The organism is Martinezella sp. CNPSo 3890, from assembly GCF_057784455.1.
Genome location: NZ_JBXSOR010000013.1, coordinates 1 through 114,667 on the forward strand (window position 1 = coordinate 1; position 114,667 = coordinate 114,667).

Here is a 114,667-nt window from a genome sequence, read left to right on the forward strand (position 1 = left end):
TCCGCAATTGGTTGACAAGGCCCAGGTGGAGACAAACATTGTTTTGATCGCCACACGACATCTCGATGTATCCGCCAGCGGATTCGCCGATCTATGCCGCCAGAGGGGCGTTCTCCTGAGTGTTATCGGTGAGCATGTGCTCCGCTTGATCACGCATCTTGATGTGTCGCACGGTGACGCGTTAGAGGCGGCTCGGATCGTCGGCGATGTCGCCGAGGAGGCCGGTCGCCGCATCTAACGATGCATAGCTGGCTCGTTTGGTTTGCCGATTGGTCCACGAGGGCTTAGCAGTCGGCTACAGGCCATAGCTTATGCGATATTCTGGCTCTGGCCGTGACCTCCAGCCAAGGCGGGGGCGGAACGGAGGAGGTGTCTCGCGCGCAGTTGCTAGGCCGTTCACTTTCGGTATCGGTCGACGAAAATTCAAGCCTACGAAAGAGGTGGAACGGGCGGGCTCGTGTCGAAGACGGCGCCATGCAGCGTCATCAGACTGTCGACGAGGTCGGGGACATCGACAAAGCGAGTGACCGGTTCCACCGAGAAATCCGTGGCTGCAGCGCGGTCAAAGATCGCGTAGCAGAGCTCGCCATTGTTGTAGCGCGAGCGGTAAGCCAGACCGACGAGGTCTTCAAATTCAGAAAACAGCCCCAATGCGAGGCTTCGGGACGGGCGGTAGTCGTCGGTACTGATTTCGCCGGCATCGATCTGATGGAACTGAAGTCCGTCATCGTAGATCTTTGCGAGCTTCAACGGGCGTACCGGTCTTAGAATGGAGAAACCGCGCTCCTCCACTGCCGCTCGTCTTAAGATGCGCCCGACCGGCCGCCGTAAAACCGTCTCGACGAATGCGCCCTCAAGGCGTGCCGCTCCATAAAGCGTCCGATATTCACCCTCGGGTGCATCAAACCTGTTTGAAGGCGGCTTTCCGGCGGCGGGTCCGAAGAAAAGGGGATCGCGCGCCACGGCGTGAACCCGCACGATCGGCGTACCGGGAAGAACGTCGACCGATCGAAGTCCCGAGACGAAGCGCGAGGCCGCCACCTTTTACTCATCCTCTTCCAGACCGAGATAGGCTTCGGCGGCCGCAACAACGTCCGCTGTCCGACCCTCGATCAGGGCGAGGCGTGGCGTTGTGGCAAGATTGGGATCCTGCTCGATCAGGAACTGCAGAGCCGACCATCCCCCCGCTGTCGAGAACAGCTTCAGTATGGACGGCAGTCCAGGGATAGGCTTCAATCTGCTCCCCTCGACCACCCACTGAGCAAGCGGGAATACAAGCTCCTTGCCAACCATAATCCCCAGCGCGGTGCCGTTCTTGGCTCGCTTGTGAAGACCCTGTCTCGATAGCTTCAGGCGCTCGGACGCCTCTGTCAATGACAGGCCGCCCCCGGCTTTCCGAAGCAGGTCCTGCTGGACATCACCGAGCCGGCCCGATTTTTCATCCTGCGCGGTCTCGATGCCTTCCACCTCGGCAACCAACCTTGCATTCAATTCGAATTGCTGGGTGGCAAGTTCGAGATGGCGCGCCAGTTCACCGAAGGCACGTGGGCGATCGCTTTCGCACAACCGCTGCAGTTCCCAACTCGTCTGGGTCAGGTCGCTCAAAGTTTTGAATGCGTCGATCGCAAGCTCCGCAGCCCGCCCTGAGGGTTCCCAGGAGTAGAGGAGAGCCTGACGAACCTCCTGCGATCGGTCACGACATTCCAGAACCAGCCGGTCAAACCAGTTCCGCGGACGCGGTCGGTTAGATCGCTCGAGATGCGGTTGGAAATTCCGGATCGCTCCCTCCAGGAAGGCCGTCGCAAGAAGAAGTGCCCCCTGCTCCAGACGCGAGTAGAAAAGGGATAGCTTATAGACGGCGAAAGATGTGATCTCCGCGGATAAGGGGCTTGAAACCAGGATCGGATCCGGGGCGTGGCCCGAAAAAAGCGTCAACCCACTGTGCCTTTCAGGCGCCAGCGCCGCCCTGACGCCGTGCAAAGGAGGGCCTCCGAACAATCTCAAGGCAGGCATCACCCCTAATCCAGGCGCCGACTGCGCGAGCTCGCGCCTCACCGCACGTGAGAGCCACTCCTCATAGCCCAGGCCCTCACTCTCGGCCTGCACACGCACAGCCGTTCGGAGGTCATCCGGCATATTGGGGACGTGGAACGGATCTGCCATATCGGTCTCGATGACAAAACTTCGTTGATAGTTGATAGAATATAGGTGGCTTTATCAACCTTATCAACCGGCTTTGTTGCTGCCCGAGCGGCCAAATCCTAGAAACTCCTTCCCTTCAACGCCGATGAACAGCTTGAATAGCGGCTGTGCCGTCACGTCGATATTCGGCGCCGACCGGCGGAATTGAACGTTCACGCGTCAACGTCGTGAAAAATCGAGCTCGCGCCATTTGTCGCGGAATCTTGTGGCTTCTCCATCGATGATGGCGCCCAGGACTCGTTTCGCGGCTCAGGTTGTTCAAGCTCGAGGTTCTCGATATGGGCATCGAGTTGGGAGTAGAGCTCTTGGAAACCTTCATCGTGTTCGAGGCTGAAATATGCCTGGGCGGCTTTGAGGTTGTCTCTGAAATCATTGTACAAACCAAGTTCGTCATCCGACGAGAAACGGCTGCTCAGTTCGTCGAAGACGCCGGGAAGGTCAGATAGCCATTCCGTGCGAAACGCCTCCGTATAGTCCTCAAATTCACGATCGTTGAACATCTGCCGCAGAATTTTGTCCGTCAGCGGTCGTGCGTCCAGCCAGGTAATCGAGTGGTCGCGGATGTCGTGAACGTGGCGTTGGCGAATGTCTTCAGGAAGAAGGGCCCAGGACGCGAGTGCGGCAAGCAGGAGCTTTCCGCTCAGCGTGTTCCGGCTAGCATCGGCGTGAGCGGCCCATTCAAGTACGTCCGGCCGTGCCTCCAGAACCTTCAGAAGGAACGCCTTTTCGCACCGAGCGCCGAGAAAAGACCGCAACGTATCATCCAGCGGATATGACTTCAGCCGTTCAATCAGCCCGGCGTATAGTGAGGGCGGGATCCGAACGCGGCTTTCATCCCCGCTCTTCGGCCGACAAACGACCTCGTCGAGAAGACGGTCAAGTTTTGCGCCTTGCGCATAAAACTCCACCAATTCCGGCGACGACGCCACGACCGTGGCAAAAGCGTCCGTTACAGTTGGATGACGGAACACCCAGCGGTCGCCATCTTCTTCGGAGACCAAACGGCTAAGACTGTCGTTGAGATGCTCCATTGCACGGGCTGTTTCGGCAGCGTTCACTCCCATAAGCCGGGTCACCAGATCCAGCGCCGGCGATGCCGGAATCGGGGAGGGGACGCCGGTTTGCGAGTTCAGGAAGATCAGAGCGATAGCAGCTCGGGATGGACTGTCCAACTCCGTCAACACGTCCGTGAGAAACTCAACGGGATGTTCAACCAGCTCCATAAGCCGGTCTCTGCTGATGGAAAGGTTCTTGGTGAAGAGCGGGTCGCCTAGCCGGCGTGCCGTTTCCGGAAGGAAGGACGGGCTCGACGCGATCGCCGGCAGGAACGGCTTTAGCCGATGTCGCATTTCCTGAGGCTGGACACGCCTGACATGGTTATAGAGCATCTGAGCGCGCTCTTCCTCCGAAAGAGCATGGACGTTCACCACCACCTGGCTCTCCTTCAGTAGCGAAAACGAGCTCGTCTTCAGATGTGGTTTGGCTGCTTCCCAGATATAGTTGCGCGAGGTGAAGACGATCCGCGCCCCGCCCTCTACTGCAGCCCTCAGCGTCCCAAGTTCCGCATTCCAGCGGCTCATTCGAGAGGTGTCGAAGTGGTTGGGGCCGAAAGCATCGTCGACCCAAAGAAACTGTTTCTCACCCGGATGCCACAGCTGTAGCTGATCTGGAGAATTGATTTTCAGCGCCCCTAGGCAACCGTCGTCGATGGCGCCAAGCGCCAAGATTGCAGCGATGGTCGACTTTCCGGATGCGGGGTCCCCAAGCAATATGACAAAGCCGTGGTCTTGCAACGCCTTAACGGCGGATCGATACGCATCCGTCGGCACGAAACAGCTCAGGTCCGAACCCATTGAGTCCAAAATGGCCTTCGCCTGCTTGTAACCGTGGCCGGTAATGATGTGCGACAAGTCCCCGATGCCGTAGACGCGGGGTACCAACATGCGCAGTTTCGCGTTTTCGGTCAGTTGCTGGACAATCCAGGTACCACCGAACGTGCGACACTGTTTGATGCCCACAGCCTCGAAGGCGGCGCGGATCAGGGTGTCGGACTCACCCGAAACCCCGGCGTTGGTCAAAATAATGTAATCATCTGCGAGACCATTGGCCGCCAGTTTGGCTGCTTTGGGCAGTTCCTCGCTGAGATCGGACAGCGTCAGATTGGCGCCGGGCTTTCCGATGAATTTACATTGGATCGTAGACCGGCCGGCCATCCTGTCCTTCGCATCCCAACGCCCCAAAAAAGCTGCGTCCCGCCCGCCGTCATTCGATCCCAGGAACGTCTGGACGGGTCGTTTCAGGACCTCCGCGGATATGGCGGCTGCCAGATCCTGAAACGCCTTCCAGCCCAGTTTACTGAGATCATACGTCACTGCAGCTGTCTGAACCGTCACGTTGCGGCCTGTTCTACCCGAAACACTCGCCTAAACTGCATTAAATTCATTTGAGATCAAGGCGCTATGAGCGGGTCGAGGTCCGGCCTGATCTGCCGATTGACGTTCCCGCGCGAATAGAGGCCGCAAAACGCAAGCCGCGGATGATCATGTTCGCCAACCCATGAACTCGGTCGGCACCTGGATAGCCGATCGCGACTTTGTCGCGCTTCTTGCGGCGGTCGACGAGAGCACATTGCTCGTGATCGGTGAGGCCTATACCGAATAGGTTGTGGGCGAATACCATCCCTCGAGCATCGAATTGCTGAAAAAAAAAGCGGCAGGAGCTGGATCGTTCTGCGCAGTTTCTCCAAGATCTAGGCCCTAATCGCCGCGCTATCGCGACGAACCGCCGGGCGTGAGATGTCGCATGTCTTTCAGCTTCTCCGCCAAGGTTAACCGCCCAAGCATTCCCACACCTGCTGAGAATTCTCTGAGGAAATTTGTTTTCTGCATCAAGTTATATGCCTCCATTTGAAGGTCGCCCGATGCGCGATATTCCTTTTTCTTTCTGGCTAGGTCATCCTCGTAGTGCTCGGAGTAATCACGATTCCGCGAAAGATAGAATATGGTTTCAGCATCGGCGATCTCGTCAGCGCTCATCATCGCTAACAGATCGCTCAGGGCCGCCTTCGAAATCTCACGGTCCTTCCTCAACGCTTCGAAGTCACGCTTGAAATAATCCATTCCTAAATCGCCTTCCTCGCGGGGTGGATGGAAGGCCTGCCATTTCTCGGCGAGAAATATTGCCTTTTCATCGCTCAAATGAATAAGCGGAGTTTCAACGCCGAGGATGCCCTTCAGCTGACGATTTTCCTGCATCAGCTTTAGCGCTAAGGAAAATTGTCGGTTTCCAATCTCATATTGCTGTTTGGTTGTGGTCTTGGAGACGTCAAACTTGGGGTCGGACCATTCGTCCCGCTTGGGGAGCGACTTAGCTATTGCAAACAGGTCTTTCCTTGAGAGGTGACTGGTATGAGTTCCTGTGCGAAACTCGTCGCACAACTCGAAAATGCGATACTTGAACCTGTCCAGCGTCTCCTTGAGAACTTCCAAACTATCTCGGATGACAATGATGTTTACGAGCGCACGGTCTTCCAGGCTCCGCTGACCCTCTTTCGTCGTGAAGTACCGAAGCTCCTGGCCGTCGTCGTCAATCTTGGTAAGGCTCTGAACGAACGGTTGAAGGTCATTCAGAAACTTCCGCGACGCCAGATCGGGGATCCTGCAGTCGATCAGATGGTGAAGGTGAGATGCGATGTCGTGATTTGGAACGTGACCGGACTTTAAAATACCAACCTTCACCAACTCGCCGATAATCAGTTTCAGATGAAGCTCAATCGCGTGCCGCGCATTGTAGAGGATCGGCAGGACCAACGTGTCTCTTTGGCTATACCGGCTTTCGTTGAGGATCAGGTTTGCTAGATCGAGCGCGGCCTCAATGTATCCGTCAGCGTAGTTTGCAATGTTGCCCTGCCTGCCTATGAGGGCGTTCCACTCGGAGTGAGCTGGAAGCCTAAAAAATGGATCATCGCTCATTGGCAAGCATTCCCCGGAGAGGCAAAATCTTCCCATTCGTTTAGCAGTTACGAAAATCTGGGAGAAGCCAGATGGGAAAAGTCGGACATCATTTGATCCGCTTATCCGAAACCCCGCTATCGACACCTTGCCGACGATCGTCAAACATATGTTTGATGGCCTTGGCGGTCCCGCCCGAAGGCGGCACGCGGCAGCCCCTACCGATCTGGATTCCATTCGTAGACCGTTGAGCTGAGACAGTTAGCGGGCCGGAATGACGATCGGCCCGCGAGGCCGGATCGGTCAGCCTTCGGCGGCCTTGGCAGCCATTGTCGCCTTGGCCCACCAAACCAGTTCGTCAAGCGCCGTCTTTGCCGTTGGCAGGAGGTTAGCCTCGATCTCCTCGATGGGTTTGTTGCCGAAGGCCGGATGGATGGCCATGAAGTCGCCGCCGCCGATATGGACGGCAGCATGTGTAGACACCATCTGCAATTCAACGCCGATGCCCCTCAGATGCTCGACGGCGCGCGTGGCACCCGTACCGCCGTAGCCGATCGCGGTGAAGGGCTTGCGGATCCATTCCTTGTAGGCTTGGTCGAGCGCGTTCTTGAGAACACCGGTGATGGAATGGTTATATTCCGCGACGACGAAAATATAGCCGTCGAAGCGGCCGACCGTCTGCTGCCAGCGCACTGCCTCGGGGTTTTGGCTCGGCATCCACAAGTTCGATGCCATCTCGTCGAAGAAGGGGAGCGGATGATCGCGCAGGTCGATCAATTCCACATCGAGATCGTCACGCGCCTCGGCCTGCTTCAAAATCCATTGTGCCGGCGTATCGGCGAAGCGGGTCGGACGGGTGGAGCCGATAATTACGGCGATGCGGGGCTTAGAAGTCAAGGCAACCTCCTGTATAGTGGTTTCTAGCGGTAACCAGATTACGGATAGTTCGCGCGATCGCACAAGGAGGCACTTTATTGAAACCTAATAACCACGAGGAAACCGTCTCCTGCGACGGCACCGATGCTTGCGGGCCTGCTCATGTCTGCGACCACATCAGCCGAATGCTGGCGCGCATCAGCGATAAGTGGAGCCTGCTGGTGGTGCGCGTGCTCGGTCACGGGCCGCTCCGCTTCAACGCCTTGCGCCGGGAGGTCGGTGAAATAAGCCAGAAGGTGCTGGCATCGACCTTGCGGGAGCTGGAGGAGAACGGCTTCGTGTCGCGGACAGTAACGAATAGCGCCCCGCCGCAGGTAGAATACGCGCTGACGGATCTTGGCCGTGAGCTCCTAGATCCGGTTCGCGCACTCGCCGAGTGGGTGGTTGCAAACTCGGCACGCATGGATGAGGCGCGAGCGGCCTATGCGAAACGCTGCAGTGAAGGCTAGCAGGCGGAAGAAATGTCGGTGTCGACGGGGACCTCGAATGTTAGATTCGGATCGACAGACACAGCCCCCGCTATCATCTCGCGATAGGCATATTCGATGAGATCACGAATCAGCTCCAGCAGCCCGCTCCAGGGTAGCCCCTCGAACGGATCGCCATGGGCCAGGCCGTTGCGGATGCTATGAAGGGTCGGTTGGGCCTCTCGGCCAAGCGCCTTCCTGGCATCGCGTGTCGAAGGTGTCTCGTAAAGGAAATCGACGACGGAGCCGCCGTAAAGGCGGGTAAATGGCAGCGCGTTGTCGTCAAGCCGGTCTTTTTCGACGAGGTGGTGCAGCAAATCGTCAAACATCGGACGTTTCTTGCCGATCGCGCTGAAATACCGCTCTTTCAACGCAAACTCGAGAGCCGTCACCGCGACAAGCTCGCCTGCCTTGATCAGATCGAAATCCAGCCAGCCAAGGGCAAACAGTCGCTGAGCGCGATCGTACTTGGCAGAGGTGATCCGTGGTACCGCAGGATGCAGGTTTCGCGCCCGCAGGAATGACAACCAGTCCTCCGGCGTGTCGAATGTGAGGATGGCGCCGGGATTGCCGGTTACCGGCCAGGGAATGTGGAACGGTGAGGTCCTTTTAGCCCCGGCCAGGATTTCCGCATCGATCATCGTCATGTTCGCCCCGACATCCTGTTTGCCCCTTCGTCTCCATCCGACGGTCGGTGTCTACCACCCTAGAGATCCCAAGCTGGGCTGCTTAGCAATATTTTTTGAAAGGCGAAGTTGCTGAGCTTGTCATCAACGTGAAATTGCGTTGATCTAAGAAAGGAGCGGGTGCCGGGTCGTGGGGAGAGGGGACATGGCGCAGATTTCGAAGGCCGTTGCGATTGCAAACAACGAAGTTGCTTATCTGGCGTGGGAGATCGACGCGACGACGATCCCCGGCTGCTTGGGCTTTCACATCGTTCGAGAATATCTCGACCAGAACGATCAGGTGATCGATGAAAGACCGCTTGCCTCCTATGTGGCGTTCAAGGGCCAGCGCAATCCCGACTGGCTAGCGCAAAACACGACCGTCTGGCCGGTCCAGAAATTCAACTGGCGCGACCTGACGCTGCGCAAGAAGCGCGACGAGGCCAAGCGCCGCCCGGACAACGAACGTGTCCGCTACCGCATCCGCGCCGTCGGCAGGATGGCGGCCGGGCTTGAGCCGGTCGTCGTCGTGCCGGAAAGCCATCACGACTTCAAAACCCGCCAGGTCATCCAGCATACCTATGAGGGAACCCCAATCCCGCTCGGTTATCTGACGACCGCCGCGTTTACCAATATCGTCGACGTCACGACCCGGCGTCCGCCCTTTACCAGCAGCTTCACCAACGGCATCCTTTCCACCCAGTTTCTAGCCAATGTTCTGAACGAAGACGGCACCATCTCGCCAAACGAGCTCGAGAACCATCTGCGCAAGCCCGGCGACTGGTTGCGCAACTATCTTGCCGGCGATGTCCTGCCCATCCTGCACGATTTTTTCGCTCAGCCAGGCGGTCGTTTTCATGCCGCGCTCTACGAGCTTGAGGATGAGGAACTGCTGAAGATTTTGACCGACAACGCCGCCCGGCTCGACCTTATTCTGTCCGATGCCGGCAGCGGCACGGACGATGATGCCGAGCCGAACGAGAAGGGCAAGCAACCGACTATTTATGACACGCGCAACGCACCGGCGCGCGAAGCGCTTCAAGCGATCGCAAAGACTGCGGGCAGCAGCTTTACCCTGCAGAACCGTATGTTCAATGGAACGGGCCATATCGGACATAATAAATTCGTCGTCTGGCTCGATGCCGGCGGCACACCGCGATCGGTCATCACGGGTTCGACGAACTGGACCTGGAGCGGAATTGCCGGGCAAAGCAACAATTGTGTGCGCATCGACGACGATGCGATCGCGGGCGCGTTTTTCGATTACTGGACGCAGCTGAAGGCCGACGTGCTGCCCGAGCCTAACCCCCTTAACGCCAAGGCAAAGGGCGCAAACCAGGGCGATACGCTTAAAAAGGTCGACCGCACGCCGACCCGCGCCCAGCTCACGAATGGCGTATCGGCCGAGGTCTGGTTTTCTCCTAACATGCCGGGAAAACAGCAGCCGCCGTCAGCCTCGGCAAAACCGGCCTTGCCGCCCCCGGACATGGACCAGCTCTTTTCGCTGTTGCGCAAGGCTGAAAAGACAATCTTCTTCCTGGTCTTCATGCCGTCGCGCGGCGGCGTGAATTCCATCGTCTCCGAGGCAATCGCCCTTGGCCTGAAGGATACGTCGCTCAACGTCGTCGGCGCGATCTCCGACACGCAGGCGATGTGGGGCTATGAGCCGAGCCAGGACCTGCCAAGCGGCAAGAAGCTGCCGGCGTGGTCGCCGCACGTCTTTCAGCAAGCCGGAATTTCGGTCGTTCGGGCCACCGCCTTGACCGACCGGGAAATCGGACGCGCCGTCGGTGACTTCAAGAATGACGAGACACTGACGCTCGGACGCGCCATCATCCATGACAAGATCCTGGTGATCGATCCGATGGACCCCGCCAAATGCGTCGTCGCCTTCGGCAGCCACAATCTCGGCTACAAGGCCTCCTATTCGAACGACGAGAACCTGGTGATCATCAAGGGGCATGCCGCACTCGCACAGGCCTATGCCACCCATGTTCTCGACGTCTATGACCACTACCGTTTCCGGGCGGCAGAGGCTGAACTGGCCGCGCAAGCTAAAAAAGTGGGTGTCGCCAAGGGCAAGGCCGACCCGCGATGGGATGGGTTTCTCGACACGACGGGTGATTGGCAGGCGCAGGCATCCCATCGCATGTCGGCCTATTTCACCCGCTGATCGCTTGGGCATGGCCCCGCTGGTAAGGTGCGGACTCCATGTTACGTTGAACGAAATTCTGAGCGGTTCCAGGGATAAGCTTGCCACAACAAGACATAGCGAACGCGCCCAGCGTCCATCACTACATTCCGATCTTTTACACAAAGCGCTGGGCATCGGGCGACCCGCAGTTGCTGACGCGTTTCACACGCTGGCCGTCAGCCAGGTTCGCAGTCGATCGCAAAGCGCCAAAAGGCGTCGGCTGGGAGCGCGACGGTTACGCGTTCGATGGATTTTCCGGTGAACAGGCAGCCGCAATCGAACTCAAGCTCATGAAGCCGAAAGACGATCGGGCAAGCCGGATCCTCCGGCGCCTGGAGGTGAACGGCGCGGCTGGCGACTGGACCAACGAAGAGCGGTTCGACTGGACCTGGTTCATCGTCTCCTTGCTGGTTCGTGGTCCAGAAGACGTGAGAACGGCCAAGGTCAATATTTCGCGGGAATGGGAAATCCCGAACGAGCGCATGGAAGCGCGTTATCGACAGGTCCTGCGAGAGTTTCCAGACTTTCCGGCTCCGGCGACGCTTCGCGATTACATCGCCTCAATGGACGGAAACTACGGCAGTCGGGTCGCCATGAAGATCATGGCCAATATGACCGACCATCACGCCATATCGACAATGATCGCCAACATGCATTGGGGGGTGCGGTCAATCGAGCGCGGCCGCCGGCTTTTGACCTCAGATCGACCGGTGCGGCTTGAATTTCCACTGCGCTCCGAAAACGCCTTCCTGACATTGCCGATCGGCCCGACCCGCATTTTCATCGCCGCAAGATCGCCCCGCGGCTTGAACAGGTTGTTGCACTGCGACCCCGTCGCGCTGGTCGAGCGCAACAATCGCAAAGTCGTGCGTCAGGCGCGGCAGTTCGCTTTCGCCGCCGACGACAGCGAGCGGGACTGGGTTTTCAAGAACCTGGCCAAGGCGCCGCAACCTGGCTTCTTTGATTTCATCCAAGGCCATGATGCCGGCCGGGATCATCGCTAACCAGCCGGATCGGATGATCGGCCGCCATAAATGGCACCAGTGCATTCAGCGAGTATTTGCATTTTGGCGCGACGGCTATTGTGTCAGTCGCCTTTACCACTTTGCCGTCAGGCCAACCTTCACCTCGTCTATGTCATCGCCCGTCTCTTCGAGCTGACCCTTGGAATAGGTGACCTTCAAGGCGGTGTGTCCCTCATCGTCCAGGTTGAAATTGACGCCTGCCTTGAGAAGGTAGGACGTGTCGCCGTTCTCGACATCCGTCAGATACTCATAGCTGGCAAATAAGGTAGCGTCCTCAAACACCTTCGGAAGGTTGTAGACACCGGCAGGCTGGATTGTCAGGCTAAGCACGGGCCCGATCCGCAGCGGATCGTCGTTATGATCGAAGATTGGGTCGGCGGATTCATTGAGCTGGTGGGCATATTGCAGGCGCAGTATCGGGTCGAGCTGCCAAATAATCGGGTTGAGATCGTTGGCTTCGCTCAGCCGGAACGGAGGCGTGTCAAGAAAGGGCTGCCATTCCGCGACCAGGGACCAGGACTTAGCCTTGCCGTCGAAGTCGGTGATATAGTTCGGCCGGAGACGAAAATAGTTGTCGAAATCGCTTCCGTTGGAAATGCCGATCTCGCTCGTCGCCGAGAAGCCCAGAAAATCGACGTCCTTCGACTTCTTCGCCGCACTGCTGTTGGCAGATCGGTTGAACTGGATCGCAGGCGCGATCGAATAGCCGAGGATATAGGGGTCACCGGGGGCGCCAGCGGCGCCTGGCCACGTGTAGGCATAGCCCATGACGCCCTGGGCGGACCAGACCGAGTTGTCGATCGTCCCGTCCCGCGACCAGGAAAAGCTGGCGCCGCTTGCTTTTTGCGGGCTCTTCGGTCGCGTGAAGATCGAGACATCTTCAAAACTGTCGCGCAGCAGGAACATGCCGCGCTCTTTGATTTCCGGCTCGAGCTCGCCGGGCGCCGAAATCGGCGGGACCGTTTCTCCCTTGTCGTTCAACGTGATCTGAAAGCCTGCCTTCTGCTCGCGCTCGACCGCGTGCACGAATTCCCCCGCCTGGCTTTCGTCATCATTGTCTTCCGCGGCGCGCTCGGCAGCGCTCAGCTTTCCGTCGCAATTGACGTCATACTTTTTGTATCGCTCGATCTGGTGTTTCGCATAGATCGTCCATTCGGCCTTGGACGTCGGCGAGCGTCCCTTGTAGGGACAGTTGTCCTCATTGGCCGAGGCGCCGATCGGCACCGACAGCAGTGCTCCAAAAACAAGGGCGAGCAGGTGAAAGCGTGTGGCCATCTTACCGGCTCCTTTTCGAGCGAGCTGGCGGGAGACGGACCGGTCGTGGTGGCAGTTGCAATGTGAACAGCCTCGGACGCACTAGCGGGACCCGCAAGGTCGATCGCAATGTCGTGGCCGCAAAGGCGCTCGATCCGATGCTGTCGATCACGAGCGTCGTCAGTTGCGCGAGCGTCGCGGCGCGGTACATTTGCGAGGGTTGAAGGCGGGAATTCACGTGGATCATCCAGGCCTCACCCGAAATCTTGTCCGCGATATGTGCCCACTCATTGTCGCCGATCTTATAGAGCGTCCTTAGATTGGTGGCCGGCATCAGCGGCGTATGAATGCTCGGATACCTGTTTCTGAAAAAGTCGACCAGGCGGTCGGACACCTCGTTTCGCAACTGCACCCCTGACAGCATCACGATCCCCTCTTGTTTTCATGATTTCCCCTTATAGTAGAAATATCGGAAACCATTATTCAGTCAACGCGGGATTCTGCGCCAAAACCGGGCAAGTGGCGATTTCAGGAAAGGCAGCTTAAGCGTTTAATTGAGACTCGGCCTGCTTCAGCGCTTGGGCTGTATCCTGGGCCGGCGTCGGCAGGCGAAACCGTATCGGAATGTGTCTCACCGCGCTTGCGGCTTGCTGCGCGCGAAGGAACCGACATCGCGGAATTCCTTCCACAGATCATGCGACGGAGTTCACGGCGGCTCTACTTCAGAAAGAAGCTAAACGGCCCTTACGACGATGCCGTCTCCGACGGTCGTGTCCCATCTGAGATATCCCCTCGCCACCATGTAGTTCAGATGTGCAAGTGTTTCGGAAAACGCAAACGACAGTTCGTGCGGACCAAGCGGTCGATGAAAGAGCACAAGGACAAGGTCATTTGCGGATCTTGGTTCACGGGAACAGGCTGACACAAGCAGTTCGCAACGCTCCTGGTGATGCTCGCTTAGCGCTAGGCAGCGTTCGTGCAGGCCGATGAACGGCAACCGGTGACCTGACAGCACCAACACCTGCGGCGAGACATTTGCCTGGAGATGCGCCAGCGAATCGAGAAAGTCACCGAGCGGATCTCCCGCGGGCTCGAAAGCCATCACCGATATGTTCGGCGTGATCTTCTCAATGACTTGGTCGGCCGCCAAGAGAATGCCTTGGTCGGCGGCATGGAGCATGACCTGCTCGGAGGAATGGCCCTCACCGGTCAAGACCTGGAACTTGCGCCCGCCGATCTCGAGCATCTGGCCGGCACGTAGCCGTCGATACGTATGCGGCGGCGGCGACAGCATGCGGAGGTAATCGTGCCCCTGCGTTGAAACCAGCGCTGCAATCTCCGGCGCCATACCATGGCGGGCGTAAAATCGCGAATACTCGCTCGCTTCAAGCACGCCCGGTGAGTGAGCGAAGGTCATGCAGGACAAAAAGCTCGTCCGGCTCGTCAGCATCGGTACATCGAGCAATTCGCAAAGCCAGCCGGCAAGTCCGATGTGGTCGGGATGATGGTGAGTTACAATCAGGCCCTTGATTCTTTGCCCCGCCATTTCCCCGGAAAGCAAGGTCTGCCATGCCGCCTTTGTCTCGCGATTGGCGATACCGGTATCGACGATATACCAACCATCGTTGTCTTCGATAAAATAGACATTCACGTGATCGAGCCGGAAAGGCAATGCAAGGCGCGCCCATAAAATACCAGGCGCGACTTCCATGACCATTCCCGCGGCCGGTGGCTCGCTAAACGGAAATTCAAGCATGTTATTGTGCAGAATGATCTTCAACTTTCCTGGTGAGGCGTTTTGCGGTCGGTCTCTCGGAACCACTAGGAAAGGCAAATCGGCTGAAGCCACCGCTTCCCTCTTGCGGTGTCGTCGCGTCTTCCCGCGAGGAGCATCATGAGCATGGGAGCATATCTTTGAAAGGCATTTTTCCTAAACAGGCTGTTAAGTTGAGACGAACAGATTTCTCCCGGTGGGACGTTTAGCGAACGTCAAATCCGACAGATTCGAGCGGTCGCATCGGCGCGGATGTTCAATCTGGCGGTGCCTCCTGATCGGGTTTCCAGTCGCCGGCGATGACTGAGTTGGGGCGTCGCCTGACGGCTCGGGCTGTCGGCGGAGCGCAAGCCCGGCCGTGCCGGTCTTCCCCCTGCCGGGCGTCCATCCCTAACGCGGTTGCGCTTGCGGCTTGCCGCCCGCAAGGGAAGCTTTGCCGCGGGCCGCAGAGCAACACAAACCATCTCCTATCGCGCCCTTGCACGCGTCAGCCTTCGCGCCTTCCGGTAGCGGAATAAGCGTTGCCTTTCGGAAGGACAAAACAGGAGAACGAGATGGACAGACAGGGGATAGAAGAGATCCGCAGAAGGGTTTCGTGCGGGGCGGTACTGGTCAATGCCGGCTTCCGCCTCGACGCCCGAGAAAGCAGTCGGCGGGTTCTGAAGTTCCGCCGTGGCGCAGAGATTGTTATCGTCATTCACGGCGGGGCTGGCTGGTTCGATCCGCTGTCGGAGCGAAAGGGAGACGTCTTTGCCCTTGCAGGCCTTCTCGATCACGTCCCTTTCGCTGGGTCGGTCGAGCGGGTCGGGGCCTTTGTCGGGCTATCCCTGCCGGCCGAGCACCAGCGCTTCGGCAAACCATCCGTGCCGCCTGTCGAACGCTGGCATGCCCGCCCCGCATTGACGCGCCTGGCTGCCGGCTACCGTTACCTTGCCGAAGCAAGAGGCTTGCCGCCGTATGTGCTGCGTCTCGCAGCCGCGGCCGATCTGGTCCGGCAAGGCCCGCATGGCAGCGTCTGGTTTCGCCACGAAGACACCGCTGGCGTAATCTCGGGCTGGGAGGAACGCGGTCCGCACTGGCGCAGCTTTGCCAATGGTGGGTCGAAAACCCTGTTTCGGTTCGGCGAACGTTCGCCCGATCGCGTCTGTATTGCCGAGGCAGCGATCGATGCGCTCAGCCTCGCAGCACTTGAGCGGATCCGGCGGGGCACGCTCTATCTCAGCACCGGTGGAGGCTGGTCGCCCTTAACCACTGAGGCGATCAAGGCGGCCGCCGAGGGTACAATGCTGGTGGCGGCCACCGATGCCGATCCGCAAGGTGAGGTCTATGCCGACCGTCTCCGCGAAATCGCCCAAGTCATCGGTAGCGATTTCGTGCGTCTCAGACCTCGTCTGGGTGACTGGAACGAAGATTTGAAGGAGGGAAGGGAGGAGGAGGACATGCCGCATGCGCGGCCAACCGGGTCAAGGGTAAAGCTTCGCCCGCCGGATGGCGGCCCCTGACACGGTCGCCGCGAGGCGGCTTTGCGGGGAGGGGTGATCAAAAAGCTGAAGAGCGGGACCGACAAACCGTCCTTCGGCTTCAACCCCAAAGGAGCAATCGATGTCCCAGCACCCCGTCCTTTATGCCCACAGCCTGCCCGAACACTGGCCTGAAACCCGGAAAGTCTTCGAGGGCGTCGCCAGCCGCCAGCAGATGTACACCTTCTTCAACCGTCATGCCCAGGCGCCCTCCGACGAGGAGCGCATCTCGGGCCGTTGCTATGCCGGCGAGTGGTTCGAGATTGCCGAGGGCGATCACGACCGGATGTTCGAAATCCTTCCGCCGCTGTTTTACCGTGGCGACCTCTTCGCCATGCGTGAGTTCGTCGCAGCGCGCGTCACCAGCGTTTTCTTTGCCCTGCGCATCTCCGGCCGCGACCGTTGGTTTCACGGCTATTGCGATCTCTCCGACCGCCAGTCAATCGACTGGATGCGAATCGCAATCCTTGAGCGCGAAAGCCGGGTAGACCGGACCATGACACGCCGCGAAAAGCTCGATCATATCTGGAGCACGACCGCCAACGACTTTCGCGGCTATGCCGACGGCCGGTTTCCGGCCGACTTCCGCGGGCGTCAGATCGTGCTCGTCTATCGCGCCGATCAGGGCAAGGTCTGGAAACTGCTGGACGATCTCGACGATGCGGAGATCGCCGCCAAACTTCCGGTGCAACTGCGTCACGCCCAGCAACCGGCAGCAGCCTGAGCCACCTCGCCGACCGCTTCAATCTTTCGCCATCTCGCGCGCCTTGCCCCGACTGCGATCCAGCGGGACAGCTTGCGCGCGCCCAAATATGAGGAAGCCTTTCATGGCGCATGACGACCCGTTCAGCTTCGACCTATTCGGCAACGCGACACCTGCATCGAGCTTCGATATCGCAGCCTCGTCCCTGCCGGTCTTCGACGAAACCCCGCAGCTCTTGCCTCGGCCATCTGACTTTTCGCGGCCACGAAAGGGATCCCAGCATCACGACGCATCGCGATCCGTCGCCCGACCGAAGGTCGATTTCCGGCTTGCGGGGACGCGCGGCCTAGCCCCGACCTGGAAGGAGCGCGCTCGCGACAACATCGCTGCCATTCAGCTCTCGGCAGAACTCGAACGCACCGGTCTTCCGGCCCGGCCCGACCAGCAGCAGCGCCTGATCCGCTTTACCGGTTTCGGAGCATCGGAGCTTGCCAACGGCATGTTCCGGCGCCCCGGTTCGGACGTGTTTCGCGCCGGCTGGGAGGATCTCGGCGCAAACCTGGAATTAGCGGTCAATGCGCCGGATTACGCCTCGCTTGCCCGCTGCACGCAATATGCACATTTTACGCCCGAGTTTATCGTCCGCGCCATATGGATCGGGCTCTCGCGGCTGGGGTTTGCTGGCGGGCGCATCCTTGAGCCCGGGATAGGCACGGGGCTGTTTCCGGCGCTGATGCCCGAAGCGATCGCAGCGCGCAGCCACGTCACCGGCGTGGAGCTCGATCCGGTCACGGCGCGTATCGCCCGGCTGCTGCAGCCGCGCGCCAAGATCATTGCCGGCGACTTTTCGCGAACCGAGCTGCCGCAGCACTTTGATCTCGCCATCGGCAATCCGCCTTTTTCCGATCGGATCGTGCGCGGCGATCCGGCTTTTCGCTCTCACGGCTTCCGGCTGCATGACTACTTTATTGTCAAGGCGATCGACCTTCTCAAGCCTGGCGGCCTCGCCGCCTTCGTCACCTCGTCTGGCACGATGGACAAGGCCGACGACCGGGCGCGCAGACACATTGCAGGCGTGGCAGACCTGGTGGGTGCCGTCCGGTTGCCGGAAGGGAGTTGCCGCGCTGATGCCGGCACAGACGTCGTCGTCGACATCCTGTTCTTCCGCAAGCGCCGCGCCAATGAAGCCGCCGGTCCAACGGTTTGGCTTGATAGTGTCGATGTTGCGGCCGACCGGGATGGCGACGAGACGGTGCGGATTAATCGCTGGTTCACCGAGCGCCCCGAAATGGTGCTCGGGCGTCATGCCGTTGCATCGGGCCCGTTTGGCGATAGCTACACCTGCCTTTCCCACGGCGGCGATCTCAAGGCCGATCTGACGCGCGCAATCGAAAGGCTGCCGTCAGCTATCTACGACGGCGCAGCGCCTGTCATCGACTATGCACTCGAAGACGAGCTCACTGAGGCTCTTGACCAGCGTCCCGATGACCCGACAATTCGTGAAGGCAGCTATTTCATCGGCAAGGGAACGGCCCTGATGCAGGTCGTCGACGGCGTCCCAGTCGCCGTCCATGTTCGTAAGGCCAGGAGCACCGACGGCATCTTCCCCAAGCACGCGTTGATCATCCGCAAGCTGATCCCGATCCGCGATGCGGTGCGTCTCGTCCTGAAACTGCAGGAACACGACCAGCCGTGGCAAAAGGCACAGGTGTCGCTTCGGATCGCCTGGTCGGCCTTCGTGCGCGAGTTCGGGCCGATCAATTCTACGACGGTCTCGACCTCGGATGATCCGGAGACCGGCGAGGTGAGGGAAACCCATCGCCGGCCCAACCTTGCCCCGTTCCTCGACGATCCGGATTGCTGGCTCATCGCCTCGATCGAGGACTACGACCTGGAGACCAATACGGCAAAGCCGGGTCCGATCTTTACCGAACGCGTGATTTCGCCGCCACCGCCACCGGTGATCACCTCGGCGGCTGACGCGCTCGCAGTCGTCTTGAACGAACGCGGCCATGTCGATCTCGATCATGTCGCCGAGCTAATGCATTGCGATGCGGACACAGTCATCGAAACCTTGGGCGACGCAGTTTTCCAGAATCCCGCCGATGGCGCCTGGCAGACGGCCGACGCCTATCTTTCCGGTCCGGTGCGCACCAAGCTGGCAGCCGCACGGGCCGCAGCCGACCTCGATCCGGCGTTTCAGCGCAATGTCGCAGCACTGGAGCGGGTACAGCCTGCCGATCTCAGGCCCTCCGACATCACCGCCCGCCTCGGCGCGCCGTGGATTCCGGCGTCAGATGTGGTCGCCTTCGTTAGGGAAACGATGGAGGCCGAGATCACCATCCATCACCTGGCGGAGCTTGCGACCTGGACGGTGAACGCACGGCAGCTCGAATGGTCGGCGGCAGGCACGACCGAGTGGGGCACGCATCGCCGCCATGCCGGCCAACTGCTGTCGGATGCGCTCAATTCCGCGGTGCCGCAAATCTTCGACACGATCCGCGACGGCGAGGGCGAGCGACGGATTCTCAACACGGTGGAGACGGAGGCCGCCAAGGAGAAGCTGGCCAAGATCAAGGCGGCCTTCCAGTCCTGGATCTGGTCGGATGCCGATCGTACCGACCGGCTGACGAAGGTCTATAATCACCGCTTCAACAATATCGCGCCCCGAGCCTTCGACGGATCGCATCTGAAGCTTCCCGGCGCCTCTGGCGCCTTTTCTCTGTATGGACACCAGAAACGCGGCATCTGGCGGATCATCACGGCCGGTGCGACCTACCTCGCGCATGCTGTCGGCGCCGGCAAGACGCTGACGATGGCGGCCGCCATCATGGAACAGCGGCGCCTCGGGCTGATCAACAAGGCAATGCTTGTCGTACCCGGTCATTGCCTGGCCCAGGCCGCGCGCGAGTTCCTGGCGCTTTATCCAAATGCCCGCATTCTGGTCGCCGACGAGACCAATTTCGTCAAGGAAAAGCGTCACCGCTTCCTGTCACGCGCGGCAACAGCCAACTGGGACGCTGTTATCATCACCCATTCGGCGTTCCGCTTCATCTCCGTGCCCTCGGCCTTCGAGGCGCAGATGATCCAGGACGAGCTCGAGCTCTACGAGGACCTTCTAGTGAAGGTCGAGCGAGACGACCGGCTGTCGCGCAAGCGCATCGAGCGCATGAAGGAGGGACACAAGGAGCGCCTTGAGGCACTGGCCACAGCCAAGGACGATCTCCTGACGATCTCCGAGCTCGGCATCGACCAGATCATCGTCGACGAGGCGCAGGAGTTCCGCAAGCTCTCCTTTGCCACCAACATGTCGACGCTGCGCGGCGTCGATCCAAACGGCTCGCAGCGCGCCTGGGATCTCTTCGTCAAATCCCGCTTCATCGAGACGAAGAACCCGGGGAGGGCACTGGTGCTTGCGTCAGGCACGCCGATCACCAACACGCTCGGCGAAATGTTTTCCGTGCAGCGGCTTATGGACCCCGCAGCCTTGGCCGAACGCGGCCTGCACGAATTCGACGCCTGGGCCTCGACCTTCGGCGATACGTCGACGGAGCTCGAACTGCAGCCGTCAGGCAAATACAAGCCGGTCACCCGCTTCTCGCAATTCGTCAATGTGCCGGAACTGATCGCCATGTTCCGCTCCTTTGCCGACGTCGTGCTGCCGGCCGATCTCAGGACTTATGTGAAAGTGCCAGACATCGCTGGCGGCAAGCGCCAGATCGTCACCGCCGAGCCGACGCCCGCTTTCAAGGCGTATCAGAAAGAGCTCGATGCCCGCATCAAGGCGATCGAGATGCGCGACGGACCGGCAAAACCTGGCGACGACATTTTGCTGTCGGTCATCACCGATGGACGGCATGCGGCAATCGATCTGAGGCTTGTCGATCACGATGCGGACAATGAGGCCGCCAACAAGCTCAACAGGCTGATTGCCAACACCTACCGGATCTGGCTGGAGACATCGGATACCAAATACCGCCGCAGGGACGGCAAACTTTACGACAAGCCGGGTGCCGGCCAGTTGATCTTCTCCGATCTCGGCACGATTTCGGTGGAGGCCTCGCGCGGCTTTTCGGCCTATCGCTGGATCCGCGACGAGCTCGTACGATCAGGCGTGCCGGCTCCGGAAATCGCCTTCATGCAGGACTTCAAGAAGTCGGAAGCCAAGCAACGGCTGTTCAATGACTTCAACGCCGGCAAGGTCCGGATCCTGATCGGCTCGTCGGAGACGATGGGTACGGGCGTCAACGTTCAGGCGCGGCTGAAAGCGCTGCACCACCTCGATGTGCCCTGGCTTCCCTCGCAGATCGAGCAGCGCGAAGGCCGCATCATCCGCCAGGGCAACCAGCACGACGAGATCGAGATCTTCGCATACGCGACGCTCGGAAGCCTCGACGCCACCATGTGGCAGAACAACGAGCGCAAGGCACGGTTCATCGCTGCCGCCCTTTCAGGCGACACCAGCGTGCGTCGCCTGGAGGACATGGGTGAAGGGCAGGCCAACCAGTTCGCGATGGCCAAGGCGATCGCCTCGGGCGACCCGCGCCTGATGCAGAAGGCAGGGCTGGAGGCAGAGATCGCCCGGCTCGACCGGCTGCGTGCCGCCCATGTGGACGACCAGCATGCCATCCGCCGGCAGATTCGCGATGCCGAAAACGACATCGCCTTCTCGATAAGACGAATCGACGAGATCGGCACGGACCTCGAACGGCGGATGCCAACAGGCGGCGACGCCTTCCGCATGCAGATTGGTGCCGAGCGCTTTTCCGAACGCAAGCTCGCCGGACGCGCCTTGATGAAGGAGATCCTGACGCTGGTCCAGATCCAGGAACAGGACGAGCTGGTGCTTGGCGAGATCGGCGGGTTTCCGGTCGTGTTTCATGGCGAGCGTTTCGGCAAGGAGGGCTATCGTTTCGAGACGTGGCTGAGGCGCAGCGGCGGCGACGACGAGGTTGAGTTACCGGTGACCATAACACCTGCCGGCGCGGTGGCCCGGCTTGAACATGCTCTCGCCGGTTTCGAAGCAGAGCGTGATCACCATGGTCACCGGCTGGCCGATGCCAAGCGGCGCCTCGCTTCCTATCGGCCGCGGCTTGGAGACGTCTTCGCCTTTGAGGCCGATCTCGCGCTGAAGGTCCGCGAACTAGAGGAGATCGAGAAAGATCTCGCCGCCACCGACCAGGGAGGCGGGGAGGCTGCGCTCGAGGTCGCGTGACCTAACGACCGGCGTCCATGACGCTGCGCAGGGCCGCATTGATGCGGTCCTGCCAGCCCGGCCGTCCTCCTGGAAGAAAGCGAGAACGTCTGCGTCGATCCGGATCGAAACCGTTTCTCGGCCCGTCGGGACGGCCGTTCGCTCCAACGCCTGTAGGGGTGCCTTCTTTACCGGCTTGAACAGGGCTTCGGCCGCGTCGAGCGGGTTGGCTGGTCTTCGCGGTGTTCGCACCATCGTCTTATCCTTCATTTGGTTTCAAAATTTGGTTCCGAGCCGGTCGGCGGCTCGGCATGCGCTGGTCGCGCCCCCTCATTCGATCCGCAAAGCGCTATGGTATCGAGCGCGATCGGCAATGGTTGCGGGACCGGAGCGACCGCGCGCAAAGCGCGTTCGTGGCCCTGGTCCCGCAGGAGCAGCGCATAGCGTTGGCGCATCTCGGACCCGCCGATTTCGCCCGCGATCCAGAGCTCGACGAGGCGCGTATAATCTGGATCGGCGTCCAATGCGAAGCCGCGCTCCTTCCACCGCGCAATGACGCGGTCGGCAATCTCTCTCCTCCGGTTCATTTTATCCCCCGCATCCCAAGCCCCGCCGCCAGCCCATATCAGGCAGATAGTCAGCCGGCCAGTACGACCACCCTCGTTGGCAACAATCAATTCCGCGGCGGGCGTCCAGGCGAAGAGGTCTCGCTCAGGCAGTCTATCCCGCGTCTCGCTCGGACCTTCGTGCTGAAAGCTCCGACTAGTTTCGTTCGTCGTCCGCTTGCCGCATCACGCATCGGAAAAGCCGAAAGGTGCATCGAGACGCCGATAGTCGTCGGCAAGAAGATCGCGTCCAATTGGCGGTTCGGCGCGTGCCCGACAACTGGTCCTGTGGCAAAGCCGGCAGGTTATACCGATCGGGGTCGGCTCGTCTCCCTCGCTGTGCCCCTGAGCATAGATGAGCCGATCGGCATGCTTCGCATCACAAACGAGCGCGACCGCGCGCTCGATGCTTGACGCTTTATACCCGCCACCACCTGAATCGACCGTTCGCGCGATCGAAAAGAACCTCTGTCCGTCTGGCAGTTCAAGCCATTGCGTGACGATCTTCCGCGGCGTGACAAAAGCCCGATGCACGTTCCAGAGAGGACAACCGCCGCCATGGCGAGCGAACGGAAAGGCCGTGGTGTTCAGGCGTTTGGAAACATTTCCGGCGCTGTCGACGCGCAGGAAGAAAAAGGGCACGCGGTCCTGTCCGGGGCGATGGAGCGTCGTCATGCGGTGCGCCGTCTGCTCGAAACTCGTGCCGAACTGGCGCGCGAGTGCCTCGATATCGTAGCGTTTGACCTCGACAGCGCGCGCGAAGGCTGCATAGGGCATCACGGTCGCGGCTGCGCAATAGGCTGCAATACCGCGATGGGCAAGTTTCCTGGTATTGTCGTTATCGAAACTTCCTTCAGCAACGGTCGCTTCGATCTCCCGACCAAATTCGAGATAAGCCAATTGCTGCGCCATTTGAAACGACTGGCTTGAATGGTCGAGGCTCTCATCGAGCAGCAGTTCCTTGCGATGCCAGTCGAGGCGGCGCAATGCGTTGACCATGACATCGGAGGGTAGTCGCCTGACCCGCAGTCCGTGCTTCGACGTGAGGTAGGCAGCAAAACCACCCGCTTCCGCCACTGCTGCCGCAAGTTTCTCCCCGATCGCGTCGAGTAGCGGAAAACAATTGTGTCGTGCCGACAGAAAGCTCTGCACCTCTACAACGGGATCTGCGCCGCCGTCGCCGCCGCCGATTGCCCGGCGCCCCTGCCGCTGGTCGGCCAAAGCGAACTGCGCTTCGCGATAGGCCGTATGTAGGCGGAGCATCGCTTCCGCAAAGCCTGGAAAGCTGTGAGCGACATCTTCTATTTCCAGCGGCTCGAATTCGATATCGCCAAAGATAGCGTCCTTGGCGACAGTCTTCAGGCGCGTCGCAAGGTCCGGCCCCGACTGGTCGGCAAAGCTCGAGAAATCAATCTTGTAAGCCTTTGCCAGCCGCAGCAAAGTTTCGACTGTTACCGGTCGCTGGTTGCGTTCCATCAACGCGATGTAGGATGCCGATATGTCGAGATCGGACGCCATGTCGGCCTGTGTCAGGCCGAGGTCGCGTCGCAACCGCCGCAATCGTCGCCCCAGATAGATCCCCTGCTTTTCCATGCACTCATTACAACATTACAAAGATGGCTTGTAAAGTTTTACAGCTGCACACCGAAGGCTATCGCCGCGCTATGAAAACGGCGGCATCGTGATTACGACATCAAGCGACAGCGGAGGATTTTATGTCGTATCAAGGGCTCATCGATGACGCAGCCAGGGTCATCTCGCACAATGCATCATGGACGGGGGTCACGGCGGAGGCCGTTGCCAGGATGCGGTTGCAAAACCGCTTCCGAACGGGGCTGGACATTGCCAAATACACCGCCTGCATCATGCGCAAGGATATGGAAGCCTACGACCTCGATCCCTCAAAATATACGCAATCGCTCGGGTGCTGGCATGGCTTTATCGGCCAACAGAAGGTCATTTCGATCAAGAAGCATTTTGGTTCGACCGCTGGTCGTTATCTCTATCTGTCTGGTTGGATGGTCGCCGCTTTGCGATCCGAATTTGGTCCCCTCCCGGACCAATCGATGCACGAAAAAACGAGCGTTCCAGCTTTGATCGAGGAGCTTTACACGTTCCTGCGTCAGGCGGATGCGCGCGAACTCGGACTGCTTTATCGTGATCTCGACAAGGCTCGCGCTGCCGGCGAGGGCGTGCGCGAGGCGCATCTCAAGCACCAGATCGACAACCATCAGACCCATATCGTTCCAATCATCGCCGACATCGACGCCGGCTTCGGGAACGCGGAGGCGACCTATCTGCTCGCCAAGAAGATGATTGAAGCCGGCGCTTGTGCCCTGCAGCTCGAAAATCAGGTCTCCGACGAAAAGCAATGCGGTCATCAGGACGGCAAAGTGACCGTCCCACATGAGGACTTCATCGCCAAAATACGTGCCTGCCGCTACGCCTTTCTCGAGCTCGGCGTCGACAGCGGTGTCATCGTCGCACGGACAGACTCACTAGGTGCCGGCCTCACCAAGCAGATTGCCTTCAGCGCCAGGGAGGGCGACATCGGCGATCAGTACAATTCCTTCCTCGATTGCGAAGACGTCGGCGATGGCGAACGTCTCAATGGTGACGTTCTCATCACTCGCGCCGGAAAGGTCGTGCGGCCCAAGCGACTGCGCTCAAACCTCTATCAGTTTCGCGAGGGAACTGGTGCCGACCGATGCGTTCTTGATTGCATCACCGCGTTGCAGAACGGTGCTGACCTTCTGTGGATCGAGACCGAGAAGCCGCATATCGAGCAGATCGCCGCGATGGTCGATCGCGTCCGTGAGGTCGTGCCCAACGCCAAGCTCGTCTATAACAACTCGCCTTCATTCAACTGGACTCTGAATTTTCGCCAGCAGATCTTCGATGCCTGGTCCGAACAGGGGCGCGACATGTCGGGATATGAGCGGTCGAAGCTCATGAGCGAGGGCTACGACGGCTCGGAACTTGCCGTCGAGGCGGATGAAAAGATCAGAACCTTCCAGCGGGACGCCTCGCTCCGTGCCGGAATTTTCCACCACCTGATCACGCTGCCGACCTACCACACGGCGGCCCTGTCAACGGACAATCTCGCCAGAGAGTATTTCGGCGATCAAGCCATGCTCGGCTACGTCGCCAATGTTCAACGCGCCGAAATTCGCCAAGGCATTGCGTGCGTCAAGCATCAAAACATGGCGGGTTCGGATATTGGCGACGATCACAAGGATTACTTCGCTGGCGATGCCGCGCTCAAGGCTGCCGGCGACCATAACACCATGAACCAATTCGCTGCCTGATCCCAACTTCCCGGCGAGAAAATTTCGGTTTTCTCGCCCATTTCTCAAATGGAGCCGACGATGCCAGAACTATCCGACCCTACCAACCCAAGCAGCCAGCAGCGCCCCCGCGCGGTTTTTTCCAACGAAGATTTCCATCTCATCAGAATTGCCATCCAGAACTATCTGAAGGAGGTCGGGAATACGCCCGAGGCACCGAAATATTCAAACCTTTATCATCGCCTGGGCCGCGTCCTCTGACCGCGAAGACGTCGAGGAACGATGAAGGGCAACCACATGACAAGGTCCCACGAGAATCGCATCAAGGCCATCGATGTCGCCCACGATGATCGGCTTCGGACCGACGAGGAAAGGGAGCAAAGCCTGGCAATCGCCGCCCTCCTCGATGCCAACCACTTTGAGCTGGTGGGTCGGGAAAGCGGCCCATACCATGTCACTCTGTCAACGAGAGGCGCGAGGCTCACGCTGGACGTCAGGAGCGCTGGCGACGCTCCTATCGTCCGGCACGTGATGTCATTCACGCCCTTTCGCCGGGTCATCAAAGACTATTTTTCCGTCTGCGATGCGCTTTCCAGCGCCGCCGTCAGCGGCAACCCTTACCGGATCGAGACGATCGATATGGCGCGTCGAGCGATCCATAACGAAGGATCTGAACTGTTGCGCCAGCGATTTTCAGGAAAGATCGTCGTTGACTTCGATACCGCGCGGGGCCTGTTTACGCTCATGGCTGTTCGTTTCAGGCTCAATCGATTCACTGCAAATACGCCACCGGTCCAGGGCGATCTTGCCTGGGGCTCCGATGAGTGATGTCCGAATGGAGCTCTTTGTCGGCCAATGCCTATGCCTACGGCGAACCCAGCTAAAGGTTAAGCGTTGCGAGGGCGGCGGAAGGGTAGCGCTCTCCAACCACTTTATCGACAGGAACCAGCCTTGAGATTTCAGCGATCTCGGGAGCGGAAAGTACGATCTCGGCGGCCGCTATATTTTGTTCGAGATGGTCGAGCTTGCGGGCGCCCGGGATGGGAACGATGTCATCTCCCTGATGGAGAAGCCACGCCAAAGCGAGTTGCGCGGCGGTTGCGCCCTTGTCCTTCGCAAGCGCCGTCAGCCCTTCAATTATCCGCGCGTTCGTTGCGAAATTACCCGCTTGAAAGCGCGGCATATTGCGCCGCAGGTCATCGGCGCTCAGATCATCGATACTTTGAATGGTACCGGTCAGAAAACCGCGTCCGAGAGGGCTATAGGGCACAAATCCAATCCCAAGCTCCCGGCAGGTCGAAAGGACGTCCGTTTCCGGATCGCGAGACCAGAGTGAATATTCGGTCTGGACCGCTGCTATCGGATGGACAGCGTGGGCGCGCCTGATGGTCGAGCTGGACGCCTCGGAGAGACCGAGCGCGCGGACTTTTCCCTCGTCGACAAGTCTCGCCATTGCACCCACGGTATCCTCGATGGGCACGTTCGGATCGACGCGGTGTTGATAAAAGAGATCGATCACCTCGACGCCAAGTCGTCCCAATGACGCTTCGGCAACCGCCTTCACGTGCTCCGGCCGGCTGTCCACACCCAAGACCGCCGCGCCGCCGGCTTTGTTCGGGTCGAGCTTGTATCCGAACTTGGTCGCGATCACGACGCCATCTCTGATCGGCTTCAACGCGCGGCCAAGGAGCCTTTCGTTGGTGAACGGTCCGTACATCTCTGCGGTATCAAAGAGCGTTACGCCGAGGTCGGCGGCGCGGCGAATTGCAATGATCGCCGCGTTCTCGTCACTGGCGCCGTAAGCAAAGCTCATCCCCATACAGCCAAGGCCAACCGCCGATACAGAGAGGTCGTGTCCGAGCTTTCGGGTCTTCATAATGTGTCCTGTCGCGCGAGAATTGCATTCAAGTTTGGTTCGCGCTCGTCATGTTATTGGTTGCGGGTCGTAAAGATAAGAGCGCTTAATGATAACGAGCTGTGTAGATGCCCTGAACAATCGACTTTTGCTCGTCGCTTTGTTCGGCGGTCGCATAGGTCGGATCGCGCTGCGTCGGCGACCTTAAGATCGGACCGACCTGACCCCGGCCGGCGGTCTCAGGGCTCAAACATCCTCCGTTACGTTTCGATTACGGGTGGTCGAGCGGAACATGCCGGGAGCGGGGCAGTCGATCCCGCTTCTCCTTCGGACCGCGATGCTGAAGCTCCTGCGGCTGCCCTTGTTCGCTCCCGTCACGTGACGCGAATTCCCGCTTTCCCGCGCGTGACGCGCGGCGCGATGCTGAAAGCTCCGATACGCTTCTTCCCCGCAAATTCCGCCGCTTCTCGTCGGAACCTTGTCTGCATCGCCGATGCGCCCGGGGAAGCCGATCGCGCGCGGAGCCACGCTCAAGCACGAATTGAAGGAAGAAGGAAAGTCACCCGTTCGCAGGCCCGGCCTATGGCTGTTGCTGCCGCGCAAACGCGATCATCGCAGTGGCAGGCCCGCGCTCCGCTGCAGGTCGAGACCCCGCCGGAGCGCAGACCGGCCGTGCTCGATCGCATTTGCAGCCATCGTCCGGGCCGGCGGTCGCAAAGATGTCTTCGCAAAGAAGAAGACGAAAAAAACAGGACAGCCTGTCCCCCAACTCGAAAGGACATCTCCCATGCACCTGATCTCAGCCGATCCGCGCAGCCTGAAGGACAATCCCGACAGGTCACGCCAGTCGAAATCTTCGCCACAGTCAGACGCGCTTCTCTGCGCCTCGATCAAGGCAATCGGCGTCGTCCAGCCGCCGGTCGTCCGGCTCGATCCGGAGGGCGGCAACAGCTATGTCATTGTCTTCGGGCATCGTCGCGCCGCCCAGGCGATTGTCGCCGATCTTGCGGAGATTCCGCTTCTCCTGGCTGAGCCGGGCGACGATCTCGGCGCCATGCAGTCGCTTGTTGAAAACATCGCCCGCGAGCCGCTCAACCCCGTCGACCAATGGCGTGCCATCGAACGGCTCGTCGCGCTCGGCTGGACGGAGGAATCGATTGCCATGGCGCTGACGCTAGGCACGCGCCAAATCCGCAAGCTACGCCTGCTTGCCAATATCCTGCCTGCGATCCTCGACCAGATGGCGCGCGGCGATATGCCGAACGAACAGCAACTGCGCACGATCGCGGCCGCCAGCCACGAGGAACAGGCAGAGGTTTGGAAGAAATACAAGCCGAAGAAGGGTGAGCAGATGTCGTGGTGGGACATGGCCCGCGCGCTCACCAAGACCCGGATGCTGGCAAAGGATGCGCGCTTTGGCGAGGAGCTTGCCGCCGCCTACGGCATCGTCTGGCAGGAGGATCTGTTTGCTCCGGCCGACGACGACAGCCGCTATACGACCGATGTCGAAGCCTTCCTTGGCGCCCAGCAAGAGTGGCTTTCGAGCAACCTGCCGAAACGTGGGACGGTGATCGAAGTCAATGACTGGGGCCAGCCGAAGCTCCCGGCCAAGGCAAACCAGGTCTACGGCAAGCCAGGCAAGGGCGACAATACGGGCTGGTACATCAATCCGCGCGATGGGTCCGTTCAGTCGGTCGCCTATCGATTGCCGGAGAAGAAGGCCAAGACGGTCCAGGGCGAGGGCGGCGAAGAGACCGTGGTCGACGAAGTCGATGCCCCGAAGGTCCGGCCCGATGTGACGCAGAAGGGTCTCGACATGATTGGCGACCTGCGCACCGACGCGCTGCATGAGGCGTTCGCCAGGGCACCGATCGAGGACGACACGCTGATGGCGCTCCTGATCCTTGCCTTCGCCGGCACGAACGTGTCGATTGCCAGCGGCTCGGCGGACAATCCCTACGGCCATGCCAACGGCCGCCGGCATGCCGCCACCCTCATCGGTAGCGACGGCAGGCTGGCCTTCGATCGCGATCTTTTGCAGCAGGTCGCCCGCTCGCTCCTGATCGACGTCATGTCGTGCCGGCGAAATCGCTCCGACAGCGGCATTGTCGCCCGCATCGCCGGCGAGGCGATCGGAGCCGATCAGTTTCTGGTCAACACCGCGACGGAAGAGTTCCTCTCCTGCCTGTCGCGCAGCGCGCTGGAGGCGGTAGCGAGTGAAGCCGGCGTCGCCATCGCCAGCAAGCTCAAGGAAACACGTGCGGCTGTCGCGGCGCATTTCGCCCAAGACCGCTTCGTACATCCGGCAGCCTTGATCGCGCCTGCTGCCAACGAAGTCCAGGCCTTTGCCGCCGCCTTCGGAGAACGCGATGCCGCATTGGCGGAGGAGGGCGAAGATCATCACGATCATCCGGCCGGTCCGCAGGTTGCTCAGCCCGAGTTTGCCGATGAGAGCGACTTCCGAGAGGCCGCGGAATAGCAACACCCAATCTTGTCTCGCTCAGCGCCGCCCGACACCCGTCCGGCGGCGCTCTTTTTCCATCGCATGGACGGGAGCAAACAATGTCCGTTTTTTCCTCTGCACGATACGGCCGCACCCGTGACGGGTGGCTGGCTGCGCGCGTCGGCGAACAGGCCTTCGCCATGGTCCCGCACGAGGCTGGCTATCACCTGGTAAAAGCCTGGGGGCTTCGTGGCCCGATCGAAGACTGGTGTAGTGCCGATTTCCATGATGGCAGGAACGCGCCTGTCGACGAGCAGAGTTTTCGCGCGCTTGTCGAGGACTGGGCGACCCATCGCCGGCAGCTCGCAGCTCTCGACCGACGAACGATCCAGCCGCGGGTTGCAACACCCTGGGGTCCCTCGCACATTGCCGTCGCCTATGGCGTCGGGATCGTTTCTCATCAGACGGCGAGCCACGGTGGCTTTGCCGTTTCGCCGGAGCGCAATGCCGCGATCCCCGCGTCGTTGCGGACCAAGGACGGGTTTTACGAGGAAGATTGCGCGTGGGCGGCCATCGCTGTCATCTTTCCGGATCTCTTCACAGACCTGGAGAAGCGCCAGGCGGAGGAGGTGCTCCGTCACATTTACCCTGAGGCTTGGGAAGCACTTCACGGCACATCCCTTCAGCCTGGCCAGTCCCGCGGCAGGGACCGGCAACGGTTCAATGCCGACAATGCCCATCGGTGGGTGGTCATATCGGCGATCCTGTCGGACCAGCATCCAGGTTTCGTCGAGTGTATCGCAACCCTTGGCGGCCGGCGGTCCGGCAACCCGGTCTTGAATGCCGGGCAGGCGCCGGTCGAACGCCGCTTCCTGGTCGCCGAAGAGCGCTACGACATCGGTCTCCACGGGTTCGTGATCGACGAAGACCAGGACCGGCCGTACGACGGACCATCAAGCTTTGCCGGTTGGACCGAGCTGTAGTCGGGCGAGTGCCCGTCACCCGTCATCGCGCGACGGTGACGGGAGCGCTTCTAGATGGGAGGCGTCAGGCGATGGGCTTGCGTCGAGTCGGTCCGGTCGAGCAGTATCCATGCGCTTCATCGCGCGCAGCCCCTCGGTTCTGCTGCGGTCTGAACCGGACGCATCCCGGTCAAAGGCCGCGTGCCGCGCCGCAGGCGGCAGTCCCGACGCGTGCGGCGCAAGTCGCGGCCGCGTTTTCCGCAGACCGCGTTGCGGTCCGCGGCCTCCGCAACCCCACCTCGCTTGCCCGCATCGTCCTGGCCTTGGGCCGGGCCGCTTGCCCGGTCCGTGTCGACCGCACCCGAGGGACAGCACCGGATGAACGGATCCTCGGGCTTTGCTCAACCGAACCGAAAAGGACACCGATCATGGCATCGCTCAACCGTTCCGCCCCGAAAGCCCGTCCCGCCGCCCAGCGCGCCACCACTCTCGAGATGGTTCGCCACTCCTGCCCCGACACCGCTCAGGCACTGCGCATCTCCGAAAGCTTCGGCCTTCCCGTCATCGACAGCGACGGCATTCGCGACCTCCATTGCAGCCAGCTGATCGATAGTGCCGAGGCGCTGAAGGACGGGCTCGGCGAAAAAGCCATGCAGATCCACATGCAGCGCATGGTCGGCTCCTTCATCGGCTCCGCCTACGGCGCCGGGCAGTTCTACAGCCGATCGGTCAGCGAGGCACGCGACCTCACCACCAAGCTTGCCAGCGAGTTCCGCGATGAGGACCTCGAAGGCCCGGTCGGGTTCGACAGCCGCGCCCAGCGCAAGCGCGAGTTCGCCGCCGACATGGGGCTGCAGGCCCACGTCTTGCGCATGGCAGCCGAGGGCGCGGTCCGCGCCTACGAGGAGATTACCGGCGAGGTCTGGAAACCCTACGAGCGCACCGGTGTCGCGGCACCGTCAGCCTCGATCGACCAGAAGGCGGCCACGCTACAAATGTCTGCCTTCGATTGAACGGCAGACTTCCCCTCATATCGGAAGGCCGGCACAACGCCGGCCTTTTTTCGTGTCGCGACCAAGCAGTTCCCACCGATCACGGTCCTTCCCCGGTCACGGTCTAGCGCGGGACGGAGAGGTGTCGGCGCAACGGGCAAGCCGTCCTCCACTGCCGTTCCGGCCCGGCAATCACCTTCCACGATGACAGACACGGCTTCCGGCCGGGTGCGCCGCCTCCGCCCCGCGCTCTCCGACCGCCGTGACGGACCGCGATCGGCGCGGTCTGCGAAAATTGGAAGGACAGCACAATGAAGAAGACAAGTCAGAAGGGCGAAAACAGCCCGGACGTTTACGCGCGCATCACCGATATCGTGATTGCCGAACTTGAACGCGGCGTGCGCCCCTGGATCCAGCCATGGGGGTCCGCCCGTCTTGGCAATTATGTGTCTCGCCCGCTGCGCTTCAACGGAGAACCCTATTCCGGCATCAATGTCCTCCTTCTTTGGTCGGCGGCCACAAGACGCGGCTATGGTTCGGCAATGTGGATGACGTTTCGCCAGGCGCTTGCGCTCGGCGGCAATGTCCGCAAGGGCGAGACCGGCTCGATGGTCGTCTACGCCAACCGCATCACCAAAACCGAAACCGACGGCAATGGCGAGGACATCGAGCGCAACATCCCATTTCTGAAAGCCTATACCGTTTTCAATCTGGAGCAGATCGATGGGCTTCCCGAAGGCTACGGCGCCCGGTCCGATCTCGCACCCTCGAAGCCCGTCGCGCGCCTTGACCATGCCGATGCATTTTTCCGGGCGACCGGCGCTGTCATTCGTCACGGCGGAAGCAACGCCTTCTATGCACCGGGGCCGGACATTATCCAGATGCCGCCGATCGAAGCCTTTAGAGACCTCGAGAGTTATTATGCCACCCTTGCCCATGAGCATATCCATTGGGCTGGGGCGGCCCACCGGCTCGATCGTGATCTCTCGCGCTATGCCAAGGATCGCTCGGAGCGGGCCCGTGAAGAACTGATCGCCGAGCTCGGCGCCGTCTTCCTTGCCGCCGATCTCGGTGTCGTTCCGGAGCTGGAGCCGAGACCGGATCATGCGAGCTATATTGCGTCGTGGCTTTCGGTCCTGCAGAACGACAAGCGATTTATCGTCCAGGCAGCGGCGCAGGCGCAACGGGCCGTGAGCTTCCTGCATTCGCTGCAGCCGGAAGCGGGTGCGAAGGCTGCGGCCTAAGCTCAAGAGCGGTCGCCACCGCCGGTCGCGGCCGCCTGATCCATATGCCGTTAAACCTTGAGCCCTTGCGCGCGGTCAGCATCCAGCTTCCCCAGATTGATATCGCCGGCGGAGCATTTCCCTTATCGGAATGGCCACGCGCGATTAGCGCACGTCGAACCTCGCGAGCATCTTGCGCAATTGCCTGTTCTGCTCGATGAGCTTCTTTGCAAGCTGACGTCGCAACGCGTCGACTTCTGCATCGAGGTCGGCCATCTCATCCGTCAAGGATTTTGGGCCGGCTGCAACGGCAGGAGGTTCCTCTAGCTCAGTTACGGTCGAAGCCGTCGGCTCCACGATCGGCTCAACGTTCTTTCGACGTGCCGACGCTCGCTTCACGAGTGCTTCGACAGCTTGGGTCTGCGTAGGAGCAGGCGACTTCTCCTCAAGCTGTAGCGAGGTGGGGAAGTTTGCGGGTTCCTCGATACCGGCCGCGACCGCGGGAGCTTCTGCTGCAACTGATGGCCCTGTTCCAGCTTCAGTCGGACCGACATCTGCCTTGGGTAGGCTTGCCTCGACTTGCGCCTCGGAGCTGGGCAGAGCGGAGTGGTCAACTGTAGTCCCGTCGAGGACAGGTTGTTCCTCTTCGGGGGCAAGCTTGTATTCGAGAGCAATGGTCTTCGGTTCGACTGCCGAACTCCCATCATGCCCATTTGCTCTCGGTTTCCGCGACACCAGGTCAGCCACAAATCTCCATGGTGTTCTCATCACATTTACCTTCCAAGCATGGCAGCCGGGACATTGCCGCGGTCATCTCATTGTCAATAAAACCGCATTGATCTCGGCTCAGTCGGACGAAAGATCGGCGGCGCCATCGCATGGAAATACGTGGCGCCGCTCGAAACCAGAACTCAGGCCTTGCCAAGGCGCTTGCGCAGATCTGCATTCTCGGCGCGCAGCTTTTCGGAGAGCTCCTTGCGAAGCTGCTTATTCTCTTCCTCAAGCTGGATGAGGTCGGCGATATCGTCAACGAGGTCAACAGGAGTGGCGACAGGAGCGGAAGCAGCAGGGGCAACGCGGGGTGCGCGAGTGGCGGTCGTCTTCGGTGCGACCGCCTTTTCAGCCTTGACCCGAGCCGTCTTGGAGCCGCGCTTCGCACGCGTCTTCTTGGCCGGCTTTTCAGCAGGTGCAGCGGCAGTATCGACGGTGGTGGCTTCAGCGATTGCTTTCGGCGCTCGCGGCTTGCGGGTCTTCTTTTCAGCGGGAGCTACGTCCGGAGCTTCGGTCGTCGCAGTTGTCTCAATCGTTGTTTCGTCGGCCATCAGTGTTCTCCTCTGTCAGGCGGGAAAGCTTTTGATATGCCGTTACCTAAAGTCAATGCGGGAACCCATGTTTTCGCGTGCTATCGGTCCTTGAGGTGCCGCCATGTTAGGATTATTTCGATGGCCAAAGTGGCACGGGGCGCCGGTTATCCACATGGCTTGCACCCACGTTAAGCAGCCACTTAGGTTGAACGCCCGTGTGCTGGCCTGCGTCTTGGGATCGCGTGTCTGCCTCCAATTGCCAGTGTCGTGTCTTCTCAAAGCCGCGGCTCGCCCACTGCGGTCTCGATGCGGCTTGTCTGACCAAAAACCGCCTCGCAGGCTCGGCTCGATCGTCCTCCCGCAACGGCCTGCTCGTTTTCTTCCCCTGACGGCTGACGCCGCCATTCCTCGCGAGGCAAGAAAGCCTCGGCTAAAGGCCGTCCTCCACTTTGTTACGGCCCGAGGGTGCGGCCCGATCGTTTCCGGTCCCATCGACAGCCATCGAGACCGCGATGGGCGCGGCCCGAGCAACTGAAAAGGATCACGACAATGGCAACCATCGGCTCTTTCACCGCTTCCGATAACGGCTTTTCCGGCACCATCAAAACCCTCAACCTCAACGTCAAGGCCAAGATCGTCCGCGTCGAACGCTCTTCCGACGACGCACCGGATTTCAGGGTTCTGGCGGGCAATGTCGAGTTCGGAGCCGGGTGGCAGAAGCAGGCCCGGGAGAGCGAGCGCGACTACATCTCGGTCAAGCTTGATGACCCGAGCTTCCCCGCTCCGATCTACGCCACGCTGACCGAAGTCCAGGGCCAGGAAGGTCTGCAGCTCATCTGGTCGCGCAACACGCGCCGCTGATCAGCCAATTGAAAGCCCCGCTCGATCGAGCGGGGCTTTCGTCATGTCATTTGTTAAGCGCATCCTTCAAGGCCTTGGCCGGCTGAAAGCTGAGTTTCTTGGCGGCGGCGACCTTGATGGTCGCGCCGGTCGACGGATTGCGCGCCTCGCGCTCCGGCGTCGTCTTTACCTTGAACTTGCCGAAGCCTGGCAGCGAGGTCTCGTTGCCGGCAACGGCCGCCTCGGTAATCGAAGCGATTACCGCCTCGACAATCGCTTTTCCCTGGACTTTGGTGAGGCCATGTTCGCCTGCAATCTTGTCGGCGATTTCGTTGGTCGTGGTCATTTTCTTCTCCGCATCGTATCAGATGCAGAATCCCTGCCATCGCCGACCGGACCTGTCATCGACACGCTGCGGCAAATCGTTCGCAAGCCCAGGATCTCCAGAGTTTTTCAACTGATCACGTACCACTAACCCGAAGACGGGCATCGAGCCCGCCCTCGCGTTCGGGTGCGATACGGACAGGAAATGTCTGCTCAGTCCGTCCGAGGGTGCCATGGGCGCATGACGGCCTCAAGGACGAGCGGTGCCCCCAATTTTGCCTCCGCTCCGGTTCCCTGCACTCCGACAAAATCGGCACCCCCACTCGCCGCCGCTGGCGGTCGCGTTCCGCGATCCTTGACCCCGCCACGCCCCCACGACTGCGTGCGTCGTCTTTCACAAACGTCAAGGAGACGACGATGCTTCTGGAACAACACATTGAAGAGCTTCAACTCGAACTGCGCGAAGCGTTCGACCTGGTCGAGCGCCGCGAGATCGAAATCGAGCTGGAGCTGGCTCGCGCCGAGCTGGCGGTGATCATCGCCGAACAAGAGGGTGTCATCGACGCCGAGCCGCCCTTCTGAGGCGGCTATTGCCACGTCGGCTGGCCGAACACGCCGGGTCGACCGGCGTTTCCGGCCAAAGCTTTCGCTTCGCCATCCGCATGGGGACACATCCACCTCCACGGCACTGCCTTTTGCTATCGGTCATCCGATGCATCTTGCCGCACATGCGGTTTCGGCCTGTATCCGCGCGACCTTCTCTTTCGCAGAAGCTGAAGAAAGAGCCTGACCGCCTCTTCTTCCTGCGCGAAATGATGTTCCCGCCTGTGGCCGGTGGAACCGATCCGGCCCCATCGACGGATCAGGCAGGCCTCGCCGAACAGGTTGGGCTCGATCGACATCGCGTAATACCGCGCCATGTTCTTCCTGGCGTCGATGCGTTCGACATAAAGCTGGTAAGATTGCGCAATCATGACACGCAGAATTGAGGAAGGCAGACTCGGCGTCCAACGACATATTTGAATCGCTCGGTCCCGATTGATTCATGCTGATGATGGGTAGTCGCCGGATGATCCGGGCGAGCCGCCTGCGGCGGACGGTGCTATTCGCCGTCGCTCACGGAGACCGCAAGGGTCTCCGCCCCTCGGGTCACGCCCCTCTCGCGGTGACCGCACTTGCGACGCAAAGTTTCCGCGATCACGGCCGAGGGTAGACTGTGGCCGGCTGAACGCCGGATACGGACACGGCGCCTGGGGCGCCGTGGTCTATCTCTCTCTGACGTCCCATTGTGCACCCGCCCCTCCGGCGTCAAGGACGGCGCGGCCCCTCCAATTTTCAGCCGCCATCCCTTCGGGCCGTCGCCAGAAAATTGGTTCCTCCGCTTGCCGCCGCTGGCGGTCGCGTTCCGCGATCCCTGACCCCTCGCGGCTACGGTGCGGGCTCCTTTTCGTCAGAGACGGAAAGGAGGCACTGATATGTCCAATGACTGGTACTACGTCCATCAACTCGCAGGGCTTGCGGGCTTCAAACTTATCGTCCTTGCCAATCGCATCGGCTGCGAGGACCAATTCTTATTCGAACTGCATGACGGACTCATCGAGGGACTGGCGTGCGCAATTGCGCAGGTGCAGTCCATCATGGGGCTGGAGCGCCAGCTTGCCAATGAGCCGGACGAGGAAGGTTTCACCGCCTTCCAGCTTCAGGGCGAAGAGGAATGCCTCGCGCGGTTCACGATCACGCTCCTCGATGACCTCGAAATCGACTACGACACACACGAGTACCGTGTGAACGGCGGCGAATGGCACTATGCGCTCTCGGCCGATTGCGATGGCATCGAGATCAGCTATCCCAGCCTTGTCGCCCTAACCGATCACGAACTGGGCATGCTGGCTCCGATCGTCCGTGCGATCCGCAGCGAGACGGGCATCGCCATTAGCATCGCACGCGTCGTCTACGATTGATGCGCCAACCGCTTCGGACGTCCCTCGCTTGCCTCTCATGTTTGAGCATCGTCGGCCGATCGACCAGCCGGCGATGGTGACGGAAGTCGGACAAAGCCGCATCACTCAACACGTCTATGGTTATTTCAGGTTAGCCGGTGGCTCGATGTCCTACGCCGAATCGGAGGCTTCGGCGGCCTTCAATTCTATTCCCAGGGTAAGGCTGGCATATCGCCTTGCGCCACTCGCCAAATCCATGCAGACATGTCCGATCGCGCTTCAATCATCTCGTGTAGCAATGTTTCAAACTTATGGTCGGCGTTCGGCGGAATGATATAGAAAGCCGCCGGCCGAGGGCGCGCCTCTGGCAGGATCGCGTTTGCGATGGGATACGTTGACGGCAGATCGAAACGCAACCCTTTCACCGTCTTGCCCCGCAGGCGGGTCAACCTGCCGAGCAGCCGTTCCTCGTGCGCGTTCTCGATAGGCAGCCATTGCTCAGTTACCGTCATGACCGCCATCTCGTTGATCATGACCAGCCCGGCTGCACTGGCCTCGATCGTAGCAATGGCAATCAGGTGGGATCTGTCATCGCTTCGCCACAAGGCGAGCTCGGTCTCGAACCGCCGCTCCAGTCGCCGCCAGGCCGCCTCATCAAGGAGCAGCCGAAAACCGGGCATATGCTTGATGATGACCTGCTGGCCGCTCCTCGCTGCTCCAAATTCCTTCACCTCGCCTACAAGAAGCATGAGCCTTCTCGCACCGCCGCCTTGTCCGATTAACGAGGCAAAGGCCCGCGCACGCCGCTGTTCGATCGCCGCCTTGTCCTCGGCTCGGAACGGTTCCGGCACGTAGAGACGTTCCGACAGCGCTTCGCCACGGACTGAAAGGATGCCCGCGGCTTCCAGCAGATGGTTGTAGACCTGCCACCAATGCCGCTTGCCGCTCCAATGTGCGGTCCACTCGGTAAGCCCACTTTCATGCCAAAGGAGATGCAAAAGTGCCCGCAACGACAGCCGCTTGCCCTCATTTTTCACGCTGTCGTTTTTGGTTTCGCCCGCCGCCGAGCTTCCGGGCGGGCCGCGCTTCGAAAGTGCAAAATCCAGCTTGACCGCCGCCGTTCCCGCTTCCGCGTCCAGTTTGATTGCGCTGCCCATCAGGGCTCCAAGGCCCGTCAGATCATAGGGAGGCTCATAGGACGCACAAGCTTGGTCGTGGTCCCCGCCCGACAACGGCATACGCTTGATGACCAACTGGTCGCCGATCCGGGCAATATACATCGGCACACCTAACGCCCGGCATTGGCAAATTGGGCGCTGCCTCGCCCGGTGGGCAGCCGCCAGAATGGTGGGAAGGCGCTTATCGTCGCTGTTGACTATCTCCCCGCCGATCCGGAACCTTCGTACCCGTCCCGCTTGTGTGTCCGAGCCGGCAACGCTTTCTTGCTCATCATCGATGGTTGCGGGTGGAGACTTCAATATCCGTTCTCCTTGAGGTAGGCGTCGATCGCCACCTGCATGATGATCGTCATGTTCACATCATTCTCGTGCGCTGCCTTCTTCAGCCGTGCCTTGGTCCCGTAGTCCAAGGCGACGTTGACGTAGAACTTGGCTTCGCGCTCTTTCGCGCGTTTGAGATTGCGCAGCGCAAGACGGGCGTCTTCCTTTACGATGGCGGCGGTCATTGCCTTTTGGCGTCGCGCGTCGTCCGTCAATCTTGGCAGAACCTTCCGGTCGGTCCTCTCCGCGATCCTTTCCGGGGTTACGCTATCGCTATCTGTGGTCTCGTCCTCGGTGGTCTCACCGTCTACCCGTTTCGGCTCGGCGTTGCGCGCCGCAATGATGAAATCGCCGAGTGCCAGGTTCGACTTGTTCATGCGGCGACATCCTTAAGATGTGTCGAGCGCTTATCTTCGATTTCGGTGACTAGAGCCTGAACCTCGGTGCGCGCCTTCCTGACGGTCTCCGTCAGTTCCTGCATCTGCAGTGTTCCGAGGCCGTTCTGGATTTCACGATAGACATTCCGCTCGAAGAGTTCGGTTTCGAGAAGCGCGGTGCGATAATCAGCCTCCTGCAGGCCTGCCACAAAGGGTCTGATATAACGATAGGCTTCGAGGTTTCTGGCGGGGATGGTCACGCGCGTGCGGACATTGAGATGCTGGATTTGCAAACCGGTGTTGTCGTTGATCTCGTTGACCATTGCTGCGGCCTGGCCCGCAGCCTCGATTTCCTTAATGGCAGGCTGGATCGGCGAGATGACAAGCTCTGCGGCCCGGATGATATTCGTCTGCAGCGAGCTGTCGACCCCGGGGGCATCGATGATGACGAGATCGAAGGAGCCCTCGAAGCGACCGATTGCCGTATCGAGTGTGCGGGATGTCGAGGCCGTCGTGACTTCCATGCTGGCCGGCACGTTTTGCTTGGTATGGCAGAGTCGCCACCAGCCTGAGAGGTTCTGCCGGCTGTCGGCATCAATCAAGAGCACACGCTCGCCTCGTAACGCGTATTCGCCTGCCATCAATGTTACGAGCGTGGTTTTGCCCGCGCCTCCCTTATTGCTGACGGCTGCATAGATCCTGCCCATTGGCTCACTATCTCCTCGCATCTCGTTTCGGATAATATAACGCAATAGGTAATATATGAGTCAACTAAAAATGTGGGCCATCATACCCATTCCATGGTCCATCGCCTCTAGTATGCGTTTCCCTTCCTGGACTGCTCGCCGCATCTCTAAATCGGAAGCGATCGACATCAATAGGTTGATTATACGTAGAAATAATCAAGGTGAATGTACAGACCGCTTGCACAAATGGCATCGTGTTTTGCCGTTCAAGGAAAATAGTCCCGGCCTTCTGTCGACCTGAACGCGGCTTGAATAATGATACCAAATGAGTTACATTCTGTTTGGCAGGATACGCAAATTTGTGATACAAATTTGCTGACAATCGACGGACGAGCCGTCGATGGCGCCTGCGGCCCTCCCTGAAGAGGAGAGTAGGATGGCGGCAGAGAGTGGCGTAGCGGTGAGCGTGGGTAGGGGAGACGAGCGGAAGGATCGGGTCGTGCATGCCCGGTTTAGCGTATCGGAGCTTGCTGCCATCGAGCATGCGGCAGCCGCCGCCGGCCTGAGCCTATCCGCGTTCGTTCGGTCGCTGACGTTGGAAGGCGCAGGTGTTCAGCCCTTCCTTACAGACGAGGACCGGGCGGTCATCGAGATGCTCGGCGCGGAAATGCGATCGATCGGCGTCAATCTCAATCAGCTTGCCAGAGGCCTGCACCGGGCGCGAGGTGTTTCGTCTCCCGATCTCTCCGTGTCGATTGGTGAGGTTCAGCGTGTGGCCGCCGCGATCGTGATCGAACTGCGCCGGTTCGCAGCGCGGGGCGCCCTGCGCAGGCGAGGAAACGCCTGATGGAGATTTTTCTTGGAGCATTCGAGAGCGATTGGGAGCGGCGTCGGGCTGCGATGCTTCACGAGCGCTTGCTCGGCCGCGGCAAACCTGGCGACGACGAGGAGCGGCGCCGGCGTGGCGGCGCAGTGTCGGCGGCTTCGCCCCTGTTCGGGAAAAAGGGAGCCCATACCGGCTTGCGCTGGTCTTCTGCGCGCATTGGAGGACAAAGGCTGCCTTCACTGGCGGAACCGTCTATGCGATCCCGCTTCCAGTCGCTTGCTTCAGGCAGCCAGCCCGCAGTCGTCAAGATGGTATCCTTTGGAGGCGGCTCTCGGCTTGGTGCGATTATCAATTACGTCTCCCGCAATGGGGATGTGGTCGTCGAGAACGAGCGCGGCGAAGAGTTGCGGGGCCGAGATCAGTTGTCCGAGATCGGTGGCGAATGGAACCACCTGATGAAGAACCGGGTGGAGAGCCGGGACATCGGTACCTTTAGCCTGGAGATGGACGCGCCTTCTATCTCTGGCGCTGATCCTTATGACGTGGCTCGGGCGCTACTGAAACGAGGGCTAGGGGATCGCAGTTTCGCCTTTGCCGTCGGTCGCGGGGACGGCGACGAAAGGATCAAGATCGAAGGCGTCGCAGTTCTGCGCGACAGCTCGGGCGAACGATTGACCGGCGACAGCAAGGCGTCGGGCTTCGTGCAAACGCGGATTGACGCAGAGGGAGATGGGGTCGAGGGCAGAGGAACTTTCCGCTTTGCTGGTTACGGCAATGGCACCGATTACGGCACCAGCCGCTTGCGCGATCTGGTCGAGCGTAATGACAGCGCTGTTCAAAACGACCGGGGCGAGACGATCGCCGATGCAAAGCAGGCGGGAGATTTGGTGCAGCTCGAATGGCGCGATCTGCTTCATAGTCGCAAGCCACGTGACGTCATGCACCTCATCATGTCGGCGCGGGCGGGCACCGACGTTCAGGCGTTTCAGGCAGCGGCACGGGATTTCCTGGCGCACGAATTTGCTGGCCACCGCTACGTTTTCTCGCTGCACGATCCTTCACGAGATCCGAAGGCGGAGGAGGCCGGCGGAAAACGGCCGCATGTACATGTCCACGCAATCGTCGCGATGCGTTCTGAGGCAGGCGATAGGGTCGAGACGACGATCCAGTCTTTCCGGCGCTGGCGAGTGACAATGGCGGAAAAGGCGCGCGAACACGGGATCAGGATGGAAATGACTGACCGGCGCGAGTGGGCAAGTGCGCCGGCTTATAATAGAAATCAGGTCAGGCCGACGAGCCGGCGGGGACGCACGGAACATGAGGGCACGAGCGAGGCGGCTGACAGCCGTTATCGGGCGAAGCGGCTCGACAAGGAGAACATTGCCCGTACAGGGGCGAGCGTCCAGTATACTCGTCGCGCTATGGAGAGCTGGAAGGAAGTGGCGACCCAAAAAGCCAGGTCAGTCACTTCTGAATTCGCATATCGCCGCGCTAATCGCTTGGAAGCAGCTCTTTCAACAGAGGTAGGGAGGGTTAACGATGCTTCGCTCGATACGAAATCACACTCGCAATTTGTTACTCATCTGGTAACATTGCAGAAAGTCGTTTCGGAGGATGAGAAGATGCGGCACATGAGCCGGCCGGAATTTGAGGCCTATGAGAAGCGTGTGGAAACGGCATTGTTTCAGGCCGAGCGAGTGATGCCGAATGAGGAGCGGGCGAGCTTCGACGAGATCGCCACTGCCGCCCGGGACCACGTCAATGTCCGGCGTGAGCTGATGGAACTGTCCGAGCAGAGGACACAAGGTGAACAAGAGCTGGATCCTCAACTGCGCGATCGGGACGACGATCCCTCCGTCCGGTGGAATGATGCTGTCCAGCGGCATGGCCTGCGTACAGTCGAAGCGGCCAACCAGATCATGGTCGAGGTGGAGCGCTATCGCGAGGAAATCGAACGTGCTGACAAGCAAGAGATCAGGGCCGACAAGGCATCGCTTCAGGAAAATCTCAATCGGGAGCTGACCCGCGCCGGCGAACTCGGTGCTGCAGGAAACGCCTTGATCCGGGAAATCGCCGAGGTCGACGAGGAGCTCAAGCTTGCGATCGAGACTGCGGAGCAATCTGTAGAACGTCGCGCCAGGCCTAAAGTCGGAGGAAACGATGGCTTCCATGCTGGATCGAGAGAAGAGGCCGAAGGTGAGATCAGCAATGCCAGAGACTATGGAGACCGCACATTCGAGCCAGATGAGCCGCCGGGCGACCGGCCGGAAGGACGTCGCGCGAACGCAACCGCTCGCACAGGCGACACCACGCGGACCGATCCGGCTCAACAGCATGTGCTGCGGCTTGACCAGCTTCAGCGGGAAGCCGATGAGCGGCGTGAGCGCGACCACGACGATCGGGATCGATAGGAGACGAAATCCATGCGGGACGAGCGAAGGATCATCATCAATCCCGAGAAGGCGCACAAGTCCGAGGACGTTCTGGCAAAGTGGTTCGCGATCATCTTCTGGCTGGTGATGATTGTCGGCATCATAGACCATGCCCTCACGGTGACATTTAGACATGGCGCAACATGGTGGGACTTCGCGATAGCTTCGCTGCCGTTTTGAAGAAGTTAGAAGCCTTTAAACTACGTCCGCCGGCATCCCTGCCTCGATCAAGATGGACCCCTAGTTATCTCGACTCCCATTTAGGTCTTTCACTCAGCAACTGCGAGGATGACGCTGTCGGAAAGGAAGGATGCTTTGTTCGGCTGCGTTGGCGCGGCGTGAGTTGTCGTGAACTGCTCCATTGATCCATCAACGCAAGTCAAAGACATTGACTAATGCTCCACCTAAACACGTGTTCCGACCCGACCTCCGATTGGCGTTCTCGTAATACGCCATGGCCCGATTATCCTATCGGCCTATTCGAAAGTGTCATGATTCACACGGAGCTGAATGAAGACCTCCAACTAATAAACAATCGACCGGAAATCGAGAGCTTCATCCTTTTTGTACCAAGGCACCATTGCGACGGCTATTACGCTTGTTTTGCTCCGCCACCGCTTTGACTAGCTCCTCGTGGCTGACTCCGATGGCCTGCGCCAAGTGATACAACGTCACCACCGTCGGGTTCCGTTTGCCCTGTTCAAGTCCGCTGAGATATTGCTGGCTAAAACCGGACCGCACTTCCACCTCTTCCTGCGTAAGGCCCTTCTCGCGGCGCAGGCGAGCAAAATTCTGACCAACGAGTTTGCGCATGTCCATGCGACACTGATGGCAGTTTACATACTTTAAGTTTATCAACTATAGTATGTAAACTGGTACTCCAGCCGTCTCGCTCGCGCATCAAGATCGAGTGCTGTGACTTGGGAACCGCTACCAGAACAGGAGAGAATGGTGCCAAAAAAGGCGACCGGATTGGATCCGATCGATGTCCAAGTGGGGGCGCGGATACGCCTGCGTCGGCGCGTGCTGAAAATGACGCAGGGTGATCTGGCGAGCGCAATGGGGATCAGCTTTCAGCAGATCCAGAAATACGAAAAAGGCGCGAACCGGGTGGGCGCCAGCCGACTTCGAACAATGGCGGGAGTTCTGCAGGCGCCTGAGTCATTTTTCTTCGACGGCGTTTTATCACCAGCACCGCAAATGAGTGATCGGCGAGATGGCGTGCCGGCGGAGCTTGCAGCCTTCATCTCGTCGGCTGACGGCCTTGCGCTGAACCATGCGTTCCTGAAAATAGACAAGCCGGACCTGAGAAGGTCGATCGTGGCCATGATCACCGCCATTGCAGCCAATAACGGTGGTGCAGCAGCCGATTTCGAAGGGAATAACCAGGCGGTAGGCGTGCAGCGATGAAGCATCTCGCGCATTCTCACGCGTCACCGCTCTTCGAGACCGATCTCGACGGCATCCGGGACTGTCACAGCCAGGATATCCTGGATGGCTTTTCGCCGCGGCGCGGGAGCGCCGGACGATGCGGCAAGCGATTTCTTGATCGCCGACGTCAATCGATCGGCGGTCGGCACCAGTTTCGCTTCCGCGCGCGCCTGCAAATCGTCCGCGGTATCGCCGAAGTTACCATTCGATACCGGTACCGCTTTCCTTGTCCTCAACGCTGATCGTCGCGGGACGGATCGCGCGATCTTCTTTTCCGTGGCTTCAGGTTCGGGCGCCCGCTCAGTCATGCCGGAGATTTGCAGCACGCTTTCCACGTGTCCTTCACCCGGCGACGCCGACGTAATGTCGTACTCCCGGGTCGTAGCCGGCACGGAAAGCGGCGCGACGAATTCCACCTCTGGAATTTCGACTGGATGCCGGTTCGCAATATCTGCAGCATGCTTGAACGGCTGAGTGGCGTAATATCGGAGTTTCTGGCTAAAGATCGGCGGCTGGCCTTCCACGAGTAGGACCATCCGATCCTCCGGCATCTGTCGCACCTCCTGAGGCATCATCAGATCTCGCTCACGGATCTGCTCGACCTTTGTCCGGCGTGGCAATCCCAGCAGCTCAAGGGTGCGCGACTCCGATTGATAGCGGATGGTGCGCTTACCGAGCGCACGTGATGCATATTCGGCAGTGGCCTGATCGTTGGCGCCGAGGACCAGCTGCAGGCCGCAATTCCCGAGCAGCGAATGTCGGGCGGTCTCTCCATAGATCTCGTCGAGATTCTTCAGGTCCTGGATGATGAAGGCCATCTTGATGTTATAGCCGGCGACGTAGGGCAGCTTGTTCATGATCTCGTCCATCTTTTTTAGCTGCCGAAACTCGTCGAGCAGGAAATAGACGGGAAGGGCGCCGGGATTGTGCTCACGGGTGAGGAGATCCATCACCTGTTGGACGAACAGGGTCAGCAGCGGCCGCAGGATGGTCATATCGGTGATGTTCGGTGCCACATAGATTGTGACCGGCCGACGCTGCAGCGAGGCGAGGTCCATATCCGTGACGCTGGTTGCCGCTACTACACGCTCGTTGCGAAGTGGGGCGAGTGCCTTCTGGATGTCAAGAAGCGCCGAGCGAGCCGCCCTCTCGTTGAGGGCGATATAGGCATTGAAGCTCTCGGTGGTGAATCGGGAGAGATACCTTTCCTTTTCCTTGATCAGCTTCATCAGCACCTGCAGGTCGATGCCGGAATTGAAGAAGCCGTTGACCTCGCCGAGATTGCGGCGATTTTTGTAATGGGGGCTTTCGAGCACATAGCTGATGACGCCGGCGATGACCTGCTGGGCGATCCCCTGCCAGATGGCATTCTCCGATCCGAGAGCTTCGGGGATAAGGATGCTTGCCATGTTCTGGATATCGATCGTCCGACTGCCGCGGTCAGAGCGTACGAAGTCGAGCGGATTCCAACGATGGGTCTTCGCCGCGCCCGGCGAAAACAGGAACACCGAATTGCCGGTACTCGCCCTATAGCCCGCGGTCAGCGCGAATATCTCCCCTTTCAGGTCGGTGACGATCATCGATCCGTTGTGCATCAGGGCATTGGGAACGACATATCCGACACCCTTGCCGGATCGCGTCGGGCCGATGACCAAGTGATGGCGATCGTCCCGACGCCGAAGGATTTGCCGACCATGCCGCCCAAGAATGTGTCCATCCTTGCGAAACCAACCGCCGCGCCGCAACGACGCCATGTCCTGAAATGCCGCGTCGCCAAGCGGGTTCGATGGGCGGCGTAGCCCGAAGATCGCCGCCGCGGCGGCAACACAAATCGCCGGGACGAGCGAGGCGGCCGCCACAAGTTGCAATTGGCGGCTTCCGGAATAGGCGATGAACTGCTGGATCGGTGCAAACGGTTTGCTCGTCGTCATCAGGTGTAGGATCCGCCCGTCCTTCCAAACGACCTGAAGGACCAGGCTGTAGCTGAGCATCCACGCCGCGATGGCGATCAGCACACAAAAAAGGAGGTAGACGACAAAGTAGGATCTGCTCATGGCGCGCGCCGGGCATAGTAGATCTCCGACACACCACGGCGGCCGCCGTCGCGGCGTAGCTGGATGACGATGGGAATGACCATCCTGATGTAAGACATCAGATCCGGCTTCGAATAGCCGGACGACATGCCGGCCTGCATCATCATCATAGCGACTTGCTCATAGGCACCCATCGGTGTGTTGGCATGTACCGTCGACATGCTGCCGGGATGGCCGGTGTTGATCGCCCGGAGGAAGGCAAAGGCTTCCGCGCCGCGGACCTCGCCGACGAACAGCCGGTCCGGCCGCATCCGCAGCGCAGCTTCCAGGAGCGACTGGATCGTCACCTGGGCAGTGCCCTGATCGCCGCGTGAGGCGAGCAGATGGACGCTGTTGCGATGCGGCGGAAAGAGCTCGCGGGTGTCCTCGAGCGTCAGGATGCGCTCGTGTTCATCGACGCTTTTCAGGCAGGCGTTGAGGAATGTTGTCTTGCCCGTTGACGTTCCGCCACTGATCAACATCGAGACCCGTTCTCGCACTGCGGTTTCAATAAAACCATGAATGCGGTCGGCTTCGAGAAGCGCTATCAGCTTATGCTCGGTCTCACTTAGGCCGCCGACGGTCACGGCCACTTTGTCGAGCGCGCCGCTGTCGCGGTATTGCGCAAGGGTAAAATCGCTGATTACTTGCTTTCGGATCGAGAGGGCGCCGCCGTCCGGGGCGGCCGGTGGCAGGATGACCTGAATGCGCTCACCGGAGGGAAGGGCAGCGCTCAACAGGGGGTTGATGCGGCTGATGAATTGGTTGCTGGCAGCAGCGACCCGCTCGCCAATATGCTCGATCTCGACCGATGTCAGCGCAGGGACCTTATAAAACTCCATGTGATCAGCGCCGAGACGTTCAACGAAGACTTCCCCGGGCCTATTAACGGAGATCTCGACGACCTTGGGATCTTCGAGGAAGGCAGCCAACGGTGCCAGCGAACGCTTCAGGAAGTAATACGGGTCGCTACCTGACACCGCGACCCTGATCGAGGCCTCGCTCATGCTTGATCTCCTTCAATGCTTCCTCGACCGGGTCCGGATACATGGCGGAAAAGTCGAGGTCCTGACGGACGTAGACGAAGATGCGCTCCCCCTGGTGGACGCTGATGGTCGGCGGGATACGAAGGTTCTCGCTGAGGGCCTGGTTGGCCATGTTCGAGAATGTCTGGGCAATCGTCTCACGCGCAAGTTCGGCGGCGCGGTCGGAATCGGATTCGTTGTTGCCGTTTCCACTGGTCGAATATTGTCCGCTCCCGTAGCCAGTAAGGTAGGACGAGCCCGCCCCGACGATGGAAAGCAGGATGGCGGACCCAAAGCGCTCGCGCCACTTGTTGTCGACGACCCCTGTCAGACCGGACCGCCCGAGACTGTCGGTTCCGATACTGTTGAGGCGGACCGAAACGCCATCGTCACGGAGGAGCCGCGTCCAGATGACGAATATGCGTTTCTGGCCGCGAATGACGTCGGACTGGTACTCGCCAATCAGCCGGGTTCCGGTCGGAATCAACACACGTCGACCATCGAAGGAGTAGACGTCTTCAGAGGTGATAGCGCGAATCTGACCGGGCAGGTCGCTGTTGATGGCGGTCTCCAATATCCCGGGGATCAAAGTTCCCTCGGGAATCGCGGCGTCCAGCCGGCCAATCTGCCGAGCCTTGGCCGATCGGTCGCCGATCGCAGATGCCGTCGCCAGGAATTTGCTGTTGCGATCCTCGCCTGCCACTGTTGGGCCGCCTTCCCCGTTAGTGCCAGTCAAAGATTGACCTCCAGTGTCGGTCTTGGTGGAATCGACGACGATTTGCTTGGAAAGGAAGCGTTTCGGGAATGCCTCGGCCGGCGCTTGCTGCTCTTGCGGTTGCGGCAACGAGATGGGGGGTGGCGGGACATCAAACTGCGTTGTATCGGCAGGCTCGTCCTTTTTTTCTGGGGGTGGCTCGGGAAGTTGGATGATATTGTCCGCCGGCTTCTGCTCGGCCTTCTGCTCATCTCTGAGGAAAGAGGGCGGACGGAAGGTGGTGGTGGAAAATTCTTCATCACCCTTCAGCGCATCTTGTGGATGCTTCTGCGGCGCGAAGACGACGACGTAAGCGAGTGCAGCGCCGCCAATGAGCAAGGCCGCTCCGCCTAGTAATTGCTTTCGCCGGGCGCGCCTGTCACGCACCTCGATCTCGTCTACGTCCAGCATGGCTTCCAGTTCGGGCGACCGTGTCATCCGTTGCCACTCCTCCTGCGGATCGTTGCCTTGTCATCGAGGGCTGGACCCATCACGGCCCGATCGGGCTTGCCGAGATCCGGTTTCCTCAGATTGAAGATGCAGGTCCAGACGTTGCCATCTCGGAGCGTATATTGCGTCGCTGTACCGTCGACGACGATGTAGTCGCCCTCTCGGCGGAAGTTGCGCAGCGTTTCCGTGAAATCGGCATTAACGGCGAAGATCGCCGGCACCTTTGGCCCGAACTTGAAGAAGGTCTTTTTACCGTCGTCGAAGACCGTCAGTGGCTTCAAGGTTGCGGCACCCGTGAACGAGTAGTCGATATTGACGTTGGCCTTGTCGATGCCGGAGATATTGGGATATTCAACGCGCGCCTCGGCTTCCTTGCGCAGCGAAGCGTTCAGATCTTTGTCCGGATAGACGAAACGGATACCAAAGACCTTTTTGTTGTCTTCCGGGGCAAAATCGTTGAGCTCGAGATAATAGATGCGCTTCGTCGTCACGACATTCATGTTGGTCGAGACGTTTTTTGCCTTAGGTTTAACAAAGAGGATGTTGCCCTTATCGGTTGGAACCACGTCCCAGCTATCGGTATCGCCGACAGCGATCGTCTCGAATTTCTCATCTTCGTCGAAGATGATCATGGTCGAGATGCCGTAGGTCGCGAACACCCGCACAACATTGTTCGGCTGGTAGACGACGCTTGTGACGCGCGCGTCAAGCCTGCCGGCGGTCGGTATCTCAGCGGCCTTGGCCATCGGAGCGCCGGACAGAGTAATGGCGAGCGCGATGATGGAAAGCTTCCGGATCACGGGTTGCTCCCCGATACCGTTTCCTGGTCGCGGCGATAGTCATAGACCTGGAAGCCCAAGGGATTCTCGAACCGCCACTCGTTGGTCGCAGGCGTATTCGTATAGCGATAGCGCACGACAGCGATCCAGTGGTTGGTGACAGAATCGGTGTCCGACACCTCGGTGGTCGCGAACCGAACGATGCCGGTCGAGCTGTTCGGGAAAGTGACGGAGGCGATTTCCGTGGTAACGCGCTTGTTGCGACCGTAGACCTTTGCGGGGTTTTTCGCATTCGTGGAACTATAGAGGTCCTGGAGATCGCGCGCGGCGTTGCCGGTCGACAAGAGTGCCGCGATCCCGAAGTTTGCGTCGATTGCGTAGGGGTCATAGCCCTCGCGCGCCCTGATGTAGCGAACGATATTGGCCTGGGTGATTGCCTGCTGTTCGCTCAAATTGATCGGTCGGGTGAGGCCGGTCTTCACCTCGACATAGCCGGTGTTCTTGTCAACCTCGACGATGTAGGGCTCGAAGCTCTTGAGAGGGACGAGCATCACGAGTGCGAGCAAGCTCAGCAGTGTGATAGCGCCGAAGATCACGGTAACGAACCAGGCGAGCGCTCTTGACCGTTTCGCCTTCCGAACGATCTCCTGCTCCCAGATGTCGCCGCTCTGGTAGTAGGTGTGCAAATTGATGTTTTTGGGCTCCGCCATCACAAAAAATCTTCCAGGAAAAAGAGAGCTTGAATCAGCTGGGGGTGCTGTTCCGGGTGATGCGCGCCTGCATGGTGGCGCGTGCACCGGAGGGATCGTCATCGCCGCCGCTGCCGAAGCGACTGCGAAGGCCGCGCGCACCGCGAGAAGCGAGGCGGCCGCTACCGACGGCGGCCCTTCCAGTCGCCATCGGGACCCTGACCCCGCTGAAACCCGCGATTCGAGACGCGGCGTCGCCAACGCCTGCCGCGATGCCGCCGGCAATGCCCTGGCCGAGCGACTGGATGTACAGCATGACAAACCCGCCAGCGACGCACAGCAACAGGAATCCGGCGATATCGGCGAGCGTCAGGGTCCGGGTACCGCTTGCGGCATCGATCTTCGACAACTCGGGGTTCATCGCGGCGATGAGAAAGGCGGCGATGACGTAAATGAAGAGCGGTATCAGGGCATAGGTCAGCAACTGGTTGAACCAACCGACGCCATAGCCACGTGTCCGTTCGAACAACATGCAGGATATGAAGATTGGTGAGGTGCCGATCAGCACCCAGAGCATCACCTTGGCGAGGATCAGAATGGCAAGGGCGATCGCGATAAAGACGCCGGCCCCGATCATGATCATCACGCCAATCATGCTGGGCAGGATGGTGAAGTATCCGGATTGCTCGGCGAAGGCAGAGGCCGCCTCGTTGGCGGTCTGCCAGATCATCGACATTCCGTTCGTCGGCTCGGTGATGCCGGTACCGGATGCTGCCAGGATCGCGCGCCCGACATCCTCCGGCGTGTCGTTGAGCCAGTGGTAGAAGAGGTTGTTGAAATTTCCCCATGAACTGACCAGAGCCAAAATGATCATCATCCGCACCACGCGCGACACGATCTCACCGACGCCGAGGCGCGCCGTCCCCGTGACGAGCTGCACGCCATAGATAGCGACATATACGATGAACATGAGCTGCAGCAGCGGCATGATCTCGTTGCCGACAATGGTATATGCTCGTTCCGAAAAGCTTGTGCCCGAATCTTCGATGCGCTGGAGCAGAGCGCCGAGAAAGTCTTGCATCATCGTGCTCCTATGGCCTAGCCGAGCCGGTCACGCCGATTGCAGCAAAGGCTGAGGCGGGATCGTTCACGGCATGCATCGGGCCGCAATCATGTCGCGGATCCTCGAGAAAGGACGCCAGCTCTGCCGGCCGTTTGCACGGCGCCGTCTTTTCCTTGACGGTTCCGCAACCGGTGACGATGGTAGCGACCATGATTGCGGTCCAAAGCTTCAGGCATGTTGGCATGTCAATTTCCGTAGGAGAGCGTCTTCTTGGTATTGGAGATATCGGTGAGGCGACGCTGATTGTCCGCTTGCAGCGAAGTGACAGCGCCGTTCATGACGCCGATCATCTCATTCATGGTCAGGCCGGATTGCACCTGAAGCTGGGTGTTCTGGTCGATCGAGCCCTTGATATCCTGAGCGCTGCCAATCTGCGCGCCCGCCTGCTCGAATGCGCTCTTGCGTGTTTCGATCGCCTGCTGTGAGCCGTTAATGAGGGCGGAGACACCAAGCACCGTGTTGACGAGTTGCTCGTAGGACTTGTCGCCCGAAAAGCTGCTGTTTGCCTGTCCCGAAAGGCTCTTCACCAGTTGCAGCCCGTTGATAAAGACAGTGGCCGTCTTGGCGATATCGCCGCTCATCGAACCGAAGTTCGGAACGCCCTCCTTCAGGATGCTGTCGAAGGAGGGGATCGCCGAGACACTGAAGCCGCTGCCTATGGCGAGGTCCTTTAACGGTGCCGCGGTGCTGCCGCGATCGCCGGTGACCGCCTTCAGCGTATCCTGGACGGTCGTCAGGATGTTCTTGTTCGTGTCAAGGATCTTGTCGGTAGTGTCGGCAGTCTGCTTGGCGACCTGATAATTGGTCCGATCGATCACTGGGACATCGGCAAAGGCGGAGGCGGGGAGGGCAATCAACGAGGCTCCCACGGCAGCACGAAACGATGTTTTCATTTCAAGTTTCCCTTCATTGCGGCTGCAGTAACAACTGCACTTTGTCTGGATCTTCGCGTTTCTCGACGCACGCCTGCTCGTCGTCGCTCCAGAAAAGATTCTGGCGCGGGTCGCAAAGACCGGTGGGGTCCGGCGGTTTATCGTTGCCCGGCTTGTGGACGGAGCTGCGCGAGGATCCGGACAGATTGGCGGAGGTAACTGCATTCCGGGAATTGACGAGGTCGGCCATCGCGGTGCCGAGCTTGATGATGTTGTTCATCATTTCGAGATTGGCGTTGCGGACGGTCGAATTGTGGTCCCAACTGTCCTGAATGGTGCCTGTTTGAAGCTGACCGAGCTGCTGGTACCAACTCGCTACGTTCCCGAGACTATCGCTCGTCGCGGTGGTCGTGCCCATGGCGTTCAGCGTAGACGATCGCATTCCGGTATAGGCGGTCTCGCCGCCACCGTAATTCAGAGGGATCGCCGATTTGTCGGAGCCTCCGAAGGCCGGCAGCCAGTCCTGGGTGATCGCTGCGACGTAGCCTTGGGTTTCCTTGAAGGGTGGGATGCCGCCATATTTGTTAACGTTGCCGGGACCGGCATTGTAGGCCGCAAGCGCGAGAGAGACGTTCCCGTCGTAACGCCGAAGCTGCTGCTTATAGTACCGCGCGCCGCCGCGCAGGTTCTCCTCGATATTGTTTTCGTTGACGCCGAGCTGGGATGCGGTTCCAGGCATCAACTGCGTAAGGCCCGTCGCACCCGCGCTCGATTTGGCGCACGGGTTGAAGCGGCTCTCCTGGTAGACGAGCGCGAGAAGCTGGTTCTCGTCAACGCCTTCCTCGCGGGCGACACGCCGCACCAGGCCAGAGACCTCCGGATTGGCCTCCGCCGCACCAACGGGATCGTTGCGGCGGCCGGGCCGATACATGGAGCAGGTAACGGAAGTGTGGATCGTATAGCGATCGTGGTCGGTGTCCTCGATGTCGCCGGTCGCCTTGTCGCGCTTCTGGTCCTCGCCGAGATTGGTATTGTCGAGCACAGGCACATCGGCCCGCGCGGATCCCGCGTTTATTCCGGCGAGCAGGAGCGAGGCGATCAGGGCAGGGAAGGCGGCGCTTCTCAAGAGCCCTCCTCCCAGCCGCAAAACCTTGCGAGCCAAACGGCCGGCTCATCGCCCAGCATCGCCCGCAGAGCCGCACATTCCTCGATCGTTTCCTTTCGGCCCGACAGCACCTTTATGAGGTCCGGCATCGAACCCAGGTCGAGCCGGGCGATAACGCTGTCATTGCCATGCTTGATCAGGAAGGTCCGCTTCTCCGGTGGGGTATTGCGTATGAAGGTGAACTCCTTCACTGACAGTCCGAAACGCTGGATGTAACTGTCCTCGTCGGCGCGGGGGTTGGGGAAATGAATGTTTGTCGCCGACTGTTCGATCAGCGTGTGAGCAGCTGACGACCGGACGATGTCGGCTGCGGACTGGGTTCCGAAGCCAACGATGCCGTTCAGCTTTCGGATCGTCTTCATCTTGTCGATGATGAAGTTGCTGAAGGTCGGATCCTTTAGGAGGCGCCAGCCTTCGTCCATGAAGATCATCACGGGCGTGCCGTCGAAAAGCTCATCCAGCCGATGGTAAAGATACATCAGCGCCGGCGTCCGCACTTCGTCATTGTCTAGGATACTCGTCATGTCGAAGCCGAACACCCGGCGGCCCGCAAGCGAGAGGACGTCGTGCCGAGCATTGAAGAGCCACGCCTTCTCGCCCTCGATCCAGGGCCGCAGGCGCGAACGCAGATCGCCCGGACCAGCGCGCGAGCGGCCAATCAGCAACCCGGCGAGGTTGGCAAGATTGCGCTCCGAAGCGGGTTCCTGCATGAGCCGCACCAGAGCACGCTCAAGGACATCTTCCTCTTCCTGCTCAAAGCTGTCCAAAGCATCCCTTCTCAGCATGGTTTTCAGCAGCCGCAGGAGGAAGTCGCGATTCTCGCCGGTGTTGTCGAGCTGCAGCGGGTTGAAGCCGGTGGGAGTGCCGGGTGCAAGGACTTCATAGGTACCGCCCATAGCCCGGATGAAGATCTCGGCACCCCTGTCCTTGTCGAAGAACACGGCCTTCGGCGACGGCCGAACCCGGAATGCTTGGGCCAGGAGGAAAGTCAACGCCACCGTCTTGCCCGAGCCGGTCGGGCCGGTGACGAGAAAATGACCGATGTCGCGTTGATGGAAGTTGAACCAATAGGGGGTCTGGCTCGTCGTTTCCAAAATGGTGATCGGACTACCCCAATGGAGACCCTCCCGCTGTCCGGATGCGAAATTGTGCATCGAGGACAGGCCAGTAAAGTTGGCGCTGGAAAGCATCGCCTTGCGGGCGATGTAGGAATGATTGCCAGGCAACTGCGCCCAGAAGGCTGCCTCGGTATTGAGGTCTTCGCGCAGCCAGTTGATATTCATGTCGGTGAGGGACGAGCCGAGATCCGAGACGGCCTTGTTCAGTCCGTCGAGATCACGCGACAGGCAAAGCAATGTCAGATGGTGGTAGCCGAAGACGGCTTCCTGGTTCAGGAGGCTGTTGAGGGCGTAATCGATATCGTTCTCGACATCGCTACCGGCCTCGTCTGAAGCTCCAATCTGGCGCTTCAGACGAGAAATCCGCTCCTGAGCGATTGGCTTGTCGGCGATGGTAAAGGACTGCGTCAGGATAAATTCATGATTGACCTGTAGCAGACCGTCGAGCATGCCCGGTCCCGTGAAGGGGGGATATTCCTTGATCGACAGCATCGCTCCATAGCGATTGTCCGCCGGTATAGCTCCCTGCGCCTGCATCGTCCGACGCGAGAAATGCAGCCGGGACGTGCCGAGATAATTGGCAAGACCCATGCGCGGCAACCGCATCCTGCGTGGTATGCCGCAGGTCAGGATCGTGTTGAGAAATTCGGATGGTTCCGAATACGGTTCTGCATTCCGATGCGTTATGCCCAGAACGCGGGCTCCATACTTCTCGAGGTCGCGTGCGATGTTACCGGTCAACTCCTCCATCTCGGCGATTGCCTCGCGCAATTCCTGATTTCGCAGGTCGCTGCCGCCGGCGCGATTCATCAAACGATGGAACCTGTCCGCGAGCGCCAGCGGCCCGCGCATACCCGATCGGATAACGGTCAGATATAGTTCGTTGGTGAACATCCTCTTTTGGGTGAGGGCGGTCATATAGCGCCGATCGAGCGCGGCGCAGAACGGATCGTCGAAATCGCCTGCGATGGCGGTGTCGACCTGCCGGCGAATAACGGTCGCCCATAAGGAAAATCGGCTCGATCCGAGCGCCCGGATCAGCGTGTTTTGAACCGCTGAGCGCATGTTGAGCTCCGCTTGGTCTTCCGTCTGGAAGAACAGGCCATCGAGCTTGATGACGCTCATCAGCGCGCCGTCTTGGAGGTTGATGACGCTGTCGGCCACATGCCTGAGATAGGGGATGTGCTTCGACATCGGTCGCTCGCGGTTTCCCACGGCGCCAAATCCAAGCTCTTCGCGCACGATCTTCAGCATGGCGTTACGGACCATACGAATTGGCGCCCCAGAACACTTTGTTCGTCGTCCTGGGTGTGAGCCGTGTGACGACCTGCAGTACATCGAGGATGCGCGCATCCCAGCTGCAGAGTGTGAAGAGCACGAGATAGGAAAATGGCGCGGTCAGAAGCGCCCAGAAGCGGTTCGTGACCAGCCATGCGATGATCGTCAGACTGATGATGATGACGACCGCCATGTAGGGGATCCCCCATAGGAGCGGCGAACGTGTCAATCCGATCACCAGCGGGGTCAGTTGCGGCTTCTCTCCTCCAGGCTGCGTCATCGCTTAATTTCCGACCGTGGAAATCAGTTGGTCGACAATGGCGGGCGCCCCGAACACCAGCCCGATACCGAGCACGACAGCGCCGGCGGTAAACCAGCTCAGCCGACCCGCGAAGGCCAGGAAGCCGAGGCCGATGACCGCGATGATTGCGACGAGGCGGCCAAATGGACCGGTGATGAAGTCAACCACCGCCTGGACAACCGTCTGCAGTGGTGCAAAGGCCTGGTTGGTGGCCTGGGCAAGCGCATAGTCGGCTGCGAAAACCTGCGACATCACGATTGCCGACACAATGAGAGCGCCGTGCAGAACTCTCCGATGACGTGGCGAAAGGTTTAGGGACATCTTCATCTCCTTTTTGTTCAGAACTGCATGACGCCAGCGACGAATTTTGCCCGCGACGCAACGCCGATGACGCCGGTGTCCTCGGGGGTTGCCTCGTGTGAATTGATCGACTTTTGGGCCTTACCTTCTTTGTCGTCCGTCAGCGGGCGCAGGCCGAGCTGGTAGTTCACGACGCCGGCGACATAACTGACGGTCTCAGGGAACGGCGGGATTCCATGGTGGTCATAGACCGCTTGTTCCCCGGCATTGTAGGCGGCGACAGCCAGCAGTGGATTCTGGAATCTGTCGAGAAGCGCGCGCAGATAGCGCACACCGCCGTCGATGTTGGCGGCAGGATCGCAGATGTCGGCTACACCGAACCGACTCGCGGTCTCCGGCAAGAGCTGCATCGGTCCGCGCGCGCCTTTCGGACTGTTCCTCATCCGGTCGAAACGGCTTTCGTTCCAGCCTACGGCCGCCGCCAGCGTCGGGTCGACGCCATATCGACTGGCGGTGGCGATGATCATGCTTTCGATGTCGCTTGGCGGGAGCGGCGATGGCTTGCAAAACGATGTTGGCGAAATATTGCTCGATGAGTTATAAACATTCGCCTCATAAACGGGCTTCAGTGAAGCGGTCGACGCACCTAAAAGGGGCGGCATTATATTACCTAATGCGTTGTATCGCCCATCTTTGCCGTTCGGCAAGAGAACGCCGTTTTCTCCGATCGAAAAGTCGTCGTTAGCTGCGGTGTGAGAGGATGGCGGTCGCCCCAGTACCTCGCCGGCATTGCCGGGTGGCTCGCTGCCAAACCGGCTATAATCGAACGAAGTCAATTCGTTCGGGGATGACTTCTCGGCCAAAAATAGCGTGCTCATCAGCAACGATGCTGAAAGGAGTTTCCATCTCACGGCCAGTGCCCTCGTCAAGTCCCTACCACTTTGGGGTAGTTGTCGTCTTCAGTGAAACCCGGTACGATAACGCAAAATATGACTCAGTGCGTATAGTGCTACATCTAAAGTTTCAAAAACGGAAGCCGAAAAATGCAACTCTGGATTCGGTCGCAATGAATACTCGTTGGGTGACATTTACGGTGGGGCTATGCGGGATCTTCGGAGCTCTGGCCGGCTCCGTGCCGGTCTATGCGGCCGGACCTATCGACAAAGCCTATGTTCGATCGCTCGCGGCGCCCGGAAAAATCGTGCTGGTCGTCGAGTATTACGACGGGAACCGGAAGGTGACCGGGAGAAAGGGCTTTGCCTCCGCGAGAGGGTTCCAGGCGGTCTCGCCGACCGACTTTCGCGTCAACGCTAACCTGCAGCTCCACCTTTATGGCCTTGAGCCTTGTGAGGGAGAAATGGTCAATCGGCAGGAGAATTTCGCCGGTCGCTGTGACGACTTCGCCAAGGACCAGTTGGCCATTTTACTGAAGTCGCCAAAGGTCATCCTCTGCCGCGCCTTCATTTCCGAGGAAAATACCGCGGTCCAGGATGTCACCTGCTTCGGCTATTACAGTTACCCGGGCAGTCTCGACACGGTGGACAATTTCGAGGAACAGCTCCTCTCTCTCGGCGCCCTCAGACTGGCGAAGAAGACGGACGGTTCATTGATGCGGCCCGACCTTCAAGAGGCCGAAAAGATCGGCCGTGGGGGCTTCGGCATGTGGGCGGATCCAAGGGTTCAGGCACAATGACGGGCATTCTTGTGAGATCGGTTATTGTGCTCTGTATGGCAGGCTGGTCGGGCACACTTCCCGCCGCGGACTACTTCGGGGTACCACAGGGCGCGGTGCTTGAAAGCGGCGACACATGGTCCGCAGACGGACAGCGTTACCGGCTCTATGGATTGCAGTCCTGCCTTCGGGGCACCGCCTATACCGATCGGGCCGGGCAAAAGCGCGATTGTGGGGATGCCTCGCTGGCGGTTCTCGCCGCCTTCCTTCGAGACACCCGCCCTGCCTGTGCGCCGATCGTCAAGGCGTCGTCGATAACCTATGTCGTCTGCGTCGCGACCGTGAGCGGGAACAAGCTCGATCTCGCCACCATGCTGATCACCGAAGGATACGGTTTTGCCGCCCTCGATGCCAGGGGCATGCCCATCAACGCCGCCTATGCAGTCGCCGAACAGGAGGCAAGGAAACGGAAGGCTGGCCTTTGGCAATTTCCGGACATCCAGCACCCATCCGTTCGATTGAGCCGTGCCGCCAGGCAAGATGAGGGAAGCCAGAAATGAATCGCTACGTGACCGCTTTACCGTTGATGATTGCCCTGGCGGTAAGCCCGGTTGCCGGTGCCGATCTGATCACGGGCATCGGTCACGATGAAAACCGCGGGGTTTTGCAAGTCTTGCCCGACATTCGGGGCCGGGCCGCAGCCCTCGACGGCGGTACCCTGTGGTTTGTCGACAAGCGCCTGCGTGTCCGGCTGGCGGGTATTGACGCATGCCCCCTGCCGCAATGGGCATTTGATCCTGCCCCTCGTGCGGCTGCAAGTGCCCCGGCGCCCGTCCCATGTGGTCCGCTGGCCCGGGCTTGGCTGAAGCGTTTGATGGGATTCGCCGTTGTCTCCTGCCATTCTGTCTTCCGCGAACCTACCATAGGATATGTCGCAACCTGTAGCGCGCGGGGTCGCGATCTCTCATTGGCAATGCTGAGCGTTGGCTGGGCAAAAACCGCCCGGAACGGTCTGGCGGATCCCCAATATTTGGCGGCGGAGCACTATGCCCGTTCCGCCCGATACGGAATCTGGGGAACCTATGTGCTCGACATGGATGAGTGGCGAGCTGAAGCCGTCGATCGGACGCTATCTCGCCGGCCCGCGGCAGACTGGAACTTGCTGGCGGACCGAAGGACCGAGCTAACGCCTCCATTTGTCGACTGGCGCAACCGGCCGATCAGGACCGATCGTTGAAGGAGAGAACGAAAATGCTCCATGTCATGATGATTCTTTTTCTGGTGGCGATCGTAGCCCTTCCGTCCCGAGATGCCGAGGCGAGTGAGTGGGGCTGTGAGGTCTTGTTGTGCGCCGCATCCGATAATCCCACGTGGCATGGCGTAGCGAGCTGTCATCCACCTATGGAACGCCTGATCGATGCAATGAAGCGGCCAGGTTTTTCCTGGCCAACCTGTCCGGAAGGCGGCGCCGGAAAGCCGGGTTACGACCGCTATGCTGAGTGTCCGGCTGGATGGTCGCCGGCCGTCGGCGAACAGAACGGCAACCACGGGCAATCGAGGGAGATGTCGCGCTGCAGTCGAACGGTGACGGACTGCCGGGGCGGCTTTGGCGGACGATATGGACAGGAAAGCACGGAAGTGACCGGAGATGGCGTCACCCGGGTCTATAGCAGCCGCAACGGCTGCCAATATAGGGAATATGTAGCCCGGCCCCTGCGAGATCAGCCTTATTACTTTGATATCAAGACGCTAAAGGACGGAGCGGCCGAAAGGCATTATTTCGATCTCAATAAGTGACCGCGCTAGGCGTCTCAGGCCTTGAAGAAAAACTCTGTCGAGTGAATGATGAGGTCCAGCGTTGCGCGATCGAGTCCGATCCCCGTTGCGGCAACAAATCTTGTCAGATGTTCCAGTTTCTTGCGTGCTTCAGCCGAAGTGATTGGCGTCCATGCAATAATGCGAGCTCGTAACTGACGTTCCTCCGCCCTTAATGCGTCCGTCCGCTCGACGTCTTCTGAATCGTTTCTCAGCGCGGTGCCGAAGACAACGATGAGTTCGCCGTGCCGAGATAACAGGGCGGCAAACTCGGGGCGAATATCCTGACGTGTCATGGTTGATCCATTGGGAAAACTGCGACCCGGGCATAATGAGGGGGAGTCAGTCAGCGGAGCCCGTAGCCAGATGATGCTCGGCTGATGTAAGAGGGGACGTAATAATCATGGACCGCGTTATGACCACGAAGCTTGAGAAATACATCGATGAGAAAGGTCTCATCGAAACCTCCGATCCGGAAATCGGAAAGCCGATCTTTCGCCGTCCTGGATTTGATGGGGTTCCGCTACTTAATGAGTTGGATCGTCGTCTCTCTGAAACATTGAGGGAGGCTCGTGAAGCGACAGGCCTTACAATGGCGGAAGTCGCACCGTTTCTCGGGCTTCATAATCAGGTTTACGGTCGATATGAGCGAAACGAAACACCGATGCAGGTGTCGCGGCTGATCCATCTAAGCGAAGTATTAGATTTCTCTCCTGTCGATCTAATCATGGCTGTTGCTCCTTCTCGCTTTGGCAAGACGCAGTCCGAGGCGGACAAGCGCCGGAAGCTGATCAAGGTCGTTGAATCGCTTCCGATTGATGCCGTGGAATCTCTTCTCGTCCTCATCGAAGCCATGGCGAAACTGCCACAGAACGACGCTTAGTCTGCGCGTCCGTCACAGCGACATCTACGCTGCTTCGCAACAACTTTATATACGGGAAACGCTCTGCCGAAAAGAAAAAACAGCTCTTGCGTGTGCCAAAATGCGCGGAAATTTGGCGCTAAAATGATAAAGAGATTGTGATTTATGAATAGCTTATGACGTCGGTTGCGTTCCCGGCGCAAAAAGCATGAGCGATTGGCATCTCAATCTTAGATTGAAAATGGCATAATATAGCTTATGGAACTAATCGATGAATGTGAATGAAATCTCCTGTTTGCGCATTCCCGAATCGGCCATCGGGCAGGCGACCCAGAGATTGACCGCTCGACGTATTGTCGCGATTCCTGTCTGTTCGTCGCTGGGGCCATAAGCGAAACTCATGCCCAGGCAACCTAAGCCGATCGCGGATGTCGAAATGACAAGAGTAGCGGTGTAGGGTCAGAAAGATAAGCCGTTTCAACAGAACAGCCTGTACAGGTAGACTTAACACTCAGCTACCTCCAGCCCCTAAGCGAATTGGTGGCACCAATTGCGCCACGACATCCTTAAAACCTCGTCCTCAGGTCAAATCGTGAAGCTCTGGCGTTGGGGACGACTTGTGGCCGTTCAACCAAACCGGAGAACGGAGGCCGAATTCCCGGCTATGCGACGACGCCCTCGGCGACAAGGGTCTTGCGATCGTTGGGTCCAATGCCCAGTTCTGCGAGGATATCCTCGGTGACGTCACCCCCGACCTGCAATGGAACCGGTGGGGATGTCACCGTCCTTGAATAGACCGGAGCAGGTGCCGGCTGGCGGGTGCCGTTGACGTTGACGAAGGTCTGGCGATCGACGTTGTGAGGATGGGCTGCCGCCTCGGCCATTGAAAGTACCGGTGACACGCAGCAGTCGCTGCCGGACAGGAGCTCATCCCACTCTGATTGCGTTCGCGACTTGAACAGCAAGGCAAGCCGTTCGGCCTGCCTCGGCCAACTGTCCTTGTTGTATTGATCCTTGAAATCCTCGTCGCCACGGAGCCCGACTTTCTCAAGGAAAGTCGCAAAGAATTGCGGTTCCAGAGAGCCGATCGCCATATACTTGCCGTCAGCCGTCTCATAGGTGTCGTAAAAGGGCGTCCCGGTATCGATAAGATTGCCACCCCGCTGATCGAGCCAGTTGCCATTGGAAAAGGCAGAATAGATTGCGGTCATCAATGCCGCGCTGCCGTCAGTCATCGCGCAATCGACGACCTGGCCGAGGCCGGTGGCACGCGCGCTGATAACGGCAGCCAGGATACCGAATGCCGCAAACATGCCCCCGCCGCCATAATCGCCGACAAGATTAATCGGAGGCACCGGCTTCTGTCCCGCCCGACCGATCGTGTGCAGGGCGCCCGAAAGCGCGATGTAGTTTATATCGTGCCCGGCACGTGCCGAGAGTTTTCCAGTCTGGCCCCATCCGGTCATCCGCGCATAAACCAGCTTTGGATTCAGCTCAAGAAGGACGCTCGGACCGAGGCCAAGACGCTCCATGACACCTGGCCGGAAGCCTTCTATAAGACCGTCAACGGACTGGACCATGGTCTTTACCAAGGCGATGCCGTTGGGGTTCTTGAGATCAACGCTGAGCGAACGTCTGGAGCGATTCACGAAATCGGCTTGCTCGGTCGGCCATCCGACCGCATCGAGAAGCCCCGACTGCTTGCGCGAAATGCGGATGACATCGGCGCCATGATCGGCCAGCATCATGGCGCAAAACGGCCCCGGTCCGAGGCCCGCAATCTCGAGGAATCGCAATCCTTCGAGAGGTCCACCGGTTTTTGCTTGCTTGTTCACGTCAATAGCCTTTCACACTTGTCCGCCGCGGGGGCGGTTACATTCATAGTTCCTATCGGCCAAACTGGCCGTCATCGACACGTACGACAGTTCCTGTAACCGCCTCGGAAGAAGGGGCGACCAGAAAGAGCAGCGTCGAATCAAGTTGTGCGGGATCGCCAAGCCGCTTTCTCGGAAAGCGCTCGGAAATATTGCCGACCCGCTGCAGCATTCCGTCCATCATCTCCGATGAAAACGCGCCCGGCGCGATCGCATTGACATTGATATTGAAACGGGCCCATTCGACTGCCAGCGTTTCGGTCAATCGCACCACCGCAGCTTTGCTCACGGAGTAGAGTGCTGCCCCCTCCCCTTCATAGTGAAAGGCCGATGCCGAGGCGATGTTGACGATACGGCCAGCCTTTCCGGCAGCGATCAAGCGGCGCGCCACCTCGCAAGACAGCACAAACGGAGCGCGCACGTTAACGTCGATGACGCGGTCGACAAGATCCAGCGGCATCTTGTGCGCGCGCTGGGCGTCGGGGATGCCCGCATTGTTGACGAGGATCGACACCTCCCCGAGCGCCTGCTGTGCCGATCCAACGGCATTGACGAGCTGTTCGGCATTCGAAGCGTCCATCTCGATTGCGACAGCCTGACCGCCGTCAGCGCGGATCTCGTCGGCAAGCTGTTGCAAACGGTCCAATCTGCGCGCGGCGAGTGCAACCTTTGCACCAGCCTTGGCCAGGACCTTGGCGAAGCGTAGACCGAGACCGGATGATGCCCCGGTAACCAGTGCAGTTTGCCCCGCCAGATCAAAGGATGCATTCGGGATGGGATATTTCATCACTATTCCTTTGTGAGGCGTCGAGCCTATTCGTTCGCGCCGTGATTGCCGCGGAGCTTCATCGCGGGAAAAGTTCGCGCAGCCGTACCTTCGAGTATTTCCCGATCGATGTTTTCGGAATCGCGTCGATAAATTCGAACCGTTCCGGGAGCTGCCATTTCGCAAAATCCGTGGACAGATGCGCTTTGAGTTCCGCGGCGGAAACATCCATACCGGCCTTCAGGACAAGACAGGCGAGTGGCCGCTCTGTCCATTTCTCATCCGGAACCGCGATCACCGCGGCTTCGCTGACCGCCGGGTGACGCATGAGCGCGACTTCCATATCGACCGAGCTGATCCATTCCCCGCCGCTCTTGATGAGGTCCTTCTTGCGATCCGCAATGCGAAGGTAGCCAAGCGGATCAATGGCACCGATATCACCCGTGCGCAGCCATCCGTCCGCTGTATGGGTATCGGGGCCAGCGGCGAGCTTGTAGTACTCGCCTGTAATCCCAGGCCCCCTGACCTGAACTTCGCCCAGACTCTCATCGTCCCACGGTACTTCACCGTCTTCGCCGACGACCCTCAGCTCCATGATTGGCGCCGGAATTCCGGCCCTGATCCGCAGCCGTAACAGATCGTCCGGGCTTCTGTCCTTGACCTCGGGGCGCATGAAACTGGTAGTACCGAGCGGAGAGGTCTCAGTCATGCCCCATGCACCGAGCCATTTGACGCCGCGCTCCATGAATTCGCGTGCCATATTTTCCGACGTCGGTGCTCCCCCTACAAGGGTGCGCATGTTGGGTGGGAACTGCCACCGATCCGGTGAGGCTTTCAGCGTCTGGATCAGCGAAAGCCAGATCGTCGGTACGCCGAGTGCAAGGGTCGGCTGCGTCTCCGAGATCAGGTTCAAGAGATCTTCGGCATGCAAATGCGGACCGGGCAGGACGAGATCCGCACCCGTCATAGCCGTTGCATAGGGAATACCCCAACAGTTGGCATGAAACATCGGCGTGACAGGCAGAACGACGTCGTTGCAGCCAATGTCGAAGTAGTCCGGTGCTATTGCGGCGAGCGTATGAAGCACGGTCGAGCGATGGGAATAGGCGACGCCCTTGGGCCGGCCCGTGGTACCGGACGTGTAGCACATTGCGATAGCGTCGTTCTCATCGTGAGGAAGGACCTCAAATGGTCGATCGAGAAACGGATTGATGAAGTTGTCGTAGGACGTGAGGTCGGGTTCGCCAGTTTCATCGTTGAATCTGACAACAATCACGTGCTTGAAGGAATATTCCTTTGCGACTTCGCGGTAGAGAGGCAGGAGGACGTCATCGACGACGAGGATCTCGGCTTCTGCGTGACGCGCGATCCAGGCGATCTCGTCACCGCTCAGCCGAAGGTTCAATGTGTGCATGACTGCACCGGCAAGCGGTATGCCAAAATAGCATTCCAGATTGATATGGTGATTCCAGCACAATGTAGCAACGCGCGCACCGGGCTCGACGCCGATCGATCTTAAAGCGTGTGCCAATGCTTTGACCCGTCGGGCAATATCGCCGTAGGAATGGCGCCGTAGGCTCTTGTCGGGCATAACGGAGGTGACGGTTGCCATCCCGAACAGTTTTTCCATTCGGTCAAGAATCGAATTCACCGACAGCGTCCCAAACATCATCGTGGATTTCATTCTTCCTCCTCCCGTCTTTTCACGCTCGTCTTTCACCGGCTCATTTGGAGAATGTCGACAGCATGGTTCTTCAAAACCCTGATCCGATCACGGCTTTTTCAGTGATACCGTCTGCCACACACGACGTCGCACGTTCTCTTGGCGTGCTGCCATCCCAACCGCGATCGTTGCTGCCTGGATGATCCATTGAACCGGCGTGGGCGCGCCGACACTGAGAACCACCTGGCCCAGTTGACCAAGAAAGATTGCAGCCACGGCACTTGCGACAACGCTTCCCAAACCGCCGGTCAGCGCCGTGCCGCCGAGCACCACCGCGGCGACCGAGGGCAGCAAATAGTCTTCGCCGACAAACAAATCCGGCGTCTTGAGATAGGCGGCCAACAGGACGCCGCCGAAGGCATAGCACGCGCCCGCCGCAGCATAGCCCACGATGACATAGCGCGTGACACGTATGTTCGACGCGGCCGCGGCAGCCGGGTTCGCTCCGACAGCTTCAAATCTCCTGCCAATCACCGTTGCGCGCGTGACAAGATGTAGGGTAGCGATAAAGAGCGCAGCAGCTGCTGCGATCGCAGGAATGTAGCGTATCTGGCTGACGGCCCAGGCGCTGAACGCAGGACTGACCGGCGTTGGAAAGCCGCCTGAATACCATTGCACCGAGCCAAGCAGCAACGCGTTCATTCCCAAGGTCGCGACGATCGGTGTTATACGCCCAAGTGCAACACAGAGACCGGTCAGCGTCCCGGCCACGGCGCAACCGCCTACCGCGACGATGATCGCCGGCAGGACCAGAGATGGATTCTGATCGGGAACCTTGGTAACCAGAACCGCCGCAAGAGACACCATACCTGGAACGCTGAGGTCGATACCCCCCTGCTGCGCCACCAGAGTCTGGCCTGCCGCAACGATTGCAAGCACGGAAGCAAACGGCAGCATCGCAAGCAGAGACGAGTAGGCAAGACTGCGCGGATAGATCAAACCGCAGACGATGAAAAGCAAGCCTGTCGCGAGCCAGATCGCTCCGAACGGGCCGCCAGTGGTAATCTTCCTGATATCAATCATCACACCCCCCTTTTGACGTTTGCCAGACGCGAGTAGGCAAGGGCCGCCCCGATGATCAACAGTCCGATAAGCCAGAACTGCCATGCCGAATCCAGCTTGATGAATGTCGTGACATTGACGATCTGTTGGACGAGAACTGCACCCATGACAGCACAGAAGAACGACCCGCGTCCGCCAAGCAGACTTGCGCCACCGAGAACGACGGCCGTTATGCTGCTCAGCGTGTAGCTCACGCCTGCTCCCGCATCGCCGACACCGATCTGCGCCATCAGCATCAGCCCGCCGCAGAAGCTCAGGAGAGCTGAACCGACATAGGCTGTCAGAACCGTCAGATCGACATTGACCCCCGACTTGCGAGCATTCGCCTCGTTTGACCCGCTGGCACGCAGGCTCAAACCCCAACGGCTTCGGCGCAAGGCAATCTCCAGAGCGACGGCCATGGCAATGGCTGCGATGAAGGCAACTGGAACAAAGCTTGCCCTTGCCCCAAGCCAGTCGGTGATCCGACCGTCAATCAGGCCATCGGGGACGTTGCGAAGCCAGAGCGACACACCACGGATCGACATGAATGTGACAAGCGTCGCGATGACAGGCGTGATCATTGCCCTTCGTATCAGGAACCAGTTCAAGAAGCCGACGCTTGCACAGGCCAGCAACGCAAGCCCCAAACCCGTCGTCATTCCAGCAGTGGAGCATCCCTCTATCAGGAAGAAGGAACAGATTACCGTGACGAGACCCGCAACCGGGCCGACCGACAGATCAATCCCTGCCGTCATCAACACCAGCATCTGTGCTAGCGTCAGGAAGATCAATGGCGTCAAAAGCATGAGTACATTGCCAAGGTTCCTGGGCATGAGATAGTACGGGCTTATCAGCGAAGCGTAGAGCCCCAGCGCGAGTACGATCGCAAGCAGCACCGCCCCTGGCATGTAGTCCGAGCCAAGAAAACGGCTGCCAAGGGACTGCCGCACGCCCACCCCGCGACTCTTGCGATGTGCCACAGATGTCAACGCCGCCTCAGTGATGTTTTTTTCCGTTACGTCGATGCCGGTAAGCTCGCGAACAATGCCTCCGCGGGAAAACACCAGAACACGGTCACACAATCCCGCAAGTTCTGTCGCGTCCGTCGATGCGATCACGACCGCGACACCCTCATCTGCTTTCTTTCTCAGGATGGAATAAATGTCGAACCGTGCGCCAGCATCGACGCCCTGCGATGGTTCGTCCGCAAGAAGCGCAGAGGGACCGTTCATTAGGGTTCTGGCGATCACAACCTTCTGCTGATTGCCACCTGATAGGTTTCTGACCGGTGCGCCAATCGCGGGGACCTTGATCGACAGGGCCGAAACCTGGCTCGAAACGGCGAGGCGTTCCCGGCCGGACGATACAAAGCCACCGATTGCCCGACGTGCAAGCGACATCAGGCCCGCATTCTTTCCCACCGAGAGCGACATCGCGAGGCCCTCTCGGTGTCTGTCGCGCGGGACGTACGTAATGTTCTGGACCGGCTGGCGACGCTTTCCGTCCTGCACTGTGCCGGCGACCGGCAGAAGCCCCGCAAGTCCTCTCAAAAATTCCCGCTGTCCGTTGCCGTCTATTCCGGCCAGGCCTATGATCTCTCCGCGCCAGACATTCAGCGATATCTGCGAAAAGCCAGGCCCGGACAGATCGGAAATTTCGAGCAACGGTGGTGCCGTCCGATCAATTTGCTGCGGCTTTGGTGGAAAGGCTGCGTCCAGTGTCCGGCCGACGACGAGATTGATGATCTCGGCCTCACTGACCGTTCTTGCGTCGAAGATACCCTGTGCTCGTCCGTCGCGAAGGACCGTGATCCGCTCAGCAATCGCCTTCACCTCATGAATGCGGTGCGAAATGTAGACGATCGCGCAGCCTTGAGCCGCTAGCGCGCGGATTCTTCCAAACAGACGTTCCACCTCATCGCGATCCATATGTTCCGTCGGTTCGTCCAAAATGAGGACTTTCGGGTTGGTCGCGAGGGCCTTTGCGAGGCTGATCAGATGTTGATCAGCTAGCGATAGATCGGCAACCCTGCTCGACGGATTGATTGCAGGCGCCCAGTCGCGAAGCTGCCGCCTCGTCCATTCCTTTGCGCGCGAAATCGGCGGGCGTACCGGTTCAGGCAGGCCGACAAGAAAATTTTCGGTGACAGTGAGCCCGGGAAGCAGTGCCGGGTGCTGATGAACGATCGCCAATCCAAGGGACGCAATTTCGCCCGCTGACAGAAGACCGACATTGCGGCCGCAAATCTTCACAGTGCCGGCATCTGCCTTCAGGTCGCCGGCGGCGACCCCCATCAGTGTCGATTTGCCCGCCCCATTTTCTCCGACGATCGCGTGAATTTCACCGCGAAGCACGCTGAAATCGACAGACTTGAGCGCCCGTACACCGGAAAACGACTTTTCGATTGCCGACAGGCTCAACTGCTGCGGTTCGCGGGCTTCGCCCTGTCCGGGCGCATTGTCCAAATAAACCATGTTGTGCATCGATATCCCACCCGTTCTGATGCCCTGAATGGACTGAAGGTCCGGCAGACGACGGCCCGCCCGACCTAGAGATCACTTCTTGGAAAACAACGCCTTGAGCTGATCTTGCGTCAGGTTCGCGGACAGTGGGACATCGAGAGGCAGACTCTTGTCACAGCGCGGCTGCTTGTCGGAAAGCGTCGAATCTTCAAGCACGCGAGGCTCTTCGACAGAGGGTTCATCAAAGGCAACACCCGCAGCGGCAGCAACCGCCTTGCGGAGCGCCGCGCGGCTTTGCCAGGTATAGGAGCCGACCGTCATCAGTTCGAAAGTCGGGTTGCCCGGTTTGTACTCCTGGAATGCACATCCGAGGTCGTTGATATCTGTCGTTGCGATCGGCACGAGGGGCCTGCCGGCACCGATGAGCGCGCGCAGCGCGCCAACAGTGGATCCGCCGTAGGACGACAGAATTCCATCGATCTGAGGGTATTGCGCAATCAGACCGGTCATCGCCTTCTGCGCTTCGGCGGCCGTATAATTCGTTGTCTGCACGCCCCCGACCAGCTTGATGTCCGGCTTGGTCTCGAAATAGGCAAGGGCAGCGTTGTAAATGGACTGGTCTACGGGGTTGCCGGGCGTTCCGCCGAAAAAAACGACAGTACCCTTGTCATGCAACCGTTTTGCCATCCATTCGGCAAACAGCGTGCCGATCGCCTTGTTATCAGGCACGACGAGATCCGTAAAATCCCTGCCGACTTTTCCGCCTGGGTCCGACACATAGGGCACGACGCTGACACCATCCTTGAAGGCCGACCGCAGGGCCGGGATGAGAGCCGGACCGGCATCGGGATAAATCACAATGGCATCGACACCCTGAGCGACGAGGCCCTGAATATCGGAGATCGATTTCTGCGGATTGAGCTGGCCGTCAGTGTAGAGGACTTCCGAGATATTCTTGCACTTGGAAGCCTCGTCTTCCAGCTCTGCTCTCGTGATCTGCCGCCAGGAATTGCCGTTGAACCCGCTCGCCAATGCGATCTTCAACGGCTTCGTGCCGCAGAATGCCGCAGCCCCGTCAGCAGCGCTCGCCCGCATTGCGGACGTGCCGATCGCCATGCCGGCAACCGTGGCCACGCATGCCGCCATTCGAACAACTCTTATCGTGCGTGAATGTCTTGCCATGCTCATATTTCCTCCCGTTAGAGCATCTCAAATCCTACCCGTTTCGCCGGCCTCCCCGCCGGTGTGCTTCAGGTCCGGACCCTGTCGTCCAGGCCAAGGCCTCGGCCGATAATCTCCTTCATGATTTCCGATGTTCCGGCATAGATCCGGCTCACGCGCGCCGAGCCATACATGCGCGCGATCTCGTATTCTTCGATGAAGCCGGCGCCGCCGTGCAGCTGTAGGCATTCGTCGATGACAAGGCCCTCTGTCTCCGAGGTGACCAGCTTCGCCTCGGCTGCCATGTCGGCGGACAGGGTCTTTTCCAGGTGTTCTGATGCGCAATGGTCGACAAAGGCCCAACCACTGTCGAGCTTGGCCTTTAGCTCCGCCATCTTGAAGCGGGAATTCTGAAACTGACCGATCGGTTTGCCAAAGGCGGTTCGTGTCTTGATGAAATCGAGCGTGATGTCAAAGGCGCGCTGGGCGTGCGAGATGAATTGCACCGAAGCCATCAGCCGCTCTTCTGCAAGGTTCTCGACCAGCATCCGGAATCCGCCCTCGGGATCACCGAGCACGTTCCGTTTAGGAACCCGAACGTTATCGAAGTGAAGTTCGGCTGTGTCCTGCGACTTCAGTCCAATCTTCTCGAGACGCTTGCCTCGACTGAAACCTTCCATGCCTTCTTCGACGATGAAAAGGCCAAGACCATGACGGCTGTCTGCGTTGGTGCGCGCCACAACAACCACAACACTCGAAAGGATACCATTGGAGATATAGGTCTTCGACCCATTGAGAACCCAATGATCACCCTTGTCGACGGCACGCGTTCTAATGCCTGCCAGATCCGAACCGGTGTCCGGCTCGGTCATCGCAATGGCAAGAATTGTCTGTCCCGAGATAATTCCGGGCATAAGAAGCTGCCGCTGATCCTCATCCCCGAACTTGTAGATGTATGGCGCTACAATCCGATTGTGCAATGGTATATACAGGCCATTCTCGCGAGGCGCGAGTTCTTCGCACAGGACCATGTCGTACCGAAAATCGTCGAGGCCCAGCCCCCCGTAACGTTCGTCGGCGAACATGGCGAGAAAACCTTGAGCCCCGGCGCTGCGCCAAATATCGCGGCTGACCATCCCAGCTTTCCTGAAAGCCGCCGAATGGGGAAATACCTCTTCCTCCGCCCACTTGCGAACTGTGTTCCGGAACATCTCATGTTCCGCCTCGAAGATGCGCCGTCTCATTGTCACCTCCTCCGAAACCGCATTTTTTGCGCCACAACCTCTGGGCCCTTGAGCCATCAGCAGCGCCCGGCTTTTCTTGGGCCGACAGTTTCGTTCAGTTCCTCATCCCCGTTGGATTAGGCCTCACCAACGTCCACCCGTCCAATTCATTGGTGGCCGGAGGCATGCCTAGCAGGAATGGGTTGGGTCACAGGGGATGGTGCGCCCCATTTCGAGAAAGGTGTGCCCTACGATCATGCCGGTATGGGGCGCGCCACATCAGGAGCGCCTTGGGAAGGCCCTGACCACATTTTCAGATTGTGTGAGCACTGCGTCGTGCCACCCTGCATCCTGACCGGTCGGCGCGGCATCCGGACGGGGATTGCCGAAGTCGAACTGCATCAACAGACCTGCAAGCTTCGTTGCCTCTTTTGCAAGATTGTGGGTCGCAGCGTTCGACTGCTCAACCATGGCCGCATTCTGCTGTGTACCCTGGTCAATCGTGCTGACCGCCGTGCTGATCTCGCGCAAGCTGTGCGACTGTTCGCGTGCAGTCTCGACAATGGCCACAACGTGCCCGCTGACGTCCTGCACCTCGTCATTAATTTGTTGCAGCGACTGTCCGGTCTTTCCGACAAGAGCGACGCCGGTTGATACATCGCCCACGGAAATATCAATGAACCCCTTGATCTCCTTAGCAGCAGCGGCAGAGCGTTGTGCCAGCTCCCGCACCTCCTGCGCGACCACGGCGAACCCCTTCCCAGCCTCTCCCGCACGCGCGGCCTCGACGCCGGCATTCAGAGCAAGCAGATTGGTCTGGAACGCGATGTCTTCGATCAAGCCGATGATTGCCGTTATTTCGGCAGAGGATTTTGCGATCTTCTGCATCGCGGCGACCGCGTCCTCAACAAGAACGGTAGAGGTGGCCGCACCGTCGCGGGTATGGGCCACAAGTTCACCGACCTTTTCTAGCCGCCCTGACGAGCTCTTGATTGTTTCCGTGATCTGCTGGAGCGCTGCCGATGTCTGCTCGACCGAGGCGGCCTGCTGCTCGGTGCGCCTCGCGAGATCGTCGGCGGCAGAGCGGATCTCGTTTGCACCAGCGCTGATCGAGCCGACGGACTGGCTGATCGTCGAAAGTGTTCTAGCCAAACCTTCCACAGCCTGGTTGAAATGCACTCGAATTGCATCGAGACTGCCTGCAAAAGATCCCTCGATGCGATGCGTCAGTTTTCCGTTGGCAAGCGCAAGCAGACCGGCGCCAACACCCTCAACAGCCAGCTTTATTTCTGCGGCCTCACGCGCCTTTTCCTGTTCTCGGCTGGTCCTTTCGGCCTCCGCCGCAGTCCGGGCGGCTCGAGCGTCACGTTCAAGTCGCAGTTGCTCGATTGCATTGTCCTGGAAAGTTTTGACGGCCGAAGCCATGCTTCCGAGCTCGTCCCGGCGCCCCAGACCATAGATCGGCTCATCCGTATCGCCTGATGCAAGGCTGAGCATGCGCAAGCGCAGTTTATCGATAGGACCGGTTATTTCGCGCTTGCTGATCAGCATCGCCAGAGCAATGCCCAGCATGAAAACGAAACTCAGCCCGGCCAATGAATAGACGATCGACGTGCTTGTTTCCTTTCGCAGCTGTTCATTCTTGCTGTCGATTTTGTCACTCGATTGATTGATCCATTGACGCATTTTTGGAAGAAGCGCCGCGAGCTTGAGGTCGATCGTCAGCAGCGCCTCGCCTGAAGCATCCTGCCCGACCAGATTGGTGTCGATGACATCGTCGGCAACGGCAACAATATCATGTGCATCGCCAGCAAAGCCATCGATGGTTTTGGCTTCTTCCGGATAGCTCTTGGAAGCCGTGGCCAGCAACTGGAACAGCCGTTCCTTGTTCTTGGCGAAGTCTTCGCCGGCCGCCTTTCCGGTGTCGGAATCCCGGCCGTAACGCTGCATCAGACTGAAGTCATAGGCAAGCGCTAGCAGCCGCTGACTCGCAATCGCTACGTTGATTTCGGCGCGCGCATCTTTCTCGATAAAGGTCGAGTAGACCGCGCCTGCAGCGTAGAAGTTGTTGGATGTGTGAAGAATTCCCCCGATGCCAACCAGACAAGTCGGCACGAATACGCAGAGGACTTTCGAACGAATTTTCAGATTTCGCATCAGCATTTCTAGCTTCCCAACGCTTGGTTGATGACCCGAGGTTCGACCCGACCAACATGCGTCGAACCCTTGAAGGCGATGGCTTGATGTCGAGAGGACGCAGCCTTACAAGCGCAGCAGCCTTGACACTGCTGTAGGCAGGTGTGTTCGTGGAAGAGGTTGGGTTCCTCGCGAAAACCAGCGCCTCTGTCCTCAAATGCCTGGCTTCGAATCATTCAAGGTGTCGAAGCGGAAAAGGCATCTCATACTTAGTCGGACTAATAATCCCGCTGTTGCTATACAACCTGAGTAGGCAGACTGAACGGTGGCCATTCCTGTAGGGCAACGTGTCGGCGGAAGTGGCGCGCTGCGCTTCCTGGGTTCCGCGGCGCGCCAATGTCTCACGCGCGATTAGTCGTCTGGTGTTCGGGCAAACGATCAATAACCCATTCGCTTGAGATCTTCGGGCAGGAATGTCTGACCACTCCGGTTCTTCACCGCCGGAATGTCAGCGACACGCTCCTGCCAGCGCTTGATAGCGCCCAGGTCAGGGGGAACGATCCCGAGCGCTTCGGCAAAGGCAAGTCCGGCAAGGAGCGTGATATCCGCCATCGAGAATTCGTCGCCGGCGAGAAACGTCTGCTTCTCCAGGACGCCATTGAAGTATTTCAGCCCTTCCTTCGCCTTCTCGCCTTCGCGAGCACCCATCTCGGCGCGAGCTTCCCATTCCGGGCTTTTGAAGGCCCCCAGCGCCGGTCCAAGTCCGGGTGTAGCATGATGGAAGAAGACGCCAAGCGGATCCAGCACGAACGCTTCGGCGCGGCGCTGCATCATGTGGATGATGCCCTTTTCCTTTGCCGTCCTGCCCGTCAGTTGCGGCTTCCCGTCGAGATTGTCGAGATATTCCGTGATGGCGGTGCACTCGGAGATCAGAGTGCCGTCATCGAGTTCCAGAACAGGAAGAACGCCCGCAGGGTTTTTCGCCAGGAAGGCCGGCTGCTTGTGTTCAGCCGCCATCAAGTCGATAGGCACATACTCGACCTTCGGTTCGAGATCCTTCTGTGCAACGACAATGCGGATGCGCGTCGGGTTCGGAAAGCCTGGACGATCGTAAATTTTCATTGGTTAGCCTCTGTCTAGGGTTAGCGTCGCTATTTCCGCAGCTAGGGGTATCTTCAAAGCGGCGGAGCCGTTTCCCACACGGTACTGGCGCTTTCGATCAGCGCTCCAATCCGTAGGATGGTGTCCTCGTCAAGCCAACGCGAGACGAGCTGAACGTTGATCGGAAGGTGTTCCGAGCTCATTCGAAAGGGAACCGACAGCCCCGGAAGCCCCGTCAAGTTGAACGGACAAGTTGCACGCATCATCTGGCTTGCATCGATCGTCTGGCCATCGACGACCAGTTCTGGTAGCTGATGAGGAGGCGCGGTGAACGGAATAACCGGGCACAGAAGAACGTCGAATGTCTCGAAGTAGGCCGCAAAGGCCGACTTCAGCTGCACCATCAGCGCTTGGGCAGCAATGTAGTCCTTAAGGGACGGGTCCTGCGCCTCGGCAAAGAACTTCCCGATGAAATGGAGATCGTCTTCCCGGCCAGCAACAAGGCGGCGGAAATCGTCAAGGAGTTCCCCAAGGAAAAGGATGTTCGCCGGTCCGACGAAATTGTTTTCTTCCAATAGCGGAATTCGTGCGGTTTCGACCTCGTGGCCGAGCCCTTCCAAAAGCGTGCCTGCGGCCTCGACGGCTGCCACGATCTCAGGGTCTGTCGGACCAAATGCCCTCGACAACACGCCGATGCGCACCGGACGTCCCGCAAGCGGCTGCTGGGCAGCTGTGGCATTTCGGGCGTAGATCGAATAGGGATCGATGCCGTCCGACCCCTTGAGATGGTCAAACATCGTCGCGACATCCCGGACGCTTCTTGCCATCGGACCGATATGCCAATAGCGGCTTAGAAAGTTTGGGATGTGACCAGTATACGGCACTCGACCATGCGTCGGCTTCAGACCGACGATGCCAGTCAACGCTGCTGGCCCGCGCACCGAAATTGCAACGTCCGAGCCAAGTCCCATTGGCGACATGCCGGCTGCAATGCTGGCAGATTCACCGCCACTCGATCCACCTGGCGTACGATCGAGGTTCCAGGGATTGTTGGTCCGTCCCGTCACCAGATTATCGGTCTCGGTCCAGCACGAAAATTCCGGCACATTCGTCTTGGCAAGCGGGATCGCACCAGCCGACTTCATTCGCGCAACCGACGGGGCATCCTTTTGCGCGACATTGCCAGCGAGCAGCTTCGACCCGCCATGCGTAAGCACGCCGCCAAGATCGATAACGTCCTTGATCGTAAAGGGGACACCATGAAGCGGCGGGAGTTCGTCGCCGTCCATCACCGCCTGTTCTGCTCGCTTGGCGCCCTCGAGGGCCTGATCGGCAAGCAGGGTAACAATCGCATTGACCTTGCCATTTACAGCTTCGATCCGCTCAAGATGGGAGATGACAATCTCCACAGGCGACACGGCTTTTGTGCGGATCAATGCCGCCATGGCTGTGGCATCCCGGTAGTACAGCGCGTCAGTCGCGATCTGGTCGTTGCTCATGGTCTTTTCTCCTTGGCCTTCGTTCATTGTTGCTGCGGACAAGCCGCAGAAATGCGCAACGGCCAGAGCCGGCCCCTAGTGCCTGATGACCACCTTGCCGAAGACGTTGCGTCCGCCAAGGCGTGCAAGTGCCTTGTCAAATTCGGCAAAGGCAAAACTAGAATCGATAACCGGATGGATCTTGTGATTGGCAATCGTGCGGATCATCTCCTCAAGATCAGAACGACTGCCAACGCCGATGCATTCGTAGCGTGCCTGGCTGATGAACAAACGCATGAAATCGACCGGCGGCTGATCACCCCCCGCGGTCAATGCGCCGACAATCGAGACCTGCCCGTGGTAGCCAACCGCCTGCATCGACTGCAGAAGCGTTCTAGGGCCGCCAACCTCGATGATCCGATCCACACCCAGGCCTGACGTCAGTTCCTTTGCGACCTGTGACCACTCAGGGATGGCTCGGACATCGATAACATCGCTGGCACCGAGTGCCTTCAGACGGTCGGCCTTGTCGGCAGACGTCGTTGTGGCAATGACACGCGCGCCCAGCGCACGAGCAAGTTTGATGGCAAACAGCGCGACGCCGCCGGAACCTTGCGTGAGAACGGTATCACCTGGGTTAACGCCTTGCAGCGCGGACCAAGCGGTCACGGCCGAGCACGGAAGAGTCGCCGCTTCCTCGAAACTCAGATGCGCAGGCATGCGCGACAGCGCTTCTGCAGAGATGACACGGTGCGTCGAAAGCCAGCCGTCAACCGTAGTTGCGAACTGCGTCGGGCGGACGCGCAACGGGCCGCCAAACCACTGCGGATAAAACGAGTTGACGACATGGTCGCCAACTGCAAAGCGCGTCACGCCCTCGCCCACCGCAACGACCTCGCCCGCGGCATCGGAAAGCGGGATGACGCCCGGCTTCGACGGAAACGGGTAGCGCCCGTTCAAGACTGCGAGATCACGGGCATTAAGCGCGTTGGCATGAATGCGCACAGCCACCTCGCCCGGACCTGGGCCTTTGATAGATTCGACAACCCGGGAAAGGCTGGCAGGATCGCCCGGCGTCATTAGTCGGTAGGCTTCGGTTTCCAGGTTCGACATCTGCATGCACTCTTTTCAAGGGGCGGTTGATCAGCGCGCTGATCGCTTGATTCAGATATGACACGCGATATACTGTTTGATAATACGCCCTTATTTGATCAGGCTGTACTGTGGAACTTAACAATGAATCAGGTCGAACTGGACGGTTTGGCGATATTTCTCGCCGTTGCAGAACAGAAGGGCTTTCGCTCGGCTGCAAGGGAACTCGGTGTAACCCCCTCGGCCGTCAGCCAGGCTATACGGTCCCTTGAGCACCGCGTCGGCGCCCCTCTTCTGTCCCGCACCACGCGAAGTGTCAGCCTGACGGAAGCAGGCCAGCAACTGCTTGCCCATGCAAAGCCGGCCGCGGATATGTTCCAAGCTGGTCTCGATGCTGCCCGTGACCTTGGAGAGCAACCCAGTGGCCACTTACGCATCAATGCGCCGCGTCCGACGGTTTCCTTGCTCATCAATCAACTCCTCCCTGAATTTAGCCACGCCTTTCCGAAGATCAGTCTCGAACTCGTTGGTGAGGACGAATTGGTCGATATTGTCGATCAAGGCTTCGACGCCGGAATTCGTCTCGGACATACAATCGAGGTCGACATGGTGTCCACGTGGCTGACGCAGCCGCAGAAATATGTCGTCGTCGGCACACCGGACGTATTTGAGCGCTACGGGACGCCGACAAGACCTGCCGATCTGCAAAAGCTTCCAGCGATCCTTATGCGTCGCAATGGTCAGATTGCACACACTTGGGAATTTTCAAAAGACGAGCAAAGTCTGCGCGTCGGCGTCGACGGGCCACTTATTGTCAACGACTACGAAGCGAGTATTCGCGCAGCCCTGCGTGGCGTCGGTATTCTTTATATTGTCAGGTCACTCATCGCCGAGTTCTTGGAAAACGGCAGCCTCATCTCCGTTCTCGACCCCTTCTCAAGGCATGTCCCCGGTCTTAGCCTCTATTATCCGAGCCGCAGCCAGTCTCTTCCAAAGCTGCGGGCCTTTGTCGAGTTTGCGACCCGTCGCTTGCGACACGAGCTACCAACGGATGCGTTTTCAGCGAGGTTGCCGGCAAAACGTTGATACAGATAGCGGAGCGCCTAAGCGCGCCGGCTCTGGTTACTCCGCTACCGAAAATGCATAAAGCGGCTCAGCCCCGAGCGTGGCCGCCGCCCGAAGCCCCAGGGCCTCCGGAACGATCACGTCAATATAGTAGCGTGCGGCGCTGATTTTGGCAGGATAGAACGGATCCTGTGTAGCATCCTTCGGACCGACCGCCTTGGCGGCGCGCTCCTGTCGGGCCATCAACCAGGCTGCAGAAAGGACGGCAAACATCGTCAGGAACGAGTAGCTCCCGGCAAGCCGGTCGTTGGCAGCCGCCTCCAACATCCACTCGCCGATCGCTCTAACCTCGTTCAGAAGGGCAAGGATAAGAGGCTCGCTGGCGCAATCGGCTTCGATCTCGTCGAGCGCTGCGCGTAGCGCTTTGCCTTCATCGGCGAGGAGTTTTCGTCCAACGAGGTCCGCAGCTTGGACGCCGTTCGTGCCTTCGTAGATTGGCATGATACGGGCATCGCGATAGTGTTGGGCTGCACCGGTTTCTTCGATAAAACCCATACCGCCATGCACCTGAATACCTATGGAGGAAACCTCCACGCCGATATCCGAGCCATAAGCTTTTGCAAGAGGCGTCATCAGATTGAGCCGCGCCAGCGCAGAGCGGTCACCAAGGTGGGCGCGATCCACCTGCCCGGCGACATAGTAGACCAGCGCGCGGGCCGCCTGGGTCAGTGCGGTTGCTCGCAGCAACATGCGCCGAACGTCCGGATGCTCGCAAATCGCAACCGAGGTCGAACCGGACGAGCCATCGGCGCGCGGAGACTGGACGCGTTCCCGAGCATATGCCATCGCCTGCTGGCGGGCTCTTTCGGCAATCTGAACGCCTTCGGCACCAACATTGAGCCGCGCATTGTTCATCATCGTGAACATGACCTTGAGGCCACCGTTCTCTTCACCCAGCAACTCGCCGAAGCACTCGTCGTTGTCGCCAAACGACAGCACACAGGTCGGCGACACGCGAATGCCAAGTTTGTGCTCGATCGCCATGCAACGCAGGTCATTTCTACCGGCCGGACGGCCTAGGGCATCAAGATGGAACTTCGGTACGATGAAGACCGACAAGCCTTTCGAGCCGGCTGGCGCCTTTGGCAAACGCGCAAGGACCAGATGGACGATGTTATCGGTCAGATCATGCTCGCCAAATGAAATAAATATCTTCTGGCCGCGGATCTTGTAGCGACCGTCACCGGTGGGAGTTGCGGTCGCCGAAAGTGCGCCGACGTCCGTGCCGGCATGCGGCTCCGTCAGATTCATGGTGCCGGCCCACGTCCCGCTGACCAGCGAAGGCAGCCACCTTTGCTTCTGTCCGTCTGTGCCATGCGAGGCGATGGCTTCCACCGCACCCATCGTCAACATCGGGCCGAGCGCGAAGCCGATATTGGCCGTTCCAAGATCTTCCTGGACGGCGAACGCCAACGAGAAGGGTAATCCCTGGCCGCCGTACTCGCTTGGGCCGTTGACCGATCCCCAGCCATCCCGGACGAACGCCTCATAGGCCCTCCGGTAACCCGCAGGCATGGTCACCACGCCATCGTGCCAGACGGCGCCCTCGATATCGCCCAGGCGAAGGAGGGGTGCGAATTCTCCTTCCGCAAAAGCCGCTGCCCCGTCGATAATCGCATCGACCAAATCATGGCTAAGCTCGTCATGCGAACCGGCAGCGATCAGTTCGCCGATGTTCACAACATGCTCCAGCAGGAAACGTTGTTCCTTTGTCGGAATAGCAAATGTCATTTCAACTCGCTCGTAAAGAATTGGCGGCGCCGTGCGCCGCCGTAGAAGTTTAGCGGCCCTTCCAGACCGGTCGGCGCTTTTCGGAAAAGGCCTTTGGGCCTTCAGCGGCATCCTCGGATCTCAAAAGCTTGATCATCGCCGGATAATCCCACTCTTCGACCAGTGCTTTTGCAAGGTAAGGCGCCGTTGCCTTGTAGGCTGCATCCTTCGTCGCACGCACAGAAAGCGGGCTGCATTCAACGATCTGTTCTGCCCAGCGTTTTGCCGCGCCCAGGACATCGTCTGCGACAACTTCGTTGACGAAACCGAGCGACAGTCCCTCTGTGGCTGATACGCGCCGGCCGGTCAGAAGCATCCCCATCGCTCGCTTTAGGCCGATATCCAGCGCAAGGCGCTGGATGCCGCCAGCGAGTGCGGCCAATCCCACGCGCGGCTCGGGAAGTGCAAAAGCCGCCCGCTCGTGGGCAATGATAATATCGCAAGCCAGTGCGATCTCGAAGCCACCACCCATAGCGACGCCGTTGACTGCAGCAATGACGGGCTTGATCATATTGAAGCGAGCCGTGAGCCCTCCAAAGCCGTTCTTCGGCGTCTTGTCGAGCGAGATCTCCGGCACGAGCTTCAGGTCATTGCCCGCGCAGAAGGCCTTCTCGCCAGCACCTGTGATGATCGCGACCCACTGGTCGTCATCTTCCGAAAATCGATCGAAGACATCGCTGAGTTCGATATGTGCGTCATAGTGCAAGGCGTTGTGTGAGGCGACGCGGTCGATAGTAATGATCGTAACGTGCCCTTCGCGAACAACAGAGCAGTTTTGATAAGTCATGGGTGTTGTCCCTTGGAACTCTAGAGTCAGGCAAGAAGATTGCCGGGCAGCGGCTTAGAGGCGCTCGATGATCGTGACGTTCGCTGAGCCACCACCCTCGCACATGGTCTGCAGGCCATAGCGCTTGTTATGACGGTGCAAGGCATGAACGAGCGTTGCCATGAGCTTCGTTCCCGAGGAGCCGAGCGGGTGACCAAGCGCGATCGATCCGCCATGAATATTGAGCTTTTCCGGATCAGCCTTGAGCTCGTTCAGCCATGCAAGCGGCACGGGCGCAAACGCCTCGTTGACTTCATAGAGATCGATGTCATCGATTTTCATCCGCGCCTTTTCAAGCGCACGTCGCGTCCCAGGAATCGGATCTTCAAGCATGATGACGGGATCGCCAGCCTGTACATGCAGCTGATGAATCCGCGCCAGCGGCTTCAAACCGTGTTCCTTGACCGCACGCTCGCTGGCAACGAGCACTGCTGATGCACCATCAGCAATCTGGCTTGCATTGGCGGCACTGATCGCTCCGCCCTCGATCACCGGTTTGACCGATGAAATAGCCTCGAGCGAGGCATCGTACCGAATGCCTTCATCCCGAGTGTGAAGGCTTTTTTGTCCGTCTGCGGAAACGATTTCGATCGGGACAATCTCATTGTCGAACGCACCCTCTTGCACCGCCTTGGCTGCACGACGATGGCTAAGTAGGGCAAAGGCATCGAGCTCCGAGCGTGTTAGACCGTATTTCTTGACCATGAGCTCAGCGCCATGAAACTGGCTGAACTCCTTGACGCCGAAACGTTCGAGAATTCGATCCGACCACGGACCGCCGAGCCCTGCATCGATACCAAGCTTGGTTGCGCTGAGCATCGGTACGCGGGTCATGCTTTCGATACCCGAAGCGATGATCAGATCCTGGGTTCCGGACATGACTGCCTGGGCCGCAAAATGCAATGCTTGCTGAGATGACCCGCATTGCCTGTCGACGGTCGTGCCCGGGACGGTTTCGGGTAATTTGGAAGCGAAGATCGCATTGCGGGCGACCAGAAAGCTCTGCTGCCCGACCTGGGTGACGCATCCCATGATCACGTCTTCGATGGCTGCAGGGTCCACCCCCGTGCGATCGACGACGGCATTGAGGACCTGGCCTGCGAGGTCGGCCGGATGCCAGTTGGCAAGCGCACCCTTGCGACGGCCGCCAGCGGTGCGTACGGCTTCAACGATATAAGCTTGGCTCATAATATAAGTCCTTCTACCTTGCCGACTTACCGGGGCGCCATCCGAATGGCGCCGTCGAGACGGATCGTCTCACCGTTGAGGAAAGCATTTGCGATGATGGCACCAGCGAGATCTGCGAATTCCGTCGGCTCACCAAGGCGCGAAGGGAAAGGCACCTGCTTGCCAAGCGAGTCCAGAGCTTCTTTCGAGAGGCCTTCGAGAATTGGTGTCATGAACACGCCCGGAGCGATCGTGACAACGCGGATGAAATGGCCGGCGAGGTCACGGGCAAGCGGTAGTGTAAGGCCGACGATTCCGCCTTTCGAGGCGCTGTAAGAGCACTGTCCCATCTGACCGTCGAACGCGGCAACCGATGCGGTGTTGACGATAACGCCGCGTTCCTCACCGATGGGATCGGCCTTAGCAAGGGCAGCCGCAAACCTGGAAGCAACATTGTATGTTCCGATCAGATTGACCTCGATAACCCTGCGGAAGCCATCCAGTGGGTGCGGGGTGCCATCGCGCTGGATTGTCTTAGTCGGCGCGCCGATACCGGCACAATTGACGAGAACGCGCGCTACACCATGTGCAGCTTGGGCATCCGCCAAGGCTAGCGTGACTTCATCTTCCGAAGTCACGTTGACGCGCGCGAAGCGTCCGCCGAGCTCCTTGGCAAGAGCTTCTCCGCGCTCGGCGTTTAGATCGAAGATCGTGACTTTGGCACCGCCACGAGCAAGCATTCTTGCGGTTGCCTCGCCGAGGCCGGATGCCCCACCCGTGACGACCGCTGCAATCGACTGCAGTTGCATGAATTTCTCCTTCGCAAGAAAAAAAGACCGGCGGACAGGCCGGCAAACTCATCCGACAACCTTGGTGGGAGCGTCGATTGATCGATAGCAACGCCCCGACGCCCCGCTCTTTATTGGCCAGCGGCGCGTCAACCCTGTACGGACGGTTGTTCGGGAACGTTTCTCATCACTTGGCTCCTCCATCCAAGGCTTCAACGTGACATCAGAAAATCACAGCCTGGTGGCATTTGGCTAATTCATTTGGAGCGGTCGATATTCCGATGAGGAATACTTGGACCGGCCTCCGTCCAGAGCCTTTCCCGCCCGGAACGGAGGTACCGTCAATCATGCGCGTCGCTTGAATTTCTCGACCTGAGAGCTTGCGGCTGCACGGTCCAGCTGGAACCGAGATACGGTCTCAAGAAGCTGGGCAATCTCATGTCTGAGCGAAACACTTGCCGCCGTCGACTGTTCCGCCATCGCTGCGTTTCGCTGCGTGGCAATATCCATATGGCGAACGGTCGACATGATCTCTGAAAAGCCGATCGACTGCTCTTTGGACGATTGCGCGACGGCTGCAATATGTTCGTTCATCTGGGAAATAAAGTTGCCGATATTGGTCAGCGCATCGCCTACTTCGCGTACAAGGCGCACGCCATGCTCGACCTCGCTCGCGGAGTTTAAGATCAGTGTCTTTATTTCCTTTGCAGCCTTTGCGGATCTCTGCGCCAATTCGCGCACTTCTTGCGCCACGACTGCAAAGCCCTTGCCGGCATCACCTGCGCGGGCGGCTTCGACTCCGGCATTCAACGCCAGGAGATTGGTCTGAAATGCGATATCGTCGATCACTCCGATAATGTTTGAAATCTCTCGCGCGGAATTTTCGATTTTGCGCATGGCGCTTTCGGCTGTCGTGGCAATTTCGACCGACGAGCTCGCCTTGCCGTTGGCGTCATGCGCGACCTTTCGAACCTCTTCCAAACGCGTGTTGCTGTTGGCCGAACTTGCGTTGATCTCGTCCATCGCCGCGGCGGTCTCCTCTAGCGAGGCCGCCTGCTGTTCGGTACGTCGGGAGAGGTCGTCGATGCCGCTGCTAATCTCCACGCTTCCTCTATCGATGACGAGCACACTGTCCTTGATAAGACAGAGAGAGTTGCCGAGTTGAGCAACAGAATCGTTGAAATAATGCCGCAACTCTTCAAACCGGCTCGGGAGGGCATCGGTGATGCGCGTGTCGAGGCGCCCATCCGAGAGCGCTGCGAGCGCAACTTTCAGCGCTTCGATCGTAAGGCTGCTTTCCCTCGCATCCGCTGACGCTTTTTCTTCCAGTAGTTTTTGATCGTGCACGTCGACCAAAGAGCCAGCCGCGCGAACACCGGGTCCGTCGCGGTCAAAAACGCAGCCTCCGGTCGCGTGGAACCACCGATAAGTATCATCGGAAAGACGCATTCGGTAAGTAGCTCGGTAGCGGGTCTTGCCGGTGCGGTCTGCAATGGCTTTGCCCGTGGCCTCGAACAGATGAGCGACATCGTCGGGGTGAATTCGGCCGGTCCATGCTTCCATGGTGTTAGGAAAATCCACCTCACTTTCGAAACCGATCATCCTGCGGAACTCGGGCGACCATCGATACGTCGCCTCAGGCGCGCCGGGATCGCCGTCGGGGAAGTGAGCTTCCCAGAGCCCGATGCCGCTCGCTTCGAAAAGGATTTTGCGACTGGTCGCGGCGACTTGGTATCTTTCTTCGAGATCGCGAATCTGGTGAGCCTTGCTTCGCTCAAGAAAATGCATTGGATGTCCCCTGGTATATGGTGCTCAGATAAAGTCGCCGCCTGAACGCAAACCGCAGGTATAAAATCCCTCAAGGCGCTAAAAGACAGTGATTGGTTTGTCGGAATCTCAAGTCAAATTCCTTTTCCTCCACCAGCATTCCCAACGAGCATGATGATTGATTAACGGTTGGGAGCTGCGTTTTTCTTTGCCGCAGAGGTGCACATGAATTATAGTACGTAATAACAATTGTTATTCCGAACAGGAATGAGAATGCTCGATCCCCGCTTGTCGCATGTTGTCGCCGTCGCCCGCCATGGCTCTTTTACGGCCGCCGCAACAGCGGTCGGCGTAACCCAATCCGCGGTAACGAAAAGTGTCGCCGACCTTGAACGCCAGCTCGGCCACGAGTTATTTTTCCGATCGGCCAAAGGGGCGCTTCTGACCGAAAAGGGTCGCGACTTTGTGGATCGCGCCGAACGCATCCTTGAGGACGCGGCGCGCCTCTTTGACGGCACAACAGCAAGAGATGATCCGTTCGCAACGATCCTAAGAGTAGGCTTGTGCCCGGCGTCACTCGACTGGCTCCTGGTCGACGGGCTTGCGACCTTGCACCGGCAGCGGCCCGCGCTTCGGTTTGACGTTAGCGGCTCTAGTTTCGAGCGAATGATCCAGCAGCTCTTGAACGGCACCGTCGATGTTGCCGTTGGGTTCGACGCCGCCTTCGCCGATTGGGCGGAAGTCAAGCGTGTGCCCTTGGGGATACTGGAGACCGCTTTCTTCGTCCGAAAAGACCATCCCATTCTCGCAGTTCGCCGTCCAAAGAATGCCGATCTTGCAAAATACGAGATAATCGCTCCCTCGATCTCGAGGCCATACGTGTCGACGACCCGCGAGATCTTCGAGAGTCAGGGGCTTGATTGGAAGCGCCATGTCCACATGATCGATGCGTTTCCTATCGTGCAGCGCATGGTTTCCAAGTCAGACGCGGTGGCGGTGGTGTCGCGCTCTTACGCACGTACATCGGCATTCAAGAAGAATTTCGAGCTGGTTGAATTTGCCGATCCTTACCCCGGCGCAACAATCTGCGCTGCAACGAGGGGCAGGTCGGACCCATCCCAGGCGATCCGGGCTTTCATAGCGGTGTTGAGAACCTGTCTTGTGCGTCCCGAAAATGGACCGCTCGCCCCGTTGTCGCCGTGAAGACGTCGTTTGCTAAAATCCGCGCAGCTCGGCAACGTCATCGAACGGCCTGCGGCCCATTCGAACGTCGTTTATTGGCTTGCCACGTTCGGCATAGCCGAGCGCGATCCCTGCGGCTACCATGTGGCTCCGCGGCAGACTAAGATGACGCCGAACGGTGAAAGGCATAGCGGCCCAAGCCGCTTGCGCGCAGGTCGAGAGCCCCTTCTCATGGGCCGCGAGCAGCAGCGCATGTAGAAATAACCCAAGATCCATCCACTGCCCGATCTCGTGGCTTCTGTCGATTGACAAGATCATACCGACCGGAGCCCCGAAGAAGTCGAAGTTTCGCGCAAAAGAGATTGGTCGTGCCGGGCTTGCTATCGTGACTTGGTCCGATCGATTCATGAAGCGCTTCGACACATTGGCGCCGTCTCAAGTCGTATTCCTCCTTGAGGGGCTGCGCGTGGAGCTCATATTCGGCCCCCTCGCCTGTCGGGTTTTCCTCAATGCTGCGCTTCGTCTTGAGCCTGAACGCGTCGAGGTCGCGTCCGGTCATGACGGTCAATTTCCATGGTTGCATGTTGCCGCTCGAGGGCGAACGGAGAGCGAGTTCCACAATGGCGCGCAGATCGCTCTCAACGACAGCGTGATCACTATATGCGCGAATGAACGCCTTTGCATCAACGCGTCGCTAACTGTCGTCATATCCCTGTTCCCATCTTCGTGGCGATGATCGCTGCTCCCACACCGCAATCTGCACTGGCCCGGGAAGATCAGCGGCATCTTCCAGAAGCGCTCCAAGCTCGAATCCTACGGTTGAACATCGGTCACCCGATCACACGCAGGATGAATAGGGACTGCAGGACGAGTGAAAGGCCGTCCTGCCCAATTTTGCTTGGCCTAGCGTCCCGCCGCCAGGCGTTCCTGGGACGCTTCATCACGCAAGGTGCGCCGAAGGACCTTACCTGTTGCCGTCATTGGCAGTGCGTCGACGAAACGAATTTCTCTTGGATATTCGTGTTTGGCCAATCTGTCGCGCACTGACAATCTGATTTCTTCAGCAAGCTCCGGGCTCCCCTTCCGCCCAGCGCCCAAGACGACATAGGCTCGGATGGTTTCGGTCTTGGTATCGTCTGGGACGCCGATGACCGCTGCGATGCTGACCGCCGGATGCCTCACGATGGCATCTTCGATCTCAGTCGGTCCAATTCGATATCCTGAGCTAGTGATGACGTCGTCACCGCGCCCTCGGAACCAGAAAAAGCCCTCGTCGTCCTTGCTTGCCAGATCGCCAGTGTAGAGCCAATCGCCTCGAAGCTTCTCTGCGGTCGCCGCGGGGTTGTTCCAGTATTCCAGCATCATCTGAGGTACGCCGCGGCGAATGCAGAGGTTGCCGGTCGTACCCGGCGGAAGCATATTGCCATCGTCGTCGAGAATGGCAGCTTCCGAGCCCGGAAGCGATACACCCAGTGACCCGATGCGGGCGTGATTGAAGCTTGCACAGTTGGCGAGCACCGGATTCACTTCGGTCTGACCAAAGCCCTCGTTGATTGTGACGCCGAACATGTCGTTCATTTCAGCCAAAAGATCACGTCCAACCGCTTCACTGCCGGCGATGATACTGCGAAGTTTCACCCCATATGCCGAGACAAGCTCTTTATGCGGGCGCAGAAGCTTCAGCATCGTCGGTGTCAAAAACGCGTTACGGACGCCGTGGCTGCCAACCATTCTCAATGTGAGTTCAGGGTCGAAGCCAACCATGGGAAAGCTCAGCAACGGCTTTCCGTGGAACCATGCCATGATTGCAACATCCATCAGGCCCCCGAGCCACGCCCAATCGGCGCAAGACCACATCAGGTCTCCCTGTTGAGGAAAGAGGTCGTAAAGAAGCTCAAACCCCGGAGAATGTCCGATCATCAGCCGGTGCGCGTGCAGGGTGCCCTTCGGCCAGCCTGTCGTGCCGGAAGTGTAGTTCAGCATCGCCGGCGTATCAGGTGTTAGACGGAGCGTGTCGAAGTGATCCGACGCACGCTCAATCGTCTCATAGAAGGGGACGACCCCATCCGGACCTGAACCATCGATCACAAAAACATATCGAAGCGAGGGAACTGACTCCTTTGCCTCAAGCACCTTGGCTAGATTGGTGCTGTCGGTAACAACGGCCTTCGCCCCACTGTCGCGTAGACGATATTCAAGGCCATCGACGCCAAAAAGGATGGATGTCGGGAGTGAGATGAAACCGGCTTTCCAACAGGCAACATGCGTGATCAGCGTCACCGGATCTTGTGGCAGATAGGCCATGACCCGGTCGCCGCGGCTCAACCCAAGCGCTGACAGGGTATTGGCAAACCTGTTCGAAAGGCGCTGGATGTCGCGGAACGTGTACTGTCGTACGGTTCCGCCTACATCGTGTATCAGCGCCAATTTCGAAGGATCCTCCGCGTGCCGGTCGCAGACGTCATAGGCCATGTTGTAGGATGCTGGAATATTCCAACGAAAATTCGACATCAGTTCGTCAAACGTCGAACTGGCTGGAAGCAAGCTTGTCATCTGATCCTCCCTCTCAGACAAGTTTTAGGTTCGCCAGCGAGTGACGACCTGCAAGCACGGCGCTACGCCGCGTTAATCGAAATATCGCCGATCAGTTCTCCAGCCGGCGTCAATACAGTGATGACTGGCCTCACCTGAGCTTGGCGTCGGGCCAGCCGGCCCGATCAAAAACCACGCAGCTCGACAATCTCGGATAGTGGTATGCGGCCCATATTGACACGGTTGATGGGATGCTCGGTGTCCGCGTAGCCAAGAGCCAGTCCCGCAACAACCATGTGCGTATCGGGCAAATCGAGATGCTGGCGGATCACGCGAGGCATCGCGGCCCAAGCAGCCTGGGCACATGTCGCCAAGCCGCGTTCATGCGCCGCGAGCAACAAGGTCTGGAAAAAGAAACCCAGATCCATCCACTGCCCGACCTCGTGAGACCGATCGATGGACAAAACCATGCCAACCGGTGCACCGAAGAAATCGAAGTTGCGTCCGAACTGCTGCAGACGCCCTGCCCGGTCCTCGCGCGGAAGACCGATGCTGGCATACATGTCCTCGGCGCACTTCCGGCGGCGCAGGTCATATTCATCTTTCAGGGGCTGGGCATAGATATTGTACTCAGCGCCCTCTCCTTTCGGATTCACGATGAGGCTTTCGGCAGCTTTTGCTTTGAAGGCCGCGAGATCTCCACCCGTCATTACGGTGATTTTCCATGGCTGCATGTTGCTGCTGGAGGGGGCGTGGCGAGCCAACTCAAGGACGGCGCGCACTTCGCTTTCTGGGACGGCGCGGTCGCTGTAGGCGCGTGTAGAGCGCCGGCCCATCACAGCTTCGCTAACGGTTGTCATTTCACTTCTCCATAGTTTAAATTCTTAGCCGACGAGACGCTGATGGCCCGCCCAGAAGCCGCCGCGGATTGTCTTCTTGTCGATCTTGCCAGCGCTCGTAACCGGTAGGTTCTCAACAAACTCGATCCGTTTCGGCGCATAGGTTGAACCCTTGCGCGCTTTCACAAGTGCAATGAGCTCATCGCGTGAAACGCTTGCTCCCGGACGGGTAACGATTACAGCCGTCACCGCTTCGCCCCAAGTCGGATCAGGCGCGCCGACGACCGCGCACATGGCAACGGCTGGGTGGGAACCGAGGACATCCTCGACTTCGCGGGGATAGACGTTGAAGCCGCCGGAAACGATAAGGTCTTTCTTCCGGTCCATGATGAAAAGGTAACCGCGCTCGTCGCGACGCGCGATGTCACCCGTCCTGATCCAACCGTCGCGGACCGCGACGGCAGTGTCCTCGGGCCGATTCCAATAACATTCCATTGCGTGGCGTGCCCGCGCGCAAATCTCGCCGCTCTCGCCGACAGCGACTTCCTGCCCGTCGTCGTCAAGAATTTTGACGTCGCACATCCGGGTCGGAAATCCACATGACGCCAGCAGTTCGGGCCGGGCCGGATCGTGATCGTCCTTGGGCAGGTAGGCAATCGGACTGATCTCCGTCTGTCCGTAGAGCTGACAGAAGACCTTGCCGAAAACCTGCGCGCCTTGTGCGAGCCGGTCTGGAGTGATCGGGCTGGCGCCATAAATCAACGTTTCCAGCGAGGAGACGTCGGTTTTTGCCAAGGCTGGCTCGTCGAGGAGCCGGTAGATCATCGTCGGCACCAGCATAGTCATGCTGATACGCTGTCGCTCGATTGCCGCAAGCACGGCGCCAGGGTCAAAACCGGCCATCATATGCACGGTGCCGCCAAGGACCAGCGTCGGATAGATCTTGAGGCCCCCGAGATGGCTGATCGGTGCGACGATCAGAGTACGCGACCGAAGTGGGATCTCGTAGTCGAGCAGGATTGCTTCGGTCTTGGCGGAATACTGTGAGTGACGACGCAACACGCCCTTGCCACGACCCGTCGTTCCCCCTGTGTAGTTCAGAGCGGCGAAATCGTCCGGTCGGGCAAAATCCACCGCAGTTGCGGTTCCGGCACTTTCCACCGCTGCGCGCAGGTTAACGCCATAATCGGCGCTTTCCCAAGTCAGGACCTTAACGTGCGGAAGGGCAGCAGCAAGTTCACCGCCGCGCTGGCGAAACGTCAGCGTATCGACAACAAGGATCTCCGCGTTGCAATCGGCCATCTGGTCCAGATGCTCGGGCAAGGCGTTGAGCGGCGGAAGCCAGGTAATCGTAAAGCGGCAAAGTTGCGCAGCTACTGTGGTCAGGAAAACCTCGGTACGGTTGGCCGTCAGGAATGCAACGCGCGTTCCCGACTGCCCAAGGGGAAGCAGAACGCTCTGGATGCGTCCAATCAGTTCGGCCGCACCAGCGTAGGTGAAAACCGCACTACCCTCTTGAAACGCAATTCGATCCGGATATCGAGAAAGTGCGCGCAAATACTGCGTGCCGACAGTCGCGGGGCTGTAAAGGTTCGCGTTCATTTTTTCCTCCTCCCTCATGCACCCGCACGCATATGGTTCCCGCCATAGTCGCCCGGGGTAGTGCATTCCGCCGCCTGTCGAACCCGTCAACAGCAGGCGCTGGAGTGTAAGACTGTCGAATTTCAGCACCTGCGTCTAATTCATTTACCCCCACCATTATTCCATTTTGGAATGCGCGTTGTCGTGGCGCTGTTCCCTGCAAGCGGCTTCCAGAATATCGCGCATCGACTCGAGCAGGTCGGTCACCGGTTCTTGGCTTGTCAGACTGAGCGACAGTCGGTTCCCGAGCGTGGCGGCACCGATAACCTGCTCCCCGGGCGATCCGGTCAGAATGAATGGTCCTGAAATGCTTTTCAGCCGCAGCGCTCCATAATTTCTCGGAATGTCGATCACGCCGAGGTTGGTAACCATGCCGTCGGACGCCAGATTCTGCTGCATGAAGGCGCCCACGGTTGCACTATCCGGCTTCATTGCGATCAATTGACCGATTCCCGAAAGAGCCCGCTTCGCAACGTCAGCCCCGCGCCAACTGCCGAGATCGTTTCCGATGGCGCGGCAGAGCCTCCAAAAGTCCTGCTGGCTGTCCTTGCCTGCCTTTATCACCCCGACGATAATCGACAGAACGCAATCATCAACGAAGCCAGCGCCAGCGCGGGTATTGACGGGAGACAGGATTGCCGCCGGCCTCTCCTGCCAGCTGCCGGCCGAATGCCCGGCCCAGACCAGGGCGCCGATGAGAACTGCCTGTACCGTGCAGCCTTCCCGGCGTGCTACCTCCGGCAAAAGCGAGGTCAGCTTTTCGCTCAGGGTCAGGACACGAACCTGCGGGGGAAGCTCGCGGCGCAAAGCACGAACTGACCGCTTCGCCCAGCCTGTCTGCTGCAAAGAAGATAGCGATACCGCCGAGATCCCAAACCGCTGTTCCTGTGCCGTGGCGGCCGCCATCGGTTCAAGTTTACCGCCGGAAATCGCGGTCAGCAGATCGCGCAGTACAAATACGGCCGACAGTCCATCCGCAACGGCGTGGTGAGCAGCGAAGATCACATGCGTCTTGCCGCTGCCAACCACGATACTGGCGCGGGCGAGCGGACTGCATTCGGGATCGAAAGGTGTCTGGACCTGCCGGGCCACTTCTTCGAAGATGCTCGACGAATCGTTATCGATGACAGCTCTCACAGGCATCCTCTTATCCGGCGCTGGTTTGAACACCGGGCCGGCCGGATCGCTGTCGTCAATCGACACCGAAAGGTTTGGATGCCTACGCTGGATCGCATAAAAAGCGCGCTGCCAGTCCTCGACAGGCGCGGTACCATCGATTTCGGCGGTGACGACGAAATGAAATGGTGTCGCTCCGTCATACAGCCAGAAAAGTTCTTCCAGATAGCCCAGTGCTCGCGCGGATGATGGCGACTTGGCATCGATCATAGTTCGGCGTCCTCGGTAAATTTTCATTTTTATGACACGGCGACAAGCTGCTCGCGCGCCCTAGGCTTTCACGAAAGCCTCACGCTGATAATCAGCTCAAATTTTTCCAGCCTGTTCAGTCTGGCTTAACAATGACATTCATCTCGCAACTGCGAAATTACACTTGACATAGCGAGGTGACCGGTCATTTTATTACGTCATGCCTCGTCCTTCGAACCCCACCGTCCGGTTGCGCCTCCTGGAAAGCGGCGCCAAGCTTATCCACCGCGTCGGCTTCAATGCCTGCGGTGTTCAGGACATCACCGCCGAGGCGGGGGTTCCAAAAGGCTCATTTTACAATTACTTCGAAAGCAAGGAAGCTTTCGCCGCTGCGATCCTCGATGAGTACTGGGTGATGGTGGAAGAAAGCTTCGTCATAAGTCTCGACGATCGAAGCATGCCCGCCCTTTCGCGGGTCGAGAAGCATTTCGCATATCTCGTCGAGTTCCACGCCCGGCAGAATTTCGAGCTCGGATGCCTGATTGCAAATCTTGCCCTGGAATTGTCTTCGCAAAGCGAGGCTGTGCGGGCAAAACTTAAAACCCTTCTGCGGCTATGGACCGATCGGCTTGCCAGCTGTCTGGTCGAAGCAAAGGAGGAGGGAGAACTTTCAAATGCTGGCAAACCGCAGGAACTCGCTGCGGCTCTCATTGAAGCATTTGAGGGCGCTGTGATGGTCGCCAAGGTCGAGCATGGCCCGCGAGCATTGCAACGATTTGAGGGCCTCATCATACCGGGCCTTCTGCAGTAAACGGCTGGATCATTAATAGATGACCAGTCACTTTTTAATGTGCGAAACAAAAAGGGGAATGCCATGACCAATCGCAATGAAATCTATGCCGATCCGATCAACCCCGTGCTGCCAGCGAGCACCTTCGAACTTGATCTGAAAGCGGCCGCTCTTGTCGTTATCGATCCTCAGAACGACTTTCTCCATCCTGAGGGCGTTAGCTGGCCGTTCTTCGGGGAATCGATCACTGAAAATGGCACGGTCAGCCATATCGGCCAGCTCTTCGACGCTGCAAAAGCGGCCGGCATCTTAGTCGCGGTGTCTCCGCATTTCTACTATCCCTGCGATCACCACTGGAACTTCGGCGGACCGCTCGAAAAGACGATGCATTCCATCAATATGTTCGGTCGAAAGGGTCAATTTACACTCGAGGAGTTCGAAGGTTCCGGAGCGGATTTTCTGGAGGAATACAAAAAGTATATCTTCGACGGGAAGACGATCATTGCTTCGCCACACAAGGTCTACGGACCCGAAACCAACGATCTCATTCTTCAATTGCGCAAACAGGGCGTTTCCCAGGTCCTGCTCGCCGGCATGGCTGCAAATCTGTGCATCGAAGCCCATCTACGGGAATTGATCGAGCAAGGCTTCGAAGTTGTGGTCATTCGTGACGCCACGGCAGGTCCCCGAGTGCCCGAGGGAGACGGATATTTGGCAGCTCTTGTCAACTTCCGATTCCTCGCTCACGCCATGTGGACGACGGCAGACGCCGTCGCCAAGCTGAAGGGCTAAGCTTCAACGTCTTTGGCTGCCGCGACACCGTTGCAGTCAGATATCCAGAAAAAAGGGAACAACATGAAACGCGAAGAACTGAGCGAAAAAATACTCGACATCAAACGCGAGCGCGGATGGTCTTGGAAGTACATCACCGGCGAGATCGGTGGGGTTTCAGAAGTCTTGATCGTTGGTGCACTGCTTGGACAAATGAAGCTGGTCAAGCCGCTCGCTAGAAAGGCCGCAGAGCTTTTCGGTCTGTCGGAAAACGAAGAACGCATGCTCAATGAGGTACCGTATCGCGGCACATCGATGCCGCCGACCGACCCTCTGATCTACCGCTTCTATGAAATGGTAATGGTCAACGGGCCGGCCTGGAAAGCGCTGATCGAAGAAGAGTTCGGAGACGGGATCATGTCGGCGATCGACTTCGACATCACGTTCGAGCGCGAACCCAATCCGAAAGGTGACCGTGTTCGCATTGGCATGTCTGGCAAGTTCCTGCCCTACCGCTACTATGGCAACGAACAAGCTATCCAAGAATACGGCTACAAGGAAACCGTCTGAGCGACATCATCGCTTTCTTGCAAAGCGGCATCTTGTGCTGGGATTGCGGAATGCGATCGCCTGAATTCGGACGGCGGCGCTCATGCGTCGCCGTCGTCGATCGGGAGGCAAGCACTGCGAAATGCCTTTCCAACGTCAGTCTCGGTTGCCGGATTGTAGACCAATGCGAGACCGATCTCCAACGCCTTCGAGCGCCCGCTTAATGGCACAAAACTGATCTTATCCTGCTGGATTTGCGAGTACAAGGTGGGAACCAGGGCCACGCCCATTCCCGCAGCGACCAGACTGATCGCCGCCTGGATTTGCGTAGCCTCGTGGATGATTTTCGGAGCAAAGCCCGATGCCTGGCAAGCATTGGACACTGCGAAGTGGATTCCGGTCGAAACGGTCGGCGAATACGAGATGAATTGATCGTTGGCCAGTTCGCGGAGACCAATCGATGCGCGTTTCGCCAGTTTATGATCGACGGGCAGAGCGGCGATAAACCGGTCTTCCTCGATCGCAACGGAAACGACTTCGTAGCGTCCTATTATCGGCGTGCGCACCAGCCCGAGATCGAGCTCGCCCCGTTCAACCTCCTCGATGATCTTATTCGAGGGAAACTCCCTTATGGTCACCTCGACATTGGGAAAGAGGCCTCGAAACTGAGGAACCATCCGCGGGATAAGTGATAGCGTCGCCGACCCCACCGATCCGATCCGAAGCGTACCGTGAACACCGCCGACTGCTTCCAAAGCGAGGCGCTTGGCGCGGTCAAGGTGCATCAGAGCCTTACGCACATCCGCAAGCGCCGCCGATCCTGCCTCCGTCAATTTGACCGAACGGGTCGAACGGTCGAAGAGCGCTGTCCCGAATTCTTCCTCCAACTTCCGGATCGATACCGACAGAGGTGGCTGTGAAATATGCAGGATGTCGGCGGCTCTACGAAAGCTGAGCGTTTCTGCCAAAATGGCGAACTGGCGAAGTTGACGGACGTTCATAATTGATAGCCAATACACTATCAATGTCGCCTAAATCAATATTGGATGTGAAATTTTCGAGCTCTTATCATTGCGTGACGATCGCATGACAGGGAGGAGCGCTCGATGACCGAACGCGTAATTTTACTTGGTCAAGGCTACTACTGGGAGGATTTGGCCGTCGGGCAGACGTTCAAATCGCTTCGCCGGACCATCACCGAAGCTGATCTCATCAGCTTCATAGGCTGTACTGGCCAGACCGAAATTCTTTTCATTGATGCAGATTTTGACGGTGCCATCAAAGGCCGCGGGCGCCCGGTTCCCGCGTCGCTGACATATTGCATCATTGAAGGCCTGCTGATGCAGACGCTGCTGCAAAATGCCGGACTTGCGCTGCTTGAAGTATCCCTGAAAGTCTTGAAGCCGGTGTCGGTGTCGGACTCTGTTCATGCGCTCGTTTCGATCACCGATGTCCGCCCGACGTCCAAGTCGGGGCGCGCGGTTGTCGCATCGAAAGTCGCGGTTATCAATCAGAACAATGAAACCGTCATCGAATACGACGTGAAGCGCCTGATTGCCGGCCGGCCGGCGATGGCGGAGTAATTTCGATGGAAGCGTTCAACTATGCAGCGATTCCGGCGCATTACGATGAATTGCGCGCCGATGTTCGATCCTTCCTGCAAGGCAAGCTCGATCACATGTCCATGGAGTCGCGCGCCCACAGCTGGCAAGGCTTCGATGCCGGGTTCAGCCGTGAACTGGCGGCGCGCGGGTGGGTCGGACTGACACTCCCGGCCGCTTACGGCGGTGCCGATCTCGACGCATTTGCACGGTTCGTCGTCGTCGAGGAACTGCTCGCCGCAGGCGCGCCCGTCGCCGCCCACTGGATTGCTGACCGCCAAAGCGGTCCCCTTATCCTCCGCTATGGCACCGAGCAGCAGAAGAAGTACTACCTCCCGAAAATCTGCAAAGCCGAGGCCTTCTTCTGTATCGGCATGAGCGAGCCCAATTCCGGATCTGATCTTGCCAGCGTGCGCACCCGTGCCGAGCGGACGCCGACCGGCTGGACGTTGAATGGGCAAAAAATCTGGACCACCTACGCACATGAATGCCAGTACATGATCGCCTTGGTGCGCACGTCAGGCAGCGCCGAGGACCGTCATCGTGGTCTCTCGCAGGTCATCGTCGACCTCAAGGCGCCCGGGGTGGAGATAAGGCCGATCCGGGATCTCACGGGTGCCGAACATTTCTCCGAAGTGTTCTTCAACAATGTCGAGCTCTCGGCCGATGCACTGATCGGCACGGAAGGGGACGGTTGGAAGCAGGTGACCGCCGAACTTGCCTTCGAGCGCTCCGGACCAGAGCGCATCTATTCGAGCATCGTGCTTCTCGACGGCTGGATCGACAGTCTTCGCGATCAGGTCTCGGCCGATGCCTTGCCGGTGCTGGGGAGCCTGATCACCGAGGTCTCGACACTGCGCGCAATGTCGATTGCCGTCACGGCCAAGCTTGCTGCCGGCGAGAGCCCGGTTGTGGAAGCCGCCCTGGTCAAGGATCTCGGAACGACATTCGAACAACGTATCCCGACCGTTGTTGCAGGCGCGTTGAGCACGCCGCGCTGCGCTGCACCCGCCGATTTAAAACGCACGGCGTCCTACGTCTCCCAGATATCGCCCGCCTTTTCCCTAAGGGGCGGAACGCGCGAAATTCTCCGCGGCATGATCGCACGCGGCCTTGGACTGCGATAGGAGCCGGATCGTGACCATCGACACTTTCATCACCGACGCCTTTGTCGATTGGCTAAGCAGCGAACTTTCGCTAGCTGATGTCCGCAGTCTTGAGCATGGCAAATCATCCTCGACCATGTGGAGCAAAGTCGAAGAGAGCGGTTTTGCCGATCTTCTCTTGCCAGAATCCGACGGCGGTGCTCAGGCAAATCTCGCAACTGCCGGCGAATTGATCTTCCAGTGCGGCCGCCACGCATTGCCCCTGCCCTTGGCCACGACCTTGTTCGTGCGCGCGGCAGTCGGGGCGGGATCGTGCCCGCGCGGGCCGATATCGATCGGACTTGCGGAATACAACCGAGCCGGTGGCATCCTCTGCCGCGACGTCCCCTTTGCACTCACATCGGACTGGATCCTCGCAGTTCAGGAGGATGGCGCAGCACTTTTGTTGCCAAAAACATCCGGACAGACCGCCGAATCCGGAATTCCCGGCAGCTTGATCGCCGATGTGACCTGGACGGATAAGGCTGGCGCCGTCGCGGTTTCCGACACGTACGACTGGCTTGCCGTCGGTGCGGCAGTGTTTGCGGCCCTGATCGCAGGAAGCGCGAGCAAGGTTCTCGAGCTTTCGCTGAAATATGCCGAAGAACGCAAGCAATTCGGCAAGCCGATCGCTTCTTTCCAAGCCATTCAGCAACAGTTGGCCGTCCTTGCCGAAGACGTATTCGCCGTTCGCATGGCGGCGCAGCAGGCCTTTGCTGGCGAAACGTTCACCTTGATCCGGTCCGCAATCGCGAAATCCAGGGCAAGCAGCGCTGCGCCTTCGATCAATGCGATCGGCCACATGGTGCATGGAGCGATCGGGATCACCGAGGAATTCGACCTGCAGCTTTACACGCGCCGTCTTGCAGAATGGCGCTCAAGCTTCGCTGGGGAGACGTACTGGAATCAAATCATCGCCACGGACCTGCTCGCGAGCCAAGGGGACACACTGCAATACCTGAGGTCCATATCGCAACCTTAAGTGTTCGCTTCCTGAGGAGTGGAAGCCAACTGGGAGAAAAGAAATGCTCAATGAAACTGCGGAAGCATATCAAAGCCGAGGGGCAACGGCCACTCGGCCCGACGTCTGGAAAGCGGTGTTCGCCGGCAGCGTCGGAAACGCCATCGAATGGTTTGACTGGTCCGTCTATGCCGCGTTCTCGCTGTACTTCGGACCAAAATTCTTCCCTTCTTCGGATCCGACAAGCTCGCTGCTTGCAACCTTCGCGGTTTTCGCGGTCGGTTTCGGGATGCGCCCGGTCGGTGCGCTTATCCTCGGGATGTATGCCGACCGAATTGGCCGCAGAGCAGCGCTTGTTCTGACAGTTGGCATGATGGCAGTGCCGTCTCTCGTCATCGGTCTGTTGCCGACCTACGAGACGATCGGGCTTGCAGCACCCATCATTCTCGTCCTTGCCCGCCTTGTCCAAGGACTGGCCGTGGGCGGTGAGTACGGTGCGGCCGCAACCTTCATTGCAGAAAGCGCGCCGGCCGAAAGGCGCGGCTTCTTCTCCGGCTACATGTTCCTGACGCTTGCTCTTGGAACACTGCTTGCCTCGGGATTTGCGTGGCTCCTGACACGCTCTCTGGATCCGGCAGAATTGAGCGAATGGGGCTGGCGCATCCCGTTTATCGTCGGGGGCGTGGCTGGCTTGGTCGCCATCTGGCTGCGCCGCGGCATGAAAGAAACCAAGGCCTTCTCGTCAAACGCAAAGCCGGTCGGTCAAATGACGAGACTGAGAATTCTGTTGCGCGACCATCCGGGCGCTTTCCGCCGAATGGTTGGCATCACCATCCTTGGCGCCACGGCCTTCTACTTCTTCGTGACCTATCTGCCGATCTTTGCGATCCACAGGGGTGCAAGCGCCCCCGTTGCCTACGGAGCCAACGCCCTTGCTCTGATCGTCTACATGATCTGCCAGCCACTCTTTGGCGCCATGTCGGACCGCTTCGGAAGGCGCCCGCAGTTGATCGCTTTTGCGCTTTTCTACCTGTTGTTTGCCTACATCGTCGTCCAAACGATGAATACGACATTCAGCTCCATTCTCGTCGTCGAACTTTTCGGCATGCTTCTCTATGGCCTGTATTCTTCGATCGCTCCGGCGATCAAGTCGGAGATTTTCGGCACTGAAGTTCGCGCGATCGGCGTCGGCCTTCCCTACAACCTTGTTGTGGCGATCTTCGGGGGCACAACGCCCTACCTCATCACCCTTCTCGAATCCTATCACCGGGAAGATCTCTACTTTGTCTATCTCGGCGTGCTCTCCGTTATCGGTTTGATCACGTACATCCGCATGCCGGAAACCCGGGGCAAGTCTCTCAATGACTAAGATCGAAAACATTTCAAATAGCGGCGACCTTGGGATAGGCGCCCTCCAAGGTATCCGTGTTCTCGACCTGTCGCGCGTCCTCGCCGCCCCGTGGGCAACCCAGATCCTCGGCGATCTCGGCGCCGAGGTTATCAAGGTGGAAAACCCGCAACAGCGCGACGACACGCGCACATGGGGGCCTCCCTTCTTCCCGGGGGAATCCGAGCCATGGGACGCTGCATATTATTTTTGCGCAAATCGCAACAAGAAGGCGATCGCCATCGATTTTTCGAAGCAGGAGGGCGCCGACATCGTTCGGCGCCTGGCGGAACGCGCTGACGTCGTCGTCGAGAACTTCAAGGTCGGCACTCTCAAGAAATACGGCCTCGACTATGCGAGCCTCAGCAAGATCAATCCGAGGCTGATTTTCTGCTCCGTCACGGGCTTCGGTCAGTCCGGACCATACGCCGACAAGGGCGGCTACGATTTCCTGGTCCAGGGCATGAGTGGGCTGATGAGCGTCATCGGGCGGCCGGACGGCGAACCCGGCTTTGGCCCGCTCAAGGTCGGAATTCCGATCAGTGATCTGGCCTGCGGACTTTACGCCTGCATCTCGATTCTGGCCGCCCTCAACCATCGTAACGCGACAGGAAAGGGCCAGGCTATCGATTGTGCGCTCCTCGATTGCCAGGTCGCGTTGCTGTCCAACCAGGCCGTCAATTACTTTGCGTCTGGAGCGGTCCCGCGACGCCTCGGCAACGCTCATCCGAACGTAGTCCCCTACCGCGATTTTGCGACCAAAGACGATTTCATCCTTGTTGCATGCGGCAATGACCGCCAGTTCCTCTCTCTTTGTGAGCTTCTTGGCCGCAGCGATCTCGCCGGCGATGCGCGCTACGCCACGAATGCCGGGCGCAACACCCACCGTCGCGAGTTGGAACTTGCGCTGGCCCATGAGATCGCAAACTGGACAGCACACGACCTGCTCGCGGCCATGGCCAAACAGGGTATTCCAGGTGGCCCGGTAAACACCATCGATCAGGTCTTTGAAGATCCGCAGGTCAAATATCGCGAACTTGTCCAGACGCTCAGCCGTGCGGATGGCGCAACCTGCCGGACGGTGGGGTTCCCGGTCAAATTGTCCGAAACGCCGGCCTCATATCACTCGGCACCGCCGCAATTCGCGCAAGACACGGTCGAGGTTCTCCACGAGGCGCTCTCGTTGCAACAGTCAGACATCGACATGCTTGAGGCCAAAGGCGCGCTCAGGACGGCTGCCAGACGATCGACTGTTGCGGCCTGAAGAGAGGAACCCAAATGGGCGTCGATAAAACCATCATGCGTGCCGTGGGGTCGATCCATCGAGATCCGGAAGCAGGCGAAAACGCGCTCGTCGATCTCAACTTGCCCGTTCCTAGCGTCAGCGGTCACGATGTGCTTGTCCGGATCAAGGCGATCTCCGTCAATCCGCTCGACGTGCGCTTGGCCGGGCGGCAGTCGGCGTCACGCGACAACCCACGGATCCTTGGCTGGGATGCGAGTGGAACGATCGCCGATGTCGGCGAGGAAGTCTCGGGATTTGCCGTCGACGACGAGGTGTTCTACGCCGGCGATATTCGAAGGCCTGGCGCCAATGCCGAATATCAGGTCGTGGATTCGCGCCTCATCGTGCGCAAACCGGCCGGCATGAGCTTCGCAACCGCCGCAAGCTTGCCGCTCGCCGGCCTGACCGCCTGGCAGATGCTGTTTGATCATTTCTCGTTGAATGAACAGTTCAACGGAACGCTCCTGATATTCGGCGGAAGCGGCGGTGTCGCATCACTCGCCGTGATGCTTGCGCGCAACTTCACGTCGGCAACGATCATCGGTACGTCGGGACGAGCCGAAAGCCGCGAATGGCTTAACCGCCTTGGCGCACATCTTGTGATTTCCCATCGCGAACCTTTACGGCCCCAGTTGGAGGCGCACGGCCATCGCGGCGTGGATCTCGCATTTTCGATGCATACCGGGGTCGACCAGGTGAAATGGCTCATCGACGCCGTCGCCCCGATGGGATCGATCGGGTTCATCGACGCCGCGAGCAGTATCGAGCTCGCAAGTTTGCGGGACAAAAGCCTCACGCTCCACGCGGAGAGCGTCTGGACATCGATTATCCATGGCTCGCCCGCGGCAGCCGGCCATGTGACAGTCCTGGAAAAGATGGTCGAGCTCTTTGAGCAAGGTCGCCTGACAGATCCTGTCACCACACGCCTAGAAGGGCTCTCGGCCGACGTGATCCGAAAGGCGCATCGAGCGCTCGCCGGCGGACACATGGTCGGAAAGCTCGTCGTCGAGTTCTGATCAGTTCTTCACCCGACGGCCCGGTGTTGGGTTCGGTTGGGATTAAAATATGGAGTAATGCGATGCTTCCCCTGGAAGGAATTAAAATCGTCGATTTGACGACCGTGATTTTCGGACCGCTTGCCAGTCAGATTCTCGCGGACTACGGCGCAACCGTGATCAAAGTCGAAGCGCCTTCAGGAGACTCGACGCGTCATACCGGTCCAAGCGCCGAGGCGGGAATGTCTTCACTTTTCTTGGCCAGCAATCGCGGCAAGAAGAGTGTGGTCATTGATCTGAAATCTGACGCGGGGATTGACCAGATTTTCTCCCTGCTCGCTGATGCTGATGTGTTCATGCACAATATGCGGCCAAACAAGCTTGCGGCGATCGGGCTCTCTCCTGAGAAGCTTTTGAGCCGTTTTCCCAACCTAGTCTATGCCGATCTCCTCGGTTTCGGCAGCGGGGGCCCCTATAGCGGTTTCCCGGCCTATGACGATGTGATCCAGGGCATGAGCGGCATTCCCGACATGATGGAGCGCAAGACTGGCCAGATCGACTATTTCCCGACGATTGTTGTTGACAAGATGTGTGGCCATACGGCTGCCCACGCCATTCTCGCGGCGATCATCAAGCGAAATCGGGACGGCAAGGGCGGTACGGTGGAAGTGCCGATGTTCGAGTCCACGGTTGCCTTCAACCTTGTTGAAAATCTGTTCGGTGGCCATTTTGATCCTAAACTGGGCGGGATCGGGTACCCGCGCACTCTTAGCAAATATCGAAAGCCCTGGCGCACAAGCGATGGCTATATCTGCATGTTGCCCTACACGGATGAACACTGGCGTCGGTTTTTCACGGAAGTCGGGCGCGCGGACCTGGCCGAGGATCAACGGTTCCGGTCGCAAAAGGCGAGAACCGAGAATATCGAGGCACTCCTGAATACGGCCGCCGATTACGTGGCACAACGGTCGACGGAGGCCTGGGTGCAGACCTGCGCCGGGCTCGAGATACCGGCGGCCCGGGTCAGTCGTTTGGAAGATCTGCTGGCCGATCGGCACCTGTCCGAGGTCAAGTTCTTCGAGACCATTCACGACCCGGCGATGGGCAACCTTCGTTTCCCCGGAATTCCGGTTCTTTTCGATGGCGAACGGCCGCCGGTGCGCATGCCGCCACGTCTTGGCGAGCACAACGGCGAGTATTTGCCTGTAGCCACTCCTCAGCTTGAAACGGAAGGTCAATAGTCATGAACATGTCGATCTCTGACGTCAGTCTCCTCACCACGGCATTCGACGACATCGCGCGCTCCCGCTTCAGCTGCCGGGACTATCTTCCGAATGAGGTCAGCCAGAGTGTCCTCGAAGGGATCTTGGCAACCGCGCAGACCACGGCATCTTGGTGCAATACCCAACCATGGCAAGTGGAGATAACTCGAGGAAAGGCGACCGTCGATTTCGTCGCGGCTCTGTCCGAGGCCCGCGCCGAAGGGGGCGAGACACCGGATTTCCCTTGGCCAACTTATGAAGGCGTCTATCTCCAGCGGCGTCGGGAGTCGGGCTTCCAACTCTACGAGGCAATGGGCATTTCGCGAGACGACAAGACCGGCCGGGAGGAGCAATCGCTCAAAAACTTCAGCCTCTTCGGCGCGCCCCATGTCGCGATCGTCACGACCGACGTCAGGCTCGGAACCTACGGCGCCGTCGACTGCGGCGGATGGGTGGCGAACTTCATGCTCGCTGCCACCTCGCGCGGCATCGGATGCGTCGCCCAAGCGGCACTGGCGCGCTATCCGAACTTCGTCAGGAAGCATTTCTCGCTGGACGAAACACGACGGGTCGTGTGTGGCATATCGTTCGGCTATCCCGACCGCGCTAGTCCAGCCAACTCGTACAGGACGACCCGAGCTGCCGTTGGTCAGTCCGTGCGTTTCCATGGGTGACGGCTTGACTGCTCGTCATCCGGGCACCGCGCGATGATATTTAAGGACGCGACTACCATGCTTTATTTAGACGCAACAGAACAGGCTCGGCTGGTCAGGACCAAGAAGGTCTCTCCCGTCGAGCTGGTACAAGCCCATATCGATCGGATCGAGGCTGTCAACCCGAAGGTCAACGCGATCGTCACGCTGTTGGCCGAGGAGGCCCTGCAGTCCGCCCGAAATGCGGAAGCCCAGGTCATGAACGGCACGGAGCTCGGTGCCTTCCACGGAGTTCCGTTTACGGTCAAGGACTCGCTCGACACTGCTGGCGTTCCAACCCAGCGAGGATCTCTGATCTTCAAAGGAAGGATTGCTGACAACGACGCGACCGCCGTGGCACGGATGAAGGCCGCAGGCGGTATTCTGATTGCAAAGACCAACCTGCCGGAATTCTCTTTCTGGACAGAGACCGACAACAAGCTCACAGGTGTGACGAAGAATCCTTGGAATTTATCGCACACGCCCGGAGGCTCGAGCGGTGGAGAGTCAGCGGCTATCGCTGCCGGCATGTCGCCGCTTGGGCTGGGAAGCGACGTGGCGATATCTGTGCGCGGGCCGGCGGCCCACACCGGCATTGTTGGGTTTAAAGCCACGCATGGGCGTATACCGGCAACCGGTCACTGGCCGCGTGCGCCTCGACGGTTGTGGCATGTCGGTCCAATGGCAAGAAGTGTCGGCGACGTCGCCTTGGCCTATTCGGTCCTTGCCGGACCAGACGGCCAGGATGGATATTCGGTCAGTCCCCCCACCATCGATGCAGGCATTGGCGAGAGGCCGGACCGGCCGCTTCGTATCGGCTGGATGGCGGGACCTGGTTTTGGTCCGGTTGATCCGGAAGTTGCCGCCACTGTTGCCAAAGCGGCCAATGCGCTCAAGGAACTGGGGTTTGTGACCGAACAGGTCCGTATCCCAGCACTCGAAAAATACGATGCGCTTGCGATTTACTCGAAACTGCACATTCTTGAAACGAAGCCGCTGTTCCAGGAGATGGCAGCTGGCAGAGAAGAAGATCTTTTCAGGATCGTCGCTGGCGTTCTCGGTCTACCTGAAACATCACTGGAAGATTACCTCGCGGCAGAGCGGGACAGGGAAGCGCTGAAGGATGGATTTGCGGAGTATTTCAGCAAGTTCGATGCTTTCCTTTGCCCGGTAACTCCCTTCCCCGCTCCTTTACCCGGTCTGGCGGAAATGGTTGTCGACGGGGAAACAGTCTCCCCTCGTAACATCTTACGCGCCACGGTTCCTTTCAACCTGACTGGCCTTCCTGCGATGGCACTGCCATTCGGGAGCAACACGTCGGGCTTGCCGATCGGAGTGCAACTCGTTTCGCGGTGGTTCGCCGAGTCGACCCTCATTTATATCGGCCAGCAGTTGGAGGCTGTCAGCCCGCAGCGTGGGCGACGGCCGGACATTTGAATTTGCCTTAACGAGATGGTTTTGGCTTGCATCAGCGTCCGAGCTGAAACCAGGGGCGAACGAACCTCTCCCGTTCGCCCCATTTTTTTGTACAGATGGCGCCCTGCCTACGGGGCGCAAATCTGAATCTTGTGCCCAGGGCGCGATTGCTGCAACAAGTGGACGATGATAGTCGGGGACGCATGAAGCAACGCCTGCCCGCACATCTTCGAGACCTCGCCGACCGTGTCGCTCGACATGAGATGGGTCATTATGTCATCGCCCGTACCATGGGTTTTCGGACCGGCGAGGTGACGCTCGAACTTACCGGATCGATCGAAGGCCATCGTGGCGGCGCCGCGGTATTCCCCCCTGATCAGACGGGTACGGTCGATGAAATTCTCCGCTATCTTCAGCGACGCATCCTGGTGCTCTATGCCGGCGGCGTTGCCGAAACATTGCCAGGCCCCAGCGCGCCGGAACATCGCGTCGATCGTCAGCGAGCTATTGAGATTATAACGACCACTGGCAAGGGCGCCGAACAGGACCATGCAAAGGTCAGAGAGCTTCTGCACATGCTGCGAAATGTTGCGCACGCTGATACCGATCCGCGTGACGACATGACGACCAAACAGCAGCTGGATTCGCTAAATGACCTGCTGTTCGATCGAGCGATCGAGCTCGTCGAAAGACACGCAACAACGATTGTTGGTTTGGCCTCCAATCTGGCCGACCGGGTCACGCAAATCGGGCACGCGGTGAGCCTTAACGCCGAGTATCTAGAGGCATTGCCAGCTGTTCAAAAAATTGCCCTGGCCGAGGCATTGCCGGTCTCCCCTTAGTCGCGCCTCCCGGCAAGTTTCACAGAGGCCGAACGCTTTTGCTCGGCCTCTCACATCTTGTACTTCAGGCATAGACGGCGAGAAGGTCAGTGAGTGATTTCTTCGCATCACCATAGAACATGCGGGTGTTCTCTTTGAAGAATAGCGGGTTTTCGATCCCGGAATACCCGGTGCCCTGGCCGCGTTTTGAGACAAAGACCTGCTTGGCTTTCCACACTTCCAGGACCGGCATCCCGGCGATCGGGGAGTTCGGGTCTTCCTGCGCAGCAGGGTTGACGATGTCGTTGGAGCCGATGACGATCGCGACATCCGTATTGGGAAAGTCGTCATTGATCTCGTCCATTTCCATGACAATGTCGTACGGCACCTTGGCCTCTGCAAGGAGGACGTTCATGTGGCCGGGAAGCCGTCCGGCGACCGGATGGATGGCGAAGCGGACGTCTTTGCCGGCTGCCCGCAGTTTGCGCGTAAGCTCGGAGACTGCCTGTTGCGCCTGTGCCACCGCCATGCCGTAGCCGGGTACGATGATGACGCTGTCAGCTTCGTTCAGCGCGGCGGCGACGCCTTCGGTATCGATCGCGATCTGCTCTCCGCTGATCTCCATCGCAGGTCCGGTCGTGGCTCCGAAACCGCCCAGGATGACCGAGACGAAGGAGCGGTTCATCGCCTTGCACATGATGTAGGAAAGGATCGCGCCCGAGGAGCCGACCAGTGCGCCGGTGACGATCAGCAGGTCGTTGCCAAGTGTAAAACCGATCGCGGCGGCCGCCCAGCCGGAATAGGAATTGAGCATCGACACGACCACCGGCATGTCGGCACCACCGATGCCCATGATCAGGTGGTAGCCGATGAAGAAGGCGAGAAGTGTCATGGCCACAAGTGGCCAGGCTTCGCCGCTGCTAAGATAAATCAGCAAAAATATCAGCGACAGGATAGCGGCCGCTGCGTTGAGAAAATGGCCGCCGGGCAGCTTCTTTGCCTTGCCATCTACCTTTCCGGCCAGCTTGCCGAAAGCGATCACCGAACCGGTGAACGTGACGGCGCCAATGAAGACCCCAAGAAAGACTTCGACCTTCATGATCGCCAGTTCGACCGGTTCCTTATGGGCAAGAATTCCCGCGAACCCCTGAAGTGTTGTGCGCGTCGCGGCGTCCATGACTGCAACACGGGCTGCCTCGATGTGGGCGTTGAAGCCAATGAAAACCGCGGCGAGGCCGACGAATGAATGAAGGGCCGCGACGAGCTGCGGCATCTCGGTCATCTGAACGCGGCCCGCCACGTAGGTGCCGAGCACGGCGCCTCCGGCAATCATAAGCGCGATAACCAGCCAATTCCCGACGCCTGGGCCGAAGACCGTAGCGATGACAGCAAGCGCCATGCCGACGATCCCATACCAGACGGCGCGCTTGGCGCTCTCCTGACCCGAAAGGCCGCCGAGAGACAAAATAAACAGGACAGCTGCAGCGATATAAGCGGCAGAAACAATACCTATGGACATAATCTTTTTCCCCCGGCTCAGGACTTCTGGAACATGGCGAGCATACGTCGCGTGACCAGGAAGCCCCCGACGATGTTGATCGTTGCCACCAGGACCGATAGTGCGGTTAAAACGACGACGAGATTGTTACCCGAGCCGATCTGCAGCAGGGCCCCCAGGATCACGATGCCGGAAACCGCATTCGTTACGGCCATCAACGGTGTGTGTAACGAATGCGAAACGTTCCAAATAACCTGGAAACCGACGAAGCAGGCGAGTGCAAAAACAACGAGGTGGCTCATGAAACTGGCTGGTGCGATCGAACCGATCAACAAGAGAAGAGCCGTGGCTATGGCAAGCAGGATGCCCTGGCTCCTGGTCTGAGCTTTGAATGCCGCAGCTTCCCTCGCCCGCTTTTCTTCCGGTGTCGGCTCCTTTGCTTTTTCCTTCGGCTTTTGGGCCGCGATGGCCTGGACCTTCGGGGGCGGCGGCGGATAAGTGACGGCGCCCTGGTAGGCGACCGTTGCGCCGCGAATAACGTCGTCCTCCATATTATGAACGAGCGTGCCGTCCTTTGCCGGCGTCAGATCGCTGATCAGGTGACGGATGTTCGTCGCATAGAGTGTCGAGGCCTGGGTCGCCATCCTGCTTGGGAAGTCGGTGTAGCCAATGATCACGACGCCATTGTCTGAGACGATCCGTTGGTCAGCCACGGTCAGATCGCAATTACCGCCACGCTCGGCTGCGAGATCGATGATGACCGAACCGGGTTTCATGAGCGCCACCATATCGGCCAGCCACAATTTGGGGGCGTCGCGGCCAGGGATCAGCGCGGTCGAGATAACGATGTCGATCTCGGGAGCAAGTTGGCGGAATTTTTTAAGCTGTGCGTCGCGAAACTCGGGCGAAGAGGGAGCCGCATACCCCCCGGTCGCAGCGCCATCCAGCTGCTGCTCGCTGAAATCCAGAAAGACGAATTCGGCACCCATCGATTCGATTTGCTCGGCAACTTCGGGGCGAACGTCGAAAGCGTAGGTAATCGCACCCAGCGACGTCGAAGTGCCGATCGCGGCAAGTCCCGCGACACCGGCTCCGATCACCAGAACCTTGGCGGGCGGGATCTTGCCGGCGGCTGTGACCTGGCCTGTGAAAAAGCGTCCAAAATTGCTGCCAGCTTCGATCATCGCACGATAGCCGGCGATATTTGCCATGGACGACAATGCATCCATTTTCTGTGCCCGCGATATGCGCGGAACCATGTCCATGGCGATGACCGCGGCCCCACGCTCGTTGCAGGCGTTCAGCAGGTCTCCATTCTGCGCCGGAAAGAAGAAGGAGATCAGGGTGTTCGACGGAGTCAGTCGGTTGATGTCGGACTGTTCGGGCGGCCTGACTTTGGCGATCACCGCAGATCGAGCGTAGAGTTCGCTCGCGTTCTCCGCGATCTCGACTCCTGCCTGTCGATAAGCTTCGTCTGAAAATCCGGATGCAGTCCCGGCACCACTTTCCACGACGCAGGCATAGCCGAGCTTGGCCAACTGACGAGCGCTATCCGGCGTCATTGCGACCCGGCGTTCACCATCGGCCGTCTCTTTCGGCGTTCCGATTACCAATCCCATGATCTATCTCCGGATGATCCGGCCCCCAACATTTAATCGTTCAAGTCTTTCCGCCGCCGTCATCGACGGCAGCGACGAGGGAACCCACGGTTTGGGGTTGTCCCGAGCGTCAGTTCTTCAGCGGCTTACCGGTCGCGAGCATATGTTCGATCCGTTCTCGGCATGCCGGCAAACGCGAAAGGGCTATGAAAGCTTTCCGCTCGAGTCCCATGACATCGACCTCCGATGCGCGGTTCGGTGTCTGGTAGGGGAAGCTTCCGGTAAGCGTATCGGCAAGATGGGTTGCAACCTGCTCGTCCATTTCCGTCACGCGGCCCAGTCTTTTTGCAGAAACAATCGACGACATCAGTCCGATTGCTCCCGAGCGGCCACTTGTGACGATGATCGGCTTGGCCGGCGGCTCATAGGCTTGGCTCATTGAAAGTGCGATTCGCTTGGCTTCAGGCAGCAAATGTCTGCGATGCATGACGATGCCATCGGTATCGCGAAGCAACCCTTGTTCCCTTGCAACCAGTGCCGACGTGGTCGCCGTTCCGCTGAAGATGAGATCAAAGGCCCTTTTGGCAACTGCCGCCGGTCCTTTCGGAAAACCCGCTTCGCTGAAACGCGCGAGAACTTGCGCGCAGCCGCCCCAGCCTGGAACAACGCCGATCTTGGTCTCGACCAGACCGACATTGAGCTCGCTGTGCGCGACCACCGCATCCGAATGAAGCATGAGTTCGCACCCGCCGCCGAGCGTGTAGCCGTGCACCGCCGCGACCACCGGAAAACGGGCATATTTCAGAGCATGAAAAACCTGCTGGCCGCGGCGTAGAAACGCCTCGAGACCATCCATGTCGTCGCGCTCAATCAGTCCCTTTACGAAGCCGAGATCGGCACCCACAGAGAATGCCCTGGCGTTGTCGTTGCCGATCACCAGAGCCTGGAAATCGACTCCGCCGCGCACCAGCGTCTCGTCGAAGAGATCGAAGACTTCCGGAGGCATCGTGTTCATTTTCCGAGTGAACTCGAAGCATGCGACACCGTCGCCGAGATCGCGCAGCCGGGCTGCGGAATTTTCGAGGATTGTTGGAGCTTCCCTCAACAGGGATTGCGGCTCGCCGCTCGTTCCAGCCGCTCCGACCTTTCGGCCGATACCCAGTGCTGGCGCTGCTAAAAGGTCCATCTTGGATTTCTGGCCGAAGATTCGATCGATACCGATGTCCTGAGCAAGGCTGAACGGTCCTTTGTGCCATGAGTAGCCAAGCTCCATCGCCGTATCGATGTCGGCAACGTTGAAGGAGATCTCGCCTGAATGGGTACCGGCATAGTTCAACACATGCGACAAGACAGACCGAGCGTAGGTTCCATGTTTGCCGTCATCTGCCAAAAGAGCAGACGGATCGCCACCCTCGCCCGGTACGCTCGCGCGGATCTCTCGGCGATAGCTATTTGTTGCAAGATCCAGCGAAAGACGGCTGCCGTCGGTCCCCTTCTGATAGAAACCGCCGCCGGATTTGCGCCCGAAACGACCTGAGGCAAGCAGGGCCTTGATCGTGGAATTTTCAGGGAGGTCGAAAGTCCTCAATCCGTCGCTTGCGGGAAGCGTGTCGTGGAGGCCGCCCCAGATCAACGGCACAAGATCAATCCCGATCAGGTCGAGGAGACCGAACACCCCCGTCCGCGGCACGCCAAGCGCCGTATTGACGGCGTCAGCTTCTTCAACGGTCAGCCCGAGCCTGATAGCCTCGAGAGCGCCGACGGCGAGCCAGTAACAGCCTATGCGATTGGCAATGAAGCCCGGTGTATCACGGCACAGGACGATCGTCTTCCCAAGTGCGATCTCGCAGAACGTCCGGGCTCTTTCTACGACGTCGGATGGATTGCTTGGCGAGATAACGAGCTCGACGAGCTGCATCACTCGCGGCGGATTGAAAAAATGCGCGATGAAGAAATCGCGAGAAAACGAGTCGCCGAATCCGTCGACAAGCGCTGTCCGCGGGATGGTCGAAGTGTTCGATGAGATCAACGTGCCTGGCCGCCGGAACGCTTCGATTCTGCCATAGAGATCTCGCTTTGCGCCCAGATCTTCGATGACCGCCTCAATGATCCAGTCCACCTCGGAGAGCCGCTCTAGATCATCCTCCACATTGCCTGGGCGGATGAGGTTAGCGCCGTCTGGACGCATGAAGCCACCGCTCTTGAGCTGCCGCGCGACTCCATCGAAGGCCCGCTTGTTCCGCCGCTCATCTGCGGTCGGCACATCCAGGAGATCGACGGCGACGCCGGCGTTGGCAAACTGGGCGGCAATCCCGGCTCCCATGGATCCAGCGCCGATAACGGCGGCGCGACGCAGACCAGACGATTGGACACCAAGTGCGAGCGAATAAGGAAGCTGGGTCATGCTGCCTCCAGGATCATTGCGATCCCCATGCCGCCACCAATGCATTGGGTGGCCAATGCCGTGCGCTTGTTTTCCCGCTTCAACAACATTGCGGCCTTGCCGACCAAACGAGCGCCTGTCGCGCCGAGTGGATGACCGAGCGCAATTGCCCCGCCATCAATGTTTAGCCGTTCGGGATCGATGTCGAGTTCGCGGCGGCAGGCCTCGGCCTGGGCGGCGAAGGCTTCGTTCATTTCGATGATGTCGATGTCGCCGATCTTCAGACCGGCCCGCGCCATGGCCTTGCGTGAAGCCTCGATCGGCCCGAGCCCCATGACACCGGGCTCGCATCCGGAAACGGCGAAACTTACAATTCTTGCCAGTGGCGTGAGACCGTGGCGCTCCAGGAACTCCTTGCTGACAACAAGAACGGCAGTCGCACCATCCGTCATCGGCGATGACGTACCTGCGGTAACCGATCCTCCTTGCAGGAAGACAGGTTGCAATTGACCTAGCTTGTCGAGATTGGGTTCCCGGACGCAGCCGTCTTTTTCGACAGTCAGTTCACCAACCTGAAAAGGCGCGATCTCGTCGTCGAGTCTGCCCTCCTTCTGCGCAGCTATCGCCTTCTCGTGGCTCCTGAATGCGAAAGCGTCCTGGTCGTTGCGGGTAACGTTCTTCTCGCGTGAGACACGTTCAGCCGTGATGCCCATATTTGTGTAGTCCTCGACCTGAGAACTGTTCCAGATCGGATGCGGGAGCACATTGAACCCCATCATCGGTACGCGCGACATGCTTTCGGTTCCGCCGGCGATGAAGGCATCACCAGCATTCATCAACAACATGCCGGCTGCCATCTGGATTGCCTGGACCGAAGAACCGCACCAACGATTGACCGTGACACCGCCAACGCTGTTCGGAAGACCGGCTAGGAGTGAGACAGCGCGGCCGATATTCAAGCCCTGTTCACCCTCGGGGAATGCGCATCCCCAGACCACATCTTCGATCTCGTGTGCCGGAACGCCGGTGCGCGACAGCAACGCCTTGACGACGTGGGCTCCAAGATCATCAGGTCGCGTATTTGCAAAAGCTCCCTTGAAAGCGAATGTGAAGGGACTACGGACGTAGCCGGCGATGTAAGCCTCTTTCATCATCTGGTGATCCAATCTCGTCTCGTTACATATTGGGATAAACCGGCCCCTCGCCGCCCTGCGGGGGAACCCAGTTGATGTTCTGGTTGGGGTCCTTGATGTCGCAGGTCTTGCAGTGAACGCAGTTCTGGGCGTTGATCACGAAGGTATGGGTCTGGCCGTTTTCTACCCATTCATAGACGCCGGCCGGACAGTAGCGCGTCGAAGGACCAGCAAAGACATCGTGCTCCGACGACACCTGCAACGCCATGTCCTTCACCTGCAGATGCACCGGCTGATCTTCCTCATGATTGGTGTTCGACAGGAACACCGAGGAGAGACGGTCGAAGGTCAGGACGCCATCCGGCTTCGGATAGTCGATCTTCCGGTGCTGGGCGGCAGGCTCCAGCGAGGCGGCGTCCGTCTTGCCGTGCTTCAGCGTGCCGAAGAAGGAGAAGCCGAACAGCTGGTTCGTCCACATGTCGAGGCCGCCGAGCGCCACGCCGATCGCCGTGCCGAACTTCGACCATAGCGGCTTGACGTTCCGGACGCGCTTCAGGTCCTTGCCGATATCCGAAGAACGCCATTCGTTCTCGATCTCGATCACCTCGTCATTGCCGCGGCCGGCGGCGATCGCGTCTGCGATCTTGTCGGCCGCCAGCATGCCCGACAGCACTGCATTGTGGCTGCCCTTGATGCGGGGCACGTTGACGAAGCCGGCGGAACAGCCGATCAGGGCGCCGCCCGGGAAGGTCAGCTTCGGCACCGATTGATAGCCGCCTTCGGTGATGGCGCGCGCGCCATAGGAAATGCGCTTGCCGCCCTCGAAGGTGCCGCGGATCGCCGGATGCGTCTTGAAGCGCTGGAACTCCTCAAAAGGATAGAGATAGGGGTTCTTGTAGTTCAGGTGGACGACAAAGCCGACGGCGACGAGATTGTCCTCGAGATGATAGAGGAAGGAACCGCCGCCCGTCTTCATGCCGAGCGGCCAGCCGAAGGAATGCTGCACGAGGCCCTGTCGATGGTTCTCCGGCTTCACCTCCCAGAGTTCCTTGATGCCGATGCCGAACTTGGGGACGTCGCTGTTCCGCGAGAGATCGAACTTGGCGATGAGCTGCTTGGCGAGCGAGCCGCGCACGCCCTCTCCAACAAGCACATATTTGCCTAAGAGCGCCATGCCGCGCGTGTAGTTCGGGCCGGGTTCGCCGTTCTTCTCGATGCCCATGTCGCCGGTGGCGACGCCGATGACGGCGCCCTCGTCATTATAGAGCACTTCGGTCGCGGCAAAGCCGGGATAGATTTCGACGCCAAGCGCCTCGGCCTTTTCGGCCAGCCAGCGACAGACGTTGCCGAGGGAGACGATGTAATTGCCGTGATTGTTCATCAGCGGCGGCATCAGGAAATTCGGCAGTCGGACGGAACCGGCGGGGCCTAAGAACAGGAAGTCATCGGATGTCACCTCGGTCTTGAAGGGATGCCCCTCCTCGTCGCGCCAGCCCGGCAGCAGCCGGTCGATGCCGATCGGGTCGACGACGGCGCCCGACAGGATATGCGCGCCGACCTCGGCCCCCTTCTCGAGCACGACGACGGTCAGATCCGCGTTGATCTGCTTCAGCCGGATCGCAGCCGACAGGCCCGCTGGACCTGCGCCGATAATCACAACGTCGAATTCCATGCTCTCGCGTTCCGGCAGTTCAGTTGCTTCGGTCATCAGATCGACTTCTGCAGTTCCGGCAGGGCCTCGAAGAGATCGCCGACGAGGCCATAATCGGCGACCTGGAAGATCGGCGCTTCCTCGTCCTTGTTGATGGCGACGATGACCTTCGAATCCTTCATGCCGGCGAGATGCTGGATCGCACCGGAGATGCCGACCGCGATATAGAGCTGCGGCGCGACGACCTTGCCGGTCTGTCCGACCTGCCAGTCGTTCGGAGCGTAACCGGCATCAACGGCGGCGCGCGAGGCGCCGACGGCGGCCCCTAGCTTGTCGGCGACGGGAAGGATAACTTCCTGGAACTTTTCCGAAGAGCCGAGCGCGCGACCGCCCGAGATGACGATCTTGGCCGATGCCAGGTCCGGCCGGTCGTTTTGCGCGACCGTTTCCCCCACAAGGGATGACAGATCGGAGATCGCCGT

At 59.1% G+C, this 114,667-nt stretch carries 103 protein-coding genes and 3 pseudogenes (1 of these 106 cut by a window edge); 41 read left to right on the forward strand and 65 right to left on the reverse strand.

Annotated features, from left to right (window positions below; translation table 11 throughout):
- Positions 1-238, forward strand: a pseudogene (locus AC13RC_RS24690) (hypothetical protein); the annotation flags it as partial.
- A 191-nt stretch (positions 239-429) separates the two neighbouring features.
- Here the strand turns inward: AC13RC_RS24690 and AC13RC_RS24695 are convergent.
- The 6 genes from AC13RC_RS24695 to AC13RC_RS24720 form a co-directional block, all read right to left on the reverse strand.
- Positions 430-1,041: an RES family NAD+ phosphorylase gene (locus AC13RC_RS24695; RefSeq protein ID WP_488558710.1), complete on the reverse strand. Its 612-nt coding sequence runs from the start codon at positions 1,039-1,041 to the stop codon at positions 430-432.
- Positions 1,042-1,044: 3 nt separating this feature from the next.
- Entirely contained in the window at positions 1,045-1,935 is an 891-nt protein-coding gene (locus AC13RC_RS24700) for a hypothetical protein (RefSeq protein ID WP_488558711.1), read from the reverse strand.
- A gap of 291 nt (positions 1,936-2,226) precedes the next feature.
- A complete protein-coding gene (locus tag AC13RC_RS24705; RefSeq protein ID WP_488558712.1) occupies positions 2,227-2,358 on the reverse strand; it encodes a hypothetical protein in 132 nt (43 codons plus the stop codon).
- Complete coding sequence (locus tag AC13RC_RS24710) at positions 2,355-4,574, reverse strand: nSTAND3 domain-containing NTPase (RefSeq protein ID WP_488558713.1); 2,220 nt, start codon at positions 4,572-4,574, stop codon at positions 2,355-2,357. Before AC13RC_RS24710 ends, AC13RC_RS24705 begins: the two co-directional genes overlap by 4 nt.
- 396 nt (positions 4,575-4,970) lie before the next feature.
- Positions 4,971-6,173 (reverse strand): hypothetical protein, encoded by a 1,203-nt coding sequence (locus tag AC13RC_RS24715; RefSeq protein WP_488558714.1) that lies wholly within the window; start codon positions 6,171-6,173, stop codon positions 4,971-4,973.
- 282 nt (positions 6,174-6,455) lie between these two features.
- Positions 6,456-7,049: an NADPH-dependent FMN reductase gene (locus AC13RC_RS24720; RefSeq protein ID WP_488558715.1), complete on the reverse strand. Its 594-nt coding sequence runs from the start codon at positions 7,047-7,049 to the stop codon at positions 6,456-6,458.
- A gap of 77 nt (positions 7,050-7,126) precedes the next feature.
- Between AC13RC_RS24720 and AC13RC_RS24725 the strand changes: the two genes are divergently transcribed.
- Positions 7,127-7,537, forward strand: coding sequence for a winged helix-turn-helix transcriptional regulator (locus AC13RC_RS24725; RefSeq protein ID WP_488558716.1), 411 nt, complete (start codon positions 7,127-7,129; stop codon positions 7,535-7,537).
- Here AC13RC_RS24725 and AC13RC_RS24730 read toward each other — a convergent pair.
- Positions 7,534-8,202, reverse strand: a complete 669-nt coding sequence (locus AC13RC_RS24730; protein WP_488558717.1) for a hypothetical protein — start codon at positions 8,200-8,202, stop codon at positions 7,534-7,536. The genes AC13RC_RS24725 and AC13RC_RS24730 overlap by 4 nt on opposite strands.
- Positions 8,203-8,386: 184 nt before the next feature.
- Between AC13RC_RS24730 and AC13RC_RS24735 the strand changes: the two genes are divergently transcribed.
- Together AC13RC_RS24735 and AC13RC_RS24740 are read left to right on the forward strand one after the other, a co-directional pair.
- On the forward strand, positions 8,387-10,393 hold the full coding sequence (locus AC13RC_RS24735; protein WP_488558718.1) for a phospholipase D-like domain-containing protein: 2,007 nt from the start codon (positions 8,387-8,389) through the stop codon (positions 10,391-10,393).
- Between the two features lie 80 nt (positions 10,394-10,473).
- Positions 10,474-11,418 carry a DUF4238 domain-containing protein gene (locus AC13RC_RS24740; RefSeq protein ID WP_488558719.1) on the forward strand — a complete coding sequence of 315 codons (945 nt, stop codon included), beginning with the start codon at positions 10,474-10,476 and terminating at the stop codon, positions 11,416-11,418.
- Between the two features lie 93 nt (positions 11,419-11,511).
- Here AC13RC_RS24740 and AC13RC_RS24745 read toward each other — a convergent pair whose 3' ends face one another.
- From AC13RC_RS24745 to AC13RC_RS24755, 3 genes are all read right to left on the reverse strand, one after another.
- Complete coding sequence (locus AC13RC_RS24745; protein WP_488558720.1) at positions 11,512-12,714, reverse strand: hypothetical protein; 1,203 nt, start codon at positions 12,712-12,714, stop codon at positions 11,512-11,514.
- A 1-nt stretch (position 12,715) separates the two neighbouring features.
- The gene (locus tag AC13RC_RS24750; protein ID WP_488558721.1) at positions 12,716-13,117 is read right to left on the reverse strand and encodes a hypothetical protein; all 402 of its coding nucleotides are present in this window, start codon (positions 13,115-13,117) and stop codon (positions 12,716-12,718) included.
- A gap of 309 nt (positions 13,118-13,426) precedes the next feature.
- Positions 13,427-14,404, reverse strand: a complete 978-nt coding sequence (locus AC13RC_RS24755; protein WP_488558722.1) for an MBL fold metallo-hydrolase — start codon at positions 14,402-14,404, stop codon at positions 13,427-13,429.
- Between the two features lie 617 nt (positions 14,405-15,021).
- On the opposite strand from AC13RC_RS24755, the gene AC13RC_RS24760 reads away from it, so the two are divergent.
- The 3 genes from AC13RC_RS24760 (at position 15,022) to AC13RC_RS24770 (ending at position 21,905) form a co-directional block, all read left to right on the forward strand.
- Positions 15,022-15,969 (forward strand): DUF3991 and toprim domain-containing protein, encoded by a 948-nt coding sequence (locus AC13RC_RS24760; RefSeq protein ID WP_488558723.1) that lies wholly within the window; start codon positions 15,022-15,024, stop codon positions 15,967-15,969.
- 100 nt (positions 15,970-16,069) lie between these two features.
- Complete coding sequence (locus tag AC13RC_RS24765; protein WP_488558724.1) at positions 16,070-16,711, forward strand: DUF1419 domain-containing protein; 642 nt, start codon at positions 16,070-16,072, stop codon at positions 16,709-16,711.
- 103 nt (positions 16,712-16,814) lie between these two features.
- Positions 16,815-21,905, forward strand: coding sequence for a helicase-related protein (locus tag AC13RC_RS24770; RefSeq protein WP_488558725.1), 5,091 nt, complete (start codon positions 16,815-16,817; stop codon positions 21,903-21,905).
- Position 21,906: 1 nt separating this feature from the next.
- On the opposite strand, the pseudogene AC13RC_RS24775 reads toward AC13RC_RS24770, so the two are convergent.
- From AC13RC_RS24775 to AC13RC_RS24785, 3 genes and pseudogenes are all read right to left on the reverse strand, one after another.
- Positions 21,907-22,139, reverse strand: a pseudogene (locus tag AC13RC_RS24775) (BrnA antitoxin family protein).
- 11 nt (positions 22,140-22,150) lie between these two features.
- Positions 22,151-22,471: a hypothetical protein gene (locus AC13RC_RS24780; RefSeq protein ID WP_488558726.1), complete on the reverse strand. Its 321-nt coding sequence runs from the start codon at positions 22,469-22,471 to the stop codon at positions 22,151-22,153.
- A gap of 204 nt (positions 22,472-22,675) precedes the next feature.
- A complete protein-coding gene (locus AC13RC_RS24785; protein WP_488558727.1) occupies positions 22,676-24,082 on the reverse strand; it encodes a helix-turn-helix domain-containing protein in 1,407 nt (468 codons plus the stop codon).
- Between the two features lie 122 nt (positions 24,083-24,204).
- Between AC13RC_RS24785 and AC13RC_RS24790 the strand changes: the two genes are divergently transcribed.
- The 3 genes from AC13RC_RS24790 to AC13RC_RS24800 are packed head-to-tail and all read left to right on the forward strand — an operon-like array spanning position 24,205 to position 26,604.
- The gene (locus AC13RC_RS24790; RefSeq protein ID WP_488558728.1) at positions 24,205-25,797 is read left to right on the forward strand and encodes an isocitrate lyase; all 1,593 of its coding nucleotides are present in this window, start codon (positions 24,205-24,207) and stop codon (positions 25,795-25,797) included.
- 60 nt (positions 25,798-25,857) lie between these two features.
- Complete coding sequence (locus AC13RC_RS24795) at positions 25,858-26,037, forward strand: hypothetical protein (protein ID WP_488558729.1); 180 nt, start codon at positions 25,858-25,860, stop codon at positions 26,035-26,037.
- A 21-nt stretch (positions 26,038-26,058) separates the two neighbouring features.
- Positions 26,059-26,604 carry a UPF0262 family protein gene (locus AC13RC_RS24800; protein ID WP_488558730.1) on the forward strand — a complete coding sequence of 182 codons (546 nt, stop codon included), beginning with the start codon at positions 26,059-26,061 and terminating at the stop codon, positions 26,602-26,604.
- A 52-nt stretch (positions 26,605-26,656) separates the two neighbouring features.
- On the opposite strand, the gene AC13RC_RS24805 is transcribed toward AC13RC_RS24800, so the two are convergent.
- Complete coding sequence (locus AC13RC_RS24805) at positions 26,657-27,652, reverse strand: aldo/keto reductase (RefSeq protein ID WP_488558731.1); 996 nt, start codon at positions 27,650-27,652, stop codon at positions 26,657-26,659.
- 766 nt (positions 27,653-28,418) lie between these two features.
- Between AC13RC_RS24805 and AC13RC_RS24810 the strand changes: the two genes are divergently transcribed.
- From AC13RC_RS24810 to AC13RC_RS24825, 4 genes are all read left to right on the forward strand, one after another.
- Positions 28,419-30,110 carry a ParB/RepB/Spo0J family partition protein gene (locus AC13RC_RS24810; protein ID WP_488558732.1) on the forward strand — a complete coding sequence of 564 codons (1,692 nt, stop codon included), beginning with the start codon at positions 28,419-28,421 and terminating at the stop codon, positions 30,108-30,110.
- An 83-nt stretch (positions 30,111-30,193) separates the two neighbouring features.
- A complete protein-coding gene (locus AC13RC_RS24815; protein ID WP_488558733.1) occupies positions 30,194-31,057 on the forward strand; it encodes a DUF7007 domain-containing protein in 864 nt (287 codons plus the stop codon).
- Between the two features lie 407 nt (positions 31,058-31,464).
- Complete coding sequence (locus AC13RC_RS24820) at positions 31,465-32,049, forward strand: hypothetical protein (RefSeq protein ID WP_488558734.1); 585 nt, start codon at positions 31,465-31,467, stop codon at positions 32,047-32,049.
- 290 nt (positions 32,050-32,339) lie between these two features.
- Positions 32,340-33,272, forward strand: coding sequence for an ArdC family protein (locus AC13RC_RS24825; protein WP_488558735.1), 933 nt, complete (start codon positions 32,340-32,342; stop codon positions 33,270-33,272).
- Between the two features lie 144 nt (positions 33,273-33,416).
- On the opposite strand, the gene AC13RC_RS24830 is transcribed toward AC13RC_RS24825, so the two are convergent.
- Together AC13RC_RS24830 and AC13RC_RS24835 are read right to left on the reverse strand one after the other, a co-directional pair.
- Complete coding sequence (locus AC13RC_RS24830; RefSeq protein ID WP_488558736.1) at positions 33,417-33,998, reverse strand: hypothetical protein; 582 nt, start codon at positions 33,996-33,998, stop codon at positions 33,417-33,419.
- Between the two features lie 164 nt (positions 33,999-34,162).
- Complete coding sequence (locus AC13RC_RS24835; RefSeq protein ID WP_488558737.1) at positions 34,163-34,573, reverse strand: SyrB-like regulator; 411 nt, start codon at positions 34,571-34,573, stop codon at positions 34,163-34,165.
- A 531-nt stretch (positions 34,574-35,104) separates the two neighbouring features.
- Here AC13RC_RS24835 and AC13RC_RS24840 point away from each other — a divergent pair.
- On the forward strand, positions 35,105-35,416 hold the full coding sequence (locus tag AC13RC_RS24840) for a DUF736 domain-containing protein (RefSeq protein ID WP_488558738.1): 312 nt from the start codon (positions 35,105-35,107) through the stop codon (positions 35,414-35,416).
- A 46-nt stretch (positions 35,417-35,462) separates the two neighbouring features.
- On the opposite strand, the gene AC13RC_RS24845 is transcribed toward AC13RC_RS24840, so the two are convergent.
- Positions 35,463-35,741: an HU family DNA-binding protein gene (locus tag AC13RC_RS24845; RefSeq protein ID WP_488558739.1), complete on the reverse strand. Its 279-nt coding sequence runs from the start codon at positions 35,739-35,741 to the stop codon at positions 35,463-35,465.
- A 395-nt stretch (positions 35,742-36,136) separates the two neighbouring features.
- On the opposite strand from AC13RC_RS24845, the gene AC13RC_RS24850 reads away from it, so the two are divergent.
- On the forward strand, positions 36,137-36,301 hold the full coding sequence (locus AC13RC_RS24850; RefSeq protein WP_488558740.1) for a hypothetical protein: 165 nt from the start codon (positions 36,137-36,139) through the stop codon (positions 36,299-36,301).
- A 116-nt stretch (positions 36,302-36,417) separates the two neighbouring features.
- Here AC13RC_RS24850 and AC13RC_RS24855 read toward each other — a convergent pair whose 3' ends face one another.
- Positions 36,418-36,693 (reverse strand): WGR domain-containing protein, encoded by a 276-nt coding sequence (locus AC13RC_RS24855; protein ID WP_488558741.1) that lies wholly within the window; start codon positions 36,691-36,693, stop codon positions 36,418-36,420.
- A gap of 501 nt (positions 36,694-37,194) precedes the next feature.
- On the opposite strand from AC13RC_RS24855, the gene AC13RC_RS24860 reads away from it, so the two are divergent.
- A complete protein-coding gene (locus tag AC13RC_RS24860; RefSeq protein WP_488558742.1) occupies positions 37,195-37,680 on the forward strand; it encodes a hypothetical protein in 486 nt (161 codons plus the stop codon).
- Between the two features lie 185 nt (positions 37,681-37,865).
- On the opposite strand, the gene AC13RC_RS24865 is transcribed toward AC13RC_RS24860, so the two are convergent.
- From AC13RC_RS24865 to AC13RC_RS24875, 3 genes are read right to left on the reverse strand one after another with little or no spacing between them, the layout of a single operon-like run.
- Positions 37,866-39,137, reverse strand: coding sequence for a DUF1173 domain-containing protein (locus AC13RC_RS24865; RefSeq protein WP_488558743.1), 1,272 nt, complete (start codon positions 39,135-39,137; stop codon positions 37,866-37,868).
- A complete protein-coding gene (locus tag AC13RC_RS24870) occupies positions 39,134-39,535 on the reverse strand; it encodes a hypothetical protein (RefSeq protein ID WP_488558744.1) in 402 nt (133 codons plus the stop codon). The genes AC13RC_RS24865 and AC13RC_RS24870 overlap by 4 nt, the downstream gene beginning before the upstream one ends.
- On the reverse strand, positions 39,532-40,242 hold the full coding sequence (locus tag AC13RC_RS24875; protein ID WP_488558745.1) for a ParA family protein: 711 nt from the start codon (positions 40,240-40,242) through the stop codon (positions 39,532-39,534). The genes AC13RC_RS24870 and AC13RC_RS24875 overlap by 4 nt, the downstream gene beginning before the upstream one ends.
- A gap of 415 nt (positions 40,243-40,657) precedes the next feature.
- On the opposite strand from AC13RC_RS24875, the gene AC13RC_RS24880 reads away from it, so the two are divergent.
- From AC13RC_RS24880 to AC13RC_RS24890, 3 genes are all read left to right on the forward strand, one after another.
- Positions 40,658-41,068 (forward strand): plasmid mobilization protein, encoded by a 411-nt coding sequence (locus AC13RC_RS24880; protein ID WP_488558746.1) that lies wholly within the window; start codon positions 40,658-40,660, stop codon positions 41,066-41,068.
- Positions 41,069-41,193: 125 nt separating this feature from the next.
- On the forward strand, positions 41,194-43,458 hold the full coding sequence (locus tag AC13RC_RS24885) for a hypothetical protein (protein WP_488558747.1): 2,265 nt from the start codon (positions 41,194-41,196) through the stop codon (positions 43,456-43,458).
- A gap of 12 nt (positions 43,459-43,470) precedes the next feature.
- A complete protein-coding gene (locus AC13RC_RS24890; protein WP_488558748.1) occupies positions 43,471-43,659 on the forward strand; it encodes a hypothetical protein in 189 nt (62 codons plus the stop codon).
- A 375-nt stretch (positions 43,660-44,034) separates the two neighbouring features.
- Here the strand turns inward: AC13RC_RS24890 and AC13RC_RS24895 are convergent, their stop codons facing one another.
- Positions 44,035-44,298: a helix-turn-helix domain-containing protein gene (locus AC13RC_RS24895; protein ID WP_488558749.1), complete on the reverse strand. Its 264-nt coding sequence runs from the start codon at positions 44,296-44,298 to the stop codon at positions 44,035-44,037.
- 129 nt (positions 44,299-44,427) lie between these two features.
- Here AC13RC_RS24895 and AC13RC_RS24900 point away from each other — a divergent pair, with 129 nt between their 5' ends.
- On the forward strand, positions 44,428-44,889 hold the full coding sequence (locus AC13RC_RS24900) for a helix-turn-helix domain-containing protein (RefSeq protein ID WP_488558750.1): 462 nt from the start codon (positions 44,428-44,430) through the stop codon (positions 44,887-44,889).
- Between the two features lie 23 nt (positions 44,890-44,912).
- Here AC13RC_RS24900 and AC13RC_RS24905 read toward each other — a convergent pair whose 3' ends face one another.
- The 13 genes from AC13RC_RS24905 to AC13RC_RS24965 are packed head-to-tail and all read right to left on the reverse strand — an operon-like array spanning position 44,913 to position 57,714.
- A complete protein-coding gene (locus AC13RC_RS24905) occupies positions 44,913-46,964 on the reverse strand; it encodes a type IV secretory system conjugative DNA transfer family protein (protein WP_488558751.1) in 2,052 nt (683 codons plus the stop codon).
- Positions 46,961-47,989 (reverse strand): P-type DNA transfer ATPase VirB11, encoded by a 1,029-nt coding sequence (virB11, locus tag AC13RC_RS24910; protein ID WP_488558752.1) that lies wholly within the window; start codon positions 47,987-47,989, stop codon positions 46,961-46,963. The genes AC13RC_RS24905 and virB11 overlap by 4 nt, the downstream gene beginning before the upstream one ends.
- Positions 47,952-49,199 (reverse strand): type IV secretion system protein VirB10, encoded by a 1,248-nt coding sequence (gene virB10 / locus AC13RC_RS24915; protein ID WP_488558753.1) that lies wholly within the window; start codon positions 49,197-49,199, stop codon positions 47,952-47,954. Before virB10 ends, virB11 begins: the two co-directional genes overlap by 38 nt.
- Positions 49,196-49,957, reverse strand: a complete 762-nt coding sequence (locus tag AC13RC_RS24920) for a TrbG/VirB9 family P-type conjugative transfer protein (protein WP_488558880.1) — start codon at positions 49,955-49,957, stop codon at positions 49,196-49,198. The genes virB10 and AC13RC_RS24920 overlap by 4 nt, the downstream gene beginning before the upstream one ends.
- Before the next feature lie 50 nt (positions 49,958-50,007).
- The gene (locus AC13RC_RS24925; RefSeq protein WP_488558754.1) at positions 50,008-50,700 is read right to left on the reverse strand and encodes a VirB8 family type IV secretion system protein; all 693 of its coding nucleotides are present in this window, start codon (positions 50,698-50,700) and stop codon (positions 50,008-50,010) included.
- 34 nt (positions 50,701-50,734) lie between these two features.
- Positions 50,735-51,760: a TrbL/VirB6 family protein gene (locus tag AC13RC_RS24930; RefSeq protein WP_488558881.1), complete on the reverse strand. Its 1,026-nt coding sequence runs from the start codon at positions 51,758-51,760 to the stop codon at positions 50,735-50,737.
- A 10-nt stretch (positions 51,761-51,770) separates the two neighbouring features.
- On the reverse strand, positions 51,771-51,986 hold the full coding sequence (locus AC13RC_RS24935; protein ID WP_488558755.1) for a hypothetical protein: 216 nt from the start codon (positions 51,984-51,986) through the stop codon (positions 51,771-51,773).
- Position 51,987: 1 nt separating this feature from the next.
- Positions 51,988-52,695, reverse strand: coding sequence for a type IV secretion system protein (locus tag AC13RC_RS24940; RefSeq protein WP_488558756.1), 708 nt, complete (start codon positions 52,693-52,695; stop codon positions 51,988-51,990).
- Between the two features lie 13 nt (positions 52,696-52,708).
- Positions 52,709-53,800 (reverse strand): lytic transglycosylase domain-containing protein, encoded by a 1,092-nt coding sequence (locus AC13RC_RS24945; RefSeq protein ID WP_488558757.1) that lies wholly within the window; start codon positions 53,798-53,800, stop codon positions 52,709-52,711.
- Positions 53,797-56,211 carry a VirB4 family type IV secretion/conjugal transfer ATPase gene (locus AC13RC_RS24950; RefSeq protein WP_488558882.1) on the reverse strand — a complete coding sequence of 805 codons (2,415 nt, stop codon included), beginning with the start codon at positions 56,209-56,211 and terminating at the stop codon, positions 53,797-53,799. The genes AC13RC_RS24945 and AC13RC_RS24950 overlap by 4 nt, the downstream gene beginning before the upstream one ends.
- 4 nt (positions 56,212-56,215) lie before the next feature.
- Positions 56,216-56,515, reverse strand: coding sequence for a VirB3 family type IV secretion system protein (locus tag AC13RC_RS24955; RefSeq protein ID WP_488558758.1), 300 nt, complete (start codon positions 56,513-56,515; stop codon positions 56,216-56,218).
- Between the two features lie 3 nt (positions 56,516-56,518).
- Entirely contained in the window at positions 56,519-56,857 is a 339-nt protein-coding gene (locus AC13RC_RS24960; RefSeq protein ID WP_488558759.1) for a TrbC/VirB2 family protein, read from the reverse strand.
- Positions 56,858-56,874: 17 nt separating this feature from the next.
- Positions 56,875-57,714, reverse strand: a complete 840-nt coding sequence (locus AC13RC_RS24965) for a lytic transglycosylase domain-containing protein (protein WP_488558760.1) — start codon at positions 57,712-57,714, stop codon at positions 56,875-56,877.
- A 188-nt stretch (positions 57,715-57,902) separates the two neighbouring features.
- On the opposite strand from AC13RC_RS24965, the gene AC13RC_RS24970 reads away from it, so the two are divergent.
- Genes AC13RC_RS24970 through AC13RC_RS24985 form a run of 4 tightly spaced genes read left to right on the forward strand, consistent with a single transcriptional unit; the run spans position 57,903 to position 60,305 of the window.
- Complete coding sequence (locus tag AC13RC_RS24970; RefSeq protein WP_488558761.1) at positions 57,903-58,529, forward strand: hypothetical protein; 627 nt, start codon at positions 57,903-57,905, stop codon at positions 58,527-58,529.
- Between the two features lie 35 nt (positions 58,530-58,564).
- A complete protein-coding gene (locus AC13RC_RS24975) occupies positions 58,565-59,068 on the forward strand; it encodes a thermonuclease family protein (protein ID WP_488558883.1) in 504 nt (167 codons plus the stop codon).
- Positions 59,065-59,745 carry a thermonuclease family protein gene (locus tag AC13RC_RS24980; protein WP_488558762.1) on the forward strand — a complete coding sequence of 227 codons (681 nt, stop codon included), beginning with the start codon at positions 59,065-59,067 and terminating at the stop codon, positions 59,743-59,745. Before AC13RC_RS24975 ends, AC13RC_RS24980 begins: the two co-directional genes overlap by 4 nt.
- Before the next feature lie 14 nt (positions 59,746-59,759).
- Entirely contained in the window at positions 59,760-60,305 is a 546-nt protein-coding gene (locus AC13RC_RS24985) for a hypothetical protein (RefSeq protein ID WP_488558763.1), read from the forward strand.
- A 14-nt stretch (positions 60,306-60,319) separates the two neighbouring features.
- Here the strand turns inward: AC13RC_RS24985 and AC13RC_RS24990 are convergent, their stop codons facing one another.
- Positions 60,320-60,619, reverse strand: a complete 300-nt coding sequence (locus AC13RC_RS24990) for a hypothetical protein (RefSeq protein WP_488558764.1) — start codon at positions 60,617-60,619, stop codon at positions 60,320-60,322.
- Positions 60,620-60,738: 119 nt separating this feature from the next.
- Between AC13RC_RS24990 and AC13RC_RS24995 the strand changes: the two genes are divergently transcribed.
- Complete coding sequence (locus AC13RC_RS24995) at positions 60,739-61,206, forward strand: helix-turn-helix domain-containing protein (RefSeq protein WP_488558765.1); 468 nt, start codon at positions 60,739-60,741, stop codon at positions 61,204-61,206.
- Between the two features lie 641 nt (positions 61,207-61,847).
- On the opposite strand, the gene AC13RC_RS25000 is transcribed toward AC13RC_RS24995, so the two are convergent.
- From AC13RC_RS25000 to AC13RC_RS25050, 11 genes are all read right to left on the reverse strand, one after another.
- Positions 61,848-63,020: a CaiB/BaiF CoA transferase family protein gene (locus tag AC13RC_RS25000; protein ID WP_488558766.1), complete on the reverse strand. Its 1,173-nt coding sequence runs from the start codon at positions 63,018-63,020 to the stop codon at positions 61,848-61,850.
- Positions 63,021-63,072: 52 nt separating this feature from the next.
- The gene (locus tag AC13RC_RS25005; RefSeq protein WP_488558767.1) at positions 63,073-63,846 is read right to left on the reverse strand and encodes an SDR family NAD(P)-dependent oxidoreductase; all 774 of its coding nucleotides are present in this window, start codon (positions 63,844-63,846) and stop codon (positions 63,073-63,075) included.
- A gap of 58 nt (positions 63,847-63,904) precedes the next feature.
- Entirely contained in the window at positions 63,905-65,509 is a 1,605-nt protein-coding gene (locus tag AC13RC_RS25010) for a long-chain fatty acid--CoA ligase (RefSeq protein WP_488558768.1), read from the reverse strand.
- 87 nt (positions 65,510-65,596) lie between these two features.
- Positions 65,597-66,571 carry an ABC transporter permease gene (locus AC13RC_RS25015; protein ID WP_488558769.1) on the reverse strand — a complete coding sequence of 325 codons (975 nt, stop codon included), beginning with the start codon at positions 66,569-66,571 and terminating at the stop codon, positions 65,597-65,599.
- A complete protein-coding gene (locus AC13RC_RS25020; RefSeq protein WP_488558770.1) occupies positions 66,571-69,066 on the reverse strand; it encodes an ATP-binding cassette domain-containing protein in 2,496 nt (831 codons plus the stop codon). The genes AC13RC_RS25015 and AC13RC_RS25020 overlap by 1 nt, the downstream gene beginning before the upstream one ends.
- Before the next feature lie 81 nt (positions 69,067-69,147).
- A complete protein-coding gene (locus tag AC13RC_RS25025; RefSeq protein WP_488558771.1) occupies positions 69,148-70,236 on the reverse strand; it encodes a substrate-binding domain-containing protein in 1,089 nt (362 codons plus the stop codon).
- A gap of 68 nt (positions 70,237-70,304) precedes the next feature.
- A complete protein-coding gene (locus AC13RC_RS25030; RefSeq protein WP_488558772.1) occupies positions 70,305-71,459 on the reverse strand; it encodes an acyl-CoA dehydrogenase family protein in 1,155 nt (384 codons plus the stop codon).
- A 258-nt stretch (positions 71,460-71,717) separates the two neighbouring features.
- Positions 71,718-73,601: a methyl-accepting chemotaxis protein gene (locus AC13RC_RS25035; protein ID WP_488558773.1), complete on the reverse strand. Its 1,884-nt coding sequence runs from the start codon at positions 73,599-73,601 to the stop codon at positions 71,718-71,720.
- A 411-nt stretch (positions 73,602-74,012) separates the two neighbouring features.
- Entirely contained in the window at positions 74,013-74,696 is a 684-nt protein-coding gene (locus AC13RC_RS25040; RefSeq protein ID WP_488558774.1) for a glutathione S-transferase family protein, read from the reverse strand.
- A 53-nt stretch (positions 74,697-74,749) separates the two neighbouring features.
- Entirely contained in the window at positions 74,750-76,174 is a 1,425-nt protein-coding gene (locus AC13RC_RS25045; RefSeq protein WP_488558775.1) for an amidase, read from the reverse strand.
- Positions 76,175-76,249: 75 nt separating this feature from the next.
- Positions 76,250-77,272 carry a zinc-dependent alcohol dehydrogenase family protein gene (locus tag AC13RC_RS25050; protein ID WP_488558776.1) on the reverse strand — a complete coding sequence of 341 codons (1,023 nt, stop codon included), beginning with the start codon at positions 77,270-77,272 and terminating at the stop codon, positions 76,250-76,252.
- 117 nt (positions 77,273-77,389) lie between these two features.
- On the opposite strand from AC13RC_RS25050, the gene AC13RC_RS25055 reads away from it, so the two are divergent.
- Complete coding sequence (locus AC13RC_RS25055; RefSeq protein ID WP_488558777.1) at positions 77,390-78,331, forward strand: LysR family transcriptional regulator; 942 nt, start codon at positions 77,390-77,392, stop codon at positions 78,329-78,331.
- 36 nt (positions 78,332-78,367) lie between these two features.
- Here the strand turns inward: AC13RC_RS25055 and AC13RC_RS25060 are convergent, their stop codons facing one another.
- The 5 genes from AC13RC_RS25060 to AC13RC_RS25080 form a co-directional block, all read right to left on the reverse strand.
- Positions 78,368-80,101 carry an acyl-CoA dehydrogenase family protein gene (locus AC13RC_RS25060; RefSeq protein ID WP_488558778.1) on the reverse strand — a complete coding sequence of 578 codons (1,734 nt, stop codon included), beginning with the start codon at positions 80,099-80,101 and terminating at the stop codon, positions 78,368-78,370.
- Between the two features lie 49 nt (positions 80,102-80,150).
- Positions 80,151-80,927: an enoyl-CoA hydratase-related protein gene (locus AC13RC_RS25065; RefSeq protein ID WP_488558779.1), complete on the reverse strand. Its 777-nt coding sequence runs from the start codon at positions 80,925-80,927 to the stop codon at positions 80,151-80,153.
- Positions 80,928-80,981: 54 nt separating this feature from the next.
- Complete coding sequence (locus tag AC13RC_RS25070; RefSeq protein WP_488558780.1) at positions 80,982-82,154, reverse strand: acetyl-CoA C-acetyltransferase; 1,173 nt, start codon at positions 82,152-82,154, stop codon at positions 80,982-80,984.
- Positions 82,155-82,180: 26 nt separating this feature from the next.
- Positions 82,181-82,942: an SDR family NAD(P)-dependent oxidoreductase gene (locus AC13RC_RS25075; protein WP_488558781.1), complete on the reverse strand. Its 762-nt coding sequence runs from the start codon at positions 82,940-82,942 to the stop codon at positions 82,181-82,183.
- A 324-nt stretch (positions 82,943-83,266) separates the two neighbouring features.
- On the reverse strand, positions 83,267-84,709 hold the full coding sequence (locus AC13RC_RS25080) for a PAS domain-containing methyl-accepting chemotaxis protein (protein WP_488558782.1): 1,443 nt from the start codon (positions 84,707-84,709) through the stop codon (positions 83,267-83,269).
- A gap of 252 nt (positions 84,710-84,961) precedes the next feature.
- Here AC13RC_RS25080 and AC13RC_RS25085 point away from each other — a divergent pair, with 252 nt between their 5' ends.
- Positions 84,962-85,891, forward strand: a complete 930-nt coding sequence (locus AC13RC_RS25085) for a LysR family transcriptional regulator (RefSeq protein ID WP_488558783.1) — start codon at positions 84,962-84,964, stop codon at positions 85,889-85,891.
- 12 nt (positions 85,892-85,903) lie between these two features.
- Here AC13RC_RS25085 and AC13RC_RS25090 read toward each other — a convergent pair whose 3' ends face one another.
- The 6 genes and pseudogenes from AC13RC_RS25090 to AC13RC_RS25115 all read right to left on the reverse strand — a co-directional run bounded on the left by AC13RC_RS25090 (position 85,904) and on the right by AC13RC_RS25115 (position 92,268).
- On the reverse strand, positions 85,904-86,278 hold the full coding sequence (locus AC13RC_RS25090; RefSeq protein WP_488558784.1) for a nitroreductase family protein: 375 nt from the start codon (positions 86,276-86,278) through the stop codon (positions 85,904-85,906).
- A 133-nt stretch (positions 86,279-86,411) separates the two neighbouring features.
- Positions 86,412-86,489 (reverse strand): annotated as a pseudogene (locus AC13RC_RS25095) (nitroreductase); the annotation flags it as partial.
- Positions 86,490-86,773: 284 nt separating this feature from the next.
- Positions 86,774-88,423, reverse strand: coding sequence for an AMP-binding protein (locus AC13RC_RS25100; RefSeq protein ID WP_488558785.1), 1,650 nt, complete (start codon positions 88,421-88,423; stop codon positions 86,774-86,776).
- A gap of 164 nt (positions 88,424-88,587) precedes the next feature.
- A complete protein-coding gene (locus tag AC13RC_RS25105) occupies positions 88,588-89,262 on the reverse strand; it encodes a nitroreductase (protein WP_488558786.1) in 675 nt (224 codons plus the stop codon).
- Between the two features lie 24 nt (positions 89,263-89,286).
- Positions 89,287-90,843, reverse strand: a complete 1,557-nt coding sequence (locus tag AC13RC_RS25110; RefSeq protein WP_488558787.1) for an AMP-binding protein — start codon at positions 90,841-90,843, stop codon at positions 89,287-89,289.
- Between the two features lie 156 nt (positions 90,844-90,999).
- Positions 91,000-92,268, reverse strand: a complete 1,269-nt coding sequence (locus tag AC13RC_RS25115) for a condensation domain-containing protein (protein WP_488558788.1) — start codon at positions 92,266-92,268, stop codon at positions 91,000-91,002.
- 199 nt (positions 92,269-92,467) lie between these two features.
- Here AC13RC_RS25115 and AC13RC_RS25120 point away from each other — a divergent pair, with 199 nt between their 5' ends.
- From AC13RC_RS25120 to cynS, 3 genes are all read left to right on the forward strand, one after another.
- The gene (locus tag AC13RC_RS25120) at positions 92,468-93,058 is read left to right on the forward strand and encodes a TetR/AcrR family transcriptional regulator (protein WP_488558789.1); all 591 of its coding nucleotides are present in this window, start codon (positions 92,468-92,470) and stop codon (positions 93,056-93,058) included.
- 63 nt (positions 93,059-93,121) lie between these two features.
- A complete protein-coding gene (locus tag AC13RC_RS25125) occupies positions 93,122-93,829 on the forward strand; it encodes a cysteine hydrolase family protein (protein ID WP_488558790.1) in 708 nt (235 codons plus the stop codon).
- Positions 93,830-93,892: 63 nt separating this feature from the next.
- The gene (gene cynS / locus AC13RC_RS25130) at positions 93,893-94,378 is read left to right on the forward strand and encodes a cyanase (protein ID WP_488558791.1); all 486 of its coding nucleotides are present in this window, start codon (positions 93,893-93,895) and stop codon (positions 94,376-94,378) included.
- An 80-nt stretch (positions 94,379-94,458) separates the two neighbouring features.
- Here cynS and AC13RC_RS25135 read toward each other — a convergent pair whose 3' ends face one another.
- Positions 94,459-95,358, reverse strand: coding sequence for a LysR substrate-binding domain-containing protein (locus AC13RC_RS25135; protein WP_488558792.1), 900 nt, complete (start codon positions 95,356-95,358; stop codon positions 94,459-94,461).
- 105 nt (positions 95,359-95,463) lie between these two features.
- Between AC13RC_RS25135 and AC13RC_RS25140 the strand changes: the two genes are divergently transcribed.
- The 10 genes from AC13RC_RS25140 (at position 95,464) to AC13RC_RS25185 (ending at position 105,943) form a co-directional block, all read left to right on the forward strand.
- On the forward strand, positions 95,464-95,940 hold the full coding sequence (locus tag AC13RC_RS25140; protein WP_488558793.1) for a MaoC family dehydratase: 477 nt from the start codon (positions 95,464-95,466) through the stop codon (positions 95,938-95,940).
- 5 nt (positions 95,941-95,945) lie between these two features.
- On the forward strand, positions 95,946-97,085 hold the full coding sequence (locus AC13RC_RS25145; protein ID WP_488558794.1) for an acyl-CoA dehydrogenase family protein: 1,140 nt from the start codon (positions 95,946-95,948) through the stop codon (positions 97,083-97,085).
- A 10-nt stretch (positions 97,086-97,095) separates the two neighbouring features.
- Complete coding sequence (locus tag AC13RC_RS25150) at positions 97,096-98,085, forward strand: acyl-CoA dehydrogenase family protein (protein ID WP_488558795.1); 990 nt, start codon at positions 97,096-97,098, stop codon at positions 98,083-98,085.
- 43 nt (positions 98,086-98,128) lie between these two features.
- Positions 98,129-99,433, forward strand: coding sequence for an MFS transporter (locus AC13RC_RS25155; RefSeq protein ID WP_488558796.1), 1,305 nt, complete (start codon positions 98,129-98,131; stop codon positions 99,431-99,433).
- Positions 99,426-100,715: a CaiB/BaiF CoA transferase family protein gene (locus tag AC13RC_RS25160; protein WP_488558797.1), complete on the forward strand. Its 1,290-nt coding sequence runs from the start codon at positions 99,426-99,428 to the stop codon at positions 100,713-100,715. Before AC13RC_RS25155 ends, AC13RC_RS25160 begins: the two co-directional genes overlap by 8 nt.
- 14 nt (positions 100,716-100,729) lie before the next feature.
- Entirely contained in the window at positions 100,730-101,752 is a 1,023-nt protein-coding gene (locus tag AC13RC_RS25165) for a zinc-binding alcohol dehydrogenase family protein (RefSeq protein ID WP_488558798.1), read from the forward strand.
- Between the two features lie 62 nt (positions 101,753-101,814).
- Positions 101,815-102,972 (forward strand): CaiB/BaiF CoA transferase family protein, encoded by a 1,158-nt coding sequence (locus tag AC13RC_RS25170; RefSeq protein WP_488558799.1) that lies wholly within the window; start codon positions 101,815-101,817, stop codon positions 102,970-102,972.
- A 2-nt stretch (positions 102,973-102,974) separates the two neighbouring features.
- The gene (locus AC13RC_RS25175) at positions 102,975-103,667 is read left to right on the forward strand and encodes a nitroreductase (RefSeq protein ID WP_488558800.1); all 693 of its coding nucleotides are present in this window, start codon (positions 102,975-102,977) and stop codon (positions 103,665-103,667) included.
- A gap of 33 nt (positions 103,668-103,700) precedes the next feature.
- Entirely contained in the window at positions 103,701-105,122 is a 1,422-nt protein-coding gene (locus tag AC13RC_RS25180; RefSeq protein ID WP_488558801.1) for an amidase, read from the forward strand.
- 182 nt (positions 105,123-105,304) lie between these two features.
- Positions 105,305-105,943 carry a hypothetical protein gene (locus AC13RC_RS25185; protein ID WP_488558802.1) on the forward strand — a complete coding sequence of 213 codons (639 nt, stop codon included), beginning with the start codon at positions 105,305-105,307 and terminating at the stop codon, positions 105,941-105,943.
- Between the two features lie 64 nt (positions 105,944-106,007).
- Here the strand turns inward: AC13RC_RS25185 and AC13RC_RS25190 are convergent, their stop codons facing one another.
- The 6 genes from AC13RC_RS25190 to AC13RC_RS25215 all read right to left on the reverse strand — a co-directional run.
- The gene (locus AC13RC_RS25190; RefSeq protein ID WP_488558803.1) at positions 106,008-107,441 is read right to left on the reverse strand and encodes an NAD(P)(+) transhydrogenase (Re/Si-specific) subunit beta; all 1,434 of its coding nucleotides are present in this window, start codon (positions 107,439-107,441) and stop codon (positions 106,008-106,010) included.
- Positions 107,442-107,458: 17 nt separating this feature from the next.
- On the reverse strand, positions 107,459-109,033 hold the full coding sequence (locus tag AC13RC_RS25195) for a Re/Si-specific NAD(P)(+) transhydrogenase subunit alpha (protein ID WP_488558884.1): 1,575 nt from the start codon (positions 109,031-109,033) through the stop codon (positions 107,459-107,461).
- 115 nt (positions 109,034-109,148) lie between these two features.
- Positions 109,149-111,422 carry a 3-hydroxyacyl-CoA dehydrogenase/enoyl-CoA hydratase family protein gene (locus AC13RC_RS25200; RefSeq protein WP_488558804.1) on the reverse strand — a complete coding sequence of 758 codons (2,274 nt, stop codon included), beginning with the start codon at positions 111,420-111,422 and terminating at the stop codon, positions 109,149-109,151.
- Positions 111,419-112,552: a thiolase family protein gene (locus AC13RC_RS25205; RefSeq protein ID WP_488558885.1), complete on the reverse strand. Its 1,134-nt coding sequence runs from the start codon at positions 112,550-112,552 to the stop codon at positions 111,419-111,421. Before AC13RC_RS25205 ends, AC13RC_RS25200 begins: the two co-directional genes overlap by 4 nt.
- Before the next feature lie 25 nt (positions 112,553-112,577).
- The gene (locus AC13RC_RS25210; RefSeq protein ID WP_488558805.1) at positions 112,578-114,242 is read right to left on the reverse strand and encodes an electron transfer flavoprotein-ubiquinone oxidoreductase; all 1,665 of its coding nucleotides are present in this window, start codon (positions 114,240-114,242) and stop codon (positions 112,578-112,580) included.
- Positions 114,242-114,667, reverse strand: the 3' portion of a protein-coding gene (locus AC13RC_RS25215; RefSeq protein ID WP_488558886.1) for an electron transfer flavoprotein subunit alpha/FixB family protein. The gene runs 507 nt beyond the window's last position; 426 of the gene's 933 nt are visible here — the last part of the coding sequence; its start codon lies off the right edge, out of view — the gene reads right to left on this strand; the stop codon is at positions 114,242-114,244. The genes AC13RC_RS25210 and AC13RC_RS25215 overlap by 1 nt, the downstream gene beginning before the upstream one ends.

What these genes read in the sequence shown, in the direction of transcription:
- AC13RC_RS24715 (WP_488558714.1), bottom strand. Translation starts at nt 6,173, where the DNA reads ATGAGCGATGATCCATTTTTTAGGCTTCCAGCTCACTCCGAGTGGAAC.
- AC13RC_RS24730 (WP_488558717.1), bottom strand. Translation starts at nt 8,202, where the DNA reads ATGACGATGATCGATGCGGAAATCCTGGCCGGGGCTAAAAGGACCTCA.
- AC13RC_RS24735 (WP_488558718.1), top strand. Translation starts at nt 8,387, where the DNA reads ATGGCGCAGATTTCGAAGGCCGTTGCGATTGCAAACAACGAAGTTGCT.
- AC13RC_RS24745 (WP_488558720.1), bottom strand. Translation starts at nt 12,714, where the DNA reads ATGGCCACACGCTTTCACCTGCTCGCCCTTGTTTTTGGAGCACTGCTG.
- AC13RC_RS24750 (WP_488558721.1), bottom strand. Translation starts at nt 13,117, where the DNA reads ATGCTGTCAGGGGTGCAGTTGCGAAACGAGGTGTCCGACCGCCTGGTC.
- AC13RC_RS24755 (WP_488558722.1), bottom strand. Translation starts at nt 14,404, where the DNA reads ATGGAAGTCGCGCCTGGTATTTTATGGGCGCGCCTTGCATTGCCTTTC.
- AC13RC_RS24760 (WP_488558723.1), top strand. Translation starts at nt 15,022, where the DNA reads ATGGACAGACAGGGGATAGAAGAGATCCGCAGAAGGGTTTCGTGCGGG.
- AC13RC_RS24765 (WP_488558724.1), top strand. Translation starts at nt 16,070, where the DNA reads ATGTCCCAGCACCCCGTCCTTTATGCCCACAGCCTGCCCGAACACTGG.
- AC13RC_RS24770 (WP_488558725.1), top strand. Translation starts at nt 16,815, where the DNA reads ATGGCGCATGACGACCCGTTCAGCTTCGACCTATTCGGCAACGCGACA.
- AC13RC_RS24780 (WP_488558726.1), bottom strand. Translation starts at nt 22,471, where the DNA reads ATGAACCGGAGGAGAGAGATTGCCGACCGCGTCATTGCGCGGTGGAAG.
- AC13RC_RS24785 (WP_488558727.1), bottom strand. Translation starts at nt 24,082, where the DNA reads ATGGAAAAGCAGGGGATCTATCTGGGGCGACGATTGCGGCGGTTGCGA.
- AC13RC_RS24790 (WP_488558728.1), top strand. Translation starts at nt 24,205, where the DNA reads ATGTCGTATCAAGGGCTCATCGATGACGCAGCCAGGGTCATCTCGCAC.
- AC13RC_RS24795 (WP_488558729.1), top strand. Translation starts at nt 25,858, where the DNA reads ATGCCAGAACTATCCGACCCTACCAACCCAAGCAGCCAGCAGCGCCCC.
- AC13RC_RS24800 (WP_488558730.1), top strand. Translation starts at nt 26,059, where the DNA reads ATGAAGGGCAACCACATGACAAGGTCCCACGAGAATCGCATCAAGGCC.
- AC13RC_RS24805 (WP_488558731.1), bottom strand. Translation starts at nt 27,652, where the DNA reads ATGAAGACCCGAAAGCTCGGACACGACCTCTCTGTATCGGCGGTTGGC.
- AC13RC_RS24810 (WP_488558732.1), top strand. Translation starts at nt 28,419, where the DNA reads ATGCACCTGATCTCAGCCGATCCGCGCAGCCTGAAGGACAATCCCGAC.
- AC13RC_RS24815 (WP_488558733.1), top strand. Translation starts at nt 30,194, where the DNA reads ATGTCCGTTTTTTCCTCTGCACGATACGGCCGCACCCGTGACGGGTGG.
- AC13RC_RS24820 (WP_488558734.1), top strand. Translation starts at nt 31,465, where the DNA reads ATGGCATCGCTCAACCGTTCCGCCCCGAAAGCCCGTCCCGCCGCCCAG.
- AC13RC_RS24825 (WP_488558735.1), top strand. Translation starts at nt 32,340, where the DNA reads ATGAAGAAGACAAGTCAGAAGGGCGAAAACAGCCCGGACGTTTACGCG.
- AC13RC_RS24835 (WP_488558737.1), bottom strand. Translation starts at nt 34,573, where the DNA reads ATGGCCGACGAAACAACGATTGAGACAACTGCGACGACCGAAGCTCCG.
- AC13RC_RS24840 (WP_488558738.1), top strand. Translation starts at nt 35,105, where the DNA reads ATGGCAACCATCGGCTCTTTCACCGCTTCCGATAACGGCTTTTCCGGC.
- AC13RC_RS24845 (WP_488558739.1), bottom strand. Translation starts at nt 35,741, where the DNA reads ATGACCACGACCAACGAAATCGCCGACAAGATTGCAGGCGAACATGGC.
- AC13RC_RS24850 (WP_488558740.1), top strand. Translation starts at nt 36,137, where the DNA reads ATGCTTCTGGAACAACACATTGAAGAGCTTCAACTCGAACTGCGCGAA.
- AC13RC_RS24855 (WP_488558741.1), bottom strand. Translation starts at nt 36,693, where the DNA reads ATGATTGCGCAATCTTACCAGCTTTATGTCGAACGCATCGACGCCAGG.
- AC13RC_RS24860 (WP_488558742.1), top strand. Translation starts at nt 37,195, where the DNA reads ATGTCCAATGACTGGTACTACGTCCATCAACTCGCAGGGCTTGCGGGC.
- AC13RC_RS24870 (WP_488558744.1), bottom strand. Translation starts at nt 39,535, where the DNA reads ATGAACAAGTCGAACCTGGCACTCGGCGATTTCATCATTGCGGCGCGC.
- AC13RC_RS24875 (WP_488558745.1), bottom strand. Translation starts at nt 40,242, where the DNA reads ATGGGCAGGATCTATGCAGCCGTCAGCAATAAGGGAGGCGCGGGCAAA.
- AC13RC_RS24880 (WP_488558746.1), top strand. Translation starts at nt 40,658, where the DNA reads ATGGCGGCAGAGAGTGGCGTAGCGGTGAGCGTGGGTAGGGGAGACGAG.
- AC13RC_RS24890 (WP_488558748.1), top strand. Translation starts at nt 43,471, where the DNA reads ATGCGGGACGAGCGAAGGATCATCATCAATCCCGAGAAGGCGCACAAG.
- AC13RC_RS24895 (WP_488558749.1), bottom strand. Translation starts at nt 44,298, where the DNA reads ATGGACATGCGCAAACTCGTTGGTCAGAATTTTGCTCGCCTGCGCCGC.
- AC13RC_RS24900 (WP_488558750.1), top strand. Translation starts at nt 44,428, where the DNA reads ATGGTGCCAAAAAAGGCGACCGGATTGGATCCGATCGATGTCCAAGTG.
- AC13RC_RS24905 (WP_488558751.1), bottom strand. Translation starts at nt 46,964, where the DNA reads ATGAGCAGATCCTACTTTGTCGTCTACCTCCTTTTTTGTGTGCTGATC.
- virB11 (WP_488558752.1), bottom strand. Translation starts at nt 47,989, where the DNA reads ATGAGCGAGGCCTCGATCAGGGTCGCGGTGTCAGGTAGCGACCCGTAT.
- virB10 (WP_488558753.1), bottom strand. Translation starts at nt 49,199, where the DNA reads ATGACACGGTCGCCCGAACTGGAAGCCATGCTGGACGTAGACGAGATC.
- AC13RC_RS24920 (WP_488558880.1), bottom strand. Translation starts at nt 49,957, where the DNA reads ATGGCCAAGGCCGCTGAGATACCGACCGCCGGCAGGCTTGACGCGCGC.
- AC13RC_RS24925 (WP_488558754.1), bottom strand. Translation starts at nt 50,700, where the DNA reads ATGGCGGAGCCCAAAAACATCAATTTGCACACCTACTACCAGAGCGGC.
- AC13RC_RS24930 (WP_488558881.1), bottom strand. Translation starts at nt 51,760, where the DNA reads ATGCAAGACTTTCTCGGCGCTCTGCTCCAGCGCATCGAAGATTCGGGC.
- AC13RC_RS24935 (WP_488558755.1), bottom strand. Translation starts at nt 51,986, where the DNA reads ATGCCAACATGCCTGAAGCTTTGGACCGCAATCATGGTCGCTACCATC.
- AC13RC_RS24940 (WP_488558756.1), bottom strand. Translation starts at nt 52,695, where the DNA reads ATGAAAACATCGTTTCGTGCTGCCGTGGGAGCCTCGTTGATTGCCCTC.
- AC13RC_RS24950 (WP_488558882.1), bottom strand. Translation starts at nt 56,211, where the DNA reads ATGCTGAAGATCGTGCGCGAAGAGCTTGGATTTGGCGCCGTGGGAAAC.
- AC13RC_RS24955 (WP_488558758.1), bottom strand. Translation starts at nt 56,515, where the DNA reads ATGACGCAGCCTGGAGGAGAGAAGCCGCAACTGACCCCGCTGGTGATC.
- AC13RC_RS24960 (WP_488558759.1), bottom strand. Translation starts at nt 56,857, where the DNA reads ATGTCCCTAAACCTTTCGCCACGTCATCGGAGAGTTCTGCACGGCGCT.
- AC13RC_RS24965 (WP_488558760.1), bottom strand. Translation starts at nt 57,714, where the DNA reads ATGAGCACGCTATTTTTGGCCGAGAAGTCATCCCCGAACGAATTGACT.
- AC13RC_RS24970 (WP_488558761.1), top strand. Translation starts at nt 57,903, where the DNA reads ATGAATACTCGTTGGGTGACATTTACGGTGGGGCTATGCGGGATCTTC.
- AC13RC_RS24975 (WP_488558883.1), top strand. Translation starts at nt 58,565, where the DNA reads ATGGCAGGCTGGTCGGGCACACTTCCCGCCGCGGACTACTTCGGGGTA.
- AC13RC_RS24980 (WP_488558762.1), top strand. Translation starts at nt 59,065, where the DNA reads ATGAATCGCTACGTGACCGCTTTACCGTTGATGATTGCCCTGGCGGTA.
- AC13RC_RS24985 (WP_488558763.1), top strand. Translation starts at nt 59,760, where the DNA reads ATGCTCCATGTCATGATGATTCTTTTTCTGGTGGCGATCGTAGCCCTT.
- AC13RC_RS24990 (WP_488558764.1), bottom strand. Translation starts at nt 60,619, where the DNA reads ATGACACGTCAGGATATTCGCCCCGAGTTTGCCGCCCTGTTATCTCGG.
- AC13RC_RS24995 (WP_488558765.1), top strand. Translation starts at nt 60,739, where the DNA reads ATGACCACGAAGCTTGAGAAATACATCGATGAGAAAGGTCTCATCGAA.
- AC13RC_RS25005 (WP_488558767.1), bottom strand. Translation starts at nt 63,846, where the DNA reads ATGAAATATCCCATCCCGAATGCATCCTTTGATCTGGCGGGGCAAACT.
- AC13RC_RS25010 (WP_488558768.1), bottom strand. Translation starts at nt 65,509, where the DNA reads ATGAAATCCACGATGATGTTTGGGACGCTGTCGGTGAATTCGATTCTT.
- AC13RC_RS25015 (WP_488558769.1), bottom strand. Translation starts at nt 66,571, where the DNA reads ATGATTGATATCAGGAAGATTACCACTGGCGGCCCGTTCGGAGCGATC.
- AC13RC_RS25020 (WP_488558770.1), bottom strand. Translation starts at nt 69,066, where the DNA reads ATGGTTTATTTGGACAATGCGCCCGGACAGGGCGAAGCCCGCGAACCG.
- AC13RC_RS25025 (WP_488558771.1), bottom strand. Translation starts at nt 70,236, where the DNA reads ATGGCAAGACATTCACGCACGATAAGAGTTGTTCGAATGGCGGCATGC.
- AC13RC_RS25030 (WP_488558772.1), bottom strand. Translation starts at nt 71,459, where the DNA reads ATGAGACGGCGCATCTTCGAGGCGGAACATGAGATGTTCCGGAACACA.
- AC13RC_RS25035 (WP_488558773.1), bottom strand. Translation starts at nt 73,601, where the DNA reads ATGCTGATGCGAAATCTGAAAATTCGTTCGAAAGTCCTCTGCGTATTC.
- AC13RC_RS25040 (WP_488558774.1), bottom strand. Translation starts at nt 74,696, where the DNA reads ATGAAAATTTACGATCGTCCAGGCTTTCCGAACCCGACGCGCATCCGC.
- AC13RC_RS25045 (WP_488558775.1), bottom strand. Translation starts at nt 76,174, where the DNA reads ATGAGCAACGACCAGATCGCGACTGACGCGCTGTACTACCGGGATGCC.
- AC13RC_RS25050 (WP_488558776.1), bottom strand. Translation starts at nt 77,272, where the DNA reads ATGCAGATGTCGAACCTGGAAACCGAAGCCTACCGACTAATGACGCCG.
- AC13RC_RS25055 (WP_488558777.1), top strand. Translation starts at nt 77,390, where the DNA reads ATGAATCAGGTCGAACTGGACGGTTTGGCGATATTTCTCGCCGTTGCA.
- AC13RC_RS25060 (WP_488558778.1), bottom strand. Translation starts at nt 80,101, where the DNA reads ATGACATTTGCTATTCCGACAAAGGAACAACGTTTCCTGCTGGAGCAT.
- AC13RC_RS25065 (WP_488558779.1), bottom strand. Translation starts at nt 80,927, where the DNA reads ATGACTTATCAAAACTGCTCTGTTGTTCGCGAAGGGCACGTTACGATC.
- AC13RC_RS25070 (WP_488558780.1), bottom strand. Translation starts at nt 82,154, where the DNA reads ATGAGCCAAGCTTATATCGTTGAAGCCGTACGCACCGCTGGCGGCCGT.
- AC13RC_RS25075 (WP_488558781.1), bottom strand. Translation starts at nt 82,942, where the DNA reads ATGCAACTGCAGTCGATTGCAGCGGTCGTCACGGGTGGGGCATCCGGC.
- AC13RC_RS25080 (WP_488558782.1), bottom strand. Translation starts at nt 84,709, where the DNA reads ATGCATTTTCTTGAGCGAAGCAAGGCTCACCAGATTCGCGATCTCGAA.
- AC13RC_RS25085 (WP_488558783.1), top strand. Translation starts at nt 84,962, where the DNA reads ATGCTCGATCCCCGCTTGTCGCATGTTGTCGCCGTCGCCCGCCATGGC.
- AC13RC_RS25090 (WP_488558784.1), bottom strand. Translation starts at nt 86,278, where the DNA reads ATGAATCGATCGGACCAAGTCACGATAGCAAGCCCGGCACGACCAATC.
- AC13RC_RS25100 (WP_488558785.1), bottom strand. Translation starts at nt 88,423, where the DNA reads ATGACAAGCTTGCTTCCAGCCAGTTCGACGTTTGACGAACTGATGTCG.
- AC13RC_RS25105 (WP_488558786.1), bottom strand. Translation starts at nt 89,262, where the DNA reads ATGACAACCGTTAGCGAAGCTGTGATGGGCCGGCGCTCTACACGCGCC.
- AC13RC_RS25110 (WP_488558787.1), bottom strand. Translation starts at nt 90,843, where the DNA reads ATGAACGCGAACCTTTACAGCCCCGCGACTGTCGGCACGCAGTATTTG.
- AC13RC_RS25115 (WP_488558788.1), bottom strand. Translation starts at nt 92,268, where the DNA reads ATGATCGATGCCAAGTCGCCATCATCCGCGCGAGCACTGGGCTATCTG.
- AC13RC_RS25120 (WP_488558789.1), top strand. Translation starts at nt 92,468, where the DNA reads ATGCCTCGTCCTTCGAACCCCACCGTCCGGTTGCGCCTCCTGGAAAGC.
- AC13RC_RS25125 (WP_488558790.1), top strand. Translation starts at nt 93,122, where the DNA reads ATGACCAATCGCAATGAAATCTATGCCGATCCGATCAACCCCGTGCTG.
- cynS (WP_488558791.1), top strand. Translation starts at nt 93,893, where the DNA reads ATGAAACGCGAAGAACTGAGCGAAAAAATACTCGACATCAAACGCGAG.
- AC13RC_RS25135 (WP_488558792.1), bottom strand. Translation starts at nt 95,358, where the DNA reads ATGAACGTCCGTCAACTTCGCCAGTTCGCCATTTTGGCAGAAACGCTC.
- AC13RC_RS25140 (WP_488558793.1), top strand. Translation starts at nt 95,464, where the DNA reads ATGACCGAACGCGTAATTTTACTTGGTCAAGGCTACTACTGGGAGGAT.
- AC13RC_RS25145 (WP_488558794.1), top strand. Translation starts at nt 95,946, where the DNA reads ATGGAAGCGTTCAACTATGCAGCGATTCCGGCGCATTACGATGAATTG.
- AC13RC_RS25155 (WP_488558796.1), top strand. Translation starts at nt 98,129, where the DNA reads ATGCTCAATGAAACTGCGGAAGCATATCAAAGCCGAGGGGCAACGGCC.
- AC13RC_RS25160 (WP_488558797.1), top strand. Translation starts at nt 99,426, where the DNA reads ATGACTAAGATCGAAAACATTTCAAATAGCGGCGACCTTGGGATAGGC.
- AC13RC_RS25165 (WP_488558798.1), top strand. Translation starts at nt 100,730, where the DNA reads ATGGGCGTCGATAAAACCATCATGCGTGCCGTGGGGTCGATCCATCGA.
- AC13RC_RS25170 (WP_488558799.1), top strand. Translation starts at nt 101,815, where the DNA reads ATGCTTCCCCTGGAAGGAATTAAAATCGTCGATTTGACGACCGTGATT.
- AC13RC_RS25175 (WP_488558800.1), top strand. Translation starts at nt 102,975, where the DNA reads ATGAACATGTCGATCTCTGACGTCAGTCTCCTCACCACGGCATTCGAC.
- AC13RC_RS25180 (WP_488558801.1), top strand. Translation starts at nt 103,701, where the DNA reads ATGATATTTAAGGACGCGACTACCATGCTTTATTTAGACGCAACAGAA.
- AC13RC_RS25185 (WP_488558802.1), top strand. Translation starts at nt 105,305, where the DNA reads ATGAAGCAACGCCTGCCCGCACATCTTCGAGACCTCGCCGACCGTGTC.
- AC13RC_RS25190 (WP_488558803.1), bottom strand. Translation starts at nt 107,441, where the DNA reads ATGTCCATAGGTATTGTTTCTGCCGCTTATATCGCTGCAGCTGTCCTG.
- AC13RC_RS25200 (WP_488558804.1), bottom strand. Translation starts at nt 111,422, where the DNA reads ATGACCCAGCTTCCTTATTCGCTCGCACTTGGTGTCCAATCGTCTGGT.
- AC13RC_RS25205 (WP_488558885.1), bottom strand. Translation starts at nt 112,552, where the DNA reads ATGAAAGAGGCTTACATCGCCGGCTACGTCCGTAGTCCCTTCACATTC.
- AC13RC_RS25210 (WP_488558805.1), bottom strand. Translation starts at nt 114,242, where the DNA reads ATGACCGAAGCAACTGAACTGCCGGAACGCGAGAGCATGGAATTCGAC.